Annotated in this window: 79 protein-coding genes; 31 read left to right on the forward strand and 48 right to left on the reverse strand. The window is 54.2% G+C overall.

Annotated elements, in window-relative coordinates:
* The 9 genes from AC0LWE_RS21485 to fkpA all read right to left on the reverse strand — a co-directional run.
* A partial coding sequence (locus tag AC0LWE_RS21485; RefSeq protein WP_004146313.1) for a GTP-binding protein occupies positions 1-132 on the reverse strand: 132 nt, incomplete at its 3' end.
* Positions 133-199: 67 nt separating this feature from the next.
* Positions 200-2314: an elongation factor G gene (fusA, locus tag AC0LWE_RS21490; protein ID WP_059180245.1), complete on the reverse strand. Its 2115-nt coding sequence runs from the start codon at positions 2312-2314 to the stop codon at positions 200-202.
* Between the two features lie 96 nt (positions 2315-2410).
* Complete coding sequence (gene rpsG / locus AC0LWE_RS21495; RefSeq protein WP_015960721.1) at positions 2411-2881, reverse strand: 30S ribosomal protein S7; 471 nt, start codon at positions 2879-2881, stop codon at positions 2411-2413.
* 96 nt (positions 2882-2977) lie between these two features.
* Positions 2978-3352 carry a 30S ribosomal protein S12 gene (gene rpsL / locus AC0LWE_RS21500; RefSeq protein WP_000246815.1) on the reverse strand — a complete coding sequence of 125 codons (375 nt, stop codon included), beginning with the start codon at positions 3350-3352 and terminating at the stop codon, positions 2978-2980.
* Positions 3353-3476: 124 nt separating this feature from the next.
* Positions 3477-3764, reverse strand: coding sequence for a sulfurtransferase complex subunit TusB (tusB, locus tag AC0LWE_RS21505; protein ID WP_202668724.1), 288 nt, complete (start codon positions 3762-3764; stop codon positions 3477-3479).
* A gap of 7 nt (positions 3765-3771) precedes the next feature.
* A complete protein-coding gene (tusC, locus tag AC0LWE_RS21510; RefSeq protein ID WP_204772791.1) occupies positions 3772-4131 on the reverse strand; it encodes a sulfurtransferase complex subunit TusC in 360 nt (119 codons plus the stop codon).
* Entirely contained in the window at positions 4131-4517 is a 387-nt protein-coding gene (tusD, locus tag AC0LWE_RS21515; RefSeq protein ID WP_202666049.1) for a sulfurtransferase complex subunit TusD, read from the reverse strand. The genes tusC and tusD overlap by 1 nt, the downstream gene beginning before the upstream one ends.
* Positions 4517-5239, reverse strand: coding sequence for a helix-turn-helix transcriptional regulator (locus AC0LWE_RS21520; RefSeq protein ID WP_059180249.1), 723 nt, complete (start codon positions 5237-5239; stop codon positions 4517-4519). The genes tusD and AC0LWE_RS21520 overlap by 1 nt, the downstream gene beginning before the upstream one ends.
* Before the next feature lie 164 nt (positions 5240-5403).
* Positions 5404-6225 (reverse strand): FKBP-type peptidyl-prolyl cis-trans isomerase, encoded by an 822-nt coding sequence (gene fkpA / locus AC0LWE_RS21525; RefSeq protein ID WP_015960726.1) that lies wholly within the window; start codon positions 6223-6225, stop codon positions 5404-5406.
* Between the two features lie 236 nt (positions 6226-6461).
* Between fkpA and AC0LWE_RS21530 the strand changes: the two genes are divergently transcribed.
* Positions 6462-6680 (forward strand): protein SlyX, encoded by a 219-nt coding sequence (locus tag AC0LWE_RS21530; protein WP_059180250.1) that lies wholly within the window; start codon positions 6462-6464, stop codon positions 6678-6680.
* Between the two features lie 79 nt (positions 6681-6759).
* Here AC0LWE_RS21530 and slyD read toward each other — a convergent pair whose 3' ends face one another.
* The 4 genes from slyD to kefG form a co-directional block, all read right to left on the reverse strand.
* On the reverse strand, positions 6760-7353 hold the full coding sequence (slyD, locus tag AC0LWE_RS21535) for a peptidylprolyl isomerase (protein WP_174343579.1): 594 nt from the start codon (positions 7351-7353) through the stop codon (positions 6760-6762).
* 94 nt (positions 7354-7447) lie between these two features.
* Positions 7448-7648: a YheV family putative zinc ribbon protein gene (locus tag AC0LWE_RS21540; RefSeq protein WP_005121675.1), complete on the reverse strand. Its 201-nt coding sequence runs from the start codon at positions 7646-7648 to the stop codon at positions 7448-7450.
* Between the two features lie 10 nt (positions 7649-7658).
* Positions 7659-9464 (reverse strand): glutathione-regulated potassium-efflux system protein KefB, encoded by a 1806-nt coding sequence (kefB, locus tag AC0LWE_RS21545; protein ID WP_059180252.1) that lies wholly within the window; start codon positions 9462-9464, stop codon positions 7659-7661.
* Positions 9464-10018, reverse strand: a complete 555-nt coding sequence (kefG, locus tag AC0LWE_RS21550) for a glutathione-regulated potassium-efflux system ancillary protein KefG (protein ID WP_071818778.1) — start codon at positions 10016-10018, stop codon at positions 9464-9466. The genes kefB and kefG overlap by 1 nt, the downstream gene beginning before the upstream one ends.
* Before the next feature lie 174 nt (positions 10019-10192).
* On the opposite strand from kefG, the gene AC0LWE_RS21555 reads away from it, so the two are divergent.
* On the forward strand, positions 10193-12097 hold the full coding sequence (locus tag AC0LWE_RS21555; protein WP_059180253.1) for an ABC transporter ATP-binding protein: 1905 nt from the start codon (positions 10193-10195) through the stop codon (positions 12095-12097).
* A gap of 15 nt (positions 12098-12112) precedes the next feature.
* Positions 12113-13051 (forward strand): LysR family transcriptional regulator, encoded by a 939-nt coding sequence (locus AC0LWE_RS21560; RefSeq protein WP_131486933.1) that lies wholly within the window; start codon positions 12113-12115, stop codon positions 13049-13051.
* Here AC0LWE_RS21560 and mdcH read toward each other — a convergent pair.
* The 8 genes from mdcH to mdcA form a co-directional block, all read right to left on the reverse strand.
* Complete coding sequence (gene mdcH / locus AC0LWE_RS21565; RefSeq protein WP_219347674.1) at positions 13041-13937, reverse strand: malonate decarboxylase subunit epsilon; 897 nt, start codon at positions 13935-13937, stop codon at positions 13041-13043. The two genes, AC0LWE_RS21560 and mdcH, sit on opposite strands and share 11 nt — an antisense overlap.
* Positions 13937-14554 carry a malonate decarboxylase holo-ACP synthase gene (locus tag AC0LWE_RS21570; protein WP_219347316.1) on the reverse strand — a complete coding sequence of 206 codons (618 nt, stop codon included), beginning with the start codon at positions 14552-14554 and terminating at the stop codon, positions 13937-13939. The genes mdcH and AC0LWE_RS21570 overlap by 1 nt, the downstream gene beginning before the upstream one ends.
* Positions 14555-14556: 2 nt before the next feature.
* Positions 14557-15516 carry an AEC family transporter gene (locus tag AC0LWE_RS21575; protein WP_059180257.1) on the reverse strand — a complete coding sequence of 320 codons (960 nt, stop codon included), beginning with the start codon at positions 15514-15516 and terminating at the stop codon, positions 14557-14559.
* Between the two features lie 126 nt (positions 15517-15642).
* Complete coding sequence (gene mdcE, locus AC0LWE_RS21580; RefSeq protein ID WP_219347673.1) at positions 15643-16443, reverse strand: biotin-independent malonate decarboxylase subunit gamma; 801 nt, start codon at positions 16441-16443, stop codon at positions 15643-15645.
* On the reverse strand, positions 16443-17276 hold the full coding sequence (locus AC0LWE_RS21585; protein WP_059180258.1) for a biotin-independent malonate decarboxylase subunit beta: 834 nt from the start codon (positions 17274-17276) through the stop codon (positions 16443-16445). The genes mdcE and AC0LWE_RS21585 overlap by 1 nt, the downstream gene beginning before the upstream one ends.
* Positions 17269-17568, reverse strand: coding sequence for a malonate decarboxylase acyl carrier protein (gene mdcC / locus AC0LWE_RS21590; protein ID WP_202694699.1), 300 nt, complete (start codon positions 17566-17568; stop codon positions 17269-17271). The genes AC0LWE_RS21585 and mdcC overlap by 8 nt, the downstream gene beginning before the upstream one ends.
* A 9-nt stretch (positions 17569-17577) precedes the next feature.
* A complete protein-coding gene (locus tag AC0LWE_RS21595; RefSeq protein ID WP_216980860.1) occupies positions 17578-18435 on the reverse strand; it encodes a triphosphoribosyl-dephospho-CoA synthase in 858 nt (285 codons plus the stop codon).
* Positions 18435-20090: a malonate decarboxylase subunit alpha gene (mdcA, locus tag AC0LWE_RS21600; RefSeq protein ID WP_202666046.1), complete on the reverse strand. Its 1656-nt coding sequence runs from the start codon at positions 20088-20090 to the stop codon at positions 18435-18437. The genes AC0LWE_RS21595 and mdcA overlap by 1 nt, the downstream gene beginning before the upstream one ends.
* Positions 20091-20370: 280 nt before the next feature.
* On the opposite strand from mdcA, the gene AC0LWE_RS21605 reads away from it, so the two are divergent.
* The 3 genes from AC0LWE_RS21605 to AC0LWE_RS21615 are packed head-to-tail and all read left to right on the forward strand — an operon-like array spanning position 20371 to position 22508.
* Entirely contained in the window at positions 20371-21393 is a 1023-nt protein-coding gene (locus tag AC0LWE_RS21605) for a hydrolase (RefSeq protein WP_059180262.1), read from the forward strand.
* Complete coding sequence (locus AC0LWE_RS21610; protein ID WP_059180263.1) at positions 21390-21608, forward strand: YheU family protein; 219 nt, start codon at positions 21390-21392, stop codon at positions 21606-21608. The genes AC0LWE_RS21605 and AC0LWE_RS21610 overlap by 4 nt, the downstream gene beginning before the upstream one ends.
* A 30-nt stretch (positions 21609-21638) precedes the next feature.
* Entirely contained in the window at positions 21639-22508 is an 870-nt protein-coding gene (locus AC0LWE_RS21615; RefSeq protein ID WP_059180264.1) for a phosphoribulokinase, read from the forward strand.
* A gap of 46 nt (positions 22509-22554) precedes the next feature.
* Here AC0LWE_RS21615 and AC0LWE_RS21620 read toward each other — a convergent pair whose 3' ends face one another.
* Positions 22555-22959, reverse strand: a complete 405-nt coding sequence (locus tag AC0LWE_RS21620) for an OsmC family protein (protein WP_059180265.1) — start codon at positions 22957-22959, stop codon at positions 22555-22557.
* Between the two features lie 309 nt (positions 22960-23268).
* On the opposite strand from AC0LWE_RS21620, the gene crp reads away from it, so the two are divergent.
* The gene (gene crp, locus AC0LWE_RS21625; protein ID WP_015960746.1) at positions 23269-23901 is read left to right on the forward strand and encodes a cAMP-activated global transcriptional regulator CRP; all 633 of its coding nucleotides are present in this window, start codon (positions 23269-23271) and stop codon (positions 23899-23901) included.
* A 57-nt stretch (positions 23902-23958) separates the two neighbouring features.
* Entirely contained in the window at positions 23959-26046 is a 2088-nt protein-coding gene (locus AC0LWE_RS21630; protein WP_202668725.1) for a YccS/YhfK family putative transporter, read from the forward strand.
* On the opposite strand, the gene argD is transcribed toward AC0LWE_RS21630, so the two are convergent.
* The 5 genes from argD to ppiA all read right to left on the reverse strand — a co-directional run bounded on the left by argD (position 26043) and on the right by ppiA (position 29381).
* A complete protein-coding gene (argD, locus tag AC0LWE_RS21635) occupies positions 26043-27263 on the reverse strand; it encodes a bifunctional acetylornithine/succinyldiaminopimelate transaminase (protein ID WP_219347315.1) in 1221 nt (406 codons plus the stop codon). The two genes, AC0LWE_RS21630 and argD, sit on opposite strands and share 4 nt — an antisense overlap.
* An 86-nt stretch (positions 27264-27349) precedes the next feature.
* Positions 27350-27913, reverse strand: coding sequence for an aminodeoxychorismate synthase component 2 (pabA, locus tag AC0LWE_RS21640; RefSeq protein WP_202668718.1), 564 nt, complete (start codon positions 27911-27913; stop codon positions 27350-27352).
* A gap of 29 nt (positions 27914-27942) precedes the next feature.
* Positions 27943-28545 carry a putative adenosine monophosphate-protein transferase Fic gene (locus AC0LWE_RS21645; RefSeq protein WP_059180269.1) on the reverse strand — a complete coding sequence of 201 codons (603 nt, stop codon included), beginning with the start codon at positions 28543-28545 and terminating at the stop codon, positions 27943-27945.
* Complete coding sequence (locus tag AC0LWE_RS21650; RefSeq protein ID WP_072241953.1) at positions 28535-28702, reverse strand: YhfG family protein; 168 nt, start codon at positions 28700-28702, stop codon at positions 28535-28537. Before AC0LWE_RS21650 ends, AC0LWE_RS21645 begins: the two co-directional genes overlap by 11 nt.
* Positions 28703-28808: 106 nt before the next feature.
* A complete protein-coding gene (gene ppiA / locus AC0LWE_RS21655) occupies positions 28809-29381 on the reverse strand; it encodes a peptidylprolyl isomerase A (RefSeq protein WP_202668717.1) in 573 nt (190 codons plus the stop codon).
* Positions 29382-29727: 346 nt separating this feature from the next.
* Between ppiA and tsgA the strand changes: the two genes are divergently transcribed.
* Complete coding sequence (gene tsgA, locus AC0LWE_RS21660) at positions 29728-30912, forward strand: MFS transporter TsgA (RefSeq protein WP_204771811.1); 1185 nt, start codon at positions 29728-29730, stop codon at positions 30910-30912.
* A 3-nt stretch (positions 30913-30915) separates the two neighbouring features.
* Here tsgA and AC0LWE_RS21665 read toward each other — a convergent pair whose 3' ends face one another.
* Positions 30916-32232, reverse strand: coding sequence for a cytosine deaminase (locus AC0LWE_RS21665; protein ID WP_059180271.1), 1317 nt, complete (start codon positions 32230-32232; stop codon positions 30916-30918).
* A 240-nt stretch (positions 32233-32472) separates the two neighbouring features.
* Here AC0LWE_RS21665 and nirB point away from each other — a divergent pair, with 240 nt between their 5' ends.
* The 5 genes from nirB (at position 32473) to AC0LWE_RS21690 (ending at position 37989) form a co-directional block, all read left to right on the forward strand.
* On the forward strand, positions 32473-35016 hold the full coding sequence (gene nirB, locus AC0LWE_RS21670) for a nitrite reductase large subunit NirB (protein ID WP_015960754.1): 2544 nt from the start codon (positions 32473-32475) through the stop codon (positions 35014-35016).
* Positions 35013-35339 (forward strand): nitrite reductase small subunit NirD, encoded by a 327-nt coding sequence (nirD, locus tag AC0LWE_RS21675; RefSeq protein WP_015960755.1) that lies wholly within the window; start codon positions 35013-35015, stop codon positions 35337-35339. The genes nirB and nirD overlap by 4 nt, the downstream gene beginning before the upstream one ends.
* 131 nt (positions 35340-35470) lie before the next feature.
* Entirely contained in the window at positions 35471-36280 is an 810-nt protein-coding gene (gene nirC, locus AC0LWE_RS21680) for a nitrite transporter NirC (protein WP_131486944.1), read from the forward strand.
* 11 nt (positions 36281-36291) lie between these two features.
* Complete coding sequence (gene cysG / locus AC0LWE_RS21685; RefSeq protein WP_131486945.1) at positions 36292-37665, forward strand: siroheme synthase CysG; 1374 nt, start codon at positions 36292-36294, stop codon at positions 37663-37665.
* A gap of 153 nt (positions 37666-37818) precedes the next feature.
* Positions 37819-37989 (forward strand): YhfL family protein, encoded by a 171-nt coding sequence (locus tag AC0LWE_RS21690; protein WP_072241954.1) that lies wholly within the window; start codon positions 37819-37821, stop codon positions 37987-37989.
* A 142-nt stretch (positions 37990-38131) separates the two neighbouring features.
* Here the strand turns inward: AC0LWE_RS21690 and trpS are convergent, their stop codons facing one another.
* The 12 genes from trpS to AC0LWE_RS21750 form a co-directional block, all read right to left on the reverse strand.
* On the reverse strand, positions 38132-39136 hold the full coding sequence (trpS, locus tag AC0LWE_RS21695; RefSeq protein WP_202668715.1) for a tryptophan--tRNA ligase: 1005 nt from the start codon (positions 39134-39136) through the stop codon (positions 38132-38134).
* Entirely contained in the window at positions 39129-39890 is a 762-nt protein-coding gene (gene gph, locus AC0LWE_RS21700) for a phosphoglycolate phosphatase (RefSeq protein ID WP_059180275.1), read from the reverse strand. The genes trpS and gph overlap by 8 nt, the downstream gene beginning before the upstream one ends.
* Positions 39883-40560 (reverse strand): ribulose-phosphate 3-epimerase, encoded by a 678-nt coding sequence (gene rpe, locus AC0LWE_RS21705; protein WP_015960760.1) that lies wholly within the window; start codon positions 40558-40560, stop codon positions 39883-39885. The genes gph and rpe overlap by 8 nt, the downstream gene beginning before the upstream one ends.
* Before the next feature lie 41 nt (positions 40561-40601).
* Positions 40602-41417, reverse strand: coding sequence for an adenine-specific DNA-methyltransferase (dam, locus tag AC0LWE_RS21710; protein WP_202694691.1), 816 nt, complete (start codon positions 41415-41417; stop codon positions 40602-40604).
* Between the two features lie 66 nt (positions 41418-41483).
* Positions 41484-42767, reverse strand: coding sequence for a cell division protein DamX (gene damX, locus AC0LWE_RS21715; RefSeq protein WP_174343567.1), 1284 nt, complete (start codon positions 42765-42767; stop codon positions 41484-41486).
* 92 nt (positions 42768-42859) lie between these two features.
* Positions 42860-43948, reverse strand: a complete 1089-nt coding sequence (gene aroB, locus AC0LWE_RS21720; RefSeq protein WP_059180278.1) for a 3-dehydroquinate synthase — start codon at positions 43946-43948, stop codon at positions 42860-42862.
* A gap of 57 nt (positions 43949-44005) precedes the next feature.
* A complete protein-coding gene (gene aroK, locus AC0LWE_RS21725) occupies positions 44006-44527 on the reverse strand; it encodes a shikimate kinase AroK (RefSeq protein ID WP_015960764.1) in 522 nt (173 codons plus the stop codon).
* 297 nt (positions 44528-44824) lie between these two features.
* Positions 44825-46066, reverse strand: a complete 1242-nt coding sequence (gene hofQ, locus AC0LWE_RS21730) for a DNA uptake porin HofQ (protein ID WP_219347314.1) — start codon at positions 46064-46066, stop codon at positions 44825-44827.
* Complete coding sequence (locus tag AC0LWE_RS21735) at positions 45978-46379, reverse strand: HofP DNA utilization family protein (protein WP_219347313.1); 402 nt, start codon at positions 46377-46379, stop codon at positions 45978-45980. The genes hofQ and AC0LWE_RS21735 overlap by 89 nt, the downstream gene beginning before the upstream one ends.
* On the reverse strand, positions 46369-46830 hold the full coding sequence (locus AC0LWE_RS21740; protein WP_219347312.1) for a HofO family protein: 462 nt from the start codon (positions 46828-46830) through the stop codon (positions 46369-46371). Before AC0LWE_RS21740 ends, AC0LWE_RS21735 begins: the two co-directional genes overlap by 11 nt.
* Positions 46831-46833: 3 nt before the next feature.
* Positions 46834-47352, reverse strand: coding sequence for a PilN domain-containing protein (locus tag AC0LWE_RS21745; RefSeq protein WP_219347311.1), 519 nt, complete (start codon positions 47350-47352; stop codon positions 46834-46836).
* On the reverse strand, positions 47349-48131 hold the full coding sequence (locus tag AC0LWE_RS21750) for a type IV pilus biogenesis protein PilM (protein ID WP_202668708.1): 783 nt from the start codon (positions 48129-48131) through the stop codon (positions 47349-47351). The genes AC0LWE_RS21745 and AC0LWE_RS21750 overlap by 4 nt, the downstream gene beginning before the upstream one ends.
* Before the next feature lie 120 nt (positions 48132-48251).
* Here AC0LWE_RS21750 and mrcA point away from each other — a divergent pair, with 120 nt between their 5' ends.
* Positions 48252-50804: a peptidoglycan glycosyltransferase/peptidoglycan DD-transpeptidase MrcA gene (mrcA, locus tag AC0LWE_RS21755; protein WP_219347310.1), complete on the forward strand. Its 2553-nt coding sequence runs from the start codon at positions 48252-48254 to the stop codon at positions 50802-50804.
* Positions 50805-50911: 107 nt separating this feature from the next.
* On the opposite strand, the gene nudE is transcribed toward mrcA, so the two are convergent.
* Positions 50912-51472 carry an ADP compounds hydrolase NudE gene (gene nudE / locus AC0LWE_RS21760; protein ID WP_059180285.1) on the reverse strand — a complete coding sequence of 187 codons (561 nt, stop codon included), beginning with the start codon at positions 51470-51472 and terminating at the stop codon, positions 50912-50914.
* Between the two features lie 320 nt (positions 51473-51792).
* On the opposite strand from nudE, the gene AC0LWE_RS21765 reads away from it, so the two are divergent.
* From AC0LWE_RS21765 to hslO, 4 genes are all read left to right on the forward strand, one after another.
* Complete coding sequence (locus AC0LWE_RS21765) at positions 51793-53931, forward strand: intracellular growth attenuator family protein (RefSeq protein WP_131486954.1); 2139 nt, start codon at positions 51793-51795, stop codon at positions 53929-53931.
* A 66-nt stretch (positions 53932-53997) separates the two neighbouring features.
* Positions 53998-54681: a GMP/IMP nucleotidase gene (gene yrfG, locus AC0LWE_RS21770; RefSeq protein ID WP_059180287.1), complete on the forward strand. Its 684-nt coding sequence runs from the start codon at positions 53998-54000 to the stop codon at positions 54679-54681.
* A complete protein-coding gene (gene hslR / locus AC0LWE_RS21775; protein ID WP_015960774.1) occupies positions 54678-55079 on the forward strand; it encodes a ribosome-associated heat shock protein Hsp15 in 402 nt (133 codons plus the stop codon). The genes yrfG and hslR overlap by 4 nt, the downstream gene beginning before the upstream one ends.
* A gap of 23 nt (positions 55080-55102) precedes the next feature.
* Positions 55103-55981, forward strand: a complete 879-nt coding sequence (gene hslO / locus AC0LWE_RS21780) for an Hsp33 family molecular chaperone HslO (protein WP_059180288.1) — start codon at positions 55103-55105, stop codon at positions 55979-55981.
* A gap of 39 nt (positions 55982-56020) precedes the next feature.
* Here hslO and AC0LWE_RS21785 read toward each other — a convergent pair whose 3' ends face one another.
* Positions 56021-57757, reverse strand: coding sequence for a DUF4153 domain-containing protein (locus AC0LWE_RS21785; RefSeq protein ID WP_219347309.1), 1737 nt, complete (start codon positions 57755-57757; stop codon positions 56021-56023).
* A 381-nt stretch (positions 57758-58138) separates the two neighbouring features.
* Here AC0LWE_RS21785 and pckA point away from each other — a divergent pair, with 381 nt between their 5' ends.
* From pckA to nadS, 3 genes are all read left to right on the forward strand, one after another.
* Positions 58139-59758, forward strand: coding sequence for a phosphoenolpyruvate carboxykinase (ATP) (pckA, locus tag AC0LWE_RS21790; protein WP_059180290.1), 1620 nt, complete (start codon positions 58139-58141; stop codon positions 59756-59758).
* Between the two features lie 129 nt (positions 59759-59887).
* Entirely contained in the window at positions 59888-60205 is a 318-nt protein-coding gene (locus AC0LWE_RS21795) for a type II toxin-antitoxin system RelE/ParE family toxin (protein WP_059180291.1), read from the forward strand.
* Positions 60206-60276: 71 nt separating this feature from the next.
* Positions 60277-60573 (forward strand): NadS family protein, encoded by a 297-nt coding sequence (gene nadS, locus AC0LWE_RS21800; RefSeq protein ID WP_202668704.1) that lies wholly within the window; start codon positions 60277-60279, stop codon positions 60571-60573.
* A 43-nt stretch (positions 60574-60616) separates the two neighbouring features.
* Here the strand turns inward: nadS and envZ are convergent, their stop codons facing one another.
* Together envZ and ompR are read right to left on the reverse strand one after the other, a co-directional pair.
* A complete protein-coding gene (gene envZ, locus AC0LWE_RS21805) occupies positions 60617-61960 on the reverse strand; it encodes a two-component system sensor histidine kinase EnvZ (RefSeq protein WP_202668703.1) in 1344 nt (447 codons plus the stop codon).
* Positions 61957-62676: an osmolarity response regulator transcription factor OmpR gene (ompR, locus tag AC0LWE_RS21810; RefSeq protein ID WP_001157751.1), complete on the reverse strand. Its 720-nt coding sequence runs from the start codon at positions 62674-62676 to the stop codon at positions 61957-61959. Before ompR ends, envZ begins: the two co-directional genes overlap by 4 nt.
* A 231-nt stretch (positions 62677-62907) precedes the next feature.
* Here ompR and greB point away from each other — a divergent pair, with 231 nt between their 5' ends.
* From greB to feoC, 5 genes are all read left to right on the forward strand, one after another.
* Positions 62908-63381: a transcription elongation factor GreB gene (greB, locus tag AC0LWE_RS21815; protein WP_219347308.1), complete on the forward strand. Its 474-nt coding sequence runs from the start codon at positions 62908-62910 to the stop codon at positions 63379-63381.
* An 87-nt stretch (positions 63382-63468) separates the two neighbouring features.
* Entirely contained in the window at positions 63469-65799 is a 2331-nt protein-coding gene (locus AC0LWE_RS21820) for a Tex family protein (protein WP_219347307.1), read from the forward strand.
* A 274-nt stretch (positions 65800-66073) separates the two neighbouring features.
* Entirely contained in the window at positions 66074-66301 is a 228-nt protein-coding gene (feoA, locus tag AC0LWE_RS21825; RefSeq protein ID WP_015960781.1) for a ferrous iron transporter A, read from the forward strand.
* A gap of 30 nt (positions 66302-66331) precedes the next feature.
* Entirely contained in the window at positions 66332-68650 is a 2319-nt protein-coding gene (gene feoB, locus AC0LWE_RS21830; protein WP_219347306.1) for a Fe(2+) transporter permease subunit FeoB, read from the forward strand.
* Positions 68651-68659: 9 nt separating this feature from the next.
* Complete coding sequence (feoC, locus tag AC0LWE_RS21835) at positions 68660-68896, forward strand: [Fe-S]-dependent transcriptional repressor FeoC (RefSeq protein WP_059180296.1); 237 nt, start codon at positions 68660-68662, stop codon at positions 68894-68896.
* 40 nt (positions 68897-68936) lie between these two features.
* Here feoC and AC0LWE_RS21840 read toward each other — a convergent pair whose 3' ends face one another.
* Positions 68937-69206 carry a YdgH/BhsA/McbA-like domain containing protein gene (locus AC0LWE_RS21840; RefSeq protein ID WP_015960784.1) on the reverse strand — a complete coding sequence of 90 codons (270 nt, stop codon included), beginning with the start codon at positions 69204-69206 and terminating at the stop codon, positions 68937-68939.
* Between the two features lie 108 nt (positions 69207-69314).
* On the reverse strand, positions 69315-70088 hold the full coding sequence (gene bioH, locus AC0LWE_RS21845) for a pimeloyl-ACP methyl ester esterase BioH (RefSeq protein ID WP_219347305.1): 774 nt from the start codon (positions 70086-70088) through the stop codon (positions 69315-69317).
* A 36-nt stretch (positions 70089-70124) separates the two neighbouring features.
* Between bioH and gntX the strand changes: the two genes are divergently transcribed.
* The 3 genes from gntX (at position 70125) to gntT (ending at position 73060) form a co-directional block, all read left to right on the forward strand.
* Positions 70125-70808 carry a DNA utilization protein GntX gene (gene gntX, locus AC0LWE_RS21850; protein ID WP_202668700.1) on the forward strand — a complete coding sequence of 228 codons (684 nt, stop codon included), beginning with the start codon at positions 70125-70127 and terminating at the stop codon, positions 70806-70808.
* 61 nt (positions 70809-70869) lie between these two features.
* Positions 70870-71445, forward strand: a complete 576-nt coding sequence (gene nfuA, locus AC0LWE_RS21855) for a Fe-S biogenesis protein NfuA (RefSeq protein ID WP_059180299.1) — start codon at positions 70870-70872, stop codon at positions 71443-71445.
* Positions 71446-71743: 298 nt separating this feature from the next.
* Positions 71744-73060, forward strand: a complete 1317-nt coding sequence (gene gntT / locus AC0LWE_RS21860; RefSeq protein WP_015960788.1) for a gluconate transporter — start codon at positions 71744-71746, stop codon at positions 73058-73060.
* Between the two features lie 54 nt (positions 73061-73114).
* On the opposite strand, the gene malQ is transcribed toward gntT, so the two are convergent.
* Both malQ and malP read right to left on the reverse strand, forming a co-directional pair.
* Positions 73115-75202 carry a 4-alpha-glucanotransferase gene (gene malQ, locus AC0LWE_RS21865; protein ID WP_202668699.1) on the reverse strand — a complete coding sequence of 696 codons (2088 nt, stop codon included), beginning with the start codon at positions 75200-75202 and terminating at the stop codon, positions 73115-73117.
* 9 nt (positions 75203-75211) lie between these two features.
* A complete protein-coding gene (gene malP, locus AC0LWE_RS21870; protein WP_202694676.1) occupies positions 75212-77605 on the reverse strand; it encodes a maltodextrin phosphorylase in 2394 nt (797 codons plus the stop codon).
* A gap of 585 nt (positions 77606-78190) precedes the next feature.
* Here malP and malT point away from each other — a divergent pair.
* Entirely contained in the window at positions 78191-80896 is a 2706-nt protein-coding gene (gene malT, locus AC0LWE_RS21875; RefSeq protein WP_131486965.1) for an HTH-type transcriptional regulator MalT, read from the forward strand.
* Positions 80897-80952 lie beyond the last annotated feature (56 nt).

Genomic DNA, 80952 nt, shown 5'->3' on the forward strand with positions numbered 1-80952 from the left:
AGCAGAACCACCGTAGGTTTTTGCCAGAACGGTAGTGATTGCAGCAGTCAGGGTAGTTTTACCGTGGTCAACGTGGCCGATAGTACCAACGTTAACGTGCGGTTTTGTACGTTCAAATTTTTCTTTAGACACGGCTATATTCCTTACTATAGTGCCCTCTCACCGAGAGGGCACGGGATTTTGGTTTTTAACCTATGGCTTATTTGCCACGGGCTTCGATTACGGCCTGAGCAACGTTGTTCGGCGCGTCATCATACTTCAGGAACTCCATGGAGTAAGAAGCACGACCTTTAGTCAGTGAGCGCAGCTGAGTTGCGTATCCGAACATTTCAGACAACGGTACTTCAGCATGAATCTGAACGCCAGTAGCGTTAGATTCCTGACCTTTCAGCTGGCCACGACGACGGCTAAGGTCACCGATAACGTCACCAGTGTTCTCTTCTGGAGTTTCTACTTCAACCTTCATGATTGGTTCAAGCAGAACTGGTTTCGCTTTCTTAAAGCCATCTTTGAAGGCAATAGAAGCGGCCAGTTTAAACGCCAGCTCGGAGGAGTCAACGTCGTGGTAAGAACCGAAGTGCAGACGCACGCCGAGATCTACTACTGGGTAACCCGCCAGAGGACCAGACTTCAGCTGTTCCTGAATACCTTTATCAACGGCAGGGATGTATTCACCAGGAATCACACCACCTTTGATGTCGTTGATGAACTCATAACCTTTCGGATTAGAGCCCGGCTCCAGTGGGTACATGTCGATAACAACATGACCAAACTGACCACGACCACCAGACTGCTTAGCGTGTTTACCTTCGACATCGGTAACTTTCGCACGAATCGCTTCGCGGTAAGCAACCTGAGGTTTACCCACGTTAGCTTCAACGTTGAATTCACGCTTCATACGGTCAACGATGATGTCGAGGTGCAGTTCACCCATACCAGCGATGATAGTCTGGTTAGATTCTTCATCAGTCCATACGCGGAATGATGGATCTTCTTTAGCCAGACGACCCAGAGCCAGACCCATTTTTTCCTGGTCAGCTTTGGTTTTTGGTTCTACAGCGATAGAAATTACCGGTTCAGGGAATTCCATACGCTCCAAAATGATCACGTGGTCCGGATCACAGATGGTGTCACCTGTGGTCACGTCTTTCAGGCCGATTGCCGCAGCAATGTCACCCGCACGAACTTCTTTGATCTCTTCACGCTTGTTAGCGTGCATCTGAACGATACGACCAAAGCGCTCACGTGCTGCTTTCACTGGGTTATATACAGTATCACCAGAGTTAACCACGCCAGAGTACACGCGGAAGAACGTCAGGTTACCCACGAATGGGTCGGTAGCGATTTTGAATGCCAGTGCAGCAAACGGCTCATCATCAGTAGCATGACGTTCAGCTGGAGTGTCTTTACCGTCGTCCAGCATACCGTTGATTGCTGGTACGTCAGTTGGTGCTGGCAGGTAATCAATTACCGCATCCAGCATTGCCTGAACACCTTTGTTCTTGAACGCAGAACCGCAAGTAACGAGAATGATCTCGTTGCTCAGTACGCGTGCACGCAGCGCGGTTTTGATTTCTTCTTCGGTCAGCTCTTCGCCGCCCAAATATTTATCCATCAGCTCGTCAGAAGCTTCAGCTGCGGATTCAACCAGGTTCTGGCGCCATTCGTTTGCCAGCTCAACCATGTCAGCAGGGATGTCTTCGTATTCGAAGGTCACGCCCTGATCGGCATCGTTCCAGTTGATGGCTTTCATTTTCACCAGGTCAACAACACCGGTGAAACCTTCTTCAGCACCAATCGCCAACTGAAGCGGAACAGCTGTCGCGCCCAGACGGGTTTTGATCTGACCAACAACTTTCAGGAAGTTTGCACCCATGCGGTCCATTTTGTTAACGAACGCAATGCGTGGAACTTTGTATTTGTTTGCCTGACGCCATACGGTTTCAGACTGTGGCTGAACACCACCAACTGCGCAGTAAACCATTACCGCACCATCGAGAACACGCATAGAACGTTCAACTTCGATAGTGAAGTCAACGTGGCCTGGGGTGTCGATGATATTTACGCGATGCGGTTCGTACTGCTTAGCCATACCTGACCAGAATGCAGTAGTCGCTGCGGAGGTGATAGTAATACCACGCTCCTGCTCCTGTTCCATCCAGTCCATGGTAGCTGCGCCGTCATGAACTTCACCGATTTTATGGTTTACACCGGTGTAGAACAGAATACGTTCGGTAGTAGTGGTTTTACCGGCGTCGATGTGCGCACTGATACCGATGTTACGGTAGCGTGCGATGGGTGTTGTACGAGCCATTTGATTCCTCGTTTATTTCTTTAGGCGTTCAATTAAGTAACCCAGAGCGGACAGCTTCTGGGAAGTGTCCGCCTGGTGACTATGACTCCGAAGGGATTACCAACGGTAGTGTGCGAACGCCTTGTTGGCTTCTGCCATACGGTGAACGTCTTCACGTTTCTTAACTGCAGTACCTTTGTTGTCTGCAGCGTCAGAAAGTTCGTTCGCCAGACGCAGAGCCATGGATTTATCACCGCGTTTACGAGCAGCTTCAACGATCCAACGCATTGCCAGGGCATTACGACGAACCGGACGAACTTCAACTGGAACCTGATAAGTAGAACCACCAACGCGGCGAGACTTAACTTCTACAGTCGGGCGCACGTTGTCGAGAGCGACTTCGAAAGCTTCCAGTGCATTTTTGTCAGAGCGTTGAGCCAGGGTCTCAAGCGCGCTGTATACGATTGCTTCTGCAGTAGATTTTTTACCATCTACCATCAGGATATTTACAAATTTTGCCAGCAGTTCTGATCCGAACTTAGGATCTGGAAGAATTTTACGCTGACCAATGACGCGACGACGTGGCATGGGAATACTCCGTTGTTAATTCAGGATTGTCCAAAACTCAAAGAGTTTATTTTGACATTAAGTTAAAACAGTTTGGCCTTACTTAACGGAGAACCATTAAGCCTTAGGACGTTTCACGCCATACTTGGAACGAGCCTGCTTACGGTCTTTAACGCCGGAACAGTCAAGTGCACCACGAACGGTGTGATAACGAACACCCGGAAGGTCTTTTACACGACCGCCACGGATCAGGATCACGGAGTGTTCCTGCAGGTTGTGACCTTCACCACCGATGTAGGAAGTCACTTCAAAACCGTTGGTCAAACGCACACGGCATACTTTACGCAGTGCGGAGTTTGGTTTCTTAGGAGTGGTGGTATATACACGGGTACATACACCACGTTTCTGCGGGCAGGCTTCCAGCGCAGGCACGTTGCTTTTTGCAACTTTGCGAGCGCGTGGTTTGCGTACCAGCTGGTTAACTGTTGCCATTAAATAGCTCCTGGTTTTAGCTTTTGCTTCGTAAACACGTAATAAATCGACCTCATACAATATGAGGACGCGAAATTCTAGGGCTACGCCGAAAAGGTGTCAAGAAATATACAGTGATCTCGGATCACCAACTCATTTGAGTCGAGTGCTTAATCGCGAGTTTGACGAAGTCAGTATAGCCAACAACGTCAATTTTGGTGGAAATTTGACCAACAAGACCGCGGGCATCAATGTCATCTTTCAGCGCTAAGACCTTTATGGGGGCATTATTGAGGATTTCAATGAAGCGCCCACCGTCAATGGCAGCAAAAACGCCGTCCTGGATCAGCAATAATTCATCGCCATCGCCCACCATTCTTAGCAATCCTTCAATATCAGCTTGCCACGGTGAATGGCGTAGAGTGTGAAGCATGACGACCTCAGAATGTCAGAACGACATGATAATGGGAGAGTTTTTCGCGCAGATCGTTCGGTGAAATCACGTCTACATCCAGGACCAACGGGACATTTTCGTCAATCCCTCGCTCTTTTAACGATGCAGCGCACACCCAAAACGTGTCGATGTCATACAAAGGCAAGACCTTAAACGTCGAAATATAATCCCGCGCCAGTATCCGTTGCGGCTGTTGTCCGTTGAGAATCTGAAATACGCCGTCGCCGACAAAGAAAACACCAATATCTTCTGTCAGGGCAGAGGTCGCCAGAAGCGCATCAAGCCCTTCCCTACCCGCTGAGCTGCCGTGAGGAGCAGAAGTAAACACAAACGCAATGCGGTTCATCAGAATTGTACCATCCGATCGCATGTCAGCGCCGCCTGCGCCAATGCACCCAGGCCGCTGAGCGTAAACCCAGGCTGCAGATTGGCGCCCGAAAGCCCCAAACGCTTAGCCTCAGTTTCGTCCACGACGCCACGACGCAGCGCCGCCGCCACACAGATGTGCAGCTCAACGCCCTGTTTTTCATTAAGCGCCTGCCAGCCACGCACCAGATCATATTCATCAGAAGCAGGAGACGTTAACTGATTGGCATTAAAGACGCCTTCTCGATAGAAAAACACGCTGCTCAGCTCGTGCCCTTCAACCAATACCGCTTGCGCAAACTGCAGCGCACTGCTGGCCTGCTGCGTGCCGTAAGCTGGCCCCGTCACCATTAAGGCAAAGCGCATTACTTCTCTTGCCCCACAAAATCACCGCTTTTGAACTGACGAATGTAGAGATACACCGTGTGCTTGGAAATATTCAGTCGGTCGGCAACCTGGTTAATCGCATCTTTAATATCGAAAATGCCTTTCTCATAGAGGTTCAGCACGATTTGACGATTCTTGGCGTTGTTCGATACGTTGCGATCGGCATTCACCTCTTCAATGGTGAATTCCAGAGTCTGCGTGACAAGGTCTTCCACAGAGGAGGCAAAGTTAACGGAGGAGTTCACTTCCGGTGTTTCAGGTGGAATAAAGGTGCTCATGATTTGTGAGAACGGCACATCAAGGTTCATGTTGATGCACAGCAATCCAATCACCCGGTGATCGCGATTACGGATGGCGATGGTCTCTGACTTCATCAGAACGCCGCTTTTGGCACGGGTGAAATAACATTTGGAGACGCTGCTATCGGCGCCGGTCATGTCGTGGAGCATACGCAGTGCAAGGTCGGTAATTGGCGATCCAATTTTGCGGCCAGTATGCTCACCATTGGCAATACGGATGGCGGAACATTTCAGATCTTGCAGGGAGTGCAATACGATTTCGCAGTGAGAGCCAATGAGCATCGCTAACCCGTCCACTACCGCTTCGTAGGATTTCAGAATATCGAAGTCAGTCTGATCGAAAGGACGTTGATCCAGCAAATCAAGTTCACTGGTTTCGTTGGTTAAAAGCGACCTGGACATGAAAAAAACACTCCTTTTCAGGAGCCTGTCGTTAGGTTGTCAGGGCAGGCTCATATTTACACGGACAACTAAATTAATACAGCGTAGGCAAGGCTTTCCAGTGTTTATTATATCTGGCCTGCAATAAAAAAACCGCCGCCTTGAAGGCGGCGGTTTTCAGCGTTTTACTTCTTCGCTGCGTCTGCAGCTTTATCATCTTCTGCAGCGGCAGGTTTAGCATCTGCCTTCGGTGCTGGTTTGATGTCCAGCAGCTCTACATCAAAGACCAGAGTGGAGTTAGCCGGGATACCCGGAACGCCGGTTTTTCCGTAAGCCAGATCCGGTGGAATGACCAGCTGGATTTTGCCGCCTTTCTTGATGTTTTTCAGGCCTTCAGTCCAACCTGGGATAACACCGTCAAGACGGAAGGACAGTGGCTCGCCGCGCGTGTAAGAGTTATCAAACTCTTTACCGTCGATCAGTGTACCTTTGTAGTTCACTACAACGGTGTCGCTGTCTTTTGGCGCATCGCCAGTACCGGCTTTCTCAACTTTATAAAGCAGACCGGTAGAAGAGGTTTTCACACCTTTTTCTTTCGCAAAAGTATCGCGGTAGGCTTTGCCCTTCGCTTCGTTGTCTTTTGCGTCTTTTTCCATTTTGCCCTGAGCAGCACCCTTCACGCGAGCTTCGAAAGCTTGCAGAGTCTGTTCGATTTCCTGGTCAGACAGTTTGCTTTTATCTGCAAATGCATCCTGAACACCGGCGATCAGCTGATCTTTATCCAGTTTGATGCCCAGTTTTTCCTGCTCTTTGAGAGAGTTTTCCATGTAACGACCCAGAGAAGCGCCCAGCGCATAGGCTGATTTCTGGTCGTCATTTTTGAACGCAGCTTTGCTGTCTGCGCTTGCAGCAGGTTTCGCAGCAGTATCAGCAGCGAAAGACAGCGGCGCATTCAGTGCGACAGCCATAGTGGTCGCCAGCAGCGTTACTTTAAACAGTGATTTCATCCATTTCTCCAGGACCAGGGCCTCTCACCCCAGCGTTAAACGTAAATGAGAAGCGTACTATAGAACGTTGCGGAGGAAATCTATAGACAGACTCCCCCTATTATCGTCTCTTTTGAGACTATTTTTGTTTAAATTAGTTTCGTGCCAAAGGGATGGATACTGCACATTGGGACAAACTCGGGTAAAATTTGTCTTTGCTAACGCCCGGTGGCGCAGAACACACAACGAGGTCAATCATGCAAGATACATCTATGGAAGTGCGGCTGGCCGAGCTGGAAAGCCGTCTCGCTTTTCAGGAAGTAACTATCGACGAACTCAACCAGACCGTGACAGCTCATGAACTGGAAATGGCGAAACTTCGCGATCTGCTGCGTTTACTGACAGAGAAAGTGAAAGCGACACAATCGTCACATATGGCTTCACCGTCCGAAGAGACCCCACCGCCGCATTATTGAGGCTAACAACGCTGAGGCGTAAAAAAAGCGGGAATATTTCCCGCTTTTTTGTGCGTGCGATACAGCGAATACCGAAGTATTAGTGGCAGCCGCAACCGCCGTTACCGCCACAACCGCCTTTACCGTGCTCATGACCATGGTCATGATCGTGGCCGTGACCACCGCAGCAACCGTCATGGTCGTGATCGTGATCGTGGTCGTGACCGTTCGCACCATGAACGTGGCCATGAGCCAGTTCTTCTTCGGTTGCTTCACGGATCGCAATCACTTCAACGTTGAATTTCAGGTTCTGGCCAGCCAGCATGTGGTTACCGTCAACCACAACGTGCTCGTCTTCAACTTCGGTGATTTCAACCGGTACTGGACCCTGGTCAGTTTCAGCCAGGAAACGCATGCCAACCTGCAGCTCGTCAACGCCCATGAACACGTCTTTAGGAACGCGCTGAACCAGGTTGTCATCATACTGACCGTAAGCGTCGTTCGCGCCTACAGCAACGTCAAATTTATCGCCAACATCGTGACCTTCCAGCGCGCTTTCCAGGCCGGAAATCAGGGAGCCGTGACCATGCAGGTAGTCCAGCGGCGCACTCACCGGAGACTCATCAACCAACACACCGTCTTCTGTACGTACCTGATAGGCCAGGCTGACCACCAGGTCTTTTGCTACTTTCATGATATCTCCTGAGCGTGGGAAAATTGCTGGCGCAGATTGTAGCGGAAATCTGCACCCGTGTACCCTTTAGCTTAAAAAAACTGAGGGCATATCGCTAGTCCGGATGAAAAATACCGATCACCTGCTCTTCTTTGCGAACATGCTCGCGCGCTTCTTTATCCGCCTCTCGCATCTGATGACCGCACTTAACACACTCAACAATATCAATATTATTTTCACGCCACATCGCCAGCGAATCTTGCGCCTGGCAGGACGGGCATTTTGCACCTGCAATAAAACGTTTACGAATTGCCATACTTTTGCCCCTATTCAAATTCATCCCAGCCGTCGAACTGCCGTCGCTCTTGCTGCATCTCCCGCTGGAAAATCTCTTCAAGCTCGCGCCGCGCTTCCCGTACGCGAGATATCTGCGCCGTGTCCGAATGCACAGGCATTAACTCGCGCAGCATACGCATATCGAGACGCCGAAAATGCATTTGTGCCCGTTGCGCCTGATGCGGATGCATACCCAGCGAAACCAGCGCTTTGCGCCCTAATTCAAGGGCACTGGAAAACGTCTCGCGTGAAAAATTGGTCACGCCCGCCTGCAACAGTTCATGTGCCTCAACGCGTCCCCGCGCTCGCGCCAGAATATGCAGGTGCGGGAAATGTTGCTGGCACAGTTCCACCAGCTTCATCGTATCTTCCGGCTCGTTACAGGTGATGATGATAGATTCCGCAGCCTCAGCGCCCGCAGAACGCAGCAACTCGAGCTGCGTGGCATCACCGTAATACACTTTATAGCCATATTTGCGCATCAGATTCACCGCGCTGATATCACGCTCAAGCACCGTAATACGCATCTTGTTCGCCATCAGCAGACGGCCAATAACCTGCCCAAAACGACCAAAGCCCACCACAATCACCTGCGGTTTATCGTCTTCGACCCACGGCGCTTCGTCCTCGTCGTCAGGTTGATTGAAGCGGCGCGAGAGTAATTTATCGATAAGCTTCATCAGCAGCGGCGTGGTCATCATCGACAGCGTCACCGTCACCAGCAGCAGCGCCATTTGATCATCCTGGAATAAACGCTGGGACGCTGCTGTGGAGAAGAGCACAAAAGCAAACTCGCCACCCTGGCTCAACACACCGGCAAACTGCATTCGCTCTGAACTGCGCAGGCCGTAGATCCGCGCCAGCGTGTAAAGCACACCTGTTTTCACAGCCACCAGCACCGCAACGCTGACCGCCACCCACAGCAGATGGGTATAAAGCACACCCAGATTCAGCGCCATACCCACAGAGATAAAGAACAGCCCGAGCAGCAACCCTTTGAAAGGGTCAATCGCAATCTCCAGCTCGTGGCGGTACTCACTTTCGGCCAGCAGAATCCCGGCGATAAAGGTCCCAAGCGCCATCGACAGCCCCAGCGCATCCATAAACAACGCCGAACCTAACACCAGCAGCAGCGTCGCCGCGGTAAACACTTCGCGCACGCCGGAGGCCGCAATAAAGCGGAATACCGGGCGCAGCAGATAACGACCGCCAATCAGCATTCCCACAAAAGCCAGCACCTTCATGCCGACTTTCATCCAGTCAAAATGATCGTCACCCGAACCGGCGAGCAACGGCACCAGGGCTAATGCCGGGATAACCGCGAGATCCTGGAACAGCAGCACCGAGAAACCGAGTTGTCCTGATTCGTTGCGATTCATCCCTTTATCGCGCATCAGCTGCAACGCCATCGCCGTCGACGACATGGCTAGGCCAATCCCGCCAATCACCGCCGCCTGCCATTTGAACTGCGTCAGCATCAGCAATCCACCGAGGATCACCGCGCTAAACAACACCTGCGCTGCACCCACGCCGAAAATCGATCGCCGCAATTGCCACAGCTTAGCGGGATTCAGCTCCAGCCCGATAATGAACATCAGGAAGACCACGCCAAGCTCCGAGAAGTGCAGGATCTCGTCTACATCGCTAATAAATCCAAGGCCCCACGGTCCGATAGCGATGCCCGCCAGCAAATACCCCAGCACCGCGCCGATGCCAAGCCGTGCGGCCAACGGCACCGCCACCACGGCGGCAAACAAAAACAGCACCCCGGCTAATAAAAGATCGGTACCTTCCATCAGTGACCTCCCGTCGGAATCGGGGAGGCCAGCCATTCACCGTAAGCTTTGGCGTGACTTGCCAGCGCCTGAGGTTGTTGGCGGCGCGCCCAGTAAACAATCATCGGGCTCATCCAGTGCATACGACACATCGCCGCCGTCAGTTCAAAAGGGCGCAAAATATCGCTCATGGGGTAGCGGTTCAGGCTGTCGTGGCGGTAAGCACTTTCTGGTTCACCGGTCGTAATGACACTCCGCCAGTACTTTCCCGCCAGTTGGTTCCCCCCAGGCCCGCTGGAAAATCCGCGGCTCAGCACCCGGTCCAGCCACTCTTTCAGCAACGCGGGGCAACTGTAGGTGTAAAGCGGATGCTGGAACACAATCACGTCATGCTGACGCAACAGCTCCTGCTCGCGAGGAATATCAATAAAAAAATCAGGATAGTGCGCGTAAAGGTCGTGCACCGTCACATTGCTCAGCTGTTGAGCCGGTTTAAGCAAAACCCGGTTTGCGACCGAGTCCTGGGATTCCGGATGGGCATACAACAGCAGCACTTTTGCTGTCTGAGACATCATTCCCCTCCCGGGTCGTCATCATTGCCATTTTCGGCTACCATGGCACACCCGCGCCATGCGCGGCATTATTCAGTCTGGCCCCTCACGCCTCATTGTTGAAAAAACAGCCTGGCGGGACAGATTTTTAACCTGATTATAATGACAACCTAACATAGTCGGAATACACGGCGCTCTATGATTGTTTTCTCCTCCTTACAAATTCGTCGCGGCGTACGCGTCCTGCTGGACAACGCTACTGCCACCATTAATCCTGGCCAAAAAGTCGGCCTGGTGGGCAAAAACGGCTGCGGCAAATCCACTCTGCTTTCGCTTCTGAAAAACGAAATGAGCGCCGATGCGGGCAGCTTTACCTATCCGGGCAACTGGCAACTGGCCTGGGTCAACCAGGAAACGCCTGCCCTGAGCGTCCCGGCGCTTGAGTACGTGATTGACGGCGACCGCGAATACCGCAAGCTGGAAGCCGAGCTGAACGCCGCCAACGAGCGTAACGACGGCCACGCCATCGCCACCGTTCACGGCAAGCTGGACGCCATCGACGCGTGGACTATTCGCTCTCGCGCCTCCAGCCTGCTACACGGCTTGGGCTTTAGCAACGAACAGCTCGAACGCCCCGTGAGTGACTTCTCCGGTGGCTGGCGTATGCGCCTGAATCTGGCGCAGGCGCTGGTGTGTCGCTCCGATTTACTGCTGCTCGATGAGCCAACGAACCACCTCGATCTCGATGCCGTTATCTGGCTGGAAAAATGGCTGAAAAGCTATCAGGGCACGCTGATTCTGATCTCCCATGACCGTGATTTTCTTGATCCGGTGGTGGATAAAATCATTCACATCGAACAAGAGTCGATGTTCGAATACACCGGCAACTACAGCTCTTTCGAGCGCCAGCGCGCCACGCGTCTGTCGCAGCAACAGTCGATGTACGAAAGCCAGCAGCAGCGCGTCGCGCATCTGCAAAGCTTTGTTGACCGTTTCAAAGCCAAAGCCTCCAAAGCCAAGCAGGCGCAGAGCCGCATTAAAATGCTCGAACGCATGGAGATGATCGCGCCTGCGCACGTCGACAACCCGTTCCACTTCAGCTTCCGCGCGCCTGAGAGCCTGCCGAATCCGCTGTTAAAAATGGAAAAGGTCAGCGCAGGCTACGGCGATCGCATTATTCTGGATTCCATCAAGCTCAACCTGGTGCCGGGTTCACGTATCGGTCTGCTCGGGCGCAACGGTGCCGGTAAGTCCACGCTGATTAAACTGCTGGCGGGCGAGCTTAATCCGGTCAGCGGTGATATCGGTCTGGCGAAGGGCATTAAGCTTGGCTACTTCGCGCAGCATCAGCTGGAATTTTTACGCGCAGACGAGTCCCCCATTCAGCATATGGCGCGCCTCGCTCCGCAGGAAATGGAACAGAAGCTGCGTGATTATCTCGGCGGTTTTGGCTTCCAGGGCGATAAAGTCACCGAAATCACCGAGCGCTTCTCCGGCGGCGAAAAAGCCCGTCTGGTGCTGGCGCTGATCGTCTGGCAGCGTCCAAATCTGCTGCTGCTCGATGAACCTACCAACCACCTGGATCTCGACATGCGTCAGGCACTGACCGAAGCGCTCATCGAGTTTGAAGGCGCGCTGGTCGTCGTCTCGCACGATCGCCACCTGATCCGCTCCACCACTGACGATCTCTACCTGGTTCACGACGGTAAAGTTGAGCCATTCGATGGCGATCTGGAAGATTATCAGCAGTGGCTGACCGATGTGCAGAAGCAAGAAAATCAGCCCTCTGACGATGCGAAAGACAACGCCAACAGCGCCCAGTCGCGCAAAGATCAAAAGCGTCGCGAAGCAGAGCTGCGCACCCAAACGCAGCCGTTGCGTAAAGAGATCGCCCGTCTGGAAAAAGAGCTGGAAAAGCTTCACGCAACACTGGCTACCGTCGAAGAAAAACTGGGTGACAGCGGGCTGTACGATCAGAGCCGCAAAGCCGAGCTGACCGAGTGTTTGCAAATTCAGGCAAAAACCAAATCGGGTCTTGAGGATTGCGAAATGGCGTGGCTGGATGCACAGGAACAGCTGGAAGCAATGCTGCAAAGCGACTAACGCAACCGGAGGGTTATGAGTATCGACATCACCAGCGAAATCACTTTTCGCAAGCTAAGCATATTCATGACCTTTATGGAAAAGGGCAACATCGCGCGCACCGCAGAAGCGCTTGGTCTTAGCGGGGTAAGCGTTCATCGCGCGCTGCACACGCTGGAAGAGAACGTGCGCTGCCCGCTGTTCACCCATAAGGGCCGCAATCTGATTGCGCTGCCCTCCGCGTGGACGCTGCTGGAATATTGCCAGGAAGTGATGCAGGTGATGGATCGCGGGCTGGACGAAGCGCGTAAAATCGCCGGTATCGGCCAGGGCCGTTTGCGCGTTGGCACGCTCTATTCGCTGACAATGGAAACCGTGCCGCGCCTGATTATGGGCATGAAGCTGCGCCGTCCGGACCTGGAAATGGATCTGACGATGGGTTCTAACGAAATGCTGCTGCATTTGCTGGATGAAGGCTCGCTGGACGCGATTCTGATCTCCATCTCCGAAAGCGATATCGACCGCAACAGTCTCGAAGTCTTGCCCCTGTTCCACGACGATATCTTCCTGGCCGCACCCGCGACAGCAAAACTGATCGGCAACGGTTTAGCCGACTTGCGCGACTATAAAGATCAGAAGTTTGTCTCGCTGGCGGAAGGCTTTGCAACTTACGCAGGCTTTCAGGAGGCCTTCCACATCGCCGGTTTTGAGCCGGAGATCGTGACGCGCGTTAACGACATTTTCTCGATGTTAAGTCTGGTGCAGGCGGGTGTCGGCTTTACGCTGATGCCGGGCAGAATGAAAAAGGTGTACGAGAATTCCGTGCAACTGCTCAAGCTGGCGCAGCCGTATCAAATGCAGCAGCTCATTGCCATTGTCTTCGCGCGCAACCGCGAGCAAGATCCCAGCCTGCGCGCGCTGGCCGCAGAGGGCCGAATGTACGCCCGCAGCCGGGAGCAAAACGCTACGCGCTAAGGCGTTGCGCCAGATGCACCGCCACATCAATACCGCTGCGTTCCAGCGAAATCGATTCGCCTTCCCACGCAGCCTGTCGCGTAAGACAGGTCAACACGCCACCCGGCGGCATCTCAATCGCCAGCCGTGCTTCCCGTTCGTTGGCGGAAATCACCGCTTCCTGCCAGCGCACCGTCCGCGCCATGTTCATCGCCAGATCGTCGGCAATCTTTTCAGGCGTCCACAGCACGCGTCCGGTGCTGCCGCTGAGATACGCGCAGCGCGGGCGAGAGAGCCTTACGTTTTCAAATGCCGCTACCAGCTTTTGCGCAGGCGGAGCCAACAGTTCACAATGTGACGGCACGCTGACGGCCAGCCGGTGCGCTTTGCTCGCCCCTTTCTCCAGCGCGCATTTCGCAACCTCCGCCATGGCGTCGTCAGAACCCGCAATCACAATCTGCGTTTCAGCATTCAGGTTAGCGATATAGGTTCCGCTCCCCTCAATAAGCTTTTCAACCTGCGGTAGCGTCAGCCCCATAATCGCCGTCAGGCCATAGCCGTGCGGATACGCCTGTTCCATCAGATCGCCGCGCAGCGCCACCAGCCTGAGCGCATCGGTAAACTCCAGCGCGCCGGCAATCACCGCTGCCGGATACGCGCCGATGGACAAACCGCTCACCATATCGGGCGAAACGCCGCGACGCTCTACTTCACGCGCCCACGCCACGCCTGCGATAAGGAGCGCGAGCTGAACCGCGCGGGTGTGCTGCAAGGCGTCGGGTGAATCCAGTGAATCCACTTCTGCGCCCAGCACCTCTCGCGCCAGCGCCATTTCCGTTCCCGGCAGCGCTTTCAGCATGCCAGGATGCTGCGTCCCCTGTCCCGGAAAGGTAAACAGAATTTTCATCATTCCTCCCTGTGCCATGGATTGGTCATCAGGCGCGGCCCATGACGTGTTTTCAGCAGCGCTTTACCGTCGCGCAGCCATTCGTTCAGCGCAAAGCCGCCAAGCGGCGTTTCCACCTGCGTATCGGCGCGACAAAGGGCACTGCTGAGCTGAGACTGCCAGCGTTCGAAAGCCGTCGGTGGCAAGGGCTGCGGCGCGCGGATCAGCAGATCGAGATCGCTGTCGGCGTGGATAACCGGAATGCCGGTCGCCAGCGCGTAGCCCGTACTGCCGGTGATGCCCCACGTCCACGGCCACGACTGCTGCGCCAGTTGCAGCGCTACCTGAACCGGCGGCTGGGTAATAAAAGGTGAACGCAGCAGATCGTTGAGCACGCAAAGATCGTCGGGAGAAACCACGCGCGCAATGTTCTGAGCGTTCACCCATCCCGCCGCGCGCTGGTCGCGCTTCAGTCCACGCACGCCGACGGGAATTCGTCCTGCATCATCAACATCACGCCGCACCACCACAGGCAAACCGGTATGCCACACGCTGTCCACCCAGGATTCGGTGATACCTTCCAGCGCGTCACGCGCGGTAAGCCAGATAAGATCGTGCGGGCGTAATGTTGCGGTCATGATTACATTCCTGAAGTCAGTGAGATAAACAGCGGCAGCGACAGGATACACAGGACCGAGCTTAACAGCAGCACCGCTTCTGCATCAGGGGACTGCACGCCAAAGCGGTTGCCGAAGACCACGCCAAAGAAACCGGCGGACAGGGCAATCATCAGAATCGCAGTAATAGCCACGGAACCGTGCAGACCGAAAATCAGCACGATACCCCAGGCAATTGCAGGCTGAATCAGCAGCTTGGTGATAGTGGCGCTAATCACCATGGTGTTGATCTGCAGCTTACGGGCAGACAAGATCACGCCCGTCAGGAACAGCGCGGCGGCCGTTGCGGCCAGACCCAGCGGTTTAATCGCGGCCAGCACCAGCTCCGGCATTTTGATGCCAATCGCAGACAAAATCACACCCAGCAGCGGCCCCATCACAATCGGTTTTTTAATTGAACGCCACATCAGCACGGGCAGCATCGACAGCGTTGAACCGGTATTCGCGCCTTCGGCACGCGCTTTTTCACGTTCCAGAATCAGCAGACAGAACGGCGTCATCAGTACGGAACCGCAGGCGATGGAGACCGCCACGGAGAGCGACGTCGCAGATCCTTCGCCCAGCACGCTGCCCAGAATCGGTAAACCCAATGCGGCGTAGTTCGGCAACGCAACCGTCAGCGTGAGCACCGCGGCATCCTGCGGGGATTTTTTGAAGACGCCGGTGGCGAGGAAATAGATGCCCGCGTAGGTCACCCACATCGCCAGCGTTAGCACCACAATCAGCGGCGACTGGGCCACAATGCCGGCCCACGGCGTTTGTACCGTCGCACTGAACAGCGCGGCGGGCAGAGCAAAATCCATGACGAAAATATTGAGCAGGGAAACATTTTTGTTATCGACCATCTTTGCCTTACCGGCCCAGAATCCCAGCAGCATGATGATGAAAATCGGTGCAAGAGCATGAACAATTACGTAAGTCATAAATCACCTGTAGTAAAAAAGTTTTAGCACTGGCGCGATGATTATTATTTTCAGAATGCACGCTCCCGCACGGGCGCAATCGCTACGCCCGCGGGGAAATGCCTCTGGCAGGTCTCTTTTTTCTACTTACCAGCTTGCTCGCATGCGCTCACGAACAAGAGCAGAGCTGTGGCGATTGTCAGCACCCAAACGGCTTTTTAGCGTGGTGTCCTGACGTGCGTCGTTGATGGCCTGTTGCAGGGTGGATTTCACCAGTGTCACATCGCTTTCCGATGGCGCATCCGGGTTGCTGATATCCAGCAAGTTCTCAAGCAGCCCCAGCGTGGCGTAATTGCTAATGTCGTATGCCATTGGCGGAATGGTGGCCGCCAGTTTTTCCAGCGCCTCGACGGTGCGCAGAGTGATCCGCGCGGCGGACTCTTTGCCCATCGCATGGATCAGCACGCCTTTGTCGTTGAAAGCAATCAGACGGTTAGCCTGATAGCCGTGCGCCAGAAACGCGCCCGACATCGCTTTGCCGACGATCAATCCAATGACCGGGTGACCGGCCAGACGCGCGTTGGCATAGGCCGCAGCCGCACCGGCCAGCGCCTGGTGGATCCCAAACGCCTCTTCGCGACGGCCATACGCCTGGCTTGGCACATCAATCACCGCCACAATCGGGCGTTTCACGGCGTTATCCGCATCGGCGGCAACGGTTTCGCTGACCACTTTCGCCAACGTCCAGCCTTCCATCAGACCCACTTCACCAAGCGCAGCACGCGGGAAATGGTTATGGGCATCCGGCACCACGGAAATAAAACGTACCGCTTCGCCGTTGATGTCAGCGTCTGCCGCCTGCACGGACGGGCACAGGCCTGACAGACGTTTGGCATGAGGAGCGAGCGTTTGCAGCCATAATTCGCCGCGGCTGATTGTATTAGTCATCATTTCACCTCCCGCGCAAAAAGCGCATGGATCTGTTCAGTATCCGCCTGTTTGCGAGTGTCAAAATTCGACAGACGCGCGAGATAGTCGTCGTAGTTATCGGTGCGATGTTTCGCCGGAACGCCTTTCGCAAGCGCGTCGTTCATCGCCTGTTTCACCGCGTTCACCCCGTCGCCCACCAGCGCATCCACCAGACCACTCTGGTAGCGAATTTCGCCGCCGGTCATGCTCCAGATAAACGGACGATCGCGGGAGTCGTACTCTTCAATCCCGGCCTCCTGCTCGATAACCTGCGGGCCATTCAGGCCGAGACGCGCTTCCCGGGTCACAATCAGATAGCTGCACAGCGCCGCCGCGATAGACATCCCGCCGAAGCAGCCGACGGTTCCCGCGACAATGCCGACAACCGGCGTGTAGCGACGTAAATCGACAATGGCCGCGTGGATATCGGCAATCGCCGCCAGGCCAAGGTTGGCTTCCTGTAAACGCACGCCGCCGGTTTCAAGGCTTAATACTGCCTGCGTCGGAATGCCGTTGCGGTTATCTTCCGCCGCCAGCTCCAGCGCTGCCGCCATTTTGGCACCGGACACTTCGCCCATGCTGCCGCCCTGGAATGCGCCTTCAATCGCCACAACCACTGCCGGTTTGCCGTTAATGGTGCCTTTCGCAACCACCATGCCGTCGTCCGCCTGCGGGACGATGCCCTGCGCGGCCAGCCACGGAGAGGTGATACCTTCAAACGGGTCCAGCAGTTCGCGGTAGCTGCCGTCGTCCAGCAGCGCATGGGCACGCTGACGCGCTTTTAATTCGATAAAACTGCGATCGTCACGCATAGCTCACCTCTTCAAAAACCTGTTCGATACGGATGCGCGCCACGCCGGGTGTGGCACCAAAATCGTGGATCGTCAGCGTCCCGGCAGGCAGGCTGCTCACGGTTTGCAGACGGTTGAACAGCGCTTCCCAGCGGCTGCGGCTGTTATCGACAGATGTGGTGATTTCGATGGTTAACGTCTGGTTCTGGTCGGCGGTGAACAACACCTCCATATCCCCGGAGCCGACAACCCCTGCCAGCGCCCTGCCGCTCACTACGCGGCTGGCTGGCACGGTCAATGTGATTTTTTCCATAACATCCTCTTAATGCTGTGAATTTGGCGTTTCGACGCGATCAAGAAACAGCGTGGCGGCAAGCAGATCGGCCGCGCCCCCGGGCGACGCGTTGAGCGCCAGCATGTGGCGATCTAACGCAGCCAGCGCGCGCTGTCCGTCGGGCTGAGCCGTTCCGCCCGCGCTCAGCACCGCACGGGCACCGTCCTGCATGGCGTCCAGCCCTTCCATTCCGGCACGAGACAACACGCAGGTGTCGGTGAGGGTGGTCATGATCGCCATCAGCGCATCAAGCCGGCTGTGCGTTTCGCTGCTGCCGTTGAGCCGGCTGAGCCGAAGCTGCGGCAATGCCCGCTGGATAATGTGCGGAAACGCCTGCTGCGCCTCTTCGCGCGCGCCCGGTACACGGTAACGGTGCGTGACGCGAAGCCCTTTGCTGAAGACTTTCGGTGCGGCATCGTCAGGCAGTTTCGCCAGCTCCGCGGCAGTGGCTGCGACGGTCTGCGGTTGGGTATCACCGCCAAGCATGGCGACCGCGCTGACCAGCAGACCCAGCGCCCAAATCGCACCGCGATGGGTATTGACGCCGTTTGTCGCCGCCATCATTTGCTGTTCGCCTTCGCGTCCGAGCCGCCCTATGGTTTGTCGAAGCGAAATATCTGCCGGACGCTGCCAGCTTTGCAGCGCCAGCGCCTGGAACGTTGGGGTCAAACTTTGCGCTGAGCGCTCCATCAGGGCGAGCGTGAGATCGCGGTGCGCGCCGTTCCCCCGACTGTCCACCAGACCGGGTTTCGGGCTTAATCGTGCTTCGTCAATCAGACACTGCGTGGCGGTTTGCGCCAGCCATTCGGCACCGCCTTCAACCTGAATCTGGGGCAGAAGTTTCATTACCAGCTCCGGAATTTCGCAGGTGGGTTGTAGAGACCGCCGGACCATTCGACCAGATCCGACACGCTACCCGCCGCCAGCAGAGAACGCGTGGCGTCCGTACGGCGAATGCCCATATCTTCCGGGTAGACCACTTTGCCACTTTGGCGCAGCGCCGCGACGCGTTTGGCGTCAACACCCAGACCGACATCGGTGATCCCGGCCACTGCTGCAACCATTGCGCGACGCTCTTCCAGACTTTCGGCGCGATACAGGTAAGCGATCCCTTCTTCGGTCAATACGTGGGTGACGTCATCGCCATAAATCATTACCGGCGCAAGCGGCATCCCGGAGGATTTCGCCACGTCGATGGCATCGAGTTTTTCGACAAAGGTTGGTTTCACACCCGCCTGGAATGTTTCGACCATCTGTACCACCAGCTTTTTACCGCGCTGCATGAGGTCCGGTTCGGTTTTCATATTCAGCCAGGCGGGCGTCGCATGACGACGACCGTGCGGATCGTGGCCCATGTTTGGCGCACCGCCGAAACCGGAGAGACGTCCACGCGTCACCGTTGAGGAGTTTGCATCGCCATCCACCTGCAGCGTCGAGCCGATAAACATATCCACCGCGTACTGACCTGCAAGCTGGCAGAGTGCGCGGTTAGAACGCATCGACCCGTCGGCGCCAGTAAAGAACACGTCAGGGCGCGCACGGATGTACTCTTCCATACCCAGCTCACCGCCGAAGCAGTGCACGCTTTCGACCCAGCCGCTTTCAATCGCCGGGATCAGCGTGGGATGCGGGTTCAACGTCCAGTGCTTACAAATTTTGCCTTTCAGCCCGAGCTGCTCGCCGTAGGTGGGCAGCAGGAGTTCAATCGCGGCGGTATTAAAACCGATCCCGTGGTTCAGGGACTGGACCTGATGTTCGGCGTAGATGCCTTTAATCGCCATCATCGCCATCAGAATGTGTTCTTGCTTGATCAGGCGCGGATCGCGGGTGAACAGCGGTTCGATAAAGAACGGTTTGTCCGCCACTACCACGTAGTCAATCCAGGAACCGGGGATATCCACACGGGGCAGGTCACTTTCGTCGTCGACCAGCTCGTTCACCTGCGCAATGACGATACCGTCATGGAACGCGGCGGCTTCAACCAGCGCGGGCGTGTCTTCAGTGCTTGCGCCGGTGTACAGATTGCCTTTGCGGTCCGCTTTGAAGCCGGCAATTAGCGCCACGTTTGGCGAGAGATCAACGTAAAGACGGGAATAAAGTTCGATGTAGGTGTGGATAGCGCCGATTTCGAGAAGACCGTCTTCCAGCAGCTGCGAAATGCGCAGGCTTTGCGTGCCGGAGAAGGAGAAATCAAGCTTGCGGGCGATGCCCTTTTCAAAGATATCGAGATGTTCGCTGCGCCCGACGCTTGGCATAATCATATGCAGGTCATGGACGATTTGCGGGTTCACTTCAGCAAGTGAGCGGGACAGAAAATCTGCCTGCTTCTGGTTGTTGCCTTCCAGCACCACTTTGTCGCCCGGGGCGATCAGTTTTTCCAGCATGGCGACGAAATCGTCGGTTGGCAGTACTTTGCCCTGCACCGGAACGGAAGCCAGACGGCGCGCTTTCTCTGTGCGGCGTGTGTTCCAGACCCGGGGTGGCGTTTGCCCAGATAACATTATTAACCTCCTGATTCAGCACATCATTTTGATTTGCTTAACGCTGAGTAAAGTGTGCGCTCTGGTGAGAAAGGCATCAATTAAGCGTAGAGGTGAATCATTAGCCTGAGAGTAATAATCAGAATGAATATTTATGATCAAGATCAGATAACGTTTCGGAAAAAAACGCTAGCTCAGACAGGAAATAGCTGAATCGGAGGTCAACACCGCCTCATTTTCGTAAACAGGATCCGCTTCGACAGGTATAGTAAAGGCTGACAAGAGTGAACATCGCATCGTTATGACCCAAATTATTCCATCTGACTTTGATATCACGTGTGAAGAGAGCGCCGCATTTGTGCCAATGCGTGGCGTCGCTAACCCGCATCTGCAAACCATGCTGCCAAGGCTCCTGCGCCGTAAACTGCAGTTTGATCCGCACTGGCAACGCCTCGACCTGCCGGACGGTGATTTCGTCGATTTAGCGTGGAGCGAAGATCCCGACCAGGCCAGGCATAAACCTCGGCTGGTGGTGTTCCACGGGCTGGAAGGCAGCCTGCACAGCCCGTATGCGCACGGCTTGATCCACGCGGCAAAAGCGCGCGGCTGGCTCGGTGTGGTGATGCATTTTCGCGGATGCAGCGGCGAGCCAAACCGTCGCGAGCGGATTTATCATTCCGGCGAAACCGAAGACGGCACCTGGTTTTTACACTGGCTGGCGAAGACCTACGGCGCGGCACCTACCGCGGCGGTTGGCTATTCACTGGGTGGCAATATGCTGGCCTGCCTGCTGGCGAAAGAGAGCGACGCCGTGCCGCTGGACGCGGCGGTGATCGTCTCTGCGCCGTTTATGCTTGAGCAGTGCAGCTATCATATGGAAAAGGGCTTTTCGCGCGTTTATCAGCGCTATCTGCTGAATTTGCTGAAAGCCAACGCGGCACGCAAATTGAAAGCCTATCCCGATACGCTGCCGATCAACCTGCAACAGCTCAAGCGCATGCGCCGTCTGCGGGAGTTTGACGATCTGATCACCTCGAAGATCCACGGTTTTGCCGACGCGCTAGACTATTATCGTCAGTGCAGCGCCATGCCGTTGCTGAATCAGATAACCAAACCGACGCTGATTATCCACGCGAAAGACGATCCCTTTATGGATCACCATTCGATTCCGGCACCGGGCTATTTGCCGGCTAACGTGCAGTATCAGCTGACCGAACATGGCGGCCACGTTGGCTTTATCGGCGGCACGTTACGGCGTCCGAAAATGTGGCTGGAAACGCGTATCCCCGACTGGTTAACCCCCTGGCTGGAAAAAACACGATGATGATTCCCTGGCAAGATCTGGCTCCCGAAACGCTGGACAGTCTGATTGAAAGCTTTGTATTACGCGAAGGCACCGATTATGGTGAACATGAACGCTCGCTTGAACAAAAGGTCGCCGATGTGAAACGGCAGCTACAAAATGGCGAGGTGTTGCTGGTGTGGTCTGAACTGCACGAAACCGTCAACATCATGCCGCGCAATCAGTTTCGCGGCTGATCGCTTCATCATTCCAGTCAGGGAGTTGCTATGTCCGCCAGACATCCGGTTATTGCCGTTACGGGGTCAAGTGGTGCGGGAACCACGACCACCAGCCTCGCGTTTCGTAAGATTTTCGCGCAACTCAACTTGCGCGCCGCCGAGGTAGAAGGCGACAGTTTTCATCGCTATACCCGCCCCGAAATGGACATGGCGATCCGCAAGGCGCGCGATCTCGGCAAACACATCAGCTACTTCGGGCCAGACGCCAACGACTTCAGTTTGCTGGAGCAAACCTTTGCCGAGTACGGCCATACCGGCACAGGGCAATCGCGTAAATATCTGCATACCTATGACGAAGCGGTGCCGTGGAACCAGGTGCCCGGCACGTTTACGCCGTGGCAGCCGCTCCCGGAACCGACCGATGTGCTGTTTTATGAAGGATTGCACGGCGGTGTGGTAACGCCACAGCATGACGTAGCGCAGCACGTCGATTTGCTGGTCGGCGTGGTGCCTATCGTCAACCTGGAGTGGATCCAGAAACTCACTCGCGACACCAGCGAGCGCGGCCATTCGCGTGAAGCGGTCATGGACTCGGTGGTGCGCTCAATGGAAGATTACATTAACTTCCTGACGCCGCAGTTTTCCCGCACGCACATTAACTTCCAGCGCGTCCCGACGGTGGATACGTCGAATCCCTTCGCGGCAAAAACGATTCCGTCGCTGGACGAAAGCTTTGTGGTGATCCACTTCCGTAATCTGGACGATATTGATTATCCGTGGCTGCTGGCGATGCTGCAGGGCTCGTTTATTTCGCACATTAATACGCTGGTGGTGCCGGGCGGGAAGATGGGACTGGCGATGGAGCTGATCATGATGCCGCTGGTACAACGGCTGATGGAAGGCAAAAAGATCGAATGATCCTTTTCCCTCTCCTTGTGGGAGAGGGTCTGAATCTCGTCAACGCTTACGCGTCGATCACCTCGTAGGAGTGAGTGATTTTCACCGCTTTCTCCAGCATCAACGCCACCGAGCAGTACTTCTCCGCAGAAAGATCCACCGCACGGGAAACCGCGGCATCTTTCAACGCTTTGCCAGTCACAATGAAGTGCAGATTGATATGCGTAAACAGACGCGGTGCTTCTTCGCGACGCTCAGATGTCAGCTTCACTTCACAATCGGTGACGTCATGACGCCCTTTTTGCAGAATCGAGACGACGTCAATGGCGCTGCATCCGCCCGCCGCCATCAGCACCACTTCCATCGGGCTTGGCGCTTTATCGCCGGAGTTACCATCCATCAAAATCTGGTGTCCTGAAGCGGATTCGCCGAGGAACGTTAAACCTTCAACCCATTTCACACGCGCTTGCATTTTATTCACTCCGACGTTGCATTTTTCCGGACAGATTACCCGCGCGTTACAATTCTCGCAACGGAAGACGACCTGCGTCATGCTGAAGCGAGACACCAGGAGACACGCGGCAAAAGCTATGCTAAAACACTCTGGATGCTACAGTAATACATTGACGTTACACATGTATGCAGAGGACATCAAACATTACAGGCTGCAAACACTTATGACAGCCTAGTTCCCAGGTACGGGGAAGAATTCGATTGCAACCCCAGAGTCAGGATGCGATTTATGACTCTGGTGACAGCTTATAACAGAGGATAACAGCGCATGGTGCTTGGCAAACCGCAAACAGACCCGACTCTCGAATGGTTCTTGTCTCATTGCCATATTCATAAGTACCCATCGAAGAGCACGCTGATTCACCAGGGTGAAAAAGCGGAAACGTTGTATTACATCGTCAAAGGCTCGGTGGCAGTGCTTATTAAAGATGAAGAAGGAAAAGAGATGATCCTTTCTTATCTGAACCAGGGCGATTTCATCGGCGAACTGGGCCTGTTTGAAGAAGGCCAGGAACGTAGCGCCTGGGTACGTGCAAAATCAGCCTGTGAAGTGGCTGAAATCTCCTACAAAAAATTCCGTCAGTTGATTCAGGTTAACCCGGATATTCTGTTGCGCCTGTCTTCGCAGATGGCTCGCCGTCTGCAAATCACCTCCGAGAAAGTGGGTAACCTCGCCTTCCTGGATGTAACGGGTCGCATCGCGCAAACGCTGTTGAACCTGGCGAAACAGCCTGACGCTATGACCCACCCTGACGGCATGCAAATTAAAATTACCCGTCAGGAAATTGGTCAGATCGTGGGTTGCTCCCGTGAAACCGTTGGCCGTATCCTGAAAATGCTGGAAGATCAGAACCTGATCTCCGCCCACGGTAAAACCATCGTGGTTTACGGAACGCGTTAATTCCGGTCGAACGGCGTGCCATCGCAAGGTGTCACGCCGTTTTTGTCTCTGGCATCTATGTGGCGCAGGCTGATCTATCACCCGGAAGTTAACTACGCACTTCGGCAAACGCTGGTGTTATGTCTCCCCGTGGCCGTCGGTTTGATTCTGGGTCATCTGCAACACGGTCTGCTTTTTTCCCTCGTTCCTGCCTGCTGTAATATTGCCGGTCTCGATACCCCGCATAAACGCTTTTTCAAGCGCCTGATTATTGGCGGCTCGCTGTTTGCCGGATGCAGTCTCGCGGTACAGCTATTACTGGCGCGCGATATCCCCCTGCCGTTGATTTTGACCGTACTGGCACTCACGCTCGGCGTGACGGCGGAAATCAGTTCTCTGCATGCCCGCTTGCTTCCCGCCTCACTGATTGCATCGATCTTTACGCTCAGCCTCGCCGGGAATATGCCCGTCTGGGAACCGCTGCTGATCTACGCGTTTGGCACGCTGTGGTACGGATTATTCAACTGGTTCTGGTTCTGGATGTGGCGCGAGCAGCCGTTGCGCGAATCCTTAAGCCTGCTCTACGTTCAGCTCGCTGATTACTGCGAAGCAAAATACACCCTGCTGACGCAGCATACCGATCCGGAAAAGGCGCTGCCGCCGTTACTGACGCGTCAGCAAAAAGTGGTCGATTTAATCAGCCAGTGTTATCAGCAGCTACACATGCTGGCGGCCAATAAAAACCATGAATACAAACGGCTGCTGCGCACGTTTCAGGTAGGGCTGGATTTACAGGAACATATTTCCGTCAGCCTGCATCATCCACAGGAAGTGCAAAAGCTGGTGGAGCGCAGTCACGCCGAAGCGGTGATCCGCTGGAATGCCCAGACGGTCGCGGCGCGACTGCGCGTGCTGGCTGACGATATTCTCTATCACCGCTACCCCACGCGCTTTACCATGGATAAACAGTTGGGCGCGCTGGAGAAAATTGCCCGTCAGCATCCCGATAATCCGGTCGGACAGTTCTGCGCCTGGCACTTCAGCCGTATCGCACGCGTGCTGCGCACCCAGCGTCCGCTCTATTCCCGTGATCTGATGGCGGATAAGCAGAAACGTTTGCCGCTGCTGCCGGCGCTCAAAAGCTATCTGTCATTTAAATCCCCTGCTTTGCGTAATGCGGCGCGCATTAGCGTGATGCTCAGTATCGCCAGCCTGATGGGCGTGGCGCTGCATTTACCCAAGCCCTACTGGATTTTAATGACCGTGCTGTTCGTGACGCAGAACGGCTATGGCGCGACGCGGGTGCGGATCCTGCACCGGGCGGGCGGAACCCTTGCCGGTCTGGTGATTGCGGGCGTCACGCTGCACTTCCACGTCCCGGACGGTTACACCCTGGCGGGCATGCTGCTTATCACGCTGGTCAGCTATCTGTTTATCCGTAAAAACTACGGCTGGGCGATGGTCGGCTTTACGGTCACCGCGGTGTATACCCTGCAACTGCTTACCCTGAATGGCGAACAGTTTATTGTCGCCCGACTGGTGGATACGCTGATTGGCTGTCTGATTGCGTTTGGCGGTATGGTCTGGCTGTGGCCACAGTGGCAAAGCGGCCTGTTGCGCCAGAATGCGCATGATGCGCTCGAGGCCGACCAGCAGGCTATTCGCCTGATTCTCAGTGCCGATCCGCAGCCGTCGCCGCTGGCGTACCAACGTATGAAGGTCAATCAGGCTCATAACGCGCTGTTTAACTCGCTGAATCAGGCCATGCAAGAGCCGGGCTTTAATTCGCACTATCTGGCCGATATGAAACTGTGGGTCACCCACAGCCAATTCATTGTCGAGCATATCAACGCGATGACTACGCTGGCGCGCGAGCATACGATGCTGACGCCGGATTTGGCGCAGCGTTATTTGCAGTCGTGTGAAATTGCGTTGCAGCGGTGTCAGCAGCGCCTGGAATATGACGCGCCGGGTGAATCAGGGGATATGAATATTCTTGAAGGACCAGAAACGCTCACCTACGGTCCGATGAGCACGCTGGAACAGCACTTGCAGCGCATACTCGGGCATCTGAACACCATGCATACCATTTCATCGGTCGCCTGGCGACAACGCCCGCATCATGGAATTTGGTTAACGCGCCTGCTGCGGCGCGAATCCCATTAACCCTTAACGATTTTCCCTACCGCCGCGGCAAAGCGCGCCATACCGTCGTCGATATCCTGTGCTTCAACCACCAGCGACGGTGCAAAGCGCATCACGTCCGGTCCAGCATTCAGCACCATCACCCCTTCGTGCGCGGCAGCATGGAGGAAATCACGCGCGCGGCCCTGGTATTGTGGCTTCAGTTCTGCGCCAACCAGCAGCCCCATTCCACGAATATCGCTGAACACATCGTACTGGGCATCAATCTGCTGAAGATGTTTCACAAACTGTTCGCGTTTCATACTCACACCGTTCAGCACGTCTGGCGTGTTGATAATATCAAACGCCGCACCCGCGATAGCACAAGCCAGCGGATTCCCGCCGTAGGTCGACCCGTGAGATCCCACGTGGAATGCCGACGCGATCTCCTGGGTTGTCAGCACAGCACTGACCGGGAAGCCGCCCCCGAGCGCTTTGGCGCTTGTCAGAATGTCCGGCGTCACGCCGTAATGCATGTAGGCAAACAGGGAGCCGGTACGCCCCATACCGCTCTGCACTTCATCAAACACCAGCAGCGCCTGATGTTCGTCGCACAGTTCACGCAGGCCTTTCAGGAACTCTGGCGTCGCCGCCATTACACCGCCTTCACCCTGAATCGGCTCAACCACAATCGCGCAGGTGTGATCGTCCATCACCGCTTTTACGGCGTGAAGATCGTTAAACGGCACATGAACGATATCGGCAGGTTTTGGGCCAAAACCATCGGAATACTTCGGCTGTCCGCCGACGGAAACCGTAAACAGCGACCGCCCGTGGAAGGCGTTATGGAAGGCAATAATTTTGGATTTGTACGGGCTGTGACGCGTTGAGGCGTAATAACGCGCCAGCTTGAACGCGGTTTCGTTAGCTTCGGTGCCTGAGTTCATGAAAAGAACGCGCTCGGCAAACGTGGCGTCGATGATTTTGCGCCCCAGACGCAGCGCGGGTTCATTGGTGAATACGTTGCTGGTATGCCACAGGGTTTCGCCCTGCGTTTTTAACGCCTCGACCAGAGCAGGATGGCAATGCCCCAGCGCCGTCACTGCAATACCACCCGCGAAATCAACGTACTCTTTGCCCTGCTGATCCCACACGCGACTGCCTTTCCCTTTTACCGGGATAAACTCAGCCGGTGCATAAATCGGCAGGATCACTTCATCGAAAGTTGCGCGCGTAATTGCAGATTGTTCAGTTGCCATGTCATGCCCATCCATTTTATGTCACATTAACCGTGAAAATATAATCACAAAATATGCATAAAAAATCACAACAAAGCAATAACCAATCAACGATGGAGGAAATTAGCCAGCAGTTGATGCCCCTGTTCGCTCAGGATGCTTTCCGGATGGAACTGCACGCCTTCGAGATCCCATTCGCGATGACGAATGCCCATGATCTCCTGAGTGTCGCTCCAGGCTGTCACCTCAAAGCAATCGGGCAGCGTGGGTGGGTCAATCACCAGCGAATGATAGCGCGTCACCGTGAGCGGATTGTTCAGACCGAGAAACACGCCGGTTCCGGTATGCGTCACCGGAGACGTTTTGCCGTGCATCACTTTTGCGGCACGAACGATGGTCGCGCCAAAGACCTGGCCGATCGCCTGATGCCCCAGGCAGACGCCCAGAATTGGCAGTTTGCCAGCAAAATCGCGGATCACATCCAGCGAAATACCGGATTCAGAAGGGGTACAAGGCCCTGGCGAAATGACAATTTTCTGCGGTGCCAGCGCGTTGATATCTGCCAGCGTGATGTCATCATTACGCCGGACCACCACCTCAGCACCCAGTTCACAAAAGTACTGGTACAGGTTCCAGGTAAAAGAATCGTAGTTATCAATCAGCAGAATCATGGCGGCTCCAAAAAATTAGCCGCCCTATTCTACTCAGTTTCCCGCGCTTCGCTCACAACTTTGGCGAAGATGGTTGTCAGGTCGGTTAAATCACCCATAGCCCCGCTCTGATTGGCGGCAGACCAATAATCAGGTTCAATATCCCGCCAGCTCAGTTGATAACCCGCGTGGATGGCCAGTTGCTCGAAAAAGACGCGTTGGGCGATCCCGTTACCAATCCGGAACGGATGCAGGACGTTGATTTCGCAATAGTAATGGCTGAGGCGGGCGATGAACTCACTTTTCTCGAGTCCGACAAGATAGCCCTCTTCCTCAAGATCCTGCATCAGGCCGTTGCCTTCTTTTTCGATATAGGCGAAATGGCAGAATCGCGTATCGCCCTGATAAATATCGACTTCACGGATATCACCTGCCCAGTCGAAAATATCCTGATAAAGATGGCGATGAATGGCGCACAGGTGCGGCAAACCGCGTGCGGGCGGCCCAAGCGGTAAGGTTGCGGCACGCAATGCCGTGAGTTCATATGAAGCCTGCGCAAGGCGATCCGCCTGACGAATATTGAGCTTATTGCGCATCACGTTCAGGCCGGGATAGAGGTACGGATCGCGATCGTCACCGATTTTATCGCTCATAGTGCCTCCTGAGTTCCTCAAGACGGTGTTGAGCGTCTGCTGCATTTAGCGTGACGAGCGGGCTGTCGACGCCTTCCAGACGCCGACTGGCCTGAAAGTTAACGTTGCGCTGCTGTTCCCAGAGACGGGATTTTTGCCTGTCGGTGAGTTTTTTCACTTAACGCCTCCCTGATATGTCCGTTTGCCACAAGTATAAGCAGCAAAACGCGCTTTCGCAGGGAGACGCAAGTGTTACGGGCGAGAACCGCCCGCAGAGAAAAGGGTTACGGCAGAACTTTTGCGGACAGAATAACAATCGGTTTTGTCGGTACATTCTGGTAAGGACCGACGTCATGCGTCTGTACCTGCGAGATCTTATCAGCCACATCCATACCTTTCACAACTTTACCAAACACCGCATACCCGAAGTCGCGCTGGCCGTGATCGAGGAAAGCGTTATCCGCAACGTTCAGGAAGAACTGGCTGGTGGCGCTGTCTTTATCCGCTGTACGGGCCATCGAAATGGTGCCACGCGTGTTACGCAGACCGTTGTCGGCTTCGTTTTTGATTGGCGCATTCGGCTGCTTTTGCTGCATTTGCTCGTTAAAACCGCCGCCCTGGAGCATGAACCCCGGGATCACGCGGTGAAACGTGGTGTTGTTATAGAAACCATTGTTCACGTAATCGAGGAAGTTTTTCACCGATACCGGAGCTTTCTGGCTATTCAGTTCCAGCTCAATATTTCCGGCAGACGTTGTCAGCAAGACATGGGGATCGCCTTTCGCTGCCAGAACAGCAGGAGAAACAGCAGAGAGGGCAAACACAGCCGCGACAGCCGCCAGAGTTGATTTGAGCATGAGAATTCCTTAACAAAGCGCAGTAAAAAAGGCAAGTGGCTTGATTCTAAAGAGCAGTATGGATGGAGGCTAGCCTTTTACCTAATTTTACGAATTTGAAACAGTTGTAACCGTAAAAAGGGTAGGAACCGACGCACAATTAAGCGACCTAAATCACACTAATTAATGCAATTCAGATCTTAATTTTCATAAAAGATTTATATGGATCACTTTAATGATTAAAATCCCTGCGCACACGGCGCGGTCAACGCGTTTTACTTTTCATTACCCTTATAAATTCGTGATGCAGGCAGGCGGCAAACGCCTTTGCAGCGTGAAGGACACGGGGTAAATTCACAGGCCAGACATGACTAACAGCAATCGCATTAAGCTCACATGGATCAGCTTCTTCTCGTACGCCCTGACCGGCGCACTGGTGATCGTCACCGGAATGGTGATGGGTGATATCGCCAACTATTTCCAGCTCCCCGTTTCCAGCATGAGCAACACCTTTACCTTCCTTAACGCCGGTATTCTGATCTCCATTTTCCTGAATGCCTGGCTGATGGAAATCGTGCCGCTGAAAACGCAGCTGCGCTTCGGCTTTGTCCTGATGGTCGCGGCCGTAGCGGGACTGATGGTCAGCCACAGTATCGCTCTGTTCTCCGCCTCAATGTTTGTGTTGGGCCTGGTCAGCGGGATCACCATGTCCATCGGTACGTTCCTGATTACCCACATGTATGAAGGCCGTCAGCGCGGTGCACGCCTGCTGTTCACCGACTCCTTCTTCAGCATGGCGGGGATGATTTTCCCCATGGTGGCCGCCGTTCTGCTGGCTCGCAGCATCGAGTGGTATTGGGTGTACGCCTGTATCGGCCTGGTCTACGTGGCTATTTTTGTGCTGACCTTTGGCTGTGAATTCCCGGTTCTGGGTCAAAAAGCGGATCAGAGCGAGCAGCCTGTCGCAAAAGAAAAATGGGGGATCGGCGTACTGTTTCTGTCCGTTGCGGCGCTGTGCTATATCCTTGGCCAGTTGGGCTTTATCTCCTGGGTTCCGGAATACGCGAAAGGCCTGGGCATGAGCCTCAACGACGCGGGCAAGCTGGTGAGCGATTTCTGGATGTCTTACATGTTCGGCATGTGGGCATTTAGCTTCATTCTGCGTTTCTTCGATTTGCAGCGCATTTTGACGGTGCTGGCGGGTCTGGCAACCGTGCTGATGTATCTGTTTATCAACGGTGCGCCGGAGCATATGGCGTGGTTTATTCTGACGCTCGGTTTCTTCTCCAGCGCGATTTACACCTCAATCATCACCCTCGGCTCACTGCAAACCAAAGTGGCGTCACCTAAGCTTGTGAACTTTGTTTTGACCTGCGGGACCATTGGCACCATGTTGACCTTCGTGGTCACAGGGCCGATTGTGGCACACAGCGGCCCGCTGGCGGCGCTGCAAACGGCTAACGGTCTGTATGCCGTGGTGTTTGTCATGTGTCTGATTCTGGGCTTTGTAACCCGCCACCGTCAGCACAACACGGCAGCGGTTTCGCACTAACCCTTACGCCCCTTTGCGCTCAGCGAAGGGGCTGTTATTCGTAAAGCTCACCTCTTCACCCCCGCTATCCGTTTGAATCCACGTTTGCGCCAGCTGCGTCGTCGCAATCACTCTGCCCTGACGAATCGACCAGCGCACCGGCACCTGACAGCGCACCGCATCAAAACCACTTTCCGCAGGCAAAATGATCAGATTCGCCGGGTTGCCCGTCTTAATCCCGTAATCCGTCAGCCCAAACGTACGTGCGCTGTTGTGGGTAATCAAATCGAGGCCGCTGTCGATTTGCGGATAACCCATCATCTGACAGACGTGTAGCCCCATGTGCAGCACTTGCAGCATATTGCCCGTCCCCAGCGGATACCACGGATCGAAAACGTCGTCATGACCGAAGCAGACGTTGATACCCGCTTCCTGAAGCTCTTTAACGCGGGTAATTCCGCGACGTTTCGGGTAATCGTCAAATCGCCCCTGCAAATGAATGTTGACCAGCGGGTTAGCGACAAAGTTAATGCCAGACATTTTCAGCAAGTGGAACAGCCGCGAGGTGTATGCCCCGTTGTAGGAGTGCATTGCGGTGGTGTGGCTGGCGGTGACACGCGATCCAATCCCGGCCTCATACGCCAGCGTGGCAACCGTTTCAACGAAACGAGACTGTTCATCGTCGATTTCGTCGCAGTGAATATCCAGCGGACGATCGTATTTTTTTGCCAGTTCAAACGCGATGTGCAGCGACTGCACGCCATATTCACGGGTGAATTCAAAATGCGGTATTGCGCCGACCACGTCAGCGCCGAGCTGTAACGCTTCTTCAAGCAGCGCCGCACCGTTGGGATAGGAGAGAATCCCCTCCTGCGGGAAAGCGACGATTTGCAGGGTGATCCACGGCGCAACTTCCTGCTTCACTTCCAGCATCGCTTTTAGCGCCGTGAGCGTAGGGTCAGAGACGTCAACGTGGGTGCGAACAAACTGAATGCCGTTAGCCATTTGCCATTTCAACGTCTTCCACGCACGCGCTTTGACATCGTCATGGCTGAGGAACGCTTTACGTTCCGCCCAACGTTCGATGCCCTCGAACAGGGTTCCAGACTGGTTCCAGCTCGGCTCTCCGGCCGTCTGGGTGGTATCGAGATGAATATGCGGTTCAATAAACGGCGGAATCGCCAGGCCACCACGGGCGTTGAGGACTTCGTGGCTTTCATCGGGCGCATCACCTATTGGGGTAATTTCGCCAAAACGGCCATTCTGAATGGCGATTTGCCATAGCCCTTCTTGCTGCGGTAACCGAACGTTCTGAACCAGCCAAAGCGGTGATGTAGACATACCTTTCCCCTGAAAAACAGTGCTGAAATTTGGGAGTACGAACTTTTGCAGATTAACCTCAAATTTTGTACACAAATTCATCGCTTATGAAAAGCGAGTTATTTCCGCCACTTAGAAAATTCCTGACAAATCAGTCATCTACCCACTAAGGAGTAGTTGAAGGCGTATTTGATTTGCATCAATAAGTGCCTTTGCTGAATCGTTAAGGTAGGCAGTAATAGAAAAGAAATCGAGGCAAAAATGAGCAAAGTCAGACTCGCTATCATTGGTAACGGCATGGTCGGCCATCGCTTTATTGAGGATCTTCTCGATAAAGCAGACGCTACCCAGTTTGATATTACCGTCTTCTGTGAAGAACCCCGTAAGGCGTACGATCGTGTGCACCTGTCCTCCTACTTCTCCCACCACACCGCTGAAGAACTTTCTCTGGTTCGTGAAGGTTTCTATGAGAAGCATGGCGTGAATGTGTTGGTTGGCGAACGCGCCATCACCATTAACCGCCAGGAAAAAGTGATTCACTCCAGTGCCGGACGCACGGTTTTTTACGACAAGCTGATTATGGCGACTGGCTCATACCCGTGGATCCCGCCGATCAAAGGGTCGGAAACACAGGATTGCTTCGTTTATCGTACCATCGAAGACCTGAAAGCGATCGAATCCTGCGCACGCCGCAGTAAACGTGGTGCGGTAGTCGGTGGCGGTCTGCTTGGCCTCGAAGCGGCAGGCGCACTGAAAAACTTAGGCGTCGAAACCCACGTCATCGAATTTGCCCCGATGCTGATGGCTGAACAACTCGACCACATGGGTGGCGACCAGCTCCGCCGTAAAATCGAAAGCATGGGCGTGAAAGTTCACACCAGCAAAAACACCAAAGAGATCGTTCAGGAAGGCACCGAAGCGCGCAAAACCATGCGCTTTGCCGATGGCAGCGAGCTGGAAGTGGACTTTATCGTCTTCTCAACTGGTATTCGTCCGCGCGACAAAATGGCGACCCAGTGCGGTCTGGCTGTGGCGCAGCGCGGCGGCATCATGATTAACGATGCCTGCCAGACGTCCGACCCGGATATCTACGCGATCGGCGAATGTGCAAGCTGGAACAACCGCGTGTACGGTCTGGTCGCTCCAGGTTACAAAATGGCGCAGGTCGCCGTTGACCACATCCTGGGTAACGAAAATGCCTTCGTCGGCGCAGATATGAGCGCCAAGCTGAAGCTGCTCGGCGTGGACGTCGGTGGTATCGGCGATGCGCATGGCCGCACCCCGAACTCCCGCAGCTACGTATATCTCGATGAAAGCAAAGAAGTCTACAAACGTCTGATTGTCAGCCCGGATAATAAAACCCTGCTGGGTGCGGTGCTGGTGGGCGACACCACCGATTTCGGCAATCTGCTGCAACTGGTTCTGAACGCCATCGAGCTGCCAGAAAACCCGGATGCGCTGATTCTGCCTGCGCATGCCTCCAACGGTAAGCCGTCAATCGGCGTGGATAAACTGCCGGACAGCGCGCAAATTTGTTCCTGCTTCGACGTCACCAAAGGCATGCTGATCTCCGCGATCAACAAGGGCTGCCACACCGTTGCGGCACTGAAAGCCGAAACCAAAGCCGGTACCGGCTGCGGCGGTTGTATCCCGCTGGTCACTCAGGTGCTGAACGCCGAACTGGCGAAACAGGGTATCGAAGTTAACAACAACCTGTGTGAGCACTTCTCTTACTCACGCCAGGAGATTTACCATCTCATCCGCGTTGAAGGCATTAAGACCTTTGACGAATTGCTGGAAAAACACGGTCAGGGTTATGGCTGTGAAGTGTGTAAACCGACGGTCGGTTCTCTGCTGGCGTCTTGCTGGAACGAATACGTTCTGAAACCAGAACATACGCCGCTGCAGGATACCAACGACAACTTCCTGGCGAACATCCAGAAAGACGGGACGTACTCCGTCATACCGCGTTCTGCCGGTGGCGAAATTACGCCGGAAGGACTGGTGGCAGTTGGCCGAGTGGCGCGTGAATTTAACCTGTACACCAAAATCACCGGTTCCCAGCGTATCGGCCTGTTTGGTGCGCAGAAAGACGACCTGCCAGAAATCTGGCGTCAGCTTATCGAAGCGGGCTTCGAAACCGGTCACGCGTACGCCAAAGCGTTGCGTATGGCGAAAACCTGCGTGGGCAGCACCTGGTGCCGCTACGGTGTTGGCGACAGCGTGGGCTTCGGCGTGGAGCTGGAAAACCGCTACAAAGGCATCCGTACGCCGCACAAAATGAAGTTTGGCGTCTCCGGCTGTACCCGTGAATGTGCGGAAGCCCAGGGCAAAGACGTCGGCATCATCGCGACCGAGAAAGGCTGGAACCTGTACGTTTGCGGTAACGGCGGGATGAAACCCCGTCACGCAGACCTGCTGGCCGCGGATCTGGATCGTGAAACCCTGCTGAATTACCTCGACCGCTTCATGATGTTCTACATCCGCACCGCCGATAAGCTGACGCGTACAGCGTCCTGGCTGGACAATCTGGAAGGCGGCATTGAGTATCTGAAATCGGTCATCATCGACGACAAACTGGGTCTGAACGATGCGCTGGAAGCCGAAATGGCCCGTCTGCGCGACGCCGTGATTTGCGAGTGGACTGAAACCGTGAATTCCCCGGCGGCGCAGGTTCGCTTCAAACACTTTATCAACAGCGCCCAGCGCGATCCGAACGTACAGATTGTTCCTGAGCGTGAGCAGCATCGTCCGGCGACGCCATACGAGCGCATTCCGGTGACTCTGGTGGAGGAAAACGTATGAGCCAGTGGGTAAACATCTGCAAAGTTAACGACATCATTCCAGCGACCGGCGTTTGCGCACTGCTGGGTACGGAACAGGTCGCCATTTTCCGCCCTCGTCATGACGAACAGGTCTTTGCGATCAGCAATATCGACCCGTTCTTTCAGGCCAGCGTGCTGTCTCGCGGTTTGATTGCGGAGCATCAGGGCGAACTGTGGGTGGCGAGTCCACTGAAAAAACAGCGTTTCCGTTTAAGCGACGGACACTGCATGGAAGATGAAAGTCACTCAGTGAAGCACTATGACGTCCGCGTAAAAGACGGCAACGTGCAGCTGAGGGGCTGATTGTTATCGGGGGCGCAATGCCCCCTTTTTTGTACTTTTCTCCCGTTCGGGAGCTTTTCAACTTTTTTGCACAACCCCGTCGCATTGCCTCTTGTCGGCAGCATAGAGGGGGCGTGTACAAGGATAATCACATGTTTGCAGACACCATTAATAAGTGTGCGGCTAACGCTGCGCGCATTGCCCGCCTCAGTCAAAATAACCCTCTCGGCTTCTGGATCAGTTCCGCCATGGCCGGGGCTTATGTCGGTCTCGGTATTATTCTCATCTTCACGCTAGGGAATTTACTTGAACCCTCCATGCGTCCATTAGTGATGGGCGCAACGTTTGGGCTCGCGTTAACCCTGGTCATTATCGCCGGTTCAGAGCTGTTCACCGGCCATACCATGTTCCTGGCGCTGGGCGTCAAAGCGGGGACAATTAGCCAGGGACAAATGTGGGCGATTCTGCCGCAAACCTGGGTCGGCAACCTGTTGGGTTCCGTCTTCGTGGCCTTGCTGTACAGCTGGGGTGGCGGCAGTTTGTTACCGGTGGATACCAGCATTGTACACACCGTTGCGCTCGCCAAAACCACGCAGCCAGCCATGACGCTGTTCTTCAAGGGCGTGCTCTGTAACTGGCTGGTGTGCCTGGCGATCTGGATGGCAATCCGCACGGAAGGTGCCGCGAAATTCATCGCAATCTGGTGGTGTTTGCTGGCGTTTATTGCCTCCGGCTACGAACACTCCGTGGCAAACATGACGCTTTTCGCGCTCTCCTGGTTTGGCCATCACAACGACGCGTTCACCCTTTCGGGCATCGGTCATAACCTGTTGTGGGTAACTCTGGGCAATACCCTTTCGGGTGCAGTGTTTATGGGCTTAGGATACTGGTATGCTACTCCTAAAGCGGAGCGTCCGACTCCCGTCACCATCGCAACTGCACAGGCGAAAGCCAATTCCTAAGAGGTAATGTCGTGGATCACCTGCCGATTTTCTGTCAATTACGTCATCGAGACTGCCTGTTAGTGGGCGGTGGCGATGTTGCTGAGCGTAAAGCGCGTTTGCTGTTAGAAGCAGGTGCACAACTTACCGTTAATGCGTTGGCCTTCGATCCGCAATTTCACGTGTGGGCACAGGAAGGCATGCTGACGCTGGTGCAGGGCGAGTTTGACGAGTCCCTGCTCGATACTTGCTGGTTAACGATCGCCGCAACCGATGACGACGAAGTGAACCAGCGCGTCAGCGATGCCTGCGAAACCCGTCGTATTTTCTGCAACGTGGTCGATGCGCCAAAAGAAGCCAGCTTTATTATGCCGTCGATTATTGACCGTTCCCCGCTGATGGTCGCGGTGTCGTCCGGCGGCACGTCACCGGTGCTGGCGCGTTTATTGCGCGAAAAACTCGAATCGATTTTACCTCAGCATTTAGGGAAGGTAGCGCGCTATGCCGGCCAACTTCGCGCCCGGGTGAAAACGACGTTTGCAACCGTCGGCGAGCGCCGCCGCTTCTGGGAAAAATTCTTCGTCAATGACCGTCTGGCGCAGTCGCTGGCGAATCAGGATCATCAGGCCGTCGAAGAGACGACCGAGCGCCTGCTGACTGAACCGCTGAATCACCGCGGCGAAGTGGTGCTGGTGGGTGCAGGGCCTGGAGATGCGGGCCTTTTAACGCTGAAAGGATTACAGCAGATTCAGCAGGCGGATATCGTGGTGTATGACCGTCTGGTGTCTGATGACATTATGAATCTGGTCCGCCGTGACGCCGACCGCGTATTCGTGGGCAAACGTGCGGGCTATCACTGCGTTCCTCAGGAAGAAATTAACCAGATCCTGCTGCGTGAAGCGCTCAAAGGCAAACGCGTGGTGCGCCTGAAGGGCGGCGATCCGTTTATCTTTGGTCGTGGCGGTGAAGAGCTGGAAACGCTCTGCAACGCGGGTGTGCCGTTCTCAGTGGTGCCTGGAATCACTGCGGCTTCTGGCTGCTCTGCCTATTCCGGTATCCCGCTTACCCATCGCGATTATGCTCAAAGCGTGCGCCTGGTGACGGGCCATCTCAAAACGGGAAGTGAGCTGGACTGGCACAACCTGGCCGCTGAAAAGCAGACGCTGGTGTTCTACATGGGGCTGAATCAGGCGGCGACCATTCAGGAAAAACTGCTGGAACACGGCATGCAGCACGATATGCCGGTGGCGCTGGTCGAAAATGGCACGGCGATTACCCAGCGCGTCGTGAGCGGCGTGCTCACACAGCTCGGCGAGCTGGCGAAACAGGTTGAAAGCCCGGCGCTGATCGTCGTCGGGCGCGTGGTTGAACTTCGCGAAAAGCTCAACTGGTTTTCAAACCACTAAACCCTCGCTGCACAACTGACCTTAATTGAGTAGTCCTTATATGGACTACTCCCCTCTTACCCCAGCCGCTAACATACCTTCCGCGAAATGGAATCTCTCCATTTATTCCCTCGTGGTCATTTCAGCTCATTTTGTCACTGACAAGGAAAGTGTATGTTTAACCTGGCAAAAGCCGCGCTCGTCGTCGGCATCTTATCCACCCTGACGGCTTGCACCGGTCACGTTCAAAATACCAAAAATAATTGCAGCTACGATTACTTGCTTCATCCGGCGATCTCAATTTCTAAAATAATTGGCGGTTGCGGACCCGCGGCAGAACAATAAGCATTGTTCAGGCAATAAAAAACCGGGAATTTCCCGGTTTTTTATTGCAGCGAGTACGGTCTGAGGCACTCACGCTGCCCTCTCCCACTGGGGGGAGAGTACAAAGACTCGAAACGATAATGCGATTATCGTTTTGCTTTACCTAGGGTTTTGCCACAAAGCCGATCGCCTGGTAAACCGCTTTCAGGGTTTCAGCGGCACGCGCGCTGGCTTTATCCGCACCGTCTCGCATTACCTGATTCAGCAGCGCTTCGTCATTGCGGAAACGGTTATAACGCTCCTGCAGTTCAGTCAACATGCCGGAAACCGCATCCGCCACTTCGCCTTTGAGATGGCCGTACATTTTGCCTTCAAAGTGCTGTTCAAGCTCAGGAATACTCTGCCCGGAGACGCCAGAGAGAATATCCAGCAGGTTTGAAACGCCCGCTTTGTTCTGCACATCGTAACGCACAACAGGTGGCTCGTCGGAATCTGTGACCGCGCGTTTCAGCTTTTTCACTACCGCTTTCGGATCTTCCAGCAGGCCGATAACGTTGTTGCGGTTATCGTCAGACTTGGACATCTTTTTGGTCGGCTCAAGCAGTGACATCACGCGCGCGCCCGATTTCGGAATAAACGGCTCTGGCACTTTAAAGACATCACCGTAGATCGCATTGAAGCGCTGCGCGATATCACGGCTCAGTTCGAGGTGTTGTTTCTGGTCTTCGCCAACCGGTACCTGGTTGGTTTGATACAGCAGAATGTCAGCGGCCATCAGCACGGGATAGTCAAACAAACCGGCGTTGATGTTCTCGGAGTAGCGTGCAGATTTGTCTTTGAACTGGGTCATGCGGCTCAGTTCGCCGAAATAGGTATAGCAGTTCAGCGCCCAACCAAGCTGTGCGTGCTCTGGCACGTGTGATTGTACGAAGATGGTGCTTTTTTGCGGATCGATACCGCAAGCCAGATACAGTGCCAGCGTATCCAGCGTGGCTTTACGCAGTTTCTCAGGATCCTGGCGCGCGGTAATCGCATGCAAATCCACGATGCAGTAAATGCAGTGGTAATCATCCTGCATACCCACCCACTGACGCAACGCACCCATGTAGTTGCCAATGGTCAATTCGCCTGAAGGCTGCGCGCCACTAAATACGATGGGCTTAGTCATTTTTTGATTCCTGATGTTCACTGTGCGAAAGCCCGAGTGCGGGCAGTAAATCTTTGAAGTGATCGAACACGGCGTCCGGTTCACTCAGCGTGATGGATTCACCGTAGTTATAGCCGTAGGTGAGACCCACAGACGGCGAACCTGCGGCTTTGGCGGCCAGAATATCATTGCGCGAATCGCCGACAAAAAGCAGCTGCTCAGGCGCTAAGGATAATTTCCCTGCCACCAGCAAAATCGGTTCCGGATGCGGTTTTTTATTCTGCACGTCGTCACCGCCGACAATCACCGAGAAATATTTTGCGATATCGAGCGCTTCCAGCAACGGCGCCACAAACGGCGTTGGCTTGTTGGTGACCAGCGCCAACGGCATGCCATTGGCATGCAACGCGCTCAGGGTATCGACGACGTCAGGGAACAGAAAACTGCCCTCTTCCACGGTCTCTTCGTAAAAGCGATTGAACAGTTTACGCAGAACGCGTAGCTGTTCATCCTGCGGGATATCAGCATGATCAACGCCAGGTTTACCCTGCGCCGAACGTTGAAAGGCGCGTTCCTGACGGGACCACGTCAACGCGCGTTCCATCAGCACATCAGCACCGTTACCAATCCAGGTTATCACCCGATCTTCACCCGCAACGGGCAGCTCAAGCGCATACAGCGCCTGATCGACGGCGCTGGTTAAACCCGGCGCGCTGTCGACCAGCGTGCCATCAAGGTCAAACGCGACACCGCGAATTGCCTGTAATTTATTCATGACTTACCTTTGCCAGTTCACTGCGCATCTCATCGATGACTTTTTTGTAATCCGGTTGGTCAAAAATGGCGGAGCCTGCCACGAACATATCTGCACCCGCTGCAGCAATTTCGCCAATGTTGTTGACCTTCACGCCGCCATCCACTTCAAGACGAATGTCATAGCCAGACTCGTCGATGCGACGGCGCACTTCACGTAGCTTATCCAGCGTTTGCGGAATAAAGGATTGGCCACCAAAACCTGGATTGACGGACATCAGCAGAATCACGTCCAGCTTATCCATGACGTAATCAAGATAGCTCAGCGACGTCGCCGGGTTAAACACCAGACCCGCCTTACAGCCGTTCTCTTTTATGAGCTGCAACGTGCGATCGACATGCTCGGAGGCTTCAGGATGGAAGGTGATAATGCTCGCGCCCGCTGCGGCAAAATCCGGCACGATGCGATCAACCGGTTTGACCATCAGGTGAACATCAATCGGGGCGGTGATTCCGTAGTTACGTAGCGCTTTTAGCACCATCGGGCCGATGGTCAGATTAGGTACGTAGTGGTTATCCATCACATCAAAATGCACCACATCCGCACCGGCGGCCAGCGCGTTGGCCGTGTCTTCACCCAGGCGGGCAAAATCGGCCGACAGAATTGAGGGAGCAATCAAAAACTGTTTCATCCGCATCTCCTTGAAATGTGTTTACCGGCGGGCGAAACGGCTCAGGGGCGATAAAGAGCCAGCAGTTCGTCCACCTTTTTACGTGTGCCACCGTTACTGCTGATGCTGCGCCGCACCTGAACGACGTATCGGTGAGTCGCTAACTGATACCATTCGCGCGTCATTTCCGTATCGTGATTTGAAATCAGCACGGGAATACGCTTTTTCACCAGGTCCTCGGCGATCTCCGCCAGATGCACCTGCTCTTTCAAATTGAAACTGTTGGTGTGGTACGCCGTAAAGTTGGCCGTCGCCGTCAGCGGCGCATACGGCGGATCGCAATACACGACCGACTGATGATCCGCGCGCGCCATACTGTCTGCGTACGACTCGCAGATAAAGAGTGCATTCTGTGCTTTCTCAGCAAAGTGATACAACTCAACCTGCGGGAAATAAGGGCGCTTGTAGCGGCCAAACGGCACGTTGAATTCCCCGCGCAGATTATACCGGCACAGGCCGTTGTAGCCGTGTCGGTTAAGATACAGGAATAATAACGCCCGCCGGAAAGGATCGCAGCTTTGGTTAAATTCTACGCGAAGCTGATAGTAAACTTCAGACTGATTCGTCTCAGGCGTAAACAACTTACGCGCCTCGTCAACGTACTCGTCGGTACGATCTTTAACGATGTTATAGAGGCTAATCAGATCGCTGTTGATATCCGCCAGGATATAACGAGAGAAGTCGGTGTTGAGAAACACGGACCCGGCACCCACAAAGGGCTCGATAAGGCACTCGCCCTTCGGCAGGTGTTTTTTAATATCGTCAAGCAGGGGGAATTTTCCCCCTGCCCATTTTAGAAAAGCGCGATTTTTTTTCATGCTGACTAACTGATTACACCTTTTCCAGCTGTGGAAAAGCTCCGACAGCATTCTGCGCTTTAAACATTACTTCAAGTCGGCCTGAACCTGATGAATCGGTTTCGCCCATGGGTTTTTCGCCTGAACGTCAGCAGGTAACGTTGCCACAGCGCGTTTCGCTTCGTCTTTAGAGGCGTAAACGCCGCTAACCAGCGTGTACCATGGCTGCCCGTTGCGAGTCGACTGATAAACCACATAGTTTTTCAGGTTCGATTTCTTCGCCCAGTTATTCAGATTGTCGTAGTTAGACGAACTGCTCAACTGAAGCGTGTAATTGTTGGACGGTGCTGCCTTCATTGCCCCAACATTACCCGAAGACTTACCGGATGCAGAGCCAGACGTTGATGCAGTCGCTGCAGGAGCCGGCGTTGCTGCGGTGACTTTCGGTGCCGCTGTCGCTACAGGTGTTTTCACCGGCGTGCTGGTAGCGGTTTCCGTTGGCTTGGGCTGGGCAACCGGTTTGGCTTCCGTGGCTTTAGCAACGGTCTGCGGTTTCGTTTCGCGCTTCGGCTCAATCACCGCTTTTTGACGCTCTGGACGCGAAGTGGCAGCCTGAGTTTGACGCGGTTTGGTTTCGGTTGCTGCGGTTTGCGGTTGTGCATTCCCGCCACGAATTGGCGCGACGGTTGCAGGCTCGGTTGGAAGCGTGGAGTTAGCCACCACGTTATTCACCTGATCCTGGTTCTGCGTGAGCGCGTTGTTCAGATCGCCCTGAACTTCAACACGCTGCTGGCCTTCAGGTGCCGCACTTGCCTGGCCCTGAGTTGGCGTAGCCGAAACAGGAGGCAGTGAGACATCCTGCGGAGCATTGGTTGGATTGCCCGCGGTCTGTTCAGCAGACGTCGTGCCTGGCGCAGGTTGCACACCATTGGCCTGATCTGCTGCGTCATTATTATTGCCCGAAAGGTTGATACTCTTTTCGGTTGAAGCGGTCTGCTCATTTGAGGGGGTAGACGGTGCTTTCAGCGCAGAACCGATGCCGATAATCAGCAGCAGCAGGACAAAAACGCCAAGACCCATCATGACGTACTGACGTGAAGCGGGTTTCGCCGCCACTTTTTTACGTTTACGCGGGCGACGCTCTACAGACTCTTCGTCCAGTGATTCATTATCAGACTCATAATCCTCTTCTTCACGCTCATCGCGCGCGTTGCGGCTACGTGACGGACGACGATCGTCTGCATCCAAATCAACATCATCGAAGTTGATTTGCGGCTCATTATCATCGCGATCTGAAGATTGACGAGAACGACCAGTACGACGATCGCTGGGATCGGGTTTCAGCTCGTCTTCTGGTTTGAATTCATCCATTTAACACCCCACTCAAAGGCTCATGCTTACGACGTTGCATTTCACCTGAAGCTAAATAGCTACCTGTAACAGTAGCCTGACCTTTCTAGTTGTTACGCCTGCTGGCAATCAGCAATAGCGCCAAGAACCACATCATGCGACACTCCGCCGCGCACTTCACTCTTCCCTATAGCCAGTGGGAGCACTAAGCGCATCTCACCCGCCAAAACTTTTTTATCGCGCATCATGTGGGGTAAATACGCGTGCGAAGACATCTCGCGCGGCCCCGTTACCGGTAAGCCAGCACGCTCAAGTAGCGTGATGATGCGTTGAGTCTCTTCTTGCTTAAATTGACCCAGACGTTCAGAGGTACGCGCGGCCATCACCATGCCCGCTGCAACCGCTTCGCCATGAAGCCAATTGCCGTAACCCATCTCCGCCTCAATCGCGTGACCGAACGTGTGCCCCAGATTCAGTAAAGCACGTAAGCCCGTTTCCCGCTCGTCTGCTGCAACGACTTCTGCTTTTAGCTCACAACAACGGCGGATGCAGTAAGCCAGCGCTTTACCGTCAAGGTTAAGCAATGCATCCATGTTCTCTTCCAGCCAGCTAAAGAACTCGCCGTCCAGAATAATGCCGTATTTGATCACTTCAGCCAGGCCTGATGCCAATTCGCGCTGGGGCAATGTGTTCAGACAGTCGAGATCCACAACCACCGATGCGGGCTGATAGAACGCGCCAATCATGTTTTTGCCAAGCGGATGGTTAACCGCTGTTTTGCCGCCAACCGAAGAATCGACCTGTGATAAAAGCGTGGTAGGAATTTGAATAAAACGAACACCACGTTGATAACTTGCCGCAGCAAAACCCGTTAGATCGCCAACAACACCACCGCCGAGGGCAAGTAGTGTCGTATCGCGACCATGCGGTTTTTGCAGTAATGCGGTAAAGACGGTCTCAAGGACCGCCAGGCTTTTATACTGCTCGCCATCAGGCAAAATCACACTGTCGACGTTCACACCTGCCTGTTCCAGCAGATGACGAATTTTGTCGAGATAAAGCGGAGCCAGCGTCTCGTTGGTGACAAGCATAGCTTGATCACCCGCTTTCAGTGGTAAGAAGGAAGCTGGGTCGTTAAACAAACCAGCCGCGATGGTGATAGGGTAACTACGTTCCCCGAGAGTAACTGTAATCCTCTCCATGACGCGACATCCACCTTAAATGCTATTACCCGTGGGCGAGTGTATATAAAGCCAGAATCAGTTGCTTTCCAGCATATGAATAATCTGGTTTGCAACGACTTTTGCGCTCTGATCGTCGGTACGAATCGTTACGTCAGCAATTTCTTCGTACAGTGGATTGCGTTCACCAGCCAGTGCTTCAAGAACTTCACGTGGAGGCGTTTCAACCTGCAGTAACGGGCGCTTTTTATCACGCTGCGTACGTGCGAGTTGTTTCTCGATAGTCGTCTCAAGATAAACCACAACGCCGCGGGCCGAGAGACGGTTACGCGTTTCACGAGATTTTACAGAACCGCCGCCAGTAGCCAGCACAATGCCCTGTTTTTCCGTAAGTTCATTGATAACTTTTTCTTCACGGTCACGGAAACCTTCTTCGCCTTCTACATCGAAGACCCAGCCCACATCAGCTCCGGTTCGTTTCTCAATCTCGTGATCAGAATCGTAAAATTCCATATTGAGTTGTTGAGCTAACTGGCGCCCAATAGTGCTTTTGCCGGCACCCATAGGCCCAACCAGAAAGATATTGCGTTTCTCTGCCATTTTTTCGGTACTACTAAGACTATTCGTTAATGGTAATTCCGGCTTCGCGAGTACTCAACGTAGCAGGACATGAACTGAAACCTCATATGCGATAGTGCGAGAGTCAGACTAAAAATTATCTCAGTAGTCCTGCTTGTTTGGCAACTGATTAAATCACCATGCCAAATGCTTAGGGGCAACAAGAGGTAAGATAAGAGAAGCTGAAACTCAAATCGGTACTCCTTGTATGCTAATTCATGCCTCACGTCAAACATCTGCAACAAACTGGGTGCAAAATCCTCGCGGTGATCGTATCGGTTACTGAATATCAATCAGGCGTGGCGTAATAAACACCACCAGCTCGCGGCGCTCGTTATCTTTGCCGTCATGGCGGAAAAACTGACCCAGCAAGGGAACATGTCCGAGACCCGGGACGCTATCACTGGCCGTTTTATTCTTTTGAGAGAAAATACCGCCCAGTGCCAGCGTTTCTCCACTTTTCACTTCGACCTGAGTTTCGATCTCCTGCTTATCAATCGCCAGCGTTTCACCATCAGCCTGCTGTAAAACTTGTCCCGGCATATTTTCACTAATGCGCAGCTTCAAACGCACCCGTCCGTTGGGAAGCACGACGGGCGTCACTTCCATGCCCAAAACCGCCTCTTTAAATTCCACCGAGGTCGCCCCGCTCTCACCGCTGGAAACCTGGTAAGGAATTTCGCTGCCCTGTTTAATGCTGGCGGGCTGCATATGCGAAGCCAAAAGTCGGGGGCTGGCAATGATCTCCAACTGTTGCTTTTGCTCAAGGGCGGAAAGCTCCAGATCCAAAAGTCTGCCGTCAATTCGACCAATGTTGAATCCGACATGGGTAGTGGCATTGGCGACGGAAAGATCGACGCCCATCGTGGTGACTTGCCCCGGTGCCCCTGCACCTTGCGCCTCGGCAAGATTCCATTTCACGCCAAGCTCACGCAGGCTTTTTTCATTTATCGTAACGATATGCGCTTCCAGCTCCACCTGAGCGATGGGCAGATCCATCTCTTTTACCCAGTGTTGAAAGTTATCAAGCACAGAAGGAATATCGCGCACCAGCAATCGATTCGTGCGTTTGTCGACTGATAAACTCCCTTTTGGGCTGAGCTGTTTCTCGGCGGATTTCTGGAGTTCGCCGCCGTCGGCATAGGCCAGAGCATAGCTGCGCGACGCAAGCGGGACATCCAGTTTGAGCCTGATCTTCTCCTCTTCATTACGCGCCTGCTGGTCACGTTGCCATGCAGCAGTGTTAACATAAAAAATACCGCGCTCCTCGCGTAACACCAGCCCAGCGCTGGTGACTACGGTTTGCAGCGCCTGCCGCCAGGGCACACGCGTTAAATGCAGCGATAGCGTACCGGTGACATCGGGCGAAACGATGAGGTTACGGTTCTCCAGCTCGACCAACGACTGCAAAACCTGAACAACCGGTACGTCATCAACCACCAGGGTCACTGGCTTTTGAGCGAGGCTCCATGCCGACGTGCTGAACAGCGCTAGCAGGGTGACTATCCTTGTTCTTTTCATTTTTCGTTCCTTCTCGTTTCCATCGCCATTCCTTCGGGTCACATCCGTCACCAACCTCGATGACCATTTCCGTTTCATTTATCGCCAGAACTCGCCAGCCTGATGGCAGGTGATCTTCCTGATGGGCACGATGCCAGCGATCCTGCTCATCTTTCATAATGCCCACAACACCTGCGCTGCGGATGAGTCCCTGGTAGTGCCATTTGTTGAGCTTCCCGACCTCACAGCGATCCACGGGCGGTCGAAACGGATCTCGCATCCCGGTGAGAAAAACCAGTGAGCACAGGATCAACCCGCGTAGCTCAGTTCGCATGTAGACTCTCCACCTGCACGATTAGCTTTAGCCGTGATTCACCGGGTTCGACGGAAAAGGCCGTCACCCCCATTCCACGCTGCGCGATCGCGTCAAACAGATCGGGAATCTGCATCCAGTCCGCATCCAACGAGAGTTCACCGCCTTTCGCATTGGGCAGCCAGCGAACTAACCGCGCACCATACGTTTGAAAATCCAGAGGCGAAAAGGCCTGCCGCCCAGAAATATCTGGTTGTCCCTCAGCATGGCCTCGCTGAACTTCACTCGCCCAAAGTGATTTCACCACTGTGGTGATGGGCTCTCGTTTCGTTTCAAGTTGAGAAACGTGCTGTATCGCCGGGCGCGTGAGTATCAAATACGCCGTCAGCAGCACGCAGCCTGAAATCAGGCCCCAGATCAGAATGCGCGTGCGTGCGCGAAACGCATACCACCGTTCAAATAAGCTGTGCACGTCTCACTCCTGGCGCTGGAGCGTGAGGCTGTACGTCCAGCGCCCCTGATTATCCTGCTGTAGCTCCCCCGCAGGCCCAAGCGTGAAGCCACCGAAGTGCTTCAATGATTCAGTGAGTTTTTGAAGGGATAAAACCGTTGTGGCATAACCTTTCAACACCAGGCTGGACTGCTGAAATGACATTTGCGTTAGCCATGCCTGTTCCGGTAATGCGAGCGCCAGCGCCACGAGCGTTGGCTGCCAGGCTTGCGTTTTAGTCAGCAAAACAGCCGCTTGTTGAGTGAGTTGCTGTTGCTCGTGTTGCGATCGCCAGCGCGCGCGATGGGCCTCGAGCTTTTGTTGAATCGCCATATCGCCCGCCAGATACACCTCCAGCACGTGCGAACGTATCGCGAAGCGCGATCGCAGACTCATCATCACGGCGAGGGAAAGCAGTAACGACCCAACAAAGAGTAACGTCCAGAAACGCCAGCAACGCTGTTGTCGCCATTGCCGCCACGGCAAAAAGTTAGTGGTTTTCATTCAACGATGTCCCCCATCGCAAGGGCAAGAGCGACGGTAAAGTCCGCTCCACATTCAGGCAATGGCGGCAAATTACGTGAGACCAGAGTGAAAGGATCAAGATTATCAGCCGCGAAAAGAGCCATATTTTCAGGCTTAAGCGCCAAAAGCGCCGCCAGATCTGCCGCCGCTGCTGCCTCGGTCAGTGGCTTACGGCCCCACTGGTGACGCGTTGCCCATAGCCAGTGGCGATCGTCGCGCCACACCGCACAATGGGCAGGAGGCTGAAGAAGTAGCAGTAAATTCACCAGCGCACCCGCATCCGGCGTAATTGCCGCGACATGTAGACGGAGCGTTTTTGCCAGTGTTAACAATGCCGCGACCTCTTTGTTTTGTGCAGCGGTTACCTGGAACGAACGGGTCAGCGTGTCTTGCACATAATCGAAGCACAGCGCATCGGGTGCCATTTCAAGCTCGCGTGACATGGCTGAAGCAATCCACGAGGCTTGCTCACTGTCGCGTAAGTTCAGTGCCGGACAAGGAAGCGCTTTTTGCAACGTTCGTGCAGCGGGGAATGCGAGGAAAATCCGGTGATGGTGCGGCAAGACCTTGCTCCAGGTACGTAGCGCAGCAACCAATTGTTCTGGCTCAATAATTTGTCCATCACGAATAATTCCCGGATCCAGCGGAATTTGCCACCAACGGCGCAGATTCCATCCGGTTCGCTCCTTTGTAAGACAGACAGCTAAAACCCTATCTTGTTGAATATGAACACCTGTTCGCCACGTTTTGAAAGCCATGCTTCACGATCTCCTTATCGCCCGTCCTTTTGACGGCTATATCAATGATTCAGGCTTGCCTTTATACTACCGGCCGATTGTTTAGAAACTGCCCAAGTGAAACTAAATGGGAAATCTCCAGTGAAGTTCGTAAAGTATTTATTGATCCTTGCAGTCTGTTGCATTCTGCTGGGAGCAGGCTCGATTTATGGTTTGTACAAATATATTGAGCCGCAACTGCCTGATGTCGCCACGCTACGCGATGTGCGACTGCAAATCCCGATGCAGGTTTACAGTGCCGACGGTGAATTGATCGCTCAATATGGCGAAAAGCGCCGTATTCCGCTGACCTTAAATGAAATTCCTCCGGTGATGGTGAAGGCCTTTATCGCCACGGAAGACAGCCGTTTTTATGAACACCATGGCGTCGATCCTGTGGGGATTTTCCGTGCAGCAAGCGTGGCATTGTTCTCCGGTCACGCTTCCCAGGGGGCAAGTACGATTACGCAGCAGCTGGCGCGTAACTTCTTCCTGAGCCCGGAAAAAACGCTGACGCGTAAGATCAAGGAAGTGTTTCTTGCTATTCGCATCGAGCAATTGCTGAGCAAAGACGAAATCCTTGAGCTTTATCTCAACAAGATCTATCTGGGCTATCGCGCGTACGGCGTGGGCGCGGCGGCGCAGGTCTATTTCGGTAAGCCTGTCCAGGAGCTGACTTTGAGTGAAATGGCGACCATTGCGGGTCTGCCTAAAGCACCGTCGACGTTTAACCCGCTCTACTCACTCGATCGTGCCACTGCGCGCCGTAACGTAGTGCTGTCACGCATGCTAAGCGAAGGCTATATCAGCCAGACGCAGTACGAGCAGGCGCGCAATGATGTGATTGACGCTAACTATCACGCGCCAAAAATCGCCTTCTCGGCCCCGTACCTCACGGAAATGGTCCGTCAGGAGATGGTGAGTCGCTACGGTGAACAGGCGTATGAAGACGGGTACCGCATTACCACCACCATCACGCGTAAAGTTCAGCAGGCGGCGCAGCAGGCGGTGCGTAACAACGTGATGGATTACGATATGCGTCACGGCTACCGTGGCCCGTCGAATGTGCTGTGGAAAGTGGGCGAAAGCGCATGGGACAGCAAAAAAATCACGGATTCGCTGAAAGCACTGCCGACTTACGGTCCGCTCCTTCCTGCCGTTGTCACGGCAGCCGACCCGCAGGAAGCGACCGCTATGCTTGCAGACGGGACCTCGGTTTCTCTGCGCATGGATGGCATTCGCTGGGCTCGCCCGTATCGCTCCGATACATCGCAAGGCCCGACGCCGCGTAAAGTCACGGATGTAGTCCAGACCGGGCAGCAAATCTGGGTTCGTAAAGTCAACGACGCCTGGTGGCTGGCGCAGGTTCCGGATGTGAACTCGGCGTTAGTCTCCATCAATCCTCAGAATGGCGCGGTGATGGCGTTGGTCGGCGGTTTTGATTTTAACCAGAGCAAATTTAACCGTGCAACGCAGGCTCTGCGTCAGGTCGGCTCCAACATCAAGCCTTTCCTGTACACCGCGGCGATGGATAAAGGGCTGACGCTCGCCAGTATCCTCAACGATGTGCCGATCTCTCGCTGGGATGCGGGCGCAGGTTCCGACTGGCAGCCGAAAAACTCTCCGCCGGAGTATTCCGGTCCAATCCGTTTACGTCAGGGTCTGGGGCAGTCTAAAAACGTGGTCATGGTTCGCGCGATGCGTGCAATGGGCGTCGATTACGCTGCGGAATATCTCCAACGTTTCGGTTTCCCGGCACAAAATATCGTGCATACCGAATCGCTGGCGCTGGGCTCCGCATCCTTTACGCCATTGCAGGTCGCTCGCGGTTACTCGGTGATGGCAAACGGCGGTTTCCTGGTCGATCCGTATTTCATCAGTAAAATTGAAAACGATCAGGGCGGCGTGATTTTTGAAGCTAAGCCAAAAATCGCCTGCCCGGAATGTGATATTCCGGTGATTTACGGCGACACGCCGAAATCGAACGTACTGGAAAATAAAGACATGGAAGATGTCGCACTGTCGCAGGAGCGACAGAATTCCACCGTTCCGCAGCCGCAACTGGAGCAGGCAAACCAGGCGCTTGTCGCGCAAAGCGGTGCGCAGGAATATGCTCCGCATGTGATCAATACGCCGCTCTCCTTCCTGATTAAGAGCGCCCTGAATACCAATATCTTCGGTGAACCGGGCTGGCAAGGCACAGGCTGGCGTGCGGGCCGTGATTTACAGCGGCGCGACATCGGCGGCAAAACCGGGACGACCAACAGTTCTAAAGACGCCTGGTTCTCCGGTTTTGGTCCGGGCGTGGTGACGTCCGTGTGGATCGGCTTTGACGATCACCGTCGCGATTTGGGCCGTACGTCGGCATCGGGCGCGATTAAAGATCAGATTTCTGGTTACGAAGGCGGCGCGAAGAGCGCACAGCCGGCCTGGGATGCTTACATGAAAGCGGTTCTGGAGGGCATTCCTGAACAGCCACTCACGCCGCCGCCAGGTATTGTGACAGTCAATATCGACCGTAGCACCGGCCAGTTAGCCAACGGCGGAAACAGCCGTGAAGAGTTCTTCATTGAGGGCACGCAGCCGACAACGCAGGCGGTGCATGAGGTAGGGACTGAGCTGATTGATAACGGCGAGACGCACGAGTTGTTCTGACGAACAGCCCCCACTGACACTCATAGTAAAAACGGTAACCCAAGGGTTACCGTTTTTTTGTGTACTTTCGCCTGAGGCGAGCGAGACGAGGCATACCCGTTGAAGGACTACAGCCGCCCTTGTCCTTTGAGCCATTCACGCACCAGGAACAGCGCACTCACGTTGCGAGCCTCATGGAAATCAGGTTCTTCCAGCAAATCCATCAAATGTGCCAGCGGCCAGCGAACCTGCGGTAACGGCTCTGGCTCGTCACCTTCCAGTTTTTCTGGATAGAGATCTTCGGCGAGCACAATATTCATTTTGCTGGAGAAATAGGACGGCGCCATGGAGAGCTTTTTCAGGAAGGTCAGATCGTTCGCACCAAAACCCACCTCTTCTTTCAGCTCACGATTGGCTGCTTCAAAAACGGATTCACCCGGATCGATCAGTCCTTTAGAGAAACCCAGTTCGTAAGATTCTGTGCCCACCGCATATTCACGAATCAGGATAAGATGGTCATCAACAATCGGAACGATCATCACCGCTTCGCGCGTTGATGGGCGCATACGTTCATACACGCGTCGCACGCCGTTGCTGAATTCCAGATCCACACTTTCCACATTAAACAGCCGCGATTTGGCGATTGTTTCAACATTCAGAATAATGGGTTTTTGTAAGGGTTTGCTCATCTTGACGGGTCTTTGCTGGGTAAACTGAGTGCATTGTGCGATATGACGCACGGTTTCGGCAATGTCATTTGCCCTAAATTTACATTTTTGCAACTTATCCTAAACCAGTTATTATTTCAAATTAAAAGTCAAGAGGTTGAAATAACTCCAGGAATTTGCTGATATTCCGCTTTGGTTGCCTTTGCTATCATTTTTGATCACTGGGATGCGCTTCAGATTGCTCAAGTTCGACTCCATGCTTGCCGATAGCCAACCACAGAGACACATTCACGGTAATAGGTGCGACTGACTACACCTGAAATAAGTAAGATGGGGAAAGCATGAGCACCATTTTGATATTTTTCGCTGCTATGCTGGCCTGCGTATTCATTGCAGGATGGTTACTCAGACGCCGGGCGCAACGTCGACTTCGACTGCCCTTTTTAAACGCTTTCGCCGGTGCGACCACGCGTACGCTGGCCGCCGATGAACGCAGCGCCATTGAAAATTATCTCGATACGCTGAACCGCATCCTTCAGACGCCAGGGCCGACCGGCGCCACTGCAGCGCCTGTATCTCTGAATCTTAACGCACACAGCGACACCGTGTTGTGCGTGACGCGCTCGATCACCCGCTATGGCATCACCACCGATGATCCCAACAAGTGGCGCTACTATCTCGACTCCGTTGAAGTGCATTTGCCACCGTTCTGGGAGCAATACATCAATGATGAAAATAGCGTCGAGCTCATCCATACCGATTCCATTCCGCTGGTAATCGCCCTGAATGGCCATACCCTGAGTGAATATGTTCAGGAAGCGCCGCGCTTTGCGCTCGAAAGAGCAAACTCTACGCAAGCGTCCATCCGTGGCGAAGAAACCGAACAGATTGAACTGCTCAATATTCGCCAGGAAACGCACGAAGAGTACGCGCTGAGCCGCCCGGATGGCATCCGTGAAGCAATTTTAATTGTCGCCGCTTTCCTGCTGTTTTTCCTGTGCCTGATGACGCCCGACGTTTTTGCCCCGTGGCTCGCAGGCGGCGCGGTCCTGTTGATCGCCGCAGGGTTGTGGGGGCTTTTTGCATCTCCGGCTAAAACGGCCTTGCGCGAAATCCACTGCTTACGTGGTACGCCAAAACGCTGGGGTCTGTTCGGTGAGAACGATCAGGAGCACATCAACAATATTTCGCTCGGCATTATCGATCTTATTTACCCGCGTCACTGGCAGCCGTGGATTGCTCAGGATTTAGGGCAAAAAACCGATATTGATATCTATCTCGATCGCCAGGTGGTCCGTCAGGGGCGTTTTTTATCGCTGCATGATGAGGTGAAAAACTTCCCGCTCCAGCACTGGCTGCGCAGCAGCATTATTGCAGGTGGCGCGGCGCTCGTTCTGGCGTTACTGATTTTCCTTGTTCCCCTTGATATGCCAATTAAATTCACCGTGTCGTGGATTAAAGGCGCGCAAACTATCGAAGCGACAAGCGTTCATCAGCTGGAAGAGGCGGGCGTTCGCGTGGGGGATACCCTGAAGCTGAAGGGTACGGGTATGTGTAATATTCATGCGCCGGGAACCTGGAATACGCGCCAAAATTCGCCCTTCACCCCCTTCGATTGCTCACAGATCATCTGGAATGACGCGCCGCCGTTGCCGCTGCCGGAATCCGATACCGTCAGTAAAGCGACGGCTTTGACGCAGGCGCTTAATCGCCAGCTACACCCAAAACCCGACGAGAATTCGCGCGTCAGTCAGTCTTTGCGCTCTGCGATTCAAAAATCCGGAATGGTTTTGCTGGATGATTTTGGCGACATCGTGATGAAAACACAGGACTTATGTTCTGCAGAAGATGAGTGTGTCCGTCTCAAAAATGCCCTCGTCAACCTGGGGAACAGTAAAGACTGGGAAGCACTGGTCAAACGCGCTGAGGCAGGCCGACTGGACGGCGTGAATGTGTTGTTACGTCCAGTGAGTGCGGAATCCCTGGAAAATCTGGTCGCCACGTCAACCGCGCCGTTCGTGATGCGTGAAACCTCCCGTGCGGCTCAGGCGCTTAACAGCCCGGCACCCGGCGGTTTTGTGATTGCCAGCGAAGAGGGTAGCGACTTGGTTGATCAGCCGTATCCGCCTGTGGCGCTCTATGATTATCCGGCCCAGGAACAGTGGGGTGAGTTCCAGCGCCTGGCGCAAATGCTGATGCAAACGCCATTTAGCGCAGAAGGTATCGTCACCGGTACCTTTACCGACGCGAACGGCACGCGGCATGTCGATCTGCATCGCATGCCGGACAGCGCCGGGTTGTGGCGTTATATCGGGACGACACTGCTCATGATGGCCATGTTGATTTGCATCATCTGGAACGGTTTTGCTGCCCTGCGCCGCTATCAGCGCTCACGTACTCGTCTGGCCGAGATCCAGCAATATTACGATAATTGCCTCAATCCTAAACTTATCTCCGCGCCTGAGAGCCTGATCGGATAACGCCTCTGCGCGACAAGTTGTGCTAACCTGTCGCGCACGTTTCTTCTGGCTGGAGAGTTCCCCCTCATGCATCTTGATATCGCCTGGCAGGACGTTGATACCGTTCTGCTGGATATGGACGGTACGCTGCTCGATCTCGCATTTGACACCCATTTCTGGCAAAAGCTGGTGCCCGAAACCTACGGCGCGCAGCAGGGTATCACTCCGTCAGAAGCGCAGGATTACATTCGTCAGCAATATCACGCCGTGCAACATACGCTAAACTGGTACTGCCTGGATTACTGGAGCGACCGCCTTGGGCTGGATATTTGTGCCATGACCACCGCTCAAGGGCCTCACGCGGTTTTGCGCGAAGATACGGTGCCGTTTTTGGATGCCCTGAAGGCGAGCGGCAAACGACGTATTTTGCTGACCAATGCGCATCCGCATAATCTGGCCGTGAAGCTGGAACATACTGGATTAGCGTCACACCTTGATTTATTACTTTCCACCCACACATTTGGGTATCCGAAAGAGGATCAGCGGTTATGGCAGGCCGTCGCGGAGAAAACCGGTTTGCAGCCAGACAGAACCTTGTTCATTGATGACAGTGAACCGATTCTGGATGCCGCAGCAAAATTTGGTGTTCGGTATTGCCTGGGCGTGACCAATCCCGATTCTGGACAGGCTGAAAAAAGCTATCAGCGGCATCCGGCGTTGAACGATTACCGTCGAATGATCCCCTCACTCAGCGTGAAGGAGAAGCCATGAAAGAAAAACCCTCTGATGGGGTAAGGCTCGACAAATGGCTGTGGGCGGCCCGTTTTTATAAAACGCGCGCCCTCGCCCGTGAAATGGTTGACGGTGGCAAAGTGCATTACAACGGGCAGCGCAGCAAGCCGAGTAAGCTTGTTGAACTGAACGCCACTCTGACGTTACGTCAGGGAAACGATGAAAAAACGGTCGTGATAAAATCCATTACCGAACAGCGTCGTCCGGCGACCGAAGCGACCGCAATGTATGAAGAAACGACAGAAAGCGTCGAGAAGCGCGAGAAAGTGGCGCTGGCGCGCAAGATGAATGCGCTAACCATGCCGCACCCGGACAGACGACCGGACAAAAAAGAACGTCGCGATCTGATGAAATTTAAGCACGGCGAAATTGAATAATCGTCGTTTGATGAGAGAAAATTATGGCCCAACACGACCAATTACACCGCTATCTGTTTGAGCAATTTGCCGTTCGCGGTGAGCTGGTAACCGTCTCCGAAACCTGGAAACAGATTCTGGAAAACCACAATTATCCGCAGCCTGTTAAAAAAGTGCTGGGCGAACTGCTGGTGGCGACAAGCCTGCTCACCGCAACGCTGAAATTTGCTGGCGATATCACCGTGCAGTTGCAGGGTGACGGCCCGATGAACATGGCGGTTATCAACGGTAATAATCAGCAGCAGATGCGCGGTGTGGCTCGCGTGCAGGGTGACGTGCCAGAAGGCGCTGACCTGAAAACGCTGGTGGGCAACGGTTTCCTCGTGATTACCATCACACCAGACGAAGGCGAGCGCTATCAGGGCGTGGTAGGCCTTGAAGGCGATACGCTGGCAGAGTGTCTGGAAGATTACTTCCTGCGTTCTGAGCAGTTGCCAACACGCCTGTTTATTCGCACCGGCGAAGTTGAAGGTCAACTGGCGGCGGGCGGCATGCTGCTGCAGGTTCTGCCTGCGCAAAATGCCCAGGGCAATGATTTTGAGCATCTGGCGACGCTGACCGAAACCATCAAAACCGAAGAGCTCTTCACTCTGCCTGCAAACGAAGTGCTGTGGCGTCTGTACCACGAAGAAGAAGTGACGCTTTACGATCCGCAGGATGTTGAGTTCAAATGCACCTGTTCTCGTGAACGCTGTGCGGGTGCGCTGAGAACGCTGCCGGACGAAGAGATCGACAGCATCATGGCTGAAGACGGTGAAATCGACATGAACTGCGATTACTGTGGTTCTCACTACGTCTTCAACGCTATGGACATCGCCGAGATCCGCAATAACGCTTCTCCGGCCGATCCGCAGGTCCATTAATTTTTGTCAGAACGGCTCCCTAGGGAGCCGTTCTTTTTGCTAATAATCGTAGTCCACCTTTACGCGTTCCCCGAAAATAGTGATATCCGCCCAGGGCTTAACCGCCGTACCCACCTTGCCTTGCTCAAGCGCACGATCAAATTCAGCCCGCGATAACGCTTCCGGCATTTTCCAGGACTCTCCCGCAAGAGCCCAGTCTTTACCGTGTCGGGTAAACACCAGAATCGCGCGATCAACGAACTGATACACCACCGCTTCCGGCTGACCGTCACCGTTCAGATCCTGTGATACCAGCAGACAAGCGCCATTTTCAGTTGTACACGTCTCAAAACGATACTTGTATTTCAGCATCGCTTGCCATAGCCCGTTATCCAGAGGCGGCGTTCCAGGCGCGCGTTGTATAACATTCGCCAGTATCGCCGCGGTCAATGCATCCGCTTTCCCTTTTTGCCCTGCCAGCAGCTGATTCACATCCCGGTGACGTTTCGCATCTGACGTGAACTGCGGATCGTTTTGCAGCGCAACCAGCGCTTCGCGGCCCTTGCGCCCGGTTTGACTTAACATGTGAAGACTCACCTGATCGGCGGTGATCCTGCCGTCATGATAACGCGCCATATGACTCGCCACGCTGATGCGCCACGGATCGAGAATCGGTGTGTGAATCAGGATCAGACACGCCAGTGCGAGGAGTGCAACGGCCGGGGTGACGTAACGCTGTACCGACAGCGGATTGCGCCGCGGATTGATCACGCTGATGCAAAAACCAACCGCCCAAACCAGCGCCACGAGGGTGGTCAGCACCGCGTATAACCGCTCAGGCGTCCAGCCGTATTGCCCAATACGCAGCCACAAGGCCCACGTCGTCAGCAGGGGATAGACTGGCGCGACCAGTAACGCCACCCGAATAAGCCAGCGCAGTGGGAACGGATAAGGAAGCAGAACGCGCTGCGGACTCCAGACGACCGTTGCCAGTATCAGCAGCAACATGCTCAGGCTCAGCAGCAGCCCCGCCGCCGATGTTCGTGCAGAAATCGCTTCAAAGCCCACAAACGGCAGCACGGCGATAAAGAGCAGCGAGAGCAGCGCCACCAGCGGCAGCAGGCCGGTGGCAATCAGGGTTAAGAGATTTTGCAGCGCCTGAATTAACCGCAACTGCATTCGAGCGAGAATGGCCGCGCAGGCCGAAACAACGCCAATCGCAATCGCGATAAACCAGTCGGTATCAAAAAAGAGCATTTCAAAGAAGCGGATCCCGACGAGCTTGAACAACTCTGCCCACAAAAACAGCACCAGCCAGAACAGTCCGTTAGAGAGGAAAATGAGCGCCAGCGTCAAAGCGTTATGCCAGCTTCTGTTATGAAAATCGGTGTAGAAATCATTCCCGGAAGCCGGGTGAAGCTTTCGCTGCAACCATGGCAGCATCAGAAAACTCATCAGCAGAAGGTTAAAGCCAAAGAAAATCAGTGCATCTCTGATATCCCACCGCTCAAGGCCGTAAAGAGTCCATTTGAGCCATGCGCCCATGCCAGCAACCGCCAGTACAATCACGGCAAGTGCCAGCCATAACGTACGCTGTTTGAAAGAGGTGACCGACAGTGCGAGCGTAGTCGATAGCACCACGGTGGCTGGCACGACGCACACCAGCCAAAAACTGTCGGCGGGAAGATCCGCGTAAGCGATGTACCACGTCACTAAATAACAGATAAAGCCCTGTATCGCCCCGACCAGAACGATGCCTGCCCGCGTTGCAGGAGATAAGCCTTCACTATTTTCCATTTCACAGTCCCTGATTGTTATCGCACTTTACGCTTTCATCATATTCTCGCGAACGGCTCACGACACCCTTCGTTTCCAGCCTTGTTGACAGAGACGTGAATCGATTATCAGCATGTAACTCTTACGTAACTTTCTTACATGTATGCGATTACATTCACATTACTCTGGTTAAATACACCAGCGTTTAACCTTTTAGGAACATTTTCCACAACTAAAATTCGATTCCTGCGATAATCCGCCCTGCTTCGTGACAGGAGTCACAGCGTTTTCCGTTAGTAAGGGTTTTCTCTCAATACGTAAATCTATGAGCCCCGTCGCGGTCAACAACCTCAGAAAAACCCTACAATTTTAGGCAGTACAAATTGGCTAAGGAGCAGTGATATGCGTGTTAACGATTTAACCCCGCAAGATCTCAAGGCTTATGGTATTAACGACGTCCAGGAACTCGTTTACAACCCCGATTACGATACGCTGTATCAGGAAGAGCTCAATCCAGCACTGGAAGGATACGAGCGAGGTGTGTTGACGAAAACTGGTGCTATCGCCGTGGACACGGGTATTTTTACCGGCCGTTCGCCAAAAGATAAGTATATCGTCCGTGACGACACTACCCGCGATACGCTGTGGTGGGCAGATAAAGGAAAAGGGAAGAACGACAACAAACCGCTCTCCCAGGAAACCTGGCAGCACCTGAAAGGTCTCGTCACTCATCAACTCTCCGGCAAGCGTCTGTTTATTATCGACGCCTTCTGTGGCGCGAATGCCGACACCCGCCTTTCCGTTCGCTTTATCACTGAAGTTGCCTGGCAGGCACATTTCGTGAAGAACATGTTTATTCGCCCAACCGATGAAGAATTACAGGATTTCGAGCCTGATTTCATCGTGATGAACGGCGCGAAATGCACGAACCCGCAGTGGAAAGAGCAGGGTCTGAATTCAGAAAACTTTATCGCGTTCAACCTGACGGAGCGCATCCAGCTGATTGGCGGCACCTGGTACGGTGGCGAGATGAAGAAAGGGATGTTCTCGGTCATGAACTACCTGCTGCCGCTGCAGGGTATTGCCTCCATGCACTGTTCGGCGAACGTCGGCGAAGAGGGGGACGTGGCGGTGTTCTTTGGCCTGTCCGGCACCGGCAAAACCACCCTTTCCACCGATCCGAAACGTCGCCTGATTGGCGATGACGAGCACGGTTGGGATGATGACGGCGTGTTCAACTTTGAAGGCGGCTGTTACGCGAAAACCATTCGCCTGTCTGCCGAGGCGGAGCCGGACATCTTCCACGCCATCCGTCGTGATGCGCTGCTGGAAAACGTCACCGTCCTTGCAGATGGCACGGTCGATTTCGATGATGCCTCTAAAACGGAAAATACCCGCGTCTCTTATCCGATCTATCACATCGATAATATCGTGAAGCCGGTGTCAAAAGCGGGCCACGCGTCGAAGGTGATTTTCCTGACTGCCGACGCCTTTGGCGTTCTGCCGCCGGTGTCTCGCCTGACGGCAAGCCAGACGCAGTATCATTTCCTGTCCGGTTTTACCGCGAAACTGGCGGGCACAGAGCGTGGCGTCACAGAGCCCACGCCAACCTTCTCTGCCTGCTTTGGCGCAGCGTTCCTGTCGCTGCACCCGACGCAGTACGCAGAAGTGCTGGTGAAACGCATGCAGGCGGCGGGCGCGCAGGCTTATCTGGTGAATACCGGCTGGAACGGGACGGGTAAACGTATTTCGATTAAGGATACGCGCGCCATTATCGACGCCATTATTGATGGTTCACTGGATGATGCAGAAACGTTCACTCTGCCAATGTTTGATCTGGCGATCCCGACGGCGCTGCCTGGCGTAGACACGCATATCCTCGACCCACGCAACACCTATGGTTCGCCTGAACAATGGCAAGAGAAGGCCGAAGCGCTGGCGAAGCTGTTTATTGAGAACTTTGAGAAGTACACCGATACGCCAGCAGGTGCGGCGTTGGTGAGTGCAGGACCGAAGCTTTAATCCCACAGAACAATAGTAGCCTTTACTTTTCTGGGTAAAGGCTATTTTTTGTTCACCAGACACTTCCAATATGTACCTAGTACACCTACAATCTCACTTAACATCAATGTAATGTGCGCAGGAAGCGTCATGTTCACATTTATTGAACTACAAGGATTTAGTAAACGGCGGAAATTGCTGCTCCCTGACGATGAGCTCAGAGCTTTTCAGGAGGTGCTCATCGACGATCCTGAGGTCGGGGAAATCATTGCAGGGACCGGAGGGTTTAGAAAAATCCGCTGGAGCCGTTCAGGTATGGGAAAGCGTGGCGGCGTCAGAATCATTTATTATAACGTCAGTCGTAAAGGACGAATTTACCTGGCATTGATTTATCCAAAAAATGAACAGGATGATCTAACCGACGAGCAGAAAAAAGTTCTGAAGCAGTTATCCGATATGCTGGTATAACGCTGAAGTTCTGTAACTCCCACGATGGAAACAGTCCGGGTGCGGCGTCGACAAAGGGCGATGAGATACAGATGAAAGATGAATTATTTGCCGATCTGCTGGCCAGTGCAGAAGAGATGGTACGTATCGAAAAAGGCGAAGAAACACCTAAGCCAGAATGCGTGCACACATTCAGTGAAATCGATGTAAAGGCTATTCGGGAAGCGACGGGATTGCGTCAGCAAGATTTTGCCGTGGCCGTGGGGGTCAGTTATGACCTGGTAAAAAGCTGGGAAACGAAGCGACGCCAGCCAACAGGTGCGCCAAGAAAAATCCTTTTACTGCTTCAGTCTAATCCTTTTATCATCAATCAGTTAAAAATCATTTAACCAAAAACAAGAGAGAGGCATATTGCCTCTCTCTTGTTACGTATCAATCCTTGCTTTGGAAACGCGATACCGGCACCGGCAACCAAGCGCGAATACTCAAACCGCCCCGCTTGCTGGTGCCAATCTCAAGCAAACCGTTATGGTTATCGATAATACGCTGCACAATCGCCAGACCTAAACCGGTCCCGCTGGTGCTGCGCGCACTGTCACCACGCACAAACGGCTGGAAGAGATGCTTACGTTGCTCGGGTTTAATCCCCGGGCCGTCATCATCCACCTGGAACCAGGCGCGATTCAGCTCAGAACCACTGCTGACTTTTATCCAGCCGTTACCGTAACGCGCTGCGTTCACCACCATATTCGCCACCGCGCGTTTGATGGATAACGGATGCATGCGCACCTGAATTTCGCCAGGCTGCAGATCGGTGTCGATTTCACGCTCGTAGCCGCTTTCCGCTGCCACCACTTCACCCAGCACGCCGTTGAGATCCGCCATTTCCATTGGCATTTCCTGGCCGGTGCGCAGGTAATCGATGAACTGCTCGATGATGGCGTTACACTCTTCGATGTCCTTGTTAATGGACTCCGCGAGATAACCGTCCTCTTCGCCCATCATTTCAGTCGCCAGACGAATTCGCGTTAACGGCGTGCGCAGATCGTGACTCACGCCAGCCATTAATAACGTACGGTCATCCGCCAGCTGTTTAACACCCGCCGCCATATGGTTAAACGCGCGCGTCACAGAACGGACTTCCGATGCGCCATACTCGCGAAGCGGTGGCGGAATAATACCTTTACCGACCTGCAACGCGGCATGTTCGAGATCGACCAGGGGTCGGTTTTGTATTCGGATAAACAGCCACGCGCCGCCTATCGCCATCAGCATAATCGCCAGCGTGTAGCGGAAGAGCGGTGAGAAATCGCCCTGATGAATTTCGGTGAGCGGCACACGCACCCAGATATTGGGCGACAGCCAGGTTTTCAGCCAGACGACCGGCGAGCTTTTGTTGACCTCAACGCGCACTTCCGTTGGGCCGCCCAGTTGCTGCGCCATCTGCTGGCTTAAAAATTCGTAATGTTGCGCCCAGCGAAGACCTGCGTCTTCCGCTGCCTCGTTAGAGTACAGCGAAATCCCCAGCTCGCGGTAAATCTCACGGCGAAACGCAGGTGGAACGACCAACTGCGTGCCGTCCTCCAGCTGCAGTTTATCGGTCATCAGCATACGCACTTCGTAGGCCAGGACCTTATTAAACTGCTGGAGGCTTGGCAGAATCGCAAAGTTCAGCACCACCAGATAGGTTGTCACCAGGCTGACGAACAGCAAGGTGACAATCAATAGCAGCGTGCGGGCAAACGAACTTCGCGGTGAGAAGCGCATTCGCCTCATGCTTTAGAACCGTCCGGCACAAAGACGTAGCCCAGACCCCAAACGGTCTGAATATAACGAGGATGCGCTGGATCTTCTTCCACCATGCGGCGCAGGCGAGAAATTTGCACGTCGATGGAGCGTTCCATGGCGGAATATTCGCGACCACGCGCCAGGTTCATCAGCTTGTCACGAGAAAGCGGTTCACGCGGGTGGCTGACCAGCGCTTTGAGGACGGCGAATTCTCCGCTTGTCAGCGGCATAGGCTCATCTTCGCGGAACATTTCGCGCGTACCGAGATTCAGCTTGAACTTACCGAACGCAATCACGGCCTCTTCCTGAGACGGCGCGCCTGGCAATTCGTTAGCCTGACGACGCAGCACCGCGCGAATACGCGCCAGCAGTTCACGCGGGTTGAACGGTTTTGGAATGTAATCGTCAGCGCCAATTTCCAGGCCCACGATACGGTCAACCTCTTCCCCTTTCGCCGTCACCATAATGATCGGCATCGGGTTGCTTTGACTGCGCAGACGACGGCAAATCGACAGACCATCTTCACCTGGCAGCATCAGATCGAGCACCATCAGATGGAACGATTCACGGGTAAGCAGGCGATCCATTTGCTCGGCGTTCGCCACGCTACGAACCTGGAAGCCCTGCTCGGTCAGATAACGTTCAAGCAGCGCACGCAGGCGCATGTCGTCATCCACGACCAGAATCTTATAATTCTCTTGCATATGTGTACTCCCAAAGGTCCGGATAGTATTCCAGTACGTATTCTAAAAAAGTGCGCGTTTACCACCAGCTAATTCTGGTATAAATTCTAGTCGAAATTGTTACAAAGCATATTTAACAGCAGCTTATCTGCACATTCCATCACATAAATCATAATGCGTCCTGTCTGTTAAGCTATGTGGTACGTAATGTGCGCATTGTTTGCAACCGAGTCGAGTCGTATAGGTCATACCATGAAAACGCCGCTGATCACCCGTGAAGGGTACGAAAAACTGAAAAAAGAGATGGATTACCTGTGGCGTGAAGATCGCCCGGAGGTGACCAAAAAGGTGACATGGGCGGCGAGCCTCGGCGATCGCAGTGAGAACGCTGACTACCAGTATAATAAGAAACGGCTGCGAGAAATCGACCGCCGGGTGCGTTATCTCACCAAATGCCTTGAGTACCTGCGGATCGTGGATTATTCCCCTCAGCAGGAAGGAAAAGTCTTCTTTGGTGCCTGGGTTGAAATCGAAAATGACGACGGCGATACCAAGCGTTTTCGCATTGTCGGCTACGATGAAATTTTTGGTCGTAAGGATTACATCTCTATCGACTCGCCGATGGCTCGCGCGCTGCTGAAAAAGGAAGTCGGTGATTTAGCGATAGTTCAAACGCCGTCGGGCGAAGCGAGCTGGTACGTGAACGAAATTGAGTACGTAAAATAGTCCGAGAGCGCCCTCCACGGCTGGCATTTTACCGTGTCAGTCCGTATAACTATCCCCCTAAATTTCGATCCTAAAGATGAAATAGCCATGATGAAAGATTCGCTCTGCCGCATTATTGCGGGTGATATTCAGGCCAGAGCCGAACAGGTAGAAGCTGCCGTTCGCCTGCTTGATGAAGGGAACACCGTGCCGTTTATCGCACGTTATCGTAAGGAAATCACCGGTGGTCTGGATGACACGCAGTTACGTAACCTGGAAACCCGTCTGGGCTACCTGCGTGAGCTGGAAGACCGTCGTCAGGCCATTCTCAAGTCCATTGGCGAACAGGGTAAGCTGACAGAGGCGCTGGCGGGTGCCATCAACGGTACGATGAGCAAAACCGAGCTGGAAGACCTCTATCTGCCGTATAAACCGAAACGCCGCACCCGTGGGCAGATCGCGATTGAAGCGGGCCTTGAGCCGCTGGCCGATCTGCTGTGGAACACACCGTCGCACGATCCTGAAACGGAAGCCGCCAAATTCATTGACGCTGACAAAGGCGTCGCGGACACCAAAGCCGCCCTCGATGGCGCCCGTTATATTCTGATGGAGCGCTTCGCCGAAGACGCCGCTTTGCTGTCAAAAGTGCGTGATTATCTGTGGAAGAACGCGCACATCGTCGCAAAAGTGGTCAGCGGTAAAGAAGAGGAAGGCGCGAAATTCCGCGACTACTTCGATCATCACGAACCGATTTCTACCGCGCCATCGCACCGTGCGCTGGCAATGTTCCGTGGCCGTAACGAAGGCATCCTGCAGCTTTCTCTCAATGCCGATCCGCAGTTTGATGAGCCGCCGAAAGAGAGCTATTGCGAGCAGATCATCACCGACCATCTTGGCCTGCGCCTGAATAACGCGCCCGCTGATAGCTGGCGTAAAGGCGTGGTGAGCTGGACGTGGCGTATCAAAGTGCTGATGCACCTTGAAACTGAACTGATGGGCACCGTGCGCGAACGCGCTGAAGACGAAGCCATCAATGTCTTTGCCCGTAACCTGCATGATCTGTTGATGGCCGCTCCGGCGGGCCTGCGCGCCACGATGGGTCTCGATCCCGGCCTGCGTACCGGCGTGAAAGTGGCTGTCGTTGACGCCACCGGCAAGCTGGTCTCCACCGACACGATTTATCCGCATACCGGTCAGGCAGCAAAAGCCGCCGTGGCCGTGGCGGCGCTGTGCGAGAAACATAACGTCGAGCTGGTGGCGATTGGTAACGGCACGGCATCCCGTGAAACCGAGCGTTTCTTCCTGGACGTACAGGAACAGTTCCCGAAAGTCACCGCACAGAAGGTGATCGTGAGCGAAGCGGGGGCATCGGTCTATTCCGCGTCCGAACTGGCTGCGCTGGAATTCCCGGATCTGGACGTTTCCCTTCGCGGCGCCGTCTCTATCGCCCGTCGTTTACAGGATCCGCTGGCCGAGCTGGTGAAGATCGATCCGAAATCTATCGGTGTGGGTCAGTACCAGCACGACGTCAGCCAGACCCAGCTGGCGCGTAAGCTGGATGCGGTAGTGGAAGACTGCGTGAACGCCGTTGGCGTGGATCTGAACACCGCGTCCGTCGCGCTGCTCACCCGTGTGGCTGGGCTGACGCGCATGATGGCGCAAAATATCGTCTCCTGGCGTGATGAGAACGGACAGTTCCAGAACCGTCAGCAGTTACTCAACGTCAGCCGTCTCGGGCCAAAAGCCTTTGAACAGTGCGCGGGCTTCCTGCGTATCAACCACGGCGATAACCCGCTGGATGCCTCAACGGTTCACCCGGAAACGTATCCGGTGGTGGAACGCATTTTGGCCGTCACGCAGCAAGCGCTGAAAGATCTGATGGGCAACAGCGCGGAACTGCGCAACCTGAAAGCCGTCGATTTCACCGATGAGCGATTTGGTATCCCGACCGTTACTGACATCATCAAAGAGCTGGAAAAACCTGGCCGCGACCCGCGTCCTGAGTTTAAAACGGCGAAATTTGCTGAAGGTGTGGAGACGATGAAAGATCTGCTGCCTGGCATGATTCTGGAAGGCGCAGTCACTAACGTCACCAACTTTGGCGCGTTTGTCGATATCGGCGTGCATCAGGACGGTCTGGTCCATATTTCTTCCCTGGCGGATAAGTTTGTTCAGGATCCGCATACCGTAGTGAAAGCGGGCGACATCGTGAAGGTGAAAGTGCTCGACGTGGATATGCCGCGTAAGCGTATCGCGCTGACAATGCGTCTGGATGAGCAGCCTGGCGAAACCAACGCACGCCGTGGCAACGGCAGTGGTGCACGCGAACAGGCACGCCCGGCGGCAAAACCGGCGCAACCGCGCGGTCGCGACGCCCAGCCCGCAGGCAACAGCGCGATGATGGATGCGCTCGCTGCGGCGATGGGTAAAAAGCGTTAATTCTGCATCTCACCCTCCTCCTGAAAAGGCGGAGGGTTATTTATGCAATGTGGAACCGATTGCATATCCGTATTTAAACCGACAATTATCACCTCGTTAACAAATAAGTGATTTCTCTCTCACCTGCAAAATCATTAAATATTGAGCAAGGTCAAACTGTCCGCGAATTAATAGCCATAACAACATTACGTCACATTTTAAATATTGCTGGTAGAAACCATTCTCATTATCATTGCATCTGTTGATTATTTAACCTTCGGTGAAAGTGGTGTCTATGCAATTCACACCAGACAGTGCCTGGAAAATTACCGGTTTTTCCCGCGAAATTAGCCCGGCCTATCGTCAGAAACTGCTGTCATTAGGCATGTTGCCTGGCTCGTCCTTCCAGGTCGTTCGCATTGCGCCGTTGGGCGATCCAGTTCATATCGAAACCCGACGCGTTAATCTGGTCCTGCGCAAAAAAGACCTCGCCTTATTAGAAGTCGAAGCCTTAACCCGATAAATCGCCAGTCGTTATTCCGAGTCTACAACAATGAAAAAATTAACCATTGGCTTAATTGGTAATCCTAATTCCGGCAAGACCACGTTATTCAATCAGTTAACCGGCGCACGTCAGCGCGTGGGAAACTGGGCTGGCGTAACGGTCGAACGTAAAGAAGGTCATTTTTCAACGACCGACAATCTCGTCACACTCGTTGATCTGCCCGGGACCTATTCGTTAACCACGATCTCGTCGCAGACCTCGCTCGATGAGCAAATTGCCTGCCACTATATTTTGAGTGGCGATGCGGATTTACTGATTAACGTCGTCGATGCGTCCAATCTCGAACGTAACCTTTACCTGACGCTGCAACTGCTCGAGCTGGGCATCCCGTGCATCGTTGCGCTAAACATGCTCGACCTGGCAGAAAAACAGCAAATTCGCATCGACATCGACGCGCTTTCCGCTCGCCTTGGCTGCCCGGTTGTGCCGCTGGTGTCGACCCGCGCACGGGGTATTGATGCCTTAAAGCTGGCCGTCGATCGTCACTCGCAAAATACCGATCTTGAGCTGGTACATTACGCAAAACCACTGCTGCAAGAAGCCGATTATCTGGCGCAGGAAATGGCGCAGACGATGCCGCAAAAACAGCGCCGCTGGCTCGGCCTGCAAATGCTGGAAGGTGATATTTATAGCCGTCGCTACGCTGGCGATGCCGCGCAGAAGCTGGATATTTCCCTCGCGCGACTCAATGAACAACTCGACGATCCGGCGCTGCATATTGCCGATGCGCGCTATCAAAGTATTGCCGCCATTTGCGAAGTGGTCAGTAACACGCTGACGGCGGAACACAGCCGTTTCACCGCAGCTGTCGATAGAATTATTCTGAACCGTTTTCTCGGCCTGCCGGTATTCCTGCTGGTGATGTATTTGATGTTCCTGCTGGCCATTAACATTGGTGGGGCGTTACAACCGCTGTTTGATGTGGGGTCGGTGGCTATCTTTATTCACGGGCTGCAATGGGTTGGCTACACGCTGCACTTCCCGGAATGGTTGACCATTTTCCTGGCTCAGGGGATTGGCGGCGGGGTTAACACCGTACTGCCGTTAGTACCGCAAATTGGCATGATGTATCTGTTCCTCTCTTTCCTTGAGGATTCAGGTTATATGGCCCGCGCGGCATTCGTCATGGATCGTCTGATGCAAGCGCTCGGTTTACCGGGTAAATCCTTCGTTCCACTGATTGTTGGATTTGGCTGTAACGTGCCGTCGGTGATGGGCGCGCGTACGCTGGATGCGCCTCGCGAGCGCTTGATGACCATCATGATGGCACCGTTTATGTCTTGCGGTGCGCGCCTGGCCATTTTTGCCGTATTTGCTGCGGCCTTCTTCGGCCAGCAAGGCGCGCTGGCGGTCTTCTCGCTGTATATACTCGGCATCGTGATGGCAATTCTCACGGGTCTGATGCTCAAACACACCATCATGCGCGGCGAAGCGTCACCCTTTGTGATGGAACTGCCGGTTTATCACGTTCCGCACGTGAAAAGCCTGCTGATCCAAACCTGGCAGCGCCTGAAAGGCTTTGTTTTACGTGCAGGTAAAGTGATCGTGATTGTCAGCATTTTCCTGAGTGCGTTGAACAGCTTCACGCTCGATGGCAAAGCCGCAGATAACATCAACGACTCCGCCCTGGCCTCCGTCAGCCGTGTCATTACTCCGCTGTTCAAACCGATTGGCGTCCACGAAGACAACTGGCAAGCGACCGTGGGGCTATTCACCGGCGCGATGGCGAAAGAGGTGGTCGTCGGTACGCTGAACACGCTCTACACGGCAGAAAATATTCAGGAAGAGGCGTTCAACCCAGCGGAATTCCATCTCGGCGATGAGCTGTTCGGGGCGGTCGATGAAACCTGGCAGAGTCTGAAAGGCACCTTCAGCCTGAGCGTCCTGGCTAACCCTATCGAAGCCAGCAAAGGCGATGGCGAGATGGCAACAGGCGCGATGGGCGTGATGAGCGAGAAATTTGGCAGCGCGTCAGCGGCTTACAGCTACCTGATTTTTGTGTTGCTCTACATCCCCTGCATTTCCGTGATGGGTGCGATAGCGCGCGAATCCAGCCGCGGTTGGATGGGTTTCTCGGTTCTGTGGGGGCTGAACATCTCCTACTCACTCTCTACCGTTTTCTATCAGGCGACCAATTTCAGCCAGCATCCGCGCTACAGTCTGGTGTGCATTCTGGCGGTAGTGCTGTTTAACGTTGTTCTGCTTGGCCTGCTGCGTCGGGCGCGAAGCCGCGTCGACGTTAACCTGCTGGCCACCAACAAGACGGCAGCAAATTGTTGTAACAGCCCGGCTGGCGACTGCCACTAAGAGGTCAACATGGCATCCATGATTCAGGTGAGAGACTTATTGGCGCTGCAGGGACGCATGGAGGCAAAACAGCTCAGCCTCTCTTTGCACACGCCACAACCGTTGATCGAGGCCATGCTCGAAAGAATGGAAGCGATGGGGAAAGCTCGACGCATTCAAGAAGATGCCGACGGTTGTCTCACGGGAAGTTGCAAGCGTTGCCCGGAAGGAAAGGCCTGTCTGAAGGAGTGGTGGGCATTACGATAAACAGACACGCCGGAGGCATTTCGCCTCCGGCGTGTAGACATTATTTATAAACGTCAGCTGTGGCGTGAACAGATTTTTCGTTCTTATTGGCGCTGGTAATCACATAGTAAGTGCCACCCAGCTCATCAGCCTTTTTCGACAGCTCTTTTTTCGCATCCATCGGAGCCGTGGTATCCGACGTCGTGATATCACCGATCTTCGTCAAATTCATGCCAGCCACTTTATCTTTCTCCAGCTCTTGCGCTGCGAATACACTGAAAGACAAAGACCCAATAACCAGAGAGGCAACAATACCGGAAACAAGCTTCATAGCGATCACTCCCATAAATTGTAGTTTTGATTATCGTCGGCTGAATCGCCGCAACGACATTTGAAGTATTGTTGCGGTGAGTGACTTTTGCCAGGATGAGAATAAAAATCAGTTGAAACGTTGACTTAACGCAACCAGCGCTGCGCAGAATTCATCGGGATGCGAGATAAACGGCGCATGCGCGGCTTTCGCTATCACCTGCGATTCACTTTGCGGCCACAGCGCATCCAGCAGCGGGACCACTTTGCGTGGAACCAGCCCATCAAGATAGCCATAGATCCGCAGATGTGGCACATCAAGCATTGCCAGCGCCTCACGCAGATCGACCGTTTTCAGGATTTCAAGACCACCGTTGAGTACGTCCACGTCGGGCATTGGCAATGCCAGCACCGTGCTTTTCAGCATCCGCGTATCCTGCCGCGCGGTTTCCGTTCCCAGCGTTTGCAGCGCCAGAAAACGCTCCACCGTACGCTGAAAATCTTCGCTTAGCTGATGCTGAAAACCGGATAAAACCTCGGGCTTTATGCCCGGCCATCCCTCCCGCGCGCTAAAACACGGTGACGATGCGACGGTCACCAATGCCTGAACTCGCTCCGGGGAGTGTAATGCAATTTGGCTTGCCACCAGCCCACCGAGACTCCAGCCGAGCCAAACGGCTTTTGGCGGCGCGTGTTGCAAAACCTGCTGCGCCATCTCATCAAGCGTCACGGCACCAAAACCACGGCTGCGCCCAAAGCCGGGCAGATCAACCAGATGCAGCGTGAAATGCGAGGCCAATTCCTCCTGAATGCAATGCCACACCTCGGCGTTCAGTCCCCATCCGTGCAGCAGCACAAGATGACAATTTCCCGTGCCGACAGTCTGCCACCAAAGATTCTTCATCGGTTATGGTTCTCTTTTTTAACAAGGAAGTTGCTCATGCTAACAGTGCCTGGCTTGTGCTGGCTATGCCGAATGCCGCTCATGATGAGTCGATGGGGCGTGTGTTCGGTCTGTACGCGATCGTTCAATACCCGTCGTCGATGCTGTCCGCAATGCGGTTTACCGGCGATGAACATGAAGATGCCTTGCGGGAGATGCCTGCAAAATCCGCCGCCGTGGTGTGCTCTGGTGGCGGTCGATGATTATGTCCAGCCGCTGAGCGGCCTGATCCACAAACTGAAATTTACGGGTCAGAGCCAGCTGGCCTCCCCCCTTGCCCGTCTGTTAGTGCTGGCAGTTTTACACGCCAGGCGAGTGCGGGCGTTGCCAAACGTCGATCTTATTATCAACGTACCGCTACACTCCCGCCGCCACTGGCGTCGCGGGTATAATCAAAGCGATTTATTGTGCCGTCCGCTCGCACATTGGCTAAGCTGTGCTTACTTCTCTGGCGCGTTGAAACGCACGCGCGCAACGGCTGTCCAGCACCGGCTCAACGCCCGACTGCGTAAAAGAAACCTTAAAAATGCCTTTCACCTTGAATTGTCGGTGAAAGGTCGCCATATCGCGATTGTGGATGATGTCGTCACGACGGGCAGCACCGTGTCCGAACTTTCCCGACTGCTTTTGCAAAGCGGCGCGGCGTCGGTTCAGGTATGGTGTATGTGTCGTACCTTGTAGCCCTTTTCCGATGGGCGTATAATAATACCCAAGTATTTTAGTCAACTATTAGGCCAAAGCTATGATCCGTATTTCCGATTCTGCACAAGCGCACTTTGCCAAACTGCTGGCAAATCAGGAAGAAGGGACGCAGATCCGCGTGTTTGTGATCAATCCAGGCACTCCGAATGCAGAATGCGGTGTTTCTTATTGTCCTCCGGACGCTGTGGAAGCATCTGACACTGCCCTTAAATTTGAACAACTCACCGCCTATGTCGATGAGTTGAGCGCACCGTATCTTGACGATGCGGAAATCGATTTTGTTACCGACCAGCTCGGTTCTCAGCTGACGCTGAAAGCACCTAACGCCAAAATGCGTAAAGTGTCTGACGATGCGCCGCTGATGGAACGTGTGGAATATCTGCTGCAATCGCAGATTAACCCGCAGCTGGCAGGCCACGGTGGTCGTGTGACGCTGATGGAAATCACCGATGACGGCTTAGCGATCCTGCAGTTTGGCGGCGGCTGTAACGGCTGTTCTATGGTCGACGTGACCCTCAAAGAAGGCATCGAGAAGCAGATGCTGAACGAGTTCCCGGAGCTGAAAGGCGTTCGCGACCTCACGGAACACCAGCGCGGCGAGCACTCCTACTACTAAGCTCCCGGCTGTCTCTGCCCGGCAACGTCCCTCCTGCCGGGCCGCATTTCCCCTTCCCGCCATAACATGACCTGCGTCTCATAATTCAAATTTTGCCCCCCAGGGTGATTCTCAATCGATAGATGTTACCCGTATCATTCCCCCAAGCACTAAGCACCCTCATAACAGCCGACTAAACTTAATGGTTTCGCAGGCAATCAGTATTAGTGCCGTAAACACTCTGTTCCCAGTTGGGGCAATCGGAAAGTGTCGTTGAAACAATGACGTTACCCATAACAAATCATAGGCCAGGTCAATCATGCCATTAGTTATCGTCGCTATCGGTGTTGTCTTATTACTGCTCTTGATGATCCGTTTCAAACTGAACGGGTTCATCGCTCTGGTTCTGGTGGCACTCGCAGTCGGTTTGATGCAAGGGATGCCGCTGGTAAAAGTTATTAGCTCAATCAAGGCCGGTGTGGGCGGAACGCTCGGCAGTCTGGCGCTGATTATGGGCTTCGGCGCCATGCTCGGCAAAATGCTGGCAGACTGTGGCGGCGCGCAGCGTATCGCCACCACGTTGATTGCCAAATTCGGTAAACAACACATCCAGTGGGCCGTGGTATTAACCGGCTTCACGGTAGGTTTTGCACTGTTCTACGAAGTGGGCTTCGTACTGATGCTGCCGCTGGTGTTCACCATCGCAGCCGCCGCTAACATCCCGCTGCTGTATGTTGGCGTGCCAATGGCGGCTGCGCTCTCTGTCACCCACGGCTTCCTGCCCCCGCATCCGGGTCCAACCGCAATCGCGACCATTTTCCATGCAGATATGGGCAAAACCCTGCTGTTCGGTACCATTCTGGCGATTCCAACGGTTATTCTGGCAGGACCGGTGTTTGCTCGCTGCCTGAAAGGCATCGACAAGCCGATTCCTGAAGGCCTGTACAGCGCAAAAACCTTCACAGAAGAAGAGATGCCAAGCTTTGGCGTCAGCGTCTGGACCTCGCTGGTCCCGGTCGTCCTGATGGCGATGCGTGCGGTTGCGGAGATGATTCTGCCGAAAGGCCATCCGTTCCTGTCCGTTGCAGAATTCCTGGGTGACCCGGTCATGGCGACGCTGATCGCGGTGCTGATTGCCCTGTTTACCTTTGGTCTGAATCGTGGCCGCAACATGGATCAGATCAACGAAACGCTGACCTCTTCCATCAAAATCATTGCCATGATGCTGCTGATCATCGGCGGTGGCGGTGCGTTCAAACAGGTTCTGGTCGACAGCGGCGTGGACAAATACATCGCCTCCATGATGCATTCCACCAATATTTCTCCGCTGCTGATGGCATGGTCTATTGCTGCGGTTCTGCGTATCGCGCTGGGTTCTGCGACCGTGGCGGCGATTACCGCTGGCGGCATTGCGGCTCCGCTGATTGCGACAACCGGCGTGAGCCCAGAGCTGATGGTCATCGCAGTCGGTTCCGGTAGCGTGATTTTCTCCCACGTGAACGATCCTGGCTTCTGGCTGTTCAAGGAATACTTCAACCTGACTATCGGCGAGACCATCAAGTCCTGGTCTGTGCTGGAAACCATTATCTCGGTATGCGGCCTGATCGGGGTTCTGCTGCTGAACATGGTGATTTAAACGCAAAAAAGAACCCGCCAGTTGGCGGGTTCTTTGTTTCATATCTTCTTCGTTTTATCTCTTCTTCACGACGGCCTTACGACGTTTATCCAAATCCTTAATCAGCTTGTTCACCCCTTCATCGGCAAACATCTTTTCAAGTGTTGTGGAGAGTTTGCGCCGCCAGTTTTTGTACTGATAACTGGTGCCCGGAATGTTCACCGGCTCCGCCATGCCCAGCCAGTCTTCCGGCTGGAGCCCAAGCAATGCGCTGTTACTGTCGGCGATGTAACGCTGCATTCCACGATTTAACGTCGCGGTCATCGACATCAACGAAGCTTTGTGTCCGGTACGTTTTGGCAAACAGCCATGCTTACGTAACGCATCCAGCAGACCCTGTTTTGCCAGCTCGCGATCCTGATACAAACCGCGCAGCACCACGTCGTCAGGATACAAGCCTAGCGTTTTGCCGAGCGTGAGATCACCGCTTTCCCAATAGCCTCGCAGCGTAGGAAGATCATGCGTTGTCGCGACAGCCATTGATTGTTCAGGGTACGCTTTCGGCGAACGGAACGTCTTCTCATGGTCACTCTCGAAATACAGAACTTTGTAGGAATAGACGCCACTGTCGCGTAATTTGCTAACGATTTCAACCGGCACGGTGCCAAGATCTTCGCCTATCACCATGCAGTGGTGACGCTTGCTTTCGAGGGCGAGGATGGACAGCAGATCATCTACCGGATAGTGCACATACGCGCCATGATCGGCCGTTTCGCCGTACGGAATCCACCACAAACGCAGCACCGACATCACATGGTCGATACGCAATGCCCCACAGTTTTGCATGTTGGCGCGCAGCAGATCGATAAACGGTGCGTAAGCACGCGCGACCATCACATGCGGGTCCATCGGTGGCAACCCCCAGTTTTGCCCGAGCGGCCCCAGAATATCTGGCGGCGCGCCGACCGACGCTTTCAGGCAGTACAGCTCGCGGTCACACCAGGTTTCCGCCCCGCCTTCCGCCACGCCAACGGCCAGATCGCGATACAGGCCAATCGGCATGTTGTCGCCCTGACTTTGCTGCCAGCAGGCCGCAAACTGGCTGTACGCCAGCCATTGCAGCCACAGGAAGAAGTCCACCTCATCCGCGTGTTTTTTACAGAATGCTTTCACTTCCGGGGAATCAACGGACTGATACGCCTCTGGCCACACTGGCCAGCCCCAGCGCATTTCGTCCTCTTTCACCTGATAGGCATGTAGCGCGTCAAACGCCGCCTGCCAGTAAAGGCTTTCGCCTTCCTGCGCGATAAACTGACGAAATGCCGTCATCTGCTCGTCATCGCGCGCTGAGAAGCCTTTCCACGCCAGACGCAGCGCCGCCATTTTGAGCGACGTGACGGTTGAATAATCGACCCAATCTGCCTCACGCGCGTGCTTCAGCATCTGTTGCGTGGTGCTGAGTTTCCACCACGCCTGCGCGTCTTTGCTCTTTTTGAAATCATCCAGCGCGTTAACGTCGATATAAATCACGTTCATCCAGCGGCGGGACGACGGGCTGTACGGGCTGGCGCTTTCCGGGTTAGCCGGATAAAGCGCGTGAATCGGGTTCAGGCCGATAAACGCGCCGCCGCGTTTACCCACTTCCCCCAGCATTTTTTTCAGATCGCCAAAATCGCCGATGCCCCAGTTATCGTCTGAACGCAGGGTATAAAGCTGCACGCAAGCGCCCCACAGCTTTTTACCTTCGAGCAATGGCTGTGGTTCAAAGCAGCGTTTCGGTGCGACGATCACCCGACACGCGAAGCGCTGGCTGTTCTGCGTGAGCGTCAGGGTGTGGTAGCCCTCTGGCAGCTTTGCCGGAAGGGTCAGTGTTTTCCCCCCCGTGGCATGACCGCTATGCTGATGCCCCTCTTCGGTGGTCAGTTCCCAGCTAAATTCCCCTTTTCCGTCAATCGGTAACGGCATTTTTTTGCCGTGGGTATACACCTTAACGACAGGAACCGGGCTTACCGCCGCTTTCGCGACGGGTTGTGCCTTGTGCATGGCATCCAGCAAACGTCTTTTGGTTTCAGCGCCAATTGACTGTGGTTTGCCGTGAGCATTGATATAACTGGGGCTGATCCCCGCCGCCAGCGCGGCATTATCCAGACGTTTGCTATCCATCGCGCTTCCTTAGCGTTTTGCCTGCCAGATACGGGCCTGATAATCACGAATTGAGCGGTCAGAGCTGAACATCCCGCAGCGCGCGGTGTTCAGAATGCACGCGCGAGTCCAGGCATCCTGGTCACGGTACAGCACATCCACCTGCTTTTGCGCGTCAACGTAAGCGGTAAAGTCAGCCATCACCAGATACGGGTCACCGCCCTGTTTGCCGATGCTGTGCAGCATCTGGTCAAACGCATGCTTATCGCCATCGCTGTATTTGCCGCTTTCGAGTTCTTTGAGCACGGCATCCAGCACTTTGTCTTTTTTGCGCCATTTCAGCGGATCGTAGCCTTTGGCTTTGAGCGCTTTCACCTGCTCTACGGTATGGCCGAAGATAAAGATATTTTCTTCGCCAACCTGCTCGGCAATTTCGACGTTTGCACCGTCCAGCGTGCCCACAGTTAATGCCCCATTCAGCGCCAGCTTCATATTGCCTGTACCGGACGCTTCTTTACCCGCTGTAGAGATCTGCTCCGAGACATCCGCCGCCGGAATCAGCAACTCAGCGGCAGAGACGCAATAATCCGGCAGGAACACCACTTTGAGCTTATCACCCACGGCAGGATCGTTGTTCACCGCTTCCGCCACTTTATTAATGGCGAGGATGATGTTTTTCGCCAGGTAGTAACCCGGTGCGGCTTTTGCGCCAAACAGGAACACGCGCGGCACGCGATCGGCGCTCGGGTTCTCACGAATCTCTTTGTACAGCGCCAGAATGTGCAGCAGATTCAGGTGCTGACGTTTGTATTCATGCAGACGCTTAATCTGGATATCAAAAATGGCATGGGGATTGATTTCAACGCCCGTGCGCACTTTCACAAACTCCGCCAGACGCACTTTGTTATCCAGCTTAATCGCGCGGTATTTGGCACGGAATTTCGCGTCATCGGCCTGCTTTTCCAGGTTGATGAGCTGGTCGAGATCGTTGGCCCACTCTTTTTTCAGCGTTTTATCCAGCAGTGCGGCGAGCGCCGGGTTGCACTGTTTGATCCAGCGACGCGGCGTGATGCCGTTAGTCACGTTATGGAATTTGTTTGGCCACAGTTGGTGATATTCCGGGAACAGATCTTTGACCACCAGATCCGAGTGCAGCGCCGCCACACCGTTCACCGCAAAACCGCTGACCACGCACATATTTGCCATGCGGACCTGTTTGTCATGCACCACGGCCAGCTTCGCCCAGACGTCTTTGTCGCCCGGCCAGGTTTTCTTCACCAGTACTTTAAACTGGTCGTTGATCTGATTGATGATTTGCATATGGCGCGGCAGCAGCGCCTTCACCAGCTTCTCATCCCAGCACTCCAGCGCCTCTGGCATCAGAGTGTGGTTGGTATACGCGAAGGTACGGCTGGTGATCGCCCAGGCCGCGTCCCAGCTCAGCTGGTGCTCATCGATCAGCACGCGCAGCAGCTCCGGAATCGCAATTGTCGGGTGCGTGTCGTTCAACTGAATCACTTCGTAATCCGGCAGTTCCGCCAGCTTGCGTCCTTCCAGATGATGGCGACGCAAAATGTCGGCCACGGAGCAGGCGCACTGGAAATACTGCTGCATCAGACGCAGCTTTTTGCCGGCCAGATGGTTGTCGTTCGGGTAGAGCACTTTGGTCAGTTTTTCAGCGTCGATACCCTGCTGTTCAGCGCGCAGGAAATCGCCGTCGTTAAATTTGGTCAGGTTAAACGGATGCGCGTGCTTCGCCTGCCACAGACGCAGCGGCTGTGCGACGCCATTGCGGTAACCCAGCACAGGCAGATCCCAGGCTTCGCCGGTAATGACAAAATCCGGCACCCAGTGACCCTGCTTCGACACTTTCCCGCCGATCCCCACCTGCACGTCGAGCTGCGCATTATGGCGGAACCACGGATAGGTGCCTCGATGCCAGTCGTCCGGCGCTTCACTCTGATGGCCATCCGCAAAAGACTGGCGGAACAGACCGTATTGATAGTTCAGGCCATAGCCCGTCGCGGATTGTCCCACGGTCGCCATGGAATCCAGGAAACACGCCGCCAGACGTCCTAGTCCACCGTTACCTAGCCCCGGATCGGTCTCTTCTTCCAGCAAATCAGTCAGATGGATATTGTGCTCGTTGAGCACTTCGCTCACGTCCTGATACCAGCCAAGATTGAGCAGGTTATTCCCGGTCAGACGACCAATCAGGAACTCCATGGAGATGTAGTTAACGTGACGCTGGTTTTTCACTGGCTTCGCCACGGGCTGCGCGCTGAGCAATTCAGCCAGCGCACCGCTCACTGCCTGCCACCACTGATGAGACGTCATGTCTTCTGCCGCGTGCAAACCAAAACGCTGCCACTGACGCGTCAGGGCTGCCTGAAAGTGATCTTTATTGAAGGTAGGCTGTGACATAGGGAATCGGCATCCTGTAGATAAAGTAACGATATTGGCGCTAGTGTGCCTGGCTCATGTTTTCTCTTCCTCCTCCTGACGGGGATTAGACAGGGAGGAGTAGCAGGGATGAGCGCTAAAGTGTGATCAAGGCCACTCTTGAGCATAGAACGAGTGTGCCCATTCGGCGTCAGGATAAATCGGAAGAGTGTCAAAAAAATGAAATGCAGTTTCGGTTGAAATTAATTGACCCAGAAATAAATGTTTACGTGAAATAATATTTATGACTTTTGTAACTATTCAGGCACGTTATTTTATCGACGCCGTCACGCAGAATATTTATTTCTTTGCGCGATATCAGGCTGACTGAAACCGATTTCAGTTTAACCGCACTAAATGCATACAAGCCAGCATCCACGCGGTTTATAGGGCATATCGAAAAGTTCCCACCCTGATCAAAATAAATTTGTGACAGAGTGCAAATTAAGGCACAGAAAAGACGGACATAACTTGCAATAGTTCTCTTTCTGGCCGACCTTATATCTATTAATTACGAAGCGCAAAAAAAATCGATTTCCTCGTTTCCCCACAGTGAAGTGAAAACTTATGTTGATTCCGTCCAAATTAAGTCGCCCGGTTCGTCTTGACCATACTGTGGTCCGCGAACGTCTGTTGGCGAAACTTTCCGGCGCGAATAATTTCCGACTGGCGCTGGTAACGAGCCCTGCAGGCTATGGAAAAACGACGCTCATTTCTCAGTGGGCCTCCGGCAAAAGCGATTTAGGTTGGTACTCTCTTGATGAAGGAGATAACCAAACAGAACGTTTCGCCAGCTATTTGATTGCTGCCATTCAGCAGGCCACAAACGGGCACTGCGTCACCAGCGAAATCATGGTGCAAAAGCGCCAGTACGCAAGTCTCTCGTCGCTTTTCGCTCAGCTCTTTATCGAACTTGCCGAATGGCATCGCCCGCTTTATCTGGTGATTGATGATTATCATCTGATCACCAACCCGGTCATCCATGAATCCATGCGCTTCTTCCTGCGCCATCAGCCGGAAAACCTGACGCTGGTCGTGCTGTCGCGTAACTTGCCGCAGTTGGGTATCGCTAACCTCCGCGTACGCGATCAGCTACTGGAAGTCGGCAGCCAACAGCTTTCTTTTAACCATCAGGAAGCCAAACAGTTTTTTGACTGCCGTCTCAGCTCGCCCATTGAAGCCGCAGAAAGCAGCCGCCTGTGTGATGACGTTGCGGGCTGGGCCACCGCGTTACAGCTGATCGCCCTCTCCGCACGACAAAATAACAGCCCGACGCATCAATCAGCGCGTCGCCTGTCAGGCATTAACGCCAGCCATTTATCCGATTATCTGGTCGATGAAGTTCTGGACAGCGTCGATCCCGCCACCCGTCAGTTCTTGCTGAAAAGCTCGCTGCTGCGTTCGATGAACGATGCGCTCATTGTGCGTGTTACCGGCGAAGACAACGGGCAAATGCGCCTCGAAGAAATTGAACGTCAGGGCCTGTTCCTGCAACGCATGGATGACTCTGGCGAATGGTTCAGCTTTCACCCGCTTTTTGGCAGCTTCCTGCGTCAGCGCTGCCAGTGGGAACTGGCCACAGAATTACCAGAAGTTCACCGCGCAGCCGCAGAAAGCTGGATGGCGCAGGGCTTCCCGAGCGAAGCCATTCATCATGCGCTGGCCGCGGGCGACGCGAATATGCTGCGCGATATTTTACTCAACCACGCGTGGGGCTTGTTTAACCATAGCGAACTGACGCTGCTCGAAGAGTCGTTGCGCGCGTTGCCGTGGGAAAGCCTGCTGGAAAATCCGCGTCTGGTGCTTCTGCAGGCCTGGCTGATGCAAAGTCAGCACCGCTACAGCGAAGTAAACCTGCTGCTGGCGCGCGCCGAACAAGAGATGAAGGGCGAAATGGATCCCACGCTGCACGGCGAATTTAACGCCTTGCGTGCGCAGGTCGCGATTAACGATGGCGATCCGGAAGAGGCAGAACGCCTGGCGATGATCGCCCTGGATGAACTGCCGCTGGCCAACTTCTACAGCCGAATTGTCGCCACGTCGGTACACGGCGAAGTGCTGCACTGTAAAGGCGATCTCAGCCGTTCCCTGGCGCTGATGCAGCAAACGGAACAGATGGCTCGCCGCCACGATATCTGGCATTACGCTTTGTGGAGCATGATCCAGCAAAGCGAAATTTTATTCGCGCAAGGGTTCCTGCAAGCGGCCTGGGAGACGCAGGAAAAAGCGTTCCAGCTGATTCACGATCAGCACCTGGAACAGCTGCCGATGCATGAGTTCTTGTTACGCATTCGCGCTCAGCTTTTGTGGGCGTGGTCGCGTCTGGATGAGGCCGAAAGCTCCGCCCGTCACGGTGTCGAAGTGCTTTCCGCGTTTCAACCGCAGCAGCAGCTGCAATGCCTGGCGCTGCTGGTACAGTGTTCGCTGGCACGTGGCGATCTGGATAACGCTCGCAACCATCTTAATCGTCTGGAAAACTTGCTCGGCAACGGTCAGTACCATAGCGACTGGGTGTCTAATGCCGATAAAGTGCGAGTGATTTACTGGCAAATGATCGGCGATAAAAAATCAGCCGCCAACTGGCTGCGACAAACGCCAAAACCCGAGTTTGCCAACAACCACTTCCTGCAAAGCCAGTGGCGCAATATTGCCCGTGTGCAGATCCTGTTGGGGGACTTTGAACCCGCAGAAATCGTGCTGGAAGAGTTGAATGAAAATGCCCGCAGCCTGCGCCTGATGAGCGATCTCAACCGCAACCTGCTGCTGCTCAATCAGCTGTACTGGCAGGCCGGGCGTAAAAATGATGCCCAGCGTGTGCTGCTGGAGGCGCTGCAATTAGCAAATCGTACCGGTTTTATCAGCCACTTTGTGATTGAAGGCGAAGTCATGGCGCAGCAGCTGCGCCAGCTGATTCAGCTCAATACGTTGCCGGAGTTGGACCAGCACCGCGCCCAGCGTATTTTGCGTGAGATAAATCAGCATCATCGACATAAATTCGCGCACTTTGATGAGAACTTTGTCGAACGCCTGCTGACGCACCCGGAGGTGCCGGAACTGATCCGCACCAGCCCGCTGACGCAGCGTGAATGGCAGGTACTGGGGCTGATTTATTCTGGCTACAGCAATGAGCAAATTGCGGGTGAACTGGCCGTCGCGGCAACCACTATCAAAACGCACATTCGCAACTTATATCAGAAACTGGGCGTGGCACATCGGCAGGACGCCGTGCAGCATGCGCAACAGCTGCTGAAAATGATGGGGTATGGAGTTTAGGGTCTGCGGTCTGCGGTCTGCGGTCTGCGGTCTGCGGTCTGCGGTCTGCGGTCTGC

The sequence above is a fragment of the Lelliottia sp. RD5 genome, from assembly GCF_056032945.1.

Coding starts and splice junctions, on each gene's coding strand:
- mdcA (WP_202666046.1), bottom strand. CDS start 20,090: ATGTTATCTGGGCAAACGCCACCCCGGGTCTGGAACACACGCCGCACA.
- mdcH (WP_219347674.1), bottom strand. CDS start 13,937: ATGAAAATTCTGTTTACCTTTCCGGGACAGGGGACGCAGCATCCTGGC.
- AC0LWE_RS21520 (WP_059180249.1), bottom strand. CDS start 5,239: ATGTCCAGGTCGCTTTTAACCAACGAAACCAGTGAACTTGATTTGCTG.
- AC0LWE_RS21610 (WP_059180263.1), top strand. CDS start 21,390: ATGATGATTCCCTGGCAAGATCTGGCTCCCGAAACGCTGGACAGTCTG.
- kefB (WP_059180252.1), bottom strand. CDS start 9,464: ATGGAAGGTACCGATCTTTTATTAGCCGGGGTGCTGTTTTTGTTTGCC.
- fkpA (WP_015960726.1), bottom strand. CDS start 6,225: ATGAAATCACTGTTTAAAGTAACGCTGCTGGCGACCACTATGGCTGTC.
- AC0LWE_RS21820 (WP_219347307.1), top strand. CDS start 63,469: ATGATGAAAGATTCGCTCTGCCGCATTATTGCGGGTGATATTCAGGCC.
- nfuA (WP_059180299.1), top strand. CDS start 70,870: ATGATCCGTATTTCCGATTCTGCACAAGCGCACTTTGCCAAACTGCTG.
- AC0LWE_RS21585 (WP_059180258.1), bottom strand. CDS start 17,276: ATGCGTGACGATCGCAGTTTTATCGAATTAAAAGCGCGTCAGCGTGCC.
- AC0LWE_RS21620 (WP_059180265.1), bottom strand. CDS start 22,959: ATGCAAGCGCGTGTGAAATGGGTTGAAGGTTTAACGTTCCTCGGCGAA.
- aroK (WP_015960764.1), bottom strand. CDS start 44,527: ATGGCAGAGAAACGCAATATCTTTCTGGTTGGGCCTATGGGTGCCGGC.
- envZ (WP_202668703.1), bottom strand. CDS start 61,960: ATGAGGCGAATGCGCTTCTCACCGCGAAGTTCGTTTGCCCGCACGCTG.
- AC0LWE_RS21840 (WP_015960784.1), bottom strand. CDS start 69,206: ATGAAGCTTGTTTCCGGTATTGTTGCCTCTCTGGTTATTGGGTCTTTG.
- crp (WP_015960746.1), top strand. CDS start 23,269: ATGGTGCTTGGCAAACCGCAAACAGACCCGACTCTCGAATGGTTCTTG.
- mdcE (WP_219347673.1), bottom strand. CDS start 16,443: ATGACTAATACAATCAGCCGCGGCGAATTATGGCTGCAAACGCTCGCT.
- argD (WP_219347315.1), bottom strand. CDS start 27,263: ATGGCAACTGAACAATCTGCAATTACGCGCGCAACTTTCGATGAAGTG.
- AC0LWE_RS21745 (WP_219347311.1), bottom strand. CDS start 47,352: ATGAAAACCACTAACTTTTTGCCGTGGCGGCAATGGCGACAACAGCGT.
- AC0LWE_RS21570 (WP_219347316.1), bottom strand. CDS start 14,554: ATGACCGCAACATTACGCCCGCACGATCTTATCTGGCTTACCGCGCGT.
- AC0LWE_RS21735 (WP_219347313.1), bottom strand. CDS start 46,379: ATGCGAACTGAGCTACGCGGGTTGATCCTGTGCTCACTGGTTTTTCTC.
- nirD (WP_015960755.1), top strand. CDS start 35,013: ATGAGCCAGTGGGTAAACATCTGCAAAGTTAACGACATCATTCCAGCG.
- AC0LWE_RS21645 (WP_059180269.1), bottom strand. CDS start 28,545: ATGAGCGATAAAATCGGTGACGATCGCGATCCGTACCTCTATCCCGGC.
- AC0LWE_RS21765 (WP_131486954.1), top strand. CDS start 51,793: ATGAGCACCATTTTGATATTTTTCGCTGCTATGCTGGCCTGCGTATTC.
- AC0LWE_RS21560 (WP_131486933.1), top strand. CDS start 12,113: ATGAGTATCGACATCACCAGCGAAATCACTTTTCGCAAGCTAAGCATA.
- tusC (WP_204772791.1), bottom strand. CDS start 4,131: ATGAACCGCATTGCGTTTGTGTTTACTTCTGCTCCTCACGGCAGCTCA.
- tsgA (WP_204771811.1), top strand. CDS start 29,728: ATGACTAACAGCAATCGCATTAAGCTCACATGGATCAGCTTCTTCTCG.
- greB (WP_219347308.1), top strand. CDS start 62,908: ATGAAAACGCCGCTGATCACCCGTGAAGGGTACGAAAAACTGAAAAAA.
- hofQ (WP_219347314.1), bottom strand. CDS start 46,066: ATGAAAAGAACAAGGATAGTCACCCTGCTAGCGCTGTTCAGCACGTCG.
- AC0LWE_RS21750 (WP_202668708.1), bottom strand. CDS start 48,131: ATGGCTTTCAAAACGTGGCGAACAGGTGTTCATATTCAACAAGATAGG.
- AC0LWE_RS21690 (WP_072241954.1), top strand. CDS start 37,819: ATGTTTAACCTGGCAAAAGCCGCGCTCGTCGTCGGCATCTTATCCACC.
- feoA (WP_015960781.1), top strand. CDS start 66,074: ATGCAATTCACACCAGACAGTGCCTGGAAAATTACCGGTTTTTCCCGC.
- hslR (WP_015960774.1), top strand. CDS start 54,678: ATGAAAGAAAAACCCTCTGATGGGGTAAGGCTCGACAAATGGCTGTGG.
- nirC (WP_131486944.1), top strand. CDS start 35,471: ATGTTTGCAGACACCATTAATAAGTGTGCGGCTAACGCTGCGCGCATT.
- malP (WP_202694676.1), bottom strand. CDS start 77,605: ATGTCACAGCCTACCTTCAATAAAGATCACTTTCAGGCAGCCCTGACG.
- slyD (WP_174343579.1), bottom strand. CDS start 7,353: ATGAAAGTAGCAAAAGACCTGGTGGTCAGCCTGGCCTATCAGGTACGT.
- AC0LWE_RS21785 (WP_219347309.1), bottom strand. CDS start 57,757: ATGGAAAATAGTGAAGGCTTATCTCCTGCAACGCGGGCAGGCATCGTT.
- nadS (WP_202668704.1), top strand. CDS start 60,277: ATGAAAGATGAATTATTTGCCGATCTGCTGGCCAGTGCAGAAGAGATG.
- AC0LWE_RS21530 (WP_059180250.1), top strand. CDS start 6,462: ATGCAAGATACATCTATGGAAGTGCGGCTGGCCGAGCTGGAAAGCCGT.
- gph (WP_059180275.1), bottom strand. CDS start 39,890: ATGAATAAATTACAGGCAATTCGCGGTGTCGCGTTTGACCTTGATGGC.
- AC0LWE_RS21615 (WP_059180264.1), top strand. CDS start 21,639: ATGTCCGCCAGACATCCGGTTATTGCCGTTACGGGGTCAAGTGGTGCG.
- pabA (WP_202668718.1), bottom strand. CDS start 27,913: ATGATTCTGCTGATTGATAACTACGATTCTTTTACCTGGAACCTGTAC.
- AC0LWE_RS21595 (WP_216980860.1), bottom strand. CDS start 18,435: ATGAAACTTCTGCCCCAGATTCAGGTTGAAGGCGGTGCCGAATGGCTG.
- aroB (WP_059180278.1), bottom strand. CDS start 43,948: ATGGAGAGGATTACAGTTACTCTCGGGGAACGTAGTTACCCTATCACC.
- nirB (WP_015960754.1), top strand. CDS start 32,473: ATGAGCAAAGTCAGACTCGCTATCATTGGTAACGGCATGGTCGGCCAT.
- tusD (WP_202666049.1), bottom strand. CDS start 4,517: ATGCGCTTTGCCTTAATGGTGACGGGGCCAGCTTACGGCACGCAGCAG.
- ppiA (WP_202668717.1), bottom strand. CDS start 29,381: ATGCTCAAATCAACTCTGGCGGCTGTCGCGGCTGTGTTTGCCCTCTCT.
- kefG (WP_071818778.1), bottom strand. CDS start 10,018: ATGATGTCTCAGACAGCAAAAGTGCTGCTGTTGTATGCCCATCCGGAA.
- rpsG (WP_015960721.1), bottom strand. CDS start 2,881: ATGCCACGTCGTCGCGTCATTGGTCAGCGTAAAATTCTTCCAGATCCT.
- pckA (WP_059180290.1), top strand. CDS start 58,139: ATGCGTGTTAACGATTTAACCCCGCAAGATCTCAAGGCTTATGGTATT.
- yrfG (WP_059180287.1), top strand. CDS start 53,998: ATGCATCTTGATATCGCCTGGCAGGACGTTGATACCGTTCTGCTGGAT.
- AC0LWE_RS21555 (WP_059180253.1), top strand. CDS start 10,193: ATGATTGTTTTCTCCTCCTTACAAATTCGTCGCGGCGTACGCGTCCTG.
- malT (WP_131486965.1), top strand. CDS start 78,191: ATGTTGATTCCGTCCAAATTAAGTCGCCCGGTTCGTCTTGACCATACT.
- AC0LWE_RS21795 (WP_059180291.1), top strand. CDS start 59,888: ATGTTCACATTTATTGAACTACAAGGATTTAGTAAACGGCGGAAATTG.
- AC0LWE_RS21665 (WP_059180271.1), bottom strand. CDS start 32,232: ATGTCTACATCACCGCTTTGGCTGGTTCAGAACGTTCGGTTACCGCAG.
- gntT (WP_015960788.1), top strand. CDS start 71,744: ATGCCATTAGTTATCGTCGCTATCGGTGTTGTCTTATTACTGCTCTTG.
- nudE (WP_059180285.1), bottom strand. CDS start 51,472: ATGAGCAAACCCTTACAAAAACCCATTATTCTGAATGTTGAAACAATC.
- rpsL (WP_000246815.1), bottom strand. CDS start 3,352: ATGGCAACAGTTAACCAGCTGGTACGCAAACCACGCGCTCGCAAAGTT.
- bioH (WP_219347305.1), bottom strand. CDS start 70,088: ATGAAGAATCTTTGGTGGCAGACTGTCGGCACGGGAAATTGTCATCTT.
- dam (WP_202694691.1), bottom strand. CDS start 41,417: ATGAAAAAAAATCGCGCTTTTCTAAAATGGGCAGGGGGAAAATTCCCC.
- AC0LWE_RS21630 (WP_202668725.1), top strand. CDS start 23,959: ATGTGGCGCAGGCTGATCTATCACCCGGAAGTTAACTACGCACTTCGG.
- feoC (WP_059180296.1), top strand. CDS start 68,660: ATGGCATCCATGATTCAGGTGAGAGACTTATTGGCGCTGCAGGGACGC.
- fusA (WP_059180245.1), bottom strand. CDS start 2,314: ATGGCTCGTACAACACCCATCGCACGCTACCGTAACATCGGTATCAGT.
- hslO (WP_059180288.1), top strand. CDS start 55,103: ATGGCCCAACACGACCAATTACACCGCTATCTGTTTGAGCAATTTGCC.
- damX (WP_174343567.1), bottom strand. CDS start 42,767: ATGGATGAATTCAAACCAGAAGACGAGCTGAAACCCGATCCCAGCGAT.
- AC0LWE_RS21575 (WP_059180257.1), bottom strand. CDS start 15,516: ATGACTTACGTAATTGTTCATGCTCTTGCACCGATTTTCATCATCATG.
- gntX (WP_202668700.1), top strand. CDS start 70,125: ATGCTAACAGTGCCTGGCTTGTGCTGGCTATGCCGAATGCCGCTCATG.
- feoB (WP_219347306.1), top strand. CDS start 66,332: ATGAAAAAATTAACCATTGGCTTAATTGGTAATCCTAATTCCGGCAAG.
- AC0LWE_RS21605 (WP_059180262.1), top strand. CDS start 20,371: ATGACCCAAATTATTCCATCTGACTTTGATATCACGTGTGAAGAGAGC.
- rpe (WP_015960760.1), bottom strand. CDS start 40,560: ATGAAACAGTTTTTGATTGCTCCCTCAATTCTGTCGGCCGATTTTGCC.
- tusB (WP_202668724.1), bottom strand. CDS start 3,764: ATGCTTCACACTCTACGCCATTCACCGTGGCAAGCTGATATTGAAGGA.
- AC0LWE_RS21540 (WP_005121675.1), bottom strand. CDS start 7,648: ATGGCAATTCGTAAACGTTTTATTGCAGGTGCAAAATGCCCGTCCTGC.
- ompR (WP_001157751.1), bottom strand. CDS start 62,676: ATGCAAGAGAATTATAAGATTCTGGTCGTGGATGACGACATGCGCCTG.
- trpS (WP_202668715.1), bottom strand. CDS start 39,136: ATGACTAAGCCCATCGTATTTAGTGGCGCGCAGCCTTCAGGCGAATTG.
- malQ (WP_202668699.1), bottom strand. CDS start 75,202: ATGGATAGCAAACGTCTGGATAATGCCGCGCTGGCGGCGGGGATCAGC.
- mdcC (WP_202694699.1), bottom strand. CDS start 17,568: ATGGAAAAAATCACATTGACCGTGCCAGCCAGCCGCGTAGTGAGCGGC.